General features: G+C 68.7%; 101 protein-coding genes, 2 tRNA genes and 16 pseudogenes (1 of these 119 cut by a window edge). 40 read left to right on the plus strand and 79 right to left on the minus strand.

Annotation, left to right across the window (positions count from 1 at the left end; translation table 11 throughout):
• The first annotated feature begins 105 nt into the window (after positions 1 to 105).
• Together BW737_RS14540 and BW737_RS14545 are read left to right on the plus strand one after the other, a co-directional pair.
• Positions 106 to 1,131, plus strand: coding sequence for a glycosyltransferase family 4 protein (locus BW737_RS14540; RefSeq protein ID WP_257210899.1), 1,026 nt, complete (start codon positions 106 to 108; stop codon positions 1,129 to 1,131).
• A 159-nt stretch (positions 1,132 to 1,290) separates the two neighbouring features.
• Positions 1,291 to 2,043, plus strand: coding sequence for a GNAT family N-acetyltransferase (locus BW737_RS14545; protein ID WP_180272244.1), 753 nt, complete (start codon positions 1,291 to 1,293; stop codon positions 2,041 to 2,043).
• A 100-nt stretch (positions 2,044 to 2,143) separates the two neighbouring features.
• Here the strand turns inward: BW737_RS14545 and nrdR are convergent, their stop codons facing one another.
• A complete protein-coding gene (nrdR, locus tag BW737_RS14550) occupies positions 2,144 to 2,635 on the minus strand; it encodes a transcriptional regulator NrdR (protein WP_086614706.1) in 492 nt (163 codons plus the stop codon).
• A 108-nt stretch (positions 2,636 to 2,743) separates the two neighbouring features.
• On the minus strand, positions 2,744 to 3,454 hold the full coding sequence (locus BW737_RS14555) for a LysM peptidoglycan-binding domain-containing protein (protein ID WP_086614694.1): 711 nt from the start codon (positions 3,452 to 3,454) through the stop codon (positions 2,744 to 2,746).
• Positions 3,455 to 3,675: 221 nt separating this feature from the next.
• Between BW737_RS14555 and lexA the strand changes: the two genes are divergently transcribed.
• The gene (gene lexA, locus BW737_RS14560) at positions 3,676 to 4,461 is read left to right on the plus strand and encodes a transcriptional repressor LexA (protein WP_086614693.1); all 786 of its coding nucleotides are present in this window, start codon (positions 3,676 to 3,678) and stop codon (positions 4,459 to 4,461) included.
• Positions 4,462 to 5,848: 1,387 nt separating this feature from the next.
• On the opposite strand, the pseudogene BW737_RS14565 reads toward lexA, so the two are convergent.
• The 3 pseudogenes from BW737_RS14565 to hflX form a co-directional block, all read right to left on the minus strand.
• Positions 5,849 to 6,851, minus strand: a pseudogene (locus BW737_RS14565) (L-lactate dehydrogenase).
• Between the two features lie 121 nt (positions 6,852 to 6,972).
• Positions 6,973 to 8,989, minus strand: a pseudogene (locus BW737_RS20140) (ATP-dependent DNA helicase).
• Between the two features lie 85 nt (positions 8,990 to 9,074).
• Positions 9,075 to 10,675, minus strand: a pseudogene (gene hflX, locus BW737_RS14575) (GTPase HflX).
• Positions 10,676 to 10,784: 109 nt separating this feature from the next.
• Between hflX and BW737_RS14580 the strand changes: the two are divergent.
• The 5 genes from BW737_RS14580 (at position 10,785) to BW737_RS14590 (ending at position 14,763) form a co-directional block, all read left to right on the plus strand.
• Positions 10,785 to 11,984: an MFS transporter gene (locus BW737_RS14580; protein ID WP_257210900.1), complete on the plus strand. Its 1,200-nt coding sequence runs from the start codon at positions 10,785 to 10,787 to the stop codon at positions 11,982 to 11,984.
• Positions 11,985 to 11,992: 8 nt separating this feature from the next.
• Positions 11,993 to 12,223 (plus strand): hypothetical protein, encoded by a 231-nt coding sequence (locus BW737_RS19025; RefSeq protein WP_257210901.1) that lies wholly within the window; start codon positions 11,993 to 11,995, stop codon positions 12,221 to 12,223.
• Between the two features lie 50 nt (positions 12,224 to 12,273).
• Positions 12,274 to 12,885, plus strand: coding sequence for a class I SAM-dependent methyltransferase (locus BW737_RS14585; RefSeq protein WP_086614692.1), 612 nt, complete (start codon positions 12,274 to 12,276; stop codon positions 12,883 to 12,885).
• A gap of 208 nt (positions 12,886 to 13,093) precedes the next feature.
• Positions 13,094 to 13,891, plus strand: coding sequence for a hypothetical protein (locus BW737_RS15790; protein WP_143233404.1), 798 nt, complete (start codon positions 13,094 to 13,096; stop codon positions 13,889 to 13,891).
• Entirely contained in the window at positions 13,831 to 14,763 is a 933-nt protein-coding gene (locus BW737_RS14590; RefSeq protein ID WP_086614691.1) for an ImmA/IrrE family metallo-endopeptidase, read from the plus strand. The genes BW737_RS15790 and BW737_RS14590 overlap by 61 nt, the downstream gene beginning before the upstream one ends.
• Before the next feature lie 266 nt (positions 14,764 to 15,029).
• Here BW737_RS14590 and BW737_RS20145 read toward each other — a convergent pair whose 3' ends face one another.
• The 4 genes and pseudogenes from BW737_RS20145 to BW737_RS14610 form a co-directional block, all read right to left on the minus strand.
• Positions 15,030 to 15,263, minus strand: a complete 234-nt coding sequence (locus BW737_RS20145) for a PhzF family phenazine biosynthesis protein (RefSeq protein ID WP_086614690.1) — start codon at positions 15,261 to 15,263, stop codon at positions 15,030 to 15,032.
• A gap of 130 nt (positions 15,264 to 15,393) precedes the next feature.
• Entirely contained in the window at positions 15,394 to 15,876 is a 483-nt protein-coding gene (locus BW737_RS14600) for a 2-thiouracil desulfurase family protein (protein WP_257210902.1), read from the minus strand.
• 183 nt (positions 15,877 to 16,059) lie between these two features.
• Positions 16,060 to 16,754 (minus strand): annotated as a pseudogene (locus tag BW737_RS14605) (ATP-dependent Clp protease proteolytic subunit).
• Position 16,755: 1 nt separating this feature from the next.
• Positions 16,756 to 17,394 carry an ATP-dependent Clp protease proteolytic subunit gene (locus BW737_RS14610; RefSeq protein ID WP_086614689.1) on the minus strand — a complete coding sequence of 213 codons (639 nt, stop codon included), beginning with the start codon at positions 17,392 to 17,394 and terminating at the stop codon, positions 16,756 to 16,758.
• Between the two features lie 305 nt (positions 17,395 to 17,699).
• Here BW737_RS14610 and BW737_RS14615 point away from each other — a divergent pair, with 305 nt between their 5' ends.
• Positions 17,700 to 18,053, plus strand: a complete 354-nt coding sequence (locus tag BW737_RS14615; protein WP_086614688.1) for a cupin domain-containing protein — start codon at positions 17,700 to 17,702, stop codon at positions 18,051 to 18,053.
• 54 nt (positions 18,054 to 18,107) lie between these two features.
• On the opposite strand, the gene BW737_RS15795 is transcribed toward BW737_RS14615, so the two are convergent.
• From BW737_RS15795 to BW737_RS14655, 11 genes and pseudogenes are all read right to left on the minus strand, one after another.
• Complete coding sequence (locus tag BW737_RS15795) at positions 18,108 to 18,311, minus strand: hypothetical protein (protein WP_218961935.1); 204 nt, start codon at positions 18,309 to 18,311, stop codon at positions 18,108 to 18,110.
• A gap of 23 nt (positions 18,312 to 18,334) precedes the next feature.
• Positions 18,335 to 18,631 carry a hypothetical protein gene (locus BW737_RS14620; protein ID WP_086614687.1) on the minus strand — a complete coding sequence of 99 codons (297 nt, stop codon included), beginning with the start codon at positions 18,629 to 18,631 and terminating at the stop codon, positions 18,335 to 18,337.
• Positions 18,628 to 18,810, minus strand: a complete 183-nt coding sequence (locus tag BW737_RS14625; protein ID WP_086614686.1) for a hypothetical protein — start codon at positions 18,808 to 18,810, stop codon at positions 18,628 to 18,630. Before BW737_RS14625 ends, BW737_RS14620 begins: the two co-directional genes overlap by 4 nt.
• An 80-nt stretch (positions 18,811 to 18,890) precedes the next feature.
• Positions 18,891 to 19,427, minus strand: a complete 537-nt coding sequence (locus tag BW737_RS14630; RefSeq protein ID WP_420835770.1) for a fluoroquinolone export ABC transporter permease subunit — start codon at positions 19,425 to 19,427, stop codon at positions 18,891 to 18,893.
• A gap of 2 nt (positions 19,428 to 19,429) precedes the next feature.
• Positions 19,430 to 19,603, minus strand: a complete 174-nt coding sequence (locus tag BW737_RS19030) for a hypothetical protein (RefSeq protein WP_257210904.1) — start codon at positions 19,601 to 19,603, stop codon at positions 19,430 to 19,432.
• Positions 19,600 to 20,052: an AAA family ATPase gene (locus tag BW737_RS19035; RefSeq protein ID WP_257210905.1), complete on the minus strand. Its 453-nt coding sequence runs from the start codon at positions 20,050 to 20,052 to the stop codon at positions 19,600 to 19,602. The genes BW737_RS19030 and BW737_RS19035 overlap by 4 nt, the downstream gene beginning before the upstream one ends.
• Positions 20,049 to 20,450, minus strand: a complete 402-nt coding sequence (locus BW737_RS19040; protein WP_257210906.1) for an ATP-binding cassette domain-containing protein — start codon at positions 20,448 to 20,450, stop codon at positions 20,049 to 20,051. The genes BW737_RS19035 and BW737_RS19040 overlap by 4 nt, the downstream gene beginning before the upstream one ends.
• Positions 20,443 to 21,117, minus strand: a complete 675-nt coding sequence (locus BW737_RS14640; RefSeq protein ID WP_086614685.1) for a TetR/AcrR family transcriptional regulator — start codon at positions 21,115 to 21,117, stop codon at positions 20,443 to 20,445. The genes BW737_RS19040 and BW737_RS14640 overlap by 8 nt, the downstream gene beginning before the upstream one ends.
• A 164-nt stretch (positions 21,118 to 21,281) precedes the next feature.
• Positions 21,282 to 22,713 (minus strand): annotated as a pseudogene (gene tig, locus BW737_RS14645) (trigger factor).
• Positions 22,714 to 22,980: 267 nt separating this feature from the next.
• The gene (locus BW737_RS14650) at positions 22,981 to 23,280 is read right to left on the minus strand and encodes an FMN-dependent dehydrogenase (protein WP_086614684.1); all 300 of its coding nucleotides are present in this window, start codon (positions 23,278 to 23,280) and stop codon (positions 22,981 to 22,983) included.
• A gap of 58 nt (positions 23,281 to 23,338) precedes the next feature.
• Positions 23,339 to 24,685, minus strand: a complete 1,347-nt coding sequence (locus tag BW737_RS14655) for an amino acid permease (RefSeq protein ID WP_218961944.1) — start codon at positions 24,683 to 24,685, stop codon at positions 23,339 to 23,341.
• A 168-nt stretch (positions 24,686 to 24,853) separates the two neighbouring features.
• On the opposite strand from BW737_RS14655, the gene mmuM reads away from it, so the two are divergent.
• Positions 24,854 to 25,786, plus strand: coding sequence for a homocysteine S-methyltransferase (gene mmuM / locus BW737_RS14660; RefSeq protein ID WP_257210920.1), 933 nt, complete (start codon positions 24,854 to 24,856; stop codon positions 25,784 to 25,786).
• Positions 25,787 to 25,982: 196 nt separating this feature from the next.
• On the opposite strand, the gene BW737_RS14665 is transcribed toward mmuM, so the two are convergent.
• The 4 genes from BW737_RS14665 to rpmF all read right to left on the minus strand — a co-directional run bounded on the left by BW737_RS14665 (position 25,983) and on the right by rpmF (position 27,398).
• On the minus strand, positions 25,983 to 26,789 hold the full coding sequence (locus BW737_RS14665; RefSeq protein ID WP_086614682.1) for a hypothetical protein: 807 nt from the start codon (positions 26,787 to 26,789) through the stop codon (positions 25,983 to 25,985).
• Between the two features lie 182 nt (positions 26,790 to 26,971).
• Positions 26,972 to 27,045: transfer RNA gene (locus BW737_RS14670), tRNA-Pro, on the minus strand.
• Positions 27,046 to 27,096: 51 nt separating this feature from the next.
• Positions 27,097 to 27,167 (minus strand) — tRNA-Gly (locus tag BW737_RS14675).
• Positions 27,168 to 27,233: 66 nt separating this feature from the next.
• Positions 27,234 to 27,398 (minus strand): 50S ribosomal protein L32, encoded by a 165-nt coding sequence (gene rpmF, locus BW737_RS14680; RefSeq protein ID WP_086614681.1) that lies wholly within the window; start codon positions 27,396 to 27,398, stop codon positions 27,234 to 27,236.
• Between the two features lie 200 nt (positions 27,399 to 27,598).
• On the opposite strand from rpmF, the gene BW737_RS14685 reads away from it, so the two are divergent.
• From BW737_RS14685 to epsC, 3 genes and pseudogenes are all read left to right on the plus strand, one after another.
• Positions 27,599 to 28,291 carry an IMPACT family protein gene (locus BW737_RS14685; protein ID WP_086614680.1) on the plus strand — a complete coding sequence of 231 codons (693 nt, stop codon included), beginning with the start codon at positions 27,599 to 27,601 and terminating at the stop codon, positions 28,289 to 28,291.
• A 416-nt stretch (positions 28,292 to 28,707) separates the two neighbouring features.
• Positions 28,708 to 29,635 (plus strand): annotated as a pseudogene (gene cysK / locus BW737_RS14690) (cysteine synthase A).
• Between the two features lie 75 nt (positions 29,636 to 29,710).
• Complete coding sequence (gene epsC, locus BW737_RS14695; protein ID WP_086614679.1) at positions 29,711 to 30,286, plus strand: serine O-acetyltransferase EpsC; 576 nt, start codon at positions 29,711 to 29,713, stop codon at positions 30,284 to 30,286.
• Positions 30,287 to 30,369: 83 nt separating this feature from the next.
• Here epsC and BW737_RS14700 read toward each other — a convergent pair whose 3' ends face one another.
• The 7 genes and pseudogenes from BW737_RS14700 to BW737_RS14735 form a co-directional block, all read right to left on the minus strand.
• A complete protein-coding gene (locus tag BW737_RS14700; protein WP_086614678.1) occupies positions 30,370 to 30,954 on the minus strand; it encodes a DJ-1 family glyoxalase III in 585 nt (194 codons plus the stop codon).
• Positions 30,955 to 30,994: 40 nt separating this feature from the next.
• Positions 30,995 to 32,512 carry an alpha-amylase gene (locus tag BW737_RS14705; RefSeq protein ID WP_086614677.1) on the minus strand — a complete coding sequence of 506 codons (1,518 nt, stop codon included), beginning with the start codon at positions 32,510 to 32,512 and terminating at the stop codon, positions 30,995 to 30,997.
• Positions 32,513 to 32,569: 57 nt separating this feature from the next.
• A pseudogene (locus BW737_RS14715) lies at positions 32,570 to 36,058 on the minus strand (ABC transporter ATP-binding protein/permease).
• A gap of 292 nt (positions 36,059 to 36,350) precedes the next feature.
• Positions 36,351 to 37,067, minus strand: a complete 717-nt coding sequence (locus BW737_RS14720) for an alpha/beta hydrolase family protein (RefSeq protein WP_257210907.1) — start codon at positions 37,065 to 37,067, stop codon at positions 36,351 to 36,353.
• Positions 37,068 to 37,235: 168 nt separating this feature from the next.
• Entirely contained in the window at positions 37,236 to 37,772 is a 537-nt protein-coding gene (locus BW737_RS14725) for a methylated-DNA--[protein]-cysteine S-methyltransferase (RefSeq protein WP_086614674.1), read from the minus strand.
• Between the two features lie 32 nt (positions 37,773 to 37,804).
• The gene (locus BW737_RS14730; protein ID WP_086614673.1) at positions 37,805 to 38,302 is read right to left on the minus strand and encodes a hypothetical protein; all 498 of its coding nucleotides are present in this window, start codon (positions 38,300 to 38,302) and stop codon (positions 37,805 to 37,807) included.
• A 172-nt stretch (positions 38,303 to 38,474) separates the two neighbouring features.
• Positions 38,475 to 39,875 (minus strand): hypothetical protein, encoded by a 1,401-nt coding sequence (locus BW737_RS14735; protein WP_143233408.1) that lies wholly within the window; start codon positions 39,873 to 39,875, stop codon positions 38,475 to 38,477.
• 381 nt (positions 39,876 to 40,256) lie between these two features.
• On the opposite strand from BW737_RS14735, the gene BW737_RS14740 reads away from it, so the two are divergent.
• On the plus strand, positions 40,257 to 41,183 hold the full coding sequence (locus BW737_RS14740; RefSeq protein ID WP_086614671.1) for a GIY-YIG nuclease family protein: 927 nt from the start codon (positions 40,257 to 40,259) through the stop codon (positions 41,181 to 41,183).
• Between the two features lie 223 nt (positions 41,184 to 41,406).
• On the opposite strand, the gene BW737_RS14745 is transcribed toward BW737_RS14740, so the two are convergent.
• Both BW737_RS14745 and BW737_RS14750 read right to left on the minus strand, forming a co-directional pair.
• Positions 41,407 to 42,177, minus strand: coding sequence for a carboxymuconolactone decarboxylase family protein (locus BW737_RS14745; RefSeq protein WP_086614670.1), 771 nt, complete (start codon positions 42,175 to 42,177; stop codon positions 41,407 to 41,409).
• Between the two features lie 246 nt (positions 42,178 to 42,423).
• Positions 42,424 to 44,883: a glycoside hydrolase family 3 N-terminal domain-containing protein gene (locus tag BW737_RS14750; protein ID WP_180272245.1), complete on the minus strand. Its 2,460-nt coding sequence runs from the start codon at positions 44,881 to 44,883 to the stop codon at positions 42,424 to 42,426.
• 281 nt (positions 44,884 to 45,164) lie between these two features.
• Here BW737_RS14750 and BW737_RS14755 point away from each other — a divergent pair, with 281 nt between their 5' ends.
• Together BW737_RS14755 and BW737_RS14760 are read left to right on the plus strand one after the other, a co-directional pair.
• Complete coding sequence (locus BW737_RS14755; RefSeq protein ID WP_180272246.1) at positions 45,165 to 45,614, plus strand: MarR family winged helix-turn-helix transcriptional regulator; 450 nt, start codon at positions 45,165 to 45,167, stop codon at positions 45,612 to 45,614.
• Positions 45,611 to 47,038 carry an MATE family efflux transporter gene (locus tag BW737_RS14760; RefSeq protein ID WP_218961936.1) on the plus strand — a complete coding sequence of 476 codons (1,428 nt, stop codon included), beginning with the start codon at positions 45,611 to 45,613 and terminating at the stop codon, positions 47,036 to 47,038. Before BW737_RS14755 ends, BW737_RS14760 begins: the two co-directional genes overlap by 4 nt.
• Positions 47,039 to 47,090: 52 nt before the next feature.
• Here the strand turns inward: BW737_RS14760 and BW737_RS19045 are convergent, their stop codons facing one another.
• Together BW737_RS19045 and BW737_RS19050 are read right to left on the minus strand one after the other, a co-directional pair.
• A complete protein-coding gene (locus BW737_RS19045) occupies positions 47,091 to 47,453 on the minus strand; it encodes an alpha/beta hydrolase family protein (RefSeq protein ID WP_257210908.1) in 363 nt (120 codons plus the stop codon).
• Positions 47,384 to 48,040, minus strand: coding sequence for an alpha/beta hydrolase (locus BW737_RS19050; RefSeq protein WP_257210909.1), 657 nt, complete (start codon positions 48,038 to 48,040; stop codon positions 47,384 to 47,386). The genes BW737_RS19045 and BW737_RS19050 overlap by 70 nt, the downstream gene beginning before the upstream one ends.
• 438 nt (positions 48,041 to 48,478) lie before the next feature.
• On the opposite strand from BW737_RS19050, the pseudogene BW737_RS19055 reads away from it, so the two are divergent.
• Both BW737_RS19055 and BW737_RS19060 read left to right on the plus strand, forming a co-directional pair.
• Positions 48,479 to 48,526 (plus strand): annotated as a pseudogene (locus BW737_RS19055) (hypothetical protein); the annotation flags it as partial.
• Positions 48,527 to 48,722: 196 nt separating this feature from the next.
• Positions 48,723 to 49,049 carry a hypothetical protein gene (locus tag BW737_RS19060; protein ID WP_257210924.1) on the plus strand — a complete coding sequence of 109 codons (327 nt, stop codon included), beginning with the start codon at positions 48,723 to 48,725 and terminating at the stop codon, positions 49,047 to 49,049.
• A 970-nt stretch (positions 49,050 to 50,019) separates the two neighbouring features.
• Here the strand turns inward: BW737_RS19060 and BW737_RS14775 are convergent.
• Positions 50,020 to 50,898 carry a LysR family transcriptional regulator gene (locus BW737_RS14775; RefSeq protein WP_257210910.1) on the minus strand — a complete coding sequence of 293 codons (879 nt, stop codon included), beginning with the start codon at positions 50,896 to 50,898 and terminating at the stop codon, positions 50,020 to 50,022.
• 117 nt (positions 50,899 to 51,015) lie between these two features.
• Between BW737_RS14775 and BW737_RS14780 the strand changes: the two genes are divergently transcribed.
• From BW737_RS14780 to BW737_RS14800, 5 genes are all read left to right on the plus strand, one after another.
• Complete coding sequence (locus BW737_RS14780) at positions 51,016 to 51,681, plus strand: aldo/keto reductase (RefSeq protein WP_086614668.1); 666 nt, start codon at positions 51,016 to 51,018, stop codon at positions 51,679 to 51,681.
• Positions 51,678 to 51,893, plus strand: a complete 216-nt coding sequence (locus BW737_RS14785; RefSeq protein ID WP_086614667.1) for a hypothetical protein — start codon at positions 51,678 to 51,680, stop codon at positions 51,891 to 51,893. The genes BW737_RS14780 and BW737_RS14785 overlap by 4 nt, the downstream gene beginning before the upstream one ends.
• Before the next feature lie 324 nt (positions 51,894 to 52,217).
• Positions 52,218 to 52,892, plus strand: coding sequence for an aldo/keto reductase (locus BW737_RS14790; protein ID WP_257210911.1), 675 nt, complete (start codon positions 52,218 to 52,220; stop codon positions 52,890 to 52,892).
• A 47-nt stretch (positions 52,893 to 52,939) separates the two neighbouring features.
• On the plus strand, positions 52,940 to 53,272 hold the full coding sequence (locus tag BW737_RS14795; RefSeq protein ID WP_086614666.1) for a carboxymuconolactone decarboxylase family protein: 333 nt from the start codon (positions 52,940 to 52,942) through the stop codon (positions 53,270 to 53,272).
• A 12-nt stretch (positions 53,273 to 53,284) separates the two neighbouring features.
• Positions 53,285 to 54,292 carry an aldo/keto reductase gene (locus BW737_RS14800; protein ID WP_086614665.1) on the plus strand — a complete coding sequence of 336 codons (1,008 nt, stop codon included), beginning with the start codon at positions 53,285 to 53,287 and terminating at the stop codon, positions 54,290 to 54,292.
• 186 nt (positions 54,293 to 54,478) lie between these two features.
• Here the strand turns inward: BW737_RS14800 and BW737_RS14805 are convergent, their stop codons facing one another.
• Both BW737_RS14805 and BW737_RS14810 read right to left on the minus strand, forming a co-directional pair.
• The gene (locus BW737_RS14805; protein ID WP_143233410.1) at positions 54,479 to 54,700 is read right to left on the minus strand and encodes an SbtR family transcriptional regulator; all 222 of its coding nucleotides are present in this window, start codon (positions 54,698 to 54,700) and stop codon (positions 54,479 to 54,481) included.
• Positions 54,701 to 54,729: 29 nt separating this feature from the next.
• Entirely contained in the window at positions 54,730 to 55,059 is a 330-nt protein-coding gene (locus BW737_RS14810; protein WP_086614663.1) for a TetR/AcrR family transcriptional regulator, read from the minus strand.
• 125 nt (positions 55,060 to 55,184) lie between these two features.
• On the opposite strand from BW737_RS14810, the gene BW737_RS17105 reads away from it, so the two are divergent.
• From BW737_RS17105 to BW737_RS14820, 3 genes are read left to right on the plus strand one after another with little or no spacing between them, the layout of a single operon-like run.
• A complete protein-coding gene (locus BW737_RS17105) occupies positions 55,185 to 55,328 on the plus strand; it encodes a hypothetical protein (protein ID WP_218961937.1) in 144 nt (47 codons plus the stop codon).
• Positions 55,328 to 56,053, plus strand: coding sequence for an NAD(P)H-binding protein (locus BW737_RS14815; RefSeq protein ID WP_257210921.1), 726 nt, complete (start codon positions 55,328 to 55,330; stop codon positions 56,051 to 56,053). Before BW737_RS17105 ends, BW737_RS14815 begins: the two co-directional genes overlap by 1 nt.
• The gene (locus BW737_RS14820) at positions 56,050 to 56,469 is read left to right on the plus strand and encodes an SDR family NAD(P)-dependent oxidoreductase (protein ID WP_086614662.1); all 420 of its coding nucleotides are present in this window, start codon (positions 56,050 to 56,052) and stop codon (positions 56,467 to 56,469) included. Before BW737_RS14815 ends, BW737_RS14820 begins: the two co-directional genes overlap by 4 nt.
• A gap of 177 nt (positions 56,470 to 56,646) precedes the next feature.
• On the opposite strand, the gene BW737_RS14825 is transcribed toward BW737_RS14820, so the two are convergent.
• Positions 56,647 to 57,567, minus strand: a complete 921-nt coding sequence (locus tag BW737_RS14825) for an alpha/beta hydrolase (RefSeq protein WP_218961938.1) — start codon at positions 57,565 to 57,567, stop codon at positions 56,647 to 56,649.
• 355 nt (positions 57,568 to 57,922) lie between these two features.
• On the opposite strand from BW737_RS14825, the gene BW737_RS17110 reads away from it, so the two are divergent.
• Together BW737_RS17110 and BW737_RS14830 are read left to right on the plus strand one after the other, a co-directional pair.
• Positions 57,923 to 58,201: an SDR family NAD(P)-dependent oxidoreductase gene (locus BW737_RS17110; RefSeq protein ID WP_218961939.1), complete on the plus strand. Its 279-nt coding sequence runs from the start codon at positions 57,923 to 57,925 to the stop codon at positions 58,199 to 58,201.
• Positions 58,126 to 58,590 carry a Rossmann-fold NAD(P)-binding domain-containing protein gene (locus BW737_RS14830; protein WP_218961940.1) on the plus strand — a complete coding sequence of 155 codons (465 nt, stop codon included), beginning with the start codon at positions 58,126 to 58,128 and terminating at the stop codon, positions 58,588 to 58,590. Before BW737_RS17110 ends, BW737_RS14830 begins: the two co-directional genes overlap by 76 nt.
• A gap of 1,555 nt (positions 58,591 to 60,145) precedes the next feature.
• On the opposite strand, the gene BW737_RS14835 is transcribed toward BW737_RS14830, so the two are convergent.
• The 19 genes and pseudogenes from BW737_RS14835 to BW737_RS16370 form a co-directional block, all read right to left on the minus strand.
• The gene (locus tag BW737_RS14835) at positions 60,146 to 61,534 is read right to left on the minus strand and encodes a citrate synthase (RefSeq protein ID WP_086614661.1); all 1,389 of its coding nucleotides are present in this window, start codon (positions 61,532 to 61,534) and stop codon (positions 60,146 to 60,148) included.
• Between the two features lie 180 nt (positions 61,535 to 61,714).
• A pseudogene (locus tag BW737_RS20150) lies at positions 61,715 to 63,195 on the minus strand (glycoside hydrolase family 1 protein).
• Complete coding sequence (locus tag BW737_RS14845) at positions 63,192 to 64,544, minus strand: PTS sugar transporter subunit IIC (protein WP_086614660.1); 1,353 nt, start codon at positions 64,542 to 64,544, stop codon at positions 63,192 to 63,194. Before BW737_RS14845 ends, BW737_RS20150 begins: the two are co-directional and overlap by 4 nt.
• A 1-nt stretch (position 64,545) precedes the next feature.
• Positions 64,546 to 64,905 carry a PTS sugar transporter subunit IIB gene (locus BW737_RS14850; protein WP_218961941.1) on the minus strand — a complete coding sequence of 120 codons (360 nt, stop codon included), beginning with the start codon at positions 64,903 to 64,905 and terminating at the stop codon, positions 64,546 to 64,548.
• Between the two features lies 1 nt (position 64,906).
• Entirely contained in the window at positions 64,907 to 65,350 is a 444-nt protein-coding gene (locus tag BW737_RS14855; protein WP_086614659.1) for a PTS lactose/cellobiose transporter subunit IIA, read from the minus strand.
• Positions 65,347 to 67,257, minus strand: a complete 1,911-nt coding sequence (locus BW737_RS14860) for a BglG family transcription antiterminator (protein WP_180272249.1) — start codon at positions 67,255 to 67,257, stop codon at positions 65,347 to 65,349. Before BW737_RS14860 ends, BW737_RS14855 begins: the two co-directional genes overlap by 4 nt.
• 136 nt (positions 67,258 to 67,393) lie before the next feature.
• On the minus strand, positions 67,394 to 68,617 hold the full coding sequence (gene dapC / locus BW737_RS14865; RefSeq protein ID WP_276567350.1) for a succinyldiaminopimelate transaminase: 1,224 nt from the start codon (positions 68,615 to 68,617) through the stop codon (positions 67,394 to 67,396).
• 137 nt (positions 68,618 to 68,754) lie between these two features.
• Positions 68,755 to 69,105 carry a ferredoxin gene (gene fdxA, locus BW737_RS14870; protein WP_086614657.1) on the minus strand — a complete coding sequence of 117 codons (351 nt, stop codon included), beginning with the start codon at positions 69,103 to 69,105 and terminating at the stop codon, positions 68,755 to 68,757.
• A gap of 209 nt (positions 69,106 to 69,314) precedes the next feature.
• Positions 69,315 to 70,661, minus strand: coding sequence for a VanW family protein (locus BW737_RS14875; protein WP_086614656.1), 1,347 nt, complete (start codon positions 70,659 to 70,661; stop codon positions 69,315 to 69,317).
• A gap of 2 nt (positions 70,662 to 70,663) precedes the next feature.
• Complete coding sequence (locus BW737_RS14880; RefSeq protein ID WP_086614655.1) at positions 70,664 to 71,119, minus strand: hypothetical protein; 456 nt, start codon at positions 71,117 to 71,119, stop codon at positions 70,664 to 70,666.
• Positions 71,120 to 71,158: 39 nt separating this feature from the next.
• Positions 71,159 to 73,079: pseudogene (gene typA, locus BW737_RS14885) on the minus strand (translational GTPase TypA).
• A gap of 242 nt (positions 73,080 to 73,321) precedes the next feature.
• Entirely contained in the window at positions 73,322 to 73,858 is a 537-nt protein-coding gene (locus tag BW737_RS14890) for a PH domain-containing protein (protein WP_143233411.1), read from the minus strand.
• A gap of 16 nt (positions 73,859 to 73,874) precedes the next feature.
• The gene (locus BW737_RS14895) at positions 73,875 to 75,572 is read right to left on the minus strand and encodes an ABC transporter family substrate-binding protein (RefSeq protein WP_086614653.1); all 1,698 of its coding nucleotides are present in this window, start codon (positions 75,570 to 75,572) and stop codon (positions 73,875 to 73,877) included.
• Between the two features lie 206 nt (positions 75,573 to 75,778).
• Positions 75,779 to 77,941 (minus strand): dipeptide ABC transporter ATP-binding protein, encoded by a 2,163-nt coding sequence (locus BW737_RS14900; protein ID WP_086614652.1) that lies wholly within the window; start codon positions 77,939 to 77,941, stop codon positions 75,779 to 75,781.
• Positions 77,938 to 78,879: an ABC transporter permease gene (locus BW737_RS14905; RefSeq protein WP_099330399.1), complete on the minus strand. Its 942-nt coding sequence runs from the start codon at positions 78,877 to 78,879 to the stop codon at positions 77,938 to 77,940. Before BW737_RS14905 ends, BW737_RS14900 begins: the two co-directional genes overlap by 4 nt.
• Before the next feature lie 92 nt (positions 78,880 to 78,971).
• Positions 78,972 to 79,931, minus strand: a complete 960-nt coding sequence (locus BW737_RS14910) for an ABC transporter permease (RefSeq protein WP_086614650.1) — start codon at positions 79,929 to 79,931, stop codon at positions 78,972 to 78,974.
• A gap of 319 nt (positions 79,932 to 80,250) precedes the next feature.
• Positions 80,251 to 81,161: pseudogene (locus tag BW737_RS14915) on the minus strand (bile acid:sodium symporter family protein).
• A gap of 155 nt (positions 81,162 to 81,316) precedes the next feature.
• Entirely contained in the window at positions 81,317 to 81,913 is a 597-nt protein-coding gene (locus BW737_RS14920; RefSeq protein ID WP_086614649.1) for a biotin transporter BioY, read from the minus strand.
• 116 nt (positions 81,914 to 82,029) lie between these two features.
• Positions 82,030 to 83,385, minus strand: coding sequence for a hypothetical protein (locus tag BW737_RS16370; RefSeq protein ID WP_218961942.1), 1,356 nt, complete (start codon positions 83,383 to 83,385; stop codon positions 82,030 to 82,032).
• 296 nt (positions 83,386 to 83,681) lie between these two features.
• On the opposite strand from BW737_RS16370, the gene BW737_RS14930 reads away from it, so the two are divergent.
• A complete protein-coding gene (locus BW737_RS14930; RefSeq protein ID WP_086614648.1) occupies positions 83,682 to 84,260 on the plus strand; it encodes an NUDIX hydrolase in 579 nt (192 codons plus the stop codon).
• 34 nt (positions 84,261 to 84,294) lie between these two features.
• On the opposite strand, the gene BW737_RS14935 is transcribed toward BW737_RS14930, so the two are convergent.
• Both BW737_RS14935 and BW737_RS14940 read right to left on the minus strand, forming a co-directional pair.
• The gene (locus BW737_RS14935) at positions 84,295 to 84,861 is read right to left on the minus strand and encodes an NADPH-dependent FMN reductase (RefSeq protein ID WP_086614647.1); all 567 of its coding nucleotides are present in this window, start codon (positions 84,859 to 84,861) and stop codon (positions 84,295 to 84,297) included.
• A 217-nt stretch (positions 84,862 to 85,078) separates the two neighbouring features.
• Positions 85,079 to 86,025 (minus strand): annotated as a pseudogene (locus tag BW737_RS14940) (patatin-like phospholipase family protein).
• 196 nt (positions 86,026 to 86,221) lie between these two features.
• Between BW737_RS14940 and BW737_RS14945 the strand changes: the two are divergent.
• A pseudogene (locus BW737_RS14945) lies at positions 86,222 to 87,336 on the plus strand (NADH:flavin oxidoreductase/NADH oxidase).
• A 137-nt stretch (positions 87,337 to 87,473) separates the two neighbouring features.
• Here BW737_RS14945 and BW737_RS14950 read toward each other — a convergent pair.
• Positions 87,474 to 88,804 (minus strand): annotated as a pseudogene (locus BW737_RS14950) (M18 family aminopeptidase).
• A 398-nt stretch (positions 88,805 to 89,202) separates the two neighbouring features.
• Between BW737_RS14950 and BW737_RS14955 the strand changes: the two are divergent.
• The 3 genes from BW737_RS14955 to BW737_RS14965 all read left to right on the plus strand — a co-directional run bounded on the left by BW737_RS14955 (position 89,203) and on the right by BW737_RS14965 (position 92,783).
• Entirely contained in the window at positions 89,203 to 90,147 is a 945-nt protein-coding gene (locus tag BW737_RS14955) for a dihydrodipicolinate synthase family protein (RefSeq protein WP_099330400.1), read from the plus strand.
• Between the two features lie 195 nt (positions 90,148 to 90,342).
• Complete coding sequence (locus tag BW737_RS14960; protein WP_086614646.1) at positions 90,343 to 91,662, plus strand: anaerobic C4-dicarboxylate transporter family protein; 1,320 nt, start codon at positions 90,343 to 90,345, stop codon at positions 91,660 to 91,662.
• 113 nt (positions 91,663 to 91,775) lie between these two features.
• The gene (locus tag BW737_RS14965) at positions 91,776 to 92,783 is read left to right on the plus strand and encodes a LacI family DNA-binding transcriptional regulator (protein ID WP_218961943.1); all 1,008 of its coding nucleotides are present in this window, start codon (positions 91,776 to 91,778) and stop codon (positions 92,781 to 92,783) included.
• A 212-nt stretch (positions 92,784 to 92,995) separates the two neighbouring features.
• Here BW737_RS14965 and BW737_RS19640 read toward each other — a convergent pair whose 3' ends face one another.
• The 8 genes and pseudogenes from BW737_RS19640 to BW737_RS15000 all read right to left on the minus strand — a co-directional run bounded on the left by BW737_RS19640 (position 92,996) and on the right by BW737_RS15000 (position 97,784).
• Complete coding sequence (locus BW737_RS19640; protein ID WP_338063948.1) at positions 92,996 to 93,136, minus strand: hypothetical protein; 141 nt, start codon at positions 93,134 to 93,136, stop codon at positions 92,996 to 92,998.
• Positions 93,088 to 93,414 (minus strand): hypothetical protein, encoded by a 327-nt coding sequence (locus BW737_RS14970; RefSeq protein ID WP_338063949.1) that lies wholly within the window; start codon positions 93,412 to 93,414, stop codon positions 93,088 to 93,090. Before BW737_RS14970 ends, BW737_RS19640 begins: the two co-directional genes overlap by 49 nt.
• Positions 93,411 to 93,917: a peptidase T4 gene (locus BW737_RS14975; RefSeq protein ID WP_257210912.1), complete on the minus strand. Its 507-nt coding sequence runs from the start codon at positions 93,915 to 93,917 to the stop codon at positions 93,411 to 93,413. Before BW737_RS14975 ends, BW737_RS14970 begins: the two co-directional genes overlap by 4 nt.
• Complete coding sequence (locus BW737_RS14980; RefSeq protein WP_086614643.1) at positions 93,914 to 94,315, minus strand: TadE/TadG family type IV pilus assembly protein; 402 nt, start codon at positions 94,313 to 94,315, stop codon at positions 93,914 to 93,916. Before BW737_RS14980 ends, BW737_RS14975 begins: the two co-directional genes overlap by 4 nt.
• 76 nt (positions 94,316 to 94,391) lie before the next feature.
• The gene (locus tag BW737_RS14985) at positions 94,392 to 94,589 is read right to left on the minus strand and encodes a hypothetical protein (protein ID WP_086614642.1); all 198 of its coding nucleotides are present in this window, start codon (positions 94,587 to 94,589) and stop codon (positions 94,392 to 94,394) included.
• 113 nt (positions 94,590 to 94,702) lie between these two features.
• Complete coding sequence (locus tag BW737_RS14990; protein WP_086614641.1) at positions 94,703 to 95,632, minus strand: type II secretion system F family protein; 930 nt, start codon at positions 95,630 to 95,632, stop codon at positions 94,703 to 94,705.
• Positions 95,629 to 96,480 carry a type II secretion system F family protein gene (locus tag BW737_RS14995; protein ID WP_086614697.1) on the minus strand — a complete coding sequence of 284 codons (852 nt, stop codon included), beginning with the start codon at positions 96,478 to 96,480 and terminating at the stop codon, positions 95,629 to 95,631. Before BW737_RS14995 ends, BW737_RS14990 begins: the two co-directional genes overlap by 4 nt.
• A pseudogene (locus BW737_RS15000) lies at positions 96,480 to 97,784 on the minus strand (CpaF family protein). The gene BW737_RS14995 and the pseudogene BW737_RS15000 overlap by 1 nt, the downstream one beginning before the upstream one ends.
• A 274-nt stretch (positions 97,785 to 98,058) precedes the next feature.
• Here BW737_RS15000 and BW737_RS20155 point away from each other — a divergent pair.
• Together BW737_RS20155 and BW737_RS20160 are read left to right on the plus strand one after the other, a co-directional pair.
• Complete coding sequence (locus BW737_RS20155) at positions 98,059 to 98,628, plus strand: protein kinase family protein (protein ID WP_420835768.1); 570 nt, start codon at positions 98,059 to 98,061, stop codon at positions 98,626 to 98,628.
• Positions 98,568 to 99,248 carry a phosphotransferase gene (locus tag BW737_RS20160; RefSeq protein ID WP_420835769.1) on the plus strand — a complete coding sequence of 227 codons (681 nt, stop codon included), beginning with the start codon at positions 98,568 to 98,570 and terminating at the stop codon, positions 99,246 to 99,248. Before BW737_RS20155 ends, BW737_RS20160 begins: the two co-directional genes overlap by 61 nt.
• Before the next feature lie 29 nt (positions 99,249 to 99,277).
• On the opposite strand, the gene BW737_RS15010 is transcribed toward BW737_RS20160, so the two are convergent.
• From BW737_RS15010 to BW737_RS19070, 5 genes are all read right to left on the minus strand, one after another.
• Positions 99,278 to 100,507, minus strand: coding sequence for a PD-(D/E)XK nuclease family protein (locus BW737_RS15010; protein WP_086614640.1), 1,230 nt, complete (start codon positions 100,505 to 100,507; stop codon positions 99,278 to 99,280).
• Positions 100,504 to 100,746 (minus strand): 3'-5' exonuclease, encoded by a 243-nt coding sequence (locus BW737_RS19065; RefSeq protein ID WP_257210913.1) that lies wholly within the window; start codon positions 100,744 to 100,746, stop codon positions 100,504 to 100,506. Before BW737_RS19065 ends, BW737_RS15010 begins: the two co-directional genes overlap by 4 nt.
• 16 nt (positions 100,747 to 100,762) lie before the next feature.
• Positions 100,763 to 102,703 (minus strand): ATP-dependent helicase, encoded by a 1,941-nt coding sequence (locus tag BW737_RS15020; protein WP_257210914.1) that lies wholly within the window; start codon positions 102,701 to 102,703, stop codon positions 100,763 to 100,765.
• Complete coding sequence (locus tag BW737_RS15025; protein ID WP_257210915.1) at positions 102,700 to 104,988, minus strand: PD-(D/E)XK nuclease family protein; 2,289 nt, start codon at positions 104,986 to 104,988, stop codon at positions 102,700 to 102,702. Before BW737_RS15025 ends, BW737_RS15020 begins: the two co-directional genes overlap by 4 nt.
• Before the next feature lie 242 nt (positions 104,989 to 105,230).
• Positions 105,231 to 106,187, minus strand: a complete 957-nt coding sequence (locus tag BW737_RS19070) for an AAA family ATPase (protein ID WP_257210916.1) — start codon at positions 106,185 to 106,187, stop codon at positions 105,231 to 105,233.
• A 249-nt stretch (positions 106,188 to 106,436) separates the two neighbouring features.
• On the opposite strand from BW737_RS19070, the pseudogene BW737_RS19645 reads away from it, so the two are divergent.
• Positions 106,437 to 106,651, plus strand: a pseudogene (locus BW737_RS19645) (DUF3107 domain-containing protein).
• A gap of 297 nt (positions 106,652 to 106,948) precedes the next feature.
• Here the strand turns inward: BW737_RS19645 and BW737_RS16375 are convergent.
• Positions 106,949 to 107,116 (minus strand): hypothetical protein, encoded by a 168-nt coding sequence (locus BW737_RS16375; protein WP_180272250.1) that lies wholly within the window; start codon positions 107,114 to 107,116, stop codon positions 106,949 to 106,951.
• 176 nt (positions 107,117 to 107,292) lie between these two features.
• On the opposite strand from BW737_RS16375, the gene BW737_RS15040 reads away from it, so the two are divergent.
• Positions 107,293 to 108,144, plus strand: coding sequence for a sulfite exporter TauE/SafE family protein (locus tag BW737_RS15040; protein WP_086614637.1), 852 nt, complete (start codon positions 107,293 to 107,295; stop codon positions 108,142 to 108,144).
• A 24-nt stretch (positions 108,145 to 108,168) separates the two neighbouring features.
• Here BW737_RS15040 and BW737_RS15045 read toward each other — a convergent pair whose 3' ends face one another.
• The 4 genes from BW737_RS15045 to BW737_RS15060 form a co-directional block, all read right to left on the minus strand.
• Entirely contained in the window at positions 108,169 to 108,831 is a 663-nt protein-coding gene (locus tag BW737_RS15045) for a ferritin-like fold-containing protein (protein WP_086614636.1), read from the minus strand.
• A gap of 112 nt (positions 108,832 to 108,943) precedes the next feature.
• Positions 108,944 to 109,603 carry an NAD(P)-dependent oxidoreductase gene (locus BW737_RS15050; RefSeq protein WP_086614635.1) on the minus strand — a complete coding sequence of 220 codons (660 nt, stop codon included), beginning with the start codon at positions 109,601 to 109,603 and terminating at the stop codon, positions 108,944 to 108,946.
• A gap of 23 nt (positions 109,604 to 109,626) precedes the next feature.
• Complete coding sequence (locus tag BW737_RS15055; protein WP_086614634.1) at positions 109,627 to 110,280, minus strand: NAD(P)-dependent oxidoreductase; 654 nt, start codon at positions 110,278 to 110,280, stop codon at positions 109,627 to 109,629.
• 15 nt (positions 110,281 to 110,295) lie between these two features.
• Complete coding sequence (locus tag BW737_RS15060) at positions 110,296 to 111,576, minus strand: MFS transporter (RefSeq protein WP_086614633.1); 1,281 nt, start codon at positions 111,574 to 111,576, stop codon at positions 110,296 to 110,298.
• Positions 111,577 to 111,752: 176 nt separating this feature from the next.
• On the opposite strand from BW737_RS15060, the gene BW737_RS15065 reads away from it, so the two are divergent.
• The 3 genes from BW737_RS15065 to BW737_RS19650 form a co-directional block, all read left to right on the plus strand.
• Positions 111,753 to 112,442, plus strand: coding sequence for a TetR/AcrR family transcriptional regulator (locus BW737_RS15065; protein WP_086614632.1), 690 nt, complete (start codon positions 111,753 to 111,755; stop codon positions 112,440 to 112,442).
• Between the two features lie 125 nt (positions 112,443 to 112,567).
• Positions 112,568 to 112,699 (plus strand): hypothetical protein, encoded by a 132-nt coding sequence (locus BW737_RS19080; RefSeq protein WP_257210918.1) that lies wholly within the window; start codon positions 112,568 to 112,570, stop codon positions 112,697 to 112,699.
• A 48-nt stretch (positions 112,700 to 112,747) separates the two neighbouring features.
• Positions 112,748 to 113,116, plus strand: partial view of a DEAD/DEAH box helicase gene (locus tag BW737_RS19650; RefSeq protein WP_338063950.1) — the beginning only. The gene runs 447 nt beyond the window's last position; 369 of the gene's 816 nt are visible here — the first part of the coding sequence; the start codon lies at positions 112,748 to 112,750; its stop codon lies off the right edge, out of view.

The following is a 113,116-nucleotide window of genomic DNA, read 5'->3' on the forward strand; positions in this document are numbered from 1 at the left end:
CCCTCCCCGCCCCCTCGCCGAGACCGGCACCAGAACGCGCCGAGACCGAGCGAAATGACGTGCCGCGTACGCCGAGACCGCCCCTGTTCCCCGTACACTCGCCCCATGCGTAGGACCCTGCTCGTCACCAATGACTTCCCGCCCGTCGTCGGCGGCATTCAGTCCTACCTGGACGATTACACCCGCCGTCTGCCCGCTGCGGACCTGACCGTCCTGGCCTCAACACCCCCCGAGGGCCCCAACGCCGCCGCAGACTTCGACCGCCAGGCCGCCTTCGACGTGGTGCGCATGCCCACCCACATGCTCCTGCCAACCCCTGACGTGCGTAGGCGCATGCAGGAGCTCATCCGCGAGCGCCACATCGAGACCGTGTGGTTCGGGGCCGCCGCTCCGCTCGGCCTGCTGGGCCGCGCAGCGAAACAGGCTGGGGCCACCCGCGTCATCGCCACCACCCACGGGCACGAGGTCGGCTGGGGAATGGTGCTCGGCGCCCGGCAGGCGCTGCGTCGGATCTTCCGCGACGCCGACGTCGTCACCTACATCTCCGACTACACGCTCGGCGAGCTGCGCCCCCACCTGCCAGCCGACCAGGAGGTCCTGCGCCTGCCCAGCGGCATCGACGTCGACCGTTTCCACCCTGACCCCGAGGCGCGCGCCGCCCTGCGCGCCCGGTACCGGCTGGGTGAGGCGCCCACGGTCGTATGCGTGTCCCGGCTGGTCGCCCGCAAGGGGCAGGACTCTCTGATCTCCGCCTGGCCGCGCGTGGTGGAGCAGGTGCCGCAGGCCCGACTCGTCATTGTCGGCTGGGGCCCTTATGCGAAGAAGCTAGCGCTATTGCGCCGGTCCTCCCCGGTGCGCGAGTCGATCATCCTCACCGGAAAGGTGCCCTACGAGGAGCTGCCGGGGCACGTGGCCATGGGCGACGTCTTCGCCATGCCCTGCCGCACGCGCGGGGAGGGGCTCGACGTCGAGGGGCTCGGCATTGTCTTCCTCGAGGCCTCCGCTGCCGGGCTGCCGGTGATCGCCGGCACGAGCGGCGGGGCGCCCGAGACGGTGGTGGAGGACGTGACCGGGAATGTCGTTGACGGCCGCGATGAAGATGCGCTGGTCGCGGCCTGGTACGTCAGCTGACGGATCCCGACTTGCGCGCGCGCATGGGCGCCGCCGGGCGTGCACTCATGGTCGAGAAATGGACCTGGTCGGGACTGGTCGAGAGCCTGGTGCAGGCCATTGATGCCCGGTGATCGCTCGAGCCGGCAGACACGGTGGGCGCCTGCAACTGTCACGCAGTTGCTACCGCTCGCCGATGACGCAACCGCCCTGCTCGAGTTGGCCCTACTTGCCGCCTGGCGCCCGCGGACCATCCTGAGCACTCCGGATCTGCCGGACTGTGTGCTGCGCGAGCATGCCGGCCTGACGAAAAGAGCCAATTCTCTGCTGGTGCTTGCTCCCAAGGTTCCCGCCCGCCTGTCGGCAGCAACCGACTGGTATCTCCGACGCGGCATGCCCGGGCTGTCGATGCTCCGTCACGACGCCTCCCCGCCTCCGGAGTTGCGCCCGGTTCCCGTTCCCCGAGTCCTCGTAATGACTGCGCAGGCCGACCTCGTTGCCGACGGCGAGTCCGGCGCGTCGTCCACCCTCACCAAGATGCCGCCCTCCTCGCTGATCAGGCGTATCGCCCGCCGCGCCGACCCCGGCACCCCCTCGCAGCAGGCCGTGGATGACGCCTTAGCGCTGTTGACCAGCGCACCGGTTCAGCTCTTCGCCCGCACCCCCGGGGGAGGTCACGGGAGACTCGCCATCACGGAAGTCGCCGGCACGGCCGTCATCGATGGACTGTTCGTCCCACCCGAGGAGCGACGACGCGGCGCCGCCACCGCCATGATCAAAGCGCTTGCCGGTGCGGCGCATGCACACGGTGCGAGCACCGTCGCCCTGGAGGTTGAAGAGGACAACGCGCCGGCTGTGACGTGCTACCGACGCCTGGGGTTCAGCACCGTCCACTCGCACCGGTACTTCACCCCGGAACCCCGCCGCCCTTAGTGGAACCAGCCCCAGTAGCTGGATTAACCCCTCACGCCCCACCGGCAGCTGTCAGTTGCACCATGTTCGTGCCGGTCTCGGTGCGTCATTGGCGCCGGTCTCAGTGCTGATTGTTACCGACCTCGGCGGCGGGGCCGGGGGTGGCCGCGTGGGAGGCGCGCAGGTCGGCGATGGCGGCCTCGAAGTCGTCCAGGGAGTTGAAGCCGGAGTAGACGGAGGCGAAGCGCAGGTAGGCGACCTCGTCGAGTTCGCGCAGCGGCTCCAGGATCGCCAGCCCCACCTCGTGGGAGTCGACGATGGCGTGCCCCTTGCCGCGCACCGTCTCCTCCACCTTGTGGGCCAGCAACGCCAACTGGTCGTCGGTGACCGGGCGGCCCTGGCAGGCGCGGCGCACGCCGTTGATTACCTTGTCGCGCGAGAACGGCTCGGTGGCACCGGAACGCTTGCGCACCGACAGGCTGGCCGCTTCGATCGTGGTGAAGCGCCGGCCGCACTTGGTGCACTGGCGGCGGCGACGGATCGAAGCGCCGTCGTCCGAGGTGCGCGAGTCGACCACGCGTGACCCACTGTGCTGGCAGAAAGGACAGCGCACGCCGACCACCTCCGGTTCCCCGTCTTATGCGTATGGTTCGGAGGTTATGCTTCCGGCGCGCGGATCCGCAAGCGTTTACGGGCGCGAGCCCGTCAGACCGGCGGCGACTCAGCCGGCGGGGACGACGAGCGTCTGGCCGGGCTGCAGGGTGGAGCTGGTCAGTCCGTTGAGCTCGACGATTTGAGCCATTACCTCATTGACATCACCGACCCCGGTAGCCACGGCGACGTCCCACAGGGACTGGCCGGACTGGACGGTAGTGGTGGTGGTCTGCGCCGGGGCCGCGCTAAACCCGGAGGCGACGATGCCGCCGGCCGCCACCAGGACCGCGGCCAGCACCAGCGCGCCCGCAGCAAGCAGTCGGCGCACGGCTACGGGCAGGGCGGCGCGGTCGGCCGACCGCTCAGCGATCCGCTGTGCGGAAGCGGGCTCCACGCGGCGCTGCATCACCGGAGCCTGCGCTACCCGGATCTCCACCGAGGTCAACGCCGTGCGACTGGCGCGCGCACGCACCGCCGGATGGGTGGGAGCCAGCTCCTCCAAGGAGCGCCGTCGGGGCTGCGGAGCGACAGGACGCCGCTTTACCTCCGGCGGTGCGGCGACATGAGACGACGCCACAGTCGACTCGGAGCCGGCCGCTTCGCCGCCGACGACCAGCCGCAGCTGCGGACGAGGCACATCCGCCGACGCCCCCTCGGGCTCCGGGGAAGGTGCAGTACTGCCGGCGGCACCGCCGATCACGAACAACCTTGAGCCGTGCTGCTCCTCGGTGGGAACCAGCCGGAGACGCGGCGGCACTGGGGCGGCAAGAGCACTCATGAAAGCCTCCTAGAACACACGTTCGACGAACGCCTGTTCGATAGATTACCGGTTCACGTCCGACACGTCCAGAGCGTTTTCGAACACATGTTTGATCGCCCGGACAATCGGCCGTAGTCTTGACGAGACAAGGCCATCACAGGCCACCGACATGAATTCGGGCTCCTTAACCGGCACCCGGCCCCCGGGCCGCCGGCAGCCCGGGGAATGAGGGACAGGCGATGAGCACAACCACCCGCCGGGCGGGACGCCGCGGCACCAACCCGGCCCCCGCCGATGTCCCCACTCCCCTTCCTGTTCCCACCGCCGACGTCCTGGAGTCCCTGGACGCACGCGCCCGCGCCGTCTACGAATCGGTGCGCGCAGCGGTCACCGCCCACGGCTACCCGCCCTCCATGCGGGAGATCGGCGCCCAGGTGGGCCTGACCAGTCCCTCCTCCGTCAAGCACCAGCTCGACAAGCTCGAGCGTCTCGGCCTGGTGCGGCGCGACCCCAACCGACCGCGCGCCCTGGAGGTCGTGGTCCCCACGGCGGAGCCGGACGCCGGTTCCACGAGTTCCCCTCAAGCCGCCCCCGTCTTGGAGCCGTCGCTGCCGGTGCTGCCCGGCGTCGCCGACGGCGAGGCCGTGGCCGTGCCGCTGGTAGGGCGCATCGCGGCCGGCACGCCGATCCTGGCCGAACAGGACGTGGAGGACGTCCTCGCCCTCCCCCGCCGCCTGACCGGCGACGGCGAGCTGTTCATGCTGGAGGTGCACGGCGACTCCATGATCGACGCGGCCATCTGCGACGGCGACTGGGTGGTGGTACGCGCACAGCCGGATGCCGACAACGGCGACGTGGTGGCCGCGATGGTCGAGGACGTCGACGGCGCCTCCGCAACCGTCAAGGTGCTCTCCCGCAAGGACGGGCACCAGTGGCTGCTGCCACGCAACCCCGACTACGCCCCCATCCCTGGAGACGAGGCCACGATCATGGGCAAGGTCGTCACGGTGCTGCGGGCCCTCTGAGTGGAAACCTAGGCGCAAGCGCACAGAGGTAGGCCTCATTCGGGTTGTCGGGCCCCGGGGCTGCGATGCGGTGGTCGCGTTCGGGCCGGCGAGGGCGGTGTCGGGCCGGCGAGGCTGGCAGCGTTGACGGCCGCGCGCGAAACGCAGGGATCGTGCGGGGTGCCGGTTCGGGGATCGCGGCCGTTGACGGTGCTCGTCGGTGATGCTGATGTTCGTGCGTCGCGCCCTGGCGCGCACGCCGTCGCGGGGGCGGCCTGTTGGGGAGGGGACGGTTCATGTGTCCCTGTGACAGTTCGTCAGGTAGCACCCACGATTCGCCATGAATGGTGACTGGTTCGTGTGCCTACCTGGCGAACCGTCGCCGGAGGTGGCGAATCGTCGACCCGAACCCGCGAACCGTCACACGCGAACGGTTCGTCCCGCTGGGGGTAGGCCTGGTCTGACGCGTCGGGCCCCGTGGGGTTGTTCGCGGACGCGGCTTCCGGCCGCCGGCATATCCGCCCGGGACCGCAGCAACGGGCACCCCACCAACCCGAGAACGTCCCCGCTAGACCGACGACGCCCCGCGTTCGGCGAAAACGTCCGGTTACACCCCAAACCCTCTCGGATGTGGAGGGCTTGGGGTTGATGAGGACGTTTTCGGCAGATGGGCGGACACCGGCCACGACCTCGTGAGCCCGAAAGCGACCTCTGCAGCCCGAACACGTCCTTCGCTGAGGCGGATGTCGCCATCGACTATGCCCGAGTTAGAGGCGTGTGCGTGTTGCTTAGGATCGGGGTTTTGGTTGGTGTGGTGTGGGATAGTCGGGGCGATCATGGTCCCCGGGGGATCCGGGATGGTGCTTGCCCCCTGTGGGTGAGCGTGTGCGCCGTGAGAACACGGTCCCCGCTCTGCTCTAGACCCGTATGAACAGGCTAGAACGTACAGCGGCCGGATCACAGTGCCGGAGGTGCATCGAGTGCAGTGTGACCGCCACCGCGCCCGGCCTCGCCGCCCAGGTCGAGTGGGTGGACATGAGAGATCTCATTGACTGGGCGACCGGCAGCCGCTCCCGGGCCGACCTGTCCGGTGGCAATGGCGGGGCGTTTCGCCGCCGGACCGCCTGCGTCGGTTTGGACCCCTCGCGCCGGTTTGGACCCCTTGCGTCAGTTTGGACCCCTTACGTCGGTTTGGACCGCCCACGCGGCACACAACAGCGGTCCAAACAGGGGACAACGGTCCAAACAGGGGACAGCGGTCCAAACAGGGCAGGTTGGCAGCGGGCACCCCCGACAGCTGGCCTAAAAACCACCACGCCCACGCCGACAACCCGCAGAAGGGGCCGATCCCCAAACGGGATCGGCCCCTTCATGCTTGCGGACGGCGTTGCGGCCGCCGCGGCGCAACTCAGTACCCGAGTCCGCGGGCAACCTCGCGCAGCCGCTCGGCGGAGGCGGTCAGCCGGTCGCGCTCGTCGAGGGTGAGCGGCAGCTCCAGCCGGCGCCCGGCGCCCTCACGGCCGACGATGGTCGGCACCGCCATGCACACGTCGGAGATGCCGTGCCAGTTGTCCAGCAGCGGGAGATGGTCAGCACCCGCTGCTCGTCGTTGAGGACGGCCCCGATGATGCGGGAGACCGCCAGGCCGACGGCGTAGTTGGTCGCGCCCTTGCCCTCGATGATGCGGTAGGCGGAACGGACCACGTCGTGGGCGATGCGGTCGCGCTTGGCCTGGTCGAACACGCCACCGTCGAGGGTCTTGCCCCACTGAGTGACCGGCACGCCGCCGATCTCGGTGGAGGACCACAAGGCGACCTCGGAGTCGCCGTGCTCACCGGCGATGTAGCGTGAATGTTCTGAGTGGCGGTGCCGGTCTCCAAGGAGACGAGGTACCGCATACGGGCGGTGTCCAGAACCGTGCCGGAGCCGAAGATCTGGTTCTCGGGCAGTCCGGTGATCTTCTTGGAGCAGTAGGTGACGACGTCGACCGGGTTGGCGACCATCACGAAGATGGCGTTCGGCGCCACCTCCACCAGCTTGGGCAGGATCTTCTCCATGATGCCGACGGTCGCGCCGGCGAGCTCGAGACGGGACTGTCCGGGCTTCTGCTTAGCACCGGCGGTGACGGCGATGACATCCGCACCGCGGCAGATCTCCGGGTCATCCGAGCCGGAGACGGCACCTGCGGAGGTGAACTGAATGCCCTGGGCGATGTCGAGCGCCTCCGCCTCGACCTTCTCCTTGACGATATCCTGCAGGACGATCTCGCGGGCGACACCCTTGGTAACGCAGGCGTAGGCGAGCGTTGAGCCAACCGCGCCGGCACCGATGATGGCGACCTTGGAAGGACGGCCGGAGCGGGCCGTCGGGTATGAACCTTGAGCGCTGTTGGTGATCGTGGAGTCTGACACTGTGTGCCTCCGTATCTGGACGGTTGTCAGGTTGGTGAGCTGGCCCACCCAGGGCTCAGACTACGCGGTCGGCCCCAACGTCGCACGAGTACCGGAGAGTCAGTTCCGTTGAGGTCGGCGGTCACTTCCCGGCGGCCAGCCGTCCCAATGCCGCCAGGACGACGTCGCGGTCCCGCGTCGGCCACAGCGGCGGCATGGAGCGAGCCAGGAAGGCGCCGTAGCGGGCGGTGCGCAGCCGCGGATCCAACACGGCCACGACGCCGCGGTCGTCGGCCCGGCGCACCAATCGCCCCACCCCCTGCGCCAGCAGCAGGGCGGCGTGCGTGGCCGAGACGGCCATGAAGCCGTTACCGCCTGCGGCCGTGACGGCCTCGCTGCGGGCCTGGGCGACCGGGTCGTCCGGTCGGGGGAAGGGAATGCGGTCGATCACCACCAGCCGACAGGTGCGGCCGGGCACGTCCACGCCCTGCCACAGGGACAGGGTTCCCACCAGGCAGGCGTCCTCGTCGGCGGCGAAGGCCTCCACCAGGGTGGACAGTCGGTCCTCCCCCTGCGCATACACGGTCAGGTCGGTGCGCTCGCGCAGCAGCGCCGCGGCGTCGTCGGCGGCCCGCCGGGAGGAGAACAGGCCGAGCATGCCGCCGCGACTGGCCTCGGCGAGGGCCACTACCTCCTCCAGGGCGCCCGCAGAGATGCCCGCCCCGGGGCGCGGCAGGTGGGTGGGGGTGTACAAGATCCCCTGGCGCGCGTAGTCGAAGGGGGTGCCGACGTCGAGCCCCTCCCAGTCGGCATCGGTGAGGGTGAGCCCGAGGGCCGCCGCCATCGGGTTGAAGCTGCCACCCAGGGCGAGGGTGGCGGAGGTGAGCACGGCGGCGTGGTCGGCCAGCAGCGTGTCGGCCACCGAGGCGGCCACGTCGATGGGCGCGAGGGTCAGGCGCGGCGGATCGGCGCCCAGGCGCGGGCGTTCCACCCAGGCGACGTCGCGCCGCTGGGCGACCGAGTCGGAGGTCATGCGCTCGACCACGTCGGTCATGTCCGCCACCGCGGTGCGGGCCAGGGCCACTCCCCCGGCCTCGCGCCCGCCTGTCCACCGCCCTGGTTCGCCGCGCGGGCGGCCTCGCGCACATCGGTGAGCACCTGGCGGCAGGCGGCCTCCAACACGGTCAGGGCGTCAGCGAGCGCGGGCGGCAGCCCATCGGCCAGGCGCCCGTCGGGCAGTTCCGCCAGGGCCAGCTGCAGGGTCTGCCCGGCTTCCTCCAACTCGTTGACCAGCACGCCGGCGTGGCGGCGGGCGGTCGTGGCCACGCGCGCGACCGCCGCAGCGGACAGGCTGGCGGTGCCCTGGGAGCGCACGCGGTCGGCCAGTTCATGGGCCTCATCGATCACCAGTACCTCGTGCTCGGGCAGCACGCCGGGGTTGCCGGCGACGGCAATGCCGAGCATGGCGTGGTTGGTGACCACCACGTCGGCCTCCGCGGCGGCGGCGCGGGCGCGCACGGGGAAGCACTCGTCGTGCAGGGGGCAGCCGGAGCCAGGCATTCCGCGGCGGTCACGGAGGCCTGCGCCCAGGCGCGGTCGGATACGCCGGGCACCAGGTCGTCACGGTCGCCGGTGTCGGTCTGCTCGGCCCACTGCCGCAGCCGCACCACCTGCTCACCGAGGGTCTGCTCGGCGCCCTCGCCGATGCGGGCGCGGGGCGCGGCCGCGGCGGCGGAGAAGAGGGTGTCGGCGTCGTCGTCGGGGTAGCCGCCGGCCAGGCGGTGGCGGCACAGGTAGTTCTGCCAGCCCTTGAGCAGAGCGACACTGGGCCGGACGCCGGTGGTGCGTTCGACGGCGTCGGCGGCCAGTGGGGCGTCCTTGGTGAGCACCTGGCGCTGCAGGGCGAGGGTGGCGGTGGAAACGACGGTGCGCTCGCCGGCTTCGACGGCGTGCACCATGGCGGGCACCAGGTAGGCCAGCGACTTGCCGGTGCCGGTGCCGGCCTGCACCAGCAGGTGGCCGCCGGAGGTGATGGTGCGGGTCACGCGGCGGGCCATTTCAATCTGGCCCTCCCGCGGGCTGCCGCCGAGCGCGGCCACGGCGGCGTCCAGTGCGGCCCGGGTGCGCGCCTGCTCCGTCGCGCCCGGTTTTTCCGTCACGGTCGCGTCCGTGGGTGGCGGTGCGGCGTCGGCGTCCCTATTCGCCCGGTCCGCCGGGCCGGGCGTACTCACCTCGCGCACGGGTTCACCCGGCGTCGACGGCGGTCAGCTCCGCCGCCAGGGCGGCGTCCACGCGGGCGACCACGTGCGTGCCGGCCTCCACGTATTCGACGGCGGTTATATCGCCGTCGGCGTGCACGCGGGAGACCAGGTCGCCGCGTGAGTATGGGACGACGACGTCAACGGCCACATCCGGGCGCGGCAGCATGGCCTCGATGCGGCTGCGCAGTTCCTGCAGCCCCTGGCCGGTGCGGGCGGAGACGACGACGGCGTCGGGCAGGCGGGTGCGCAGGGCGGCCAGCGTGACCGGGTCAGCGAGGTCGGCCTTGTTCAGTGCGATCAGTTCGGGCACGTCCAGGGCGCCGGGAATGTCGGCCAGGACGGCGTGGACGGCGGAGATCTGGCCGAGCGGGTCGGGGTGGGCGGCGTCGACGACGTGCAGCACGACGTCGGCCTCCGCGACCTCCTCCAGGGTGGAGCGGAAGGCCTCGATCAGCTCGTGCGGCAGATTGCGCACAAAGCCGACCGTGTCGGTGAGGGTGTATATGCGCCCGTCGGCGGCCTCGGCCTTGCGAACGGTCGGGTCCAGGGTGGCGAACAGGGCGTCCTGCACCATGATGTCGGCGCCGGTGAGGGCGTTCATGAGGGAGGACTTGCCGGCGTTGGTGTAGCCGGCGATGGCGACCGAGGGGATGGGGCCGCGGCGCCGGGAGCCGCGCTTGACCTCGCGCGAGGGGGCCATGGCCCGGATCTCGCGCCGGAGCTTGGCCATGCGCTGACGGATGCGACGGCGATCCAGCTCGATCTTGGTCTCACCGGGGCCGCGCGAGCCGATGCCCTGACCACCGGCGACCCGTCCGCCGGCCTGCCGGGACATGGACTCGCCCCAGCCGCGCAGGCGCGGCAGCAGGTACTCCAGCTGGGCCAGCTCCACCTGGGCCTTGCCTCCCGGGACTTGGCGTGCTGGGCGAAGATGTCCAGGATCAGGGCGGTGCGGTCCACGACCTTGGCGTCCACCACGTCCTCCAGGGCGCGGCGTTGGGAGGGGGCGAGTTCACCGTCGACGATGACCGTGTCCGCGCCGGTGTCGGCGACCATCTCGGCCAGCTCCTTGGCCTTGCCGGAGCCCAGGTAGGTGGCCGGATCGGGGTGGTCGCGTCGCTGGATGAGGGCGTCGAGCACCTCGCTGCCGGCGGTTTCGGCCAGGGCGGCAAGCTCACGCAGGGAGGTCTCGGCATCCTGGGCGGCGGTTCCGGTGCCCGCCGGGAAACCCGGATTGGCGGGCGCGCCCGGGCGGGGCAGTTCAAGGCCGACGAGGATGACGCGCTCGAGGCGGACCTGCCGGTACTCGACCTCGCTGATGTCCTCCTGCTCGGTGGACAGCCCGGCCACCCGGCGGGTGCCGGCGCGGGCCTCGCGCTCCAGAGCGCCGGCATCGGACTCTTGGTCCTGCGGGCGGCCGGAGGTGGAGGCCAGGGCGGTGCCGGCGCGGGAGCGGACCCGGGAGGCGAGCGCCGCGGCGGGGTCGTCGGCGGCCGCAGCGGCGGGCGCGTCATTGCGGGCGGCGTCGTTGTCGGCGGTGGTGCTGTGGGCGGTGCGATTGCTGGGGTTCGACGTGTTTTCCATGCGAGTTCCGATGCTACTGCCTGGCCACTTCCTTGCCGAGTGCCCGCGGGCCGCGTTCGCCGACGGCGGTCGCTGTGGCAACGGCGCCCCGGGCCGATACGCTCGGGCGGTGAGCTCCGTCGATGCCGATCCGCCCACCGTCCCGGATGCCGGAGATCCCAGCACGGTCAACGAAGGCGCCATGCCGTCGTCGCCCCCACCGCCGTCGCTGCGCGCCCTGGTGACCACGCCGGTGGGGCACCTGGCCGCCTCAATGCTGGTGGTGGAGCTGCTGGCCGGCATGCAGACCTACATCAACCAGACGGTGCTGCCGCTGGTGGCCACCGATCTGGGGGCGCGCGCCCACTACGGACTGGTGACGGCCGCCGCCATGGTGCCTACCTTCCTGACCATGCCGCTGGGCGGCGCCATGCTGACCCGCTGGCGGGCGGACCGGCTCATGACCGTGCTCACCGCCGTGCTGGTGGCGGGTGCCATAACCGGGGCGCTGGCGCCGAATGTGGGCGTGTACGTGCTCGGCGAGGTGCTGCGGGGGCTGGCGGCCGGCGCCCTGGCGACGGTGACCATGGGCGTGCTGGTGGCGGGTCTGCCAGAGGCGTGGCGGCGGATGTTCCTGGCGGCGGGCTCGGCCACCTGGGTGGTCTCCTCCATCCTCGGCCCCGGTTACGCGGCCGCGGTGTCACAGGCATGGGGCTGGCGCTGGGCGCTGGTCGTGTACGTACCGCTGCTGGTGGCGGCGCGGCTGCTGATGGCACGGGAGATCCGCGGCCTGCAGGTGAGTGACGACGAGTCCCATCCACCACTGGTTCCGGCACTGGTGATGGCCGGCGGAGTGGCGGCCATTGGGGCGGTGCCCGCGGCGTCGGCGCTGTTCGCGCCCGTCGGTGTGGCCGGGGCGGCGGCAGTGGTGTGGGCCTGCGCACAGGTGTTCCCCAGCGGGACCATGCGCCTGGCACCGGGAAGGCGAGCGGCGCTGGCCACGCTCGCCTGGCTGTGCGCCACCTATTTCACGCTGGACTACCTGGTCTCCCCCGCCGCCCACGACGTGCTCGGCCTGGGGCCGACGGCAATCGGCTGGGCGCTGACCTGCGCCGGATTCGCATGGTCCTCCATCGCGATTTGGACGGCGGCGCATCCGGCCCGCGAGCCGCGCCGATACCGAATGCGGGTGGGCGTCGGCGGGGCGTGCCTGGCGATCGGCGGGGCGGTGATGACGGCGGCCTTCGGCGGGGCGGCGCCTGGTGGGGGCTGCACGTGGGCTTCGCGACGGCGGGTGCCGGAATGGGGATCATCCACCAGGACACAATGATCCGCTGCGTGACCGCGCCGGAGGACCTGGGCGGCGCGCCTGACGGCATCTCCCAGGCGCGGGCGGCTACGTCGGCGACCGTGGCGAACGCCGCCGGCGCAGCCGCTCTGGGCACGCTGGCGACCGCTTTCGTGGCGCCGTCGGCGGCCGGCGTGCAGGCGAACCTGCTGGTGCCGACGACGGCGGTGCTCACCCTCGCCCTCACCCTCACCCCGCTGCTGGCCCGCCGGGCGGCCTGAAGCGGAATCGCTTATGACGACCGCGGCCCGCGCCCGGTAGGGTCGGGCGCGTGAGCGAGCAGCACTACTTCACCGCCTCCCCCGAGGCCCCCGCCGAGGAGCGGCGCCACCACTTCGTCATCCGCGGCACCGAGCACGACGTGACCACCGCCTCCGGGGTGTTTTCCGCCGACCGCCTGGACCTGGGCACGCGCGTGCTGCTGCGGCAGGCGCCCGAGCCGCCGCAGGCGGGCACCTTCCTGGACCTGGGCTGCGGCTGGGGCCCGCTCACCCTGGCCCTGGCCGACGCCGCCCCGCAGGCCACGGTGCTGGCCACCGACGTCAACGAGCGCGCGGTGGAGCTGGCCGGGCGCAACGCCGCCGACGCCGGACACACCCGCGTGCGCGCCGTCCTCGCCGACGCGCTGTTGGACGAACTGCGGAGCTCGGGCACGCGCTTGGACCTGATCTGGTCCAACCCGCCGATGCGGATCGGCAAGGCCGCGCTGCACGCGCTGCTCACCGACTGGTTGGGACTGCTGGCCGACACCGGGGAGGCCTGGCTGGTGGTGCAGAAGAACCTCGGGGCCGATTCACTGGCCAAGTGGTTGGGCGACCAGGGCTGGACGGTGAGCCGGGAGGCCTCCTCCAAGGGCTACCGCGTCCTGCGTGTCACGCGCTGATCCCGCCCCACCGACACCGGCACTTGTTACGCACCGAGACCGGTCGAAATAACCCGCCGCAACGGCTGCCCGCCCACCGCTCCCCTACTCCCACATTGCACCAGTAGCAGCCGTGTTCGTGATCGCGGGCCAGGGTTTGCCGAGCATCCTCGCAGGGGTATAGTAACTTCCGGTTTTGAACACTCATCGGAGAGACTGAGGGGCGGACATGACCGAGTCATTCCCGTTGCAGCCGTCGCCCGGCGCGGTCCTCACGGGCCAGGCGGCCGCACAACAGCTAACGGCCATGGGGCTCGATGCAGACCTCCTAGCCGAGTCATGTCACGAGGGGCTTCAGGCCGCCATCAACCAACACACGCCATTCGATCCCGTAATTGCCTTCGGCTTTGAGCACTGGGCGAAGACCGTCAGCGCCGTACGCAAGTATCTGGACATCTGCGGCTGGCAGGCCCACGACCGCGCCAATGCACCCCGCTCGGTAAGCCCGGAGGGTCTTGTCGCCATCGCCGCTATGGGAGGAAACGCCAACACCGGAAACCCGGACAAGCGGCCCGCCAACGCGAGAAGCAGGGGCCCTGTCTTCCGCAACGAAGTTGACGACAATGCCGCGCTCTCGCACATTCAGCTAGTCCACCAACTCGTCCTCGACTTATCCGAAGGCGTAACAACCGCTGCTGCCGCCGCGGCCCGAGGTATTTCACGGCGTACCTGGATACTGTTGTATTACTGGGATCGCAGCGAGAACGTGCTTCGCTGCGAACTCTCGCTGCCCGTAGCATGCGACGACGGTGTCATCACGCAATGGCATACCCGCATCATTCTGCCGGAAGCACCACTGGAGCCCGCTGGCCTCGAGGCATCCCACAGCGAGGGCCCACCGACGACGTCGACTTTGACGTGGTGGCGCTATAACGCCCATCCCAGCGCTATCGACTCAATCACGATATGTCCATCCACCCCACACGTGTCACGATCGCCCGCGAACGCGGCGGATTGTCCCGGGTAGACCTGGCCACCGCCGTCGGCGTGACAACTCGTACTCTTACAAACTGGGAAGACATAGGCGCACCCGACACCAGGGCCGACGCGCTCTCCACCGCCACCGCACAACCCGTGGCATTCTTCCAAACTAATCCGGCCGCCACGGTGACCGATGATCGGATATTCTTCAGAACGCGCCGCCGTACGAGCGCAGTTCTCCTACACCAGGCCACCGCCCTCGGGTCTCTGGGGATGGAGATGTTCAACGAGATAAGCCGACGACTTGGCCTGCCTGTGCTTACGCTGCCGGAACTCGATCCGGGCCTGTCCCCTCAAGCGGCGGCTGAGGCGGTGCGCTTGCAATGGGGCTTAGGCGACTTCCCACTGCCGAACCTCGTACAGCTTGTTGAGTCCCATGGCATTCGGGTGCTGGGGATCCCGGCAGCCGAGCAGGACGTTGACGCCTTCAGTTTCTGGGGTCCAGATGCACGCCCATACGTGTTCCTCGCCCGCCGGAAGACGCCGGAACGGTCCCGCTTTGATCTCGCCCACGAGCTCGGTCATCTCCTGATGCACTCCAGCACAAAGACCGACGACGCCGCCACGGACCGGGAGTTGGAACGGGAGGCCAACGTCTTCGCAGCAGCGCTCTTGCTTCCGCCCGATTCCGTACGCGCGATGGTGCCCTCCGCCCCACCGCTGGACGCAGTTATTGCGCTCGCCCGTCGTTTCGGCACCTCCGCCGTCGCTGCGGCGCACTCCGCCCACGACGTCGGAAGAGCTTCTGATTGGGGACACCGCCAGCTCATGGCCGAACTCGCCCGCCGCGGTTTTGAAACCGGTGAGCCGGACAGCTCGCTCCCCTATGAGCGCTCGCGGATCCATGACGCCTGGTGAAATATCTGCGCCAGTCTCGGATGACGACGACCGCCTGGGCACGCTCCATCGGCCAGCGCCCCGATGATGTAGCTTCATTTACCCTTGGACAGGCGCTGTCAGCCGCGCCCTAGGCGCTGATCTGCCCGTGCGGCGGAGCCATCTAGCCCGACGATCTCTCCGTGCAAGAAGGCGATCGTCGCGTCCGCCAACGCGCATCGCTCGCCGTCGACTGCGCACCGCAGCTGACCATCTCGCGCGGAGGCCTGCCAGGCGCGAGCATGCGCCTACCCCAGGCGCTCCGCCCAGAACGGGGCGATGTGGCAGCGGCCGGAGCCGCATACTGGGTCCTCTTCCACACCGAGTTTCGGCGCGAAGCTGCGTGACACGCAGTCGAATTCGGCCCCGACGGCGGTGGCGTGGCAAAGCACCCCGGGCAACCCCACGATCCGCCTCATATCGGGCTTCAGGGACCGGACCGTCGCCTCGTCGTCGAATACACACAACAGGTCGCACCCCATCCAGGCCTCGGTCGAGCGCGCCGAGGGCCGCCGCTATCTCCTCGGTGATGTCGACCCGGCGCCGCGCGTGAGCCGGGAAGTCCATCTCGTACCGGACTTCGGCTCGACGCACGGCCGCATCCTAAGGCCGCTAGGCGCGGCGCTCCCGGACGGCTTCCGTGGCGACGACGGCGATCCCGCGGCGACGCAGTGCGGCGGCCAGTACTCCACAGCCCTGCTTGAGTTTGCCCGTGTGGGTACCGTCGTAGATGGTGCGCACGCCGCATGCGGGGCTGCGCTCCTGCAGCACCGCGGCTGGGCACCCCATCTGTGCCGCTACGGCGGCGGCCGCATTGGCGCCGCGCACAAAGGCGTCGGTGACATCCTCGCCGTCCCGAGTGATCACATGCGCATGCCCATCGAGTACGTCTTCGCCGTCGCCGCCCACGATCTCGGCGGGTGAGCGCGGGATGGGCAGACCACCCATCAACTCGGCACACAGCGGCAGGGCGAGTCCCTCGGCAGCCAGGCCGGCGACGTCGCGATTGGGCTTCGCGCTGCCGTCATACCGGCACCTGAAGCCGGCCAAACAGGCGCTGACGAGCAGCGGGCCATCCGGAGAAGACAAGTTCACGGCGAATAGCCTAGCGGCGATGCTCGGACCGGCGCCGCCGGGGCGCTCCGTGTTACTTGTGCCGGTCTGGGTGTGTAATAAGTGCCGGTCTCGGTGAAGAAGCGGGGTGGGGCGGCGCCGGAGAACCGGCACCGCCCCACCCAGTTGAGTTCCTCCCGAGCCCGCGGCCCGGGAGACGCTCGCTTACGCGGAGTGCGGCGAGCGCGGGGCCTTACGGGAGGACAGCACCTGGTCGACGATGCCGTACTCCTTGGCGGCGGCGGCCGTCAGGATCGTGTCGCGCTCGAGGTCGGCGTGCACCTTCTCCACCGGCTGCCCGGTGTGAGAGGCCAGGGTCTCCTCCAGCCAGGTGCGCATGCGTCGATCTCGTTGGCGATGATCTCGATGTCACTGGCCTGCCCCTGCACGCCCTCCATGGCGGGCTGGTGGATGAGCACACGCGCGTTAGGCAGCGCCAGACGCTTGCCGGGAGAGCCCGCGGCCAGCAGCACGGCGGCGGCGGAGGCGGCCTGCCCCAGGCACACGGTCTGCAGCTGCGGCTTGATGTACTGCATGGTGTCGTAGATGGCCGTCAGCGCCGTGAAGGAGCCGCCGGGGCTGTTGATGTACATGGTGATCAGACCATCGGGGTCCTGGGACTCCAGTACCAGCAACTGGGCCATGATGTCGTCGGCGGAGGCGTCGTCGACCTGCACGCCCATAAAGACGATCCGGTCCTCGAACAGCTTGGCGTAGGGGTCCTGCCGCTTGAAGCCGTAGGCGGTGCGCTCCTCGAACTGGGGCAGCACGTAGCGGGCCTGCGGCAGCGCCTGCGGGGCCATGCCCGCGGCGTCGAGCTGCCGGGCGACGGCGTCGAAGTAGGGGCGAGAGCTCGTCATCTCAGTTCTCTCCGTTCTGGTTGCCGATCTCGCGGCTGGAGCTCACGATGTGGTCGACGAAGCCGTACTCGAGGGCCTCGGTCGCGGAGAACCAGTGGTCGCGGTCGGAGTCACGGATGATCTCCTCGACCGTGTGCCCGGTGTTCGCGGCGGTGATCTCGGACAGCTCCTGCTTCATCTTGATGATCAGGTCGGCGTTGATGCGGATGTCGGTGGCCGAACCGCCCGCGCCACCGGAGGGCTGGTGCATGAGCACGCGGGTGTGCGGCGTGATGTAGCGCTTGCCGCGGGCGCCGGAGGACAGCAGGAACTGCCCCATGGAGGCGGCCAGGCCGGTGGCGACGGTGACGACGTCGGGCTGGACGTACTGCATGGTGTCGTAGATGGCCATGCCGGCAGTCACGGAGCCACCCGGGGAGTTGATGTAGAGGTAGATGTCCCGCTCGGGGTCTTCGGCTGCCAGCAGCAGCATCTGCGCGCAGATGGCGTTGGCATTGTCGTCGCGCACCTCCGAGCCGAGCCAGATGATGCGTTCCTTGAGCAGGCGGTTGTAGATGGAGTCGGTCAGGCCCAGGCCCGTCCCGGATCCGTCGGCGGCGGCCGGGGTGATGGCCGCCGGGGGCGTGTGGAGCTCGCTCACGTCAGTCCTTCCGTGTTCGGTGATGCCAACGCTAACCCGATGCCCGTCCAGCGCATGCCCAGGATCGGGGGCTTTTCGCTCACGGCCCACACGACGACGGTGCGGTTCGCCCACCCCGACGCCGTCGCCCGCCGCTTAGCGACGGGGTTCCAAGGGACGAAGTGTGCCGGAGCCCACCGATGCGCCTACTCAGAACACGGGTAACCTCGGCTCAAGGATTTGAAACGGCATACGCGGTATTAAATCCCTCCGCAGCGTACGCCAAGTCCGCACATTCCACGCGCAGCCGTGAAAGGAAGTCAGCCGTGCCCACCACGCCCGTCTCCGAGTCCCTGTTCCGCCTCGGTCTGAATGAGGCCCTCCCGATCAGCGAGGAGGCGACCACCTCACGCGTCGTGGTCAACAACGCCGTCCTGCGCACCGTGATCTTCACCTTCGACGCCGGGCAGCTGCTGACCGAGCACGCCTCCACCAAGGCGGTCGTCGTCACGCTGCTGGAGGGCGAGATGGACTTCGCGATCGGCCAGCGTACCGAGCGCATGCGCGCGGGCGACGTCATCTACCTGGCCCCCAACGACCGCCACGCGCTCACGGCGGTCACCCCGTGCCGCCTGCAGCTGGTCATGGTGGAGGTCGATGATCGCGAGTCCCGGGGCTGACATGCCCGGTTCCACCGGGCCATGCACGGCCATCATGCGCACGCCGGGCGCGCGTCAGCCCACCGCGGATCTGGCGGTGCGGCACAGGCAGGCCGCCGCTAGGGCGGCGCTGATCGCTACCGCTCCTGCCGCCCATGGCTGCCATATCTGCCCATCGAGTATCGCGGCATGTGCCCGCAGCGGCCACCACGAGGGCACCACGGCTGACAGGCTCCACGGCCCGCCGCGGTCCAAGACGGCGGCGGGCAGTACGAGCACTACGAATCCAAGCTTGACTCCCGTCACCCCTTGAACCGTCGAGTCTGCGAATGCGGCCAGCGCCAGGGCGGTAACACCCGCCAGGGGCGCTCCGGCCAGAGCCAGGCCCGTGCCCGCACCCCAGCCAGATCGTTCAATCCGCCTACACGTAGCCCCAGGAGCGCGAGCGGACCGGCGAGCCCCACAGCCAGACCGGCGCGCCAGACCAGGTAGCCGCGCAATGACACCGGGGTCACCGCCACGGCCCGCCAGGTGCCGTCCTCCTTGTCCGCCAAAAGCATGAAGCCGACGACGGTTCCCATCAGCACGGGAGTGATCACGCGAATGCCACCGCGCCCAACGGCTCCAGCCAGGAGCCCGCGTCCAGGCCAAGATGCGAGAGCGCGCCGACCAGCCCCGGAGCGGCCATACGCAGCACCGGGGCAACTACCAGCGGCAGCACCGCCATCCACGAGAGCAGTTCATCGCGCGTCAGACGGCGCAGGTCCAGTGGCGCCATGCGGGCCAGTGCCCCGATCGTCGTCGCCGTGCGGGCGCCTCCTGGAGTCCTCGCCCCGGCTCGGCAAAAACCTCTGCGTCTCATGACTTCTCCCCGGCCTCGATGCTCATCGCGTGCAGACGCCGTCGAGCGGCTACCATCCCCACCGCGGCCCAGAGCGCCCCCACGACGACGGCGGGCGCCGCGAGCGCGCCCGTAGCGCGGTCGAAGGCGACCTCCACGAGGATCACTGCGGGCTGTAGGGGGTGGAGCCACAGCCACCAGCCGCCGCCCAGCCCCACAAGGGGCAGCACCGGGACGATGAACACCGCGGTCCACAATCCCGAGGGCAGCAGGAAGGCCGCCACCGTGTCGTATCCGGCCACGACGATCACTCCGTAGAGCACCTCGAAGGCGGCCAGTACCAGCACGCTCGCGATCAACGCGGGCCAGTGCCGCGGCGCGTCGCCGGTAACCAGCACCAGCACCGCCGACTCCACCACCGCCAACGCCCCGAGGGAGAGCATTAGAGCGGCCAGGTACTCCTCCTCCCGCGTCGGCGTGAGCGCCCGGGCCGTCAGCACTCCCTCCCCCCGCTCGGTCAGGACCTGCACGGCGGCGAAGTAGAAGCAGGTCACCGTCAATTCGCCAAGGAGAAGGATCGGCCACCAGCGGGTGGCTCTACCCCCGACCCTCGTACCATGCCCGCCACCACCGCCCCGACCAGCACCGCCACCAACCAGTAACCGCCGACCGCCTGGCGCCGCAGATCCAGCAGGAGGGTCGCCGCCGTGCGCCGCACCGCGTGCCTCATGACAGCTCCCGCCCCGTGACGGCACGGAACACCTGGGCCAGGTCCGCCTCCTGGCTGTGGAGGGTGTGCACCCGGCGCTCGCGCAGATCGCGGTGGAAGCCCGGGTCATCCGCCAGGCCGTCGAGGGGAAACACGGACCGGCCCCCGTCCCAGGTCAATACCACCTCACGCCTGCCGTGGCGCCGCCGCAGCTCAGCGGGCGCACCCGTCTCGACGATGGTGCCGTCGACGACGAAGCCGACGCGGTCGCACACCTCCTGGGCGAGGACCATGTCGTGGGTGGTCACGACCACGGTGCAGCCGCGCTCACGTTCACGAGTGATGAGATCAACCATCCGGGACGCGGCGACCGGGTCCAGCCCCGAGCTCGGCTCGTCTAGGAAGAGCAGTTCAGGACGGTGCAGCAGTGCCCGCGCGACGTTCAGGCGTATCCCCATGCCCTTGCTCATGGCCGAGGCGCGCAGGCCGGCGTCCTCTGCCAGCCGAGTAGCTCCAGCAGTTCGTCCGGTTCACGCGTGTCTGCCGGATACATGCGCGCGAAGTAAGCGAGATTCTCTCGCAGTGTCAGGCAGCCGACGGCCACCGGATGCTCAAAGCCGACCCCGACGCGCTCGTACAGTTCGCGCCCCCATGAGGACAGCTCCCGCCCGAGTACCCGGGCGTCACCCGTCGCGCCGCGCAGCTGCCCGGTCAAGACCCGTTGCAGGGTGGACTTACCCGCACCGCTCGGCCCGAGCAGACCGATCACCTCTCCGACACCGACCGTCAGATCGATGCTGTGCAGTGTGGGAGCGGCAGCACCTCGGTAGGCGAATCCGAGAGAGCGGGTGGCGATCGCCTCAACCATGGGCCCGCCCGCCCGTGCGGTTCTGCGGCTGAGGCATCAACGCGGCTACGAGCATGGCGACGACGTCGTCGGCCACCGCCGCGATCTCGGGGCGGTCGAAGGCGCTGCCGTCCGCGGCCGCCTGCTGCGGGCTCACCCCGAACCGGGACACGACGTACTCGGGCACGCCCAGCAATACCCTCTCCATCATCCAGGCGGCGGTTTCGGGGTCCACGTCTGCGCGCAGCTCGCCGCCCGCCTGTCCGGCGGCGATCGCGGCAACCGCCCACCGATGCACGCCCGCATTGACGGTCTCGTCCGAGCCGAGCACGACGGGAGCGTCGGCGGATAGTGCACGCGCAAGCACCGCCCAGCCGCGGGGATCGCGCCGGAAGAAGTCCCGACTGCCCAGGACCATCGCGCGAAGGACCTCGTCGAAGGGCGCCTCGGGCACCGGCGCGTCCTGGACGTCGATACGCGCGTCCATGAGTTCGCGCACCAGGTGGGTGTAGGCATCGAGCTTGTCGTCGAAGTACTGGTAGAAGCTGCCCTTCGAGACGCCGGCGGCGGCCGTGACGCGGTCGACCGATGCCTGCGCGTAGGAGCGTTCCGCGAACTCCGCCTTGAGCGCATCCATTACGCGGGCACGCTTGTCCTGCGTGAGGTTGAAGAACGTGTCCTTGGGCATCAGTACTCCGTCCACATCGATATGACCACCCAGTCATATGACTGTTGAGTCATACGGTACCTGTCGGATATCGGCGCCGCAATACTCTCGCCGCCTGTCCGCCGCAATGCACGAGGGGCCCGCGCCTTACCGGCGCGGGCCCTCGTGAGCGTTCCGGGTGGACGTCACTCGGCGTCGTCGGCGCTGTCCGCGGACGGGGAGGACGCGGAGGAGCCGGAGTCGGCCGAGTCGTCGTCCGCGTCGGCCGGGGAGACGATGACCTCGTCGGCGTCTGCGGCGGCCTGGGCCGCGGCGGCGGCGCTCAGCTCGGCGTCGAGCTCGTCGGAGCCGATGAACTCGGTCAGGTCCACAACCTCACCGTTGGAGTCCTTGACCGTCACCTGACGCAGCCCCATGGCCAGCGACTTGTTGCGGGCGATCTCGGAGACGAAGGCGGGGATCTGACCGGCCTGCTGGGCGCCTGCATGAACTGGGCGGGCTCCATGCCGTACTGCTGGGCGGTCTGCATGAGGAACTCCAGCAGCTCGTCCTGGGTTACGGACACGTCCAGGGACTCGGCCAGCACGTCCAGGAGGATCTGGTCGCGCACGCCGGAGGTGACGTCGTCGCGGATCTCGTCGGCGTGCGGGTCGTCCTCGGCCTTGCCCTCGGCCTGCAAGTGCTGCTTAATCTCGTCCTCGACCACGGACTCGGGCACATCGAAGGAGACCGCGTCGCGCAGCTGCTCCAGCAGGGCGTCGCGGGCGGCAATCGCCTGGTCGCCGGTCTTGCGCTCGGCGGCCTGCGCCCGCAGGTCCTCGCGCAGCTCGTCAACCGTGTCGAACTCGGAGGCCATCTGGGCGAACTCGTCGTCCACCTCGGGCAGCTCGCGCTCCTTGACGGCGGTGGCGGTGACGGTGACCTCGGCCTCCTCGCCCGCGTGCTCGCCCCCGGCCAGCTTGGTGGTGAAGGTGGTGGAGCCGTCGGTCTTCAGGCCGACCAGGCGTCGTCCAGCCCCTCGAGCATGTTGCCCTTGCCGATCTCGTAGGACACGCCGGACACGGAGTCGACCTCCTCGCCGTCGATGATGGCCTTGAGGTCGATGGTGACGAAGTCGCCGGTCTTGGCGGCGCGCTTGACGGACTTGAGCGAACCGAAGCGGGCACGCAGGTTGTCCAGCTCGGTGTCGACGTCGGCATCAGTGATCTCGACGGCGTCCACGGTCACGTCAATGCCGCCCAGCTCGGGCAGCTCGAACTCGGGGCGGACGGTGACCTCGGCGGTGAAGGCGAGCTGGCCGCCCTGCGGGCCGGTGACGTTGACCAGCTCGGTGACCTCGATGTCCGGCTGACCCAGCGGCACGCGACCGGACTCGTTGAGGGCGTCACGGTAGAAGTCGGGCAGCTTGTTGTTGACGGCCTCCTGGATGACGGAGGCACGGCCAACGCGCTGGTCGATGACGCGCGGCGGAACGTGTCCGCGGCGGAACCCGGGGATCTGGACCTGCGAGCCGATCTCCTTGTAGGCGGCGTCGAGGCTCGGCTCCAGCTCCTCGTAGGGGACCTCCACGGTCAGCTTGATACGCGCGGGGTCAAGATTCTCGACGGTGCTCTTCACGGGGTTCTACTCCGAATGTGTAATCGACTGGTAGGTGCGGGGCCGGCGGGCCCCGCGGACGCCCTGGGTTGGCGTCAATTCCGGGCCATCCTAGGGCACGGTCGCGGCCCGGTGACAAATGAGCCCACCCACAGACGGCGGGAACTGCTCACATTCCGCCCCCGGCCGAGGCCGTCGGGCGCCCCGGGTGCAGCGACCGCGCCATGTGCCTCACAGGGATACGACGCCCTCGGCCCGAGCGGTCGTCCGCCGTGCCGCGGCTGGTCCTCATGCCTCCAGACCGATGGGCACGCTCCGCCGGCCCGCCACCTTGGCGAGCGCCTGCTGCGGGACCACGGCGACCTCCCGGACCCCCGCGACGGTACGCCGGTGGACGGTGCGGGCCTCGGTGTCGTCGGCCCCCGTGAAGCGGATCGTGACGCGCGGCCGACCGCGCACGACGTCCACCTGGAAGGCCTCCAGCGTCGTCGAGGCGGTGACGGCGGCGCGGGCGGCGGCCTCCACGTCCTGCGGGCCGTGGCCGGGCAGCAGGTCGGTGACCGTGAGAATGGTGCGGTATGAGGGCATGGCACGAGCCTACGGCGCGGTGCGGACCGTAGAGGCCGCACCCCCGCCGTCGTCCGCCTCAGGCCTTGACCCAGCCGCGCCGCAGCGCCAGGGCGTGTCCGGCGTAGCACAGGGCCACGAAGGGCACGGTCCAGTACAGGGCGGAACGCTGGGAGGGGTCGAAGACGATCAGGATGCAGGACGCGGCCGAGCCGATGAAGGCGGCGATGGGGACCCAGGGGTAACCGGGGGTGCGGTAGCCGAGCTCGGCGGGGCTGTGCCCGGCATCGAGCCAGCGGCGGCGGAAGACGAACTGGCAGGCGGCGATCGCCATCCACACAATCACCACCGCCAGCCCGGAAATGGACACCAGTGCCAGGTAGACGGTGTCGGCGGCCACCACGGAGCTGAGCAGGGCCAGCAGCCCGCCCAACATGGACAGAGCCAGCGCCACCACGGGCACGCCCCGCATGGTGGTGTGGGCGACGATCTTCGGCACGGTTCCCTCGTTGGCCAGCGACCACAGCATGCGGGTGGACGCGAACAGGCCGGAGTTGGCGGCGGAGAGAATCGCCGTCACCACCACGATGTTCATCAGGTCGCCCGCGTGGGGTACACCGATCATGTCCAGCACGGTGACGAACGGGGAGGCGCTCACGCCGGCCTCCTGCCAGGGAATAAGCGCGGCCATGACCACGATCGAGCCGATGAAGAAGACGGTCAGCCGCACCAGGGTGGTGCGGATGGCGCGGGGGATGTTGCGGCTGGGGTCGGCGGTCTCCCCCGCGGCCACGCCGATCAACTCGGTGCCGGAGAAGGCGAAATTGACGGTGAGCATCGTGGTCAAGACGGCCCCGAAGCCGTTGGGAAAGATACCGTCGCGGATCAGGCCTCCCAGGCCCGGGGCGGGCGAGCCGTCGGTCATGGGGATGATGCCGACGATCGCCAGGGTGCCGAGCACGATGAAGGCGATGATGGCGAAGACCTTCACACCCGCCAGCCAGGACTCGGCCTCGGCGAAGACCCGCACGGAGAACACATTGGAGGCGAATACCACCACGATGAAGATGGCAGCCCACATCCACACCGGCGTGGTGGGGAACCAGTGGCGCATGATGGCGCCGGCGGCGGTGAACTCCGAGCCGAGCGCAATGGTCCAGGTCAGCCAGTACAGCACGGCCACCACGAATCCAGTGCCCGGGCCGATCAGCTCCTTGGCGTAGACGTGGAAGGCGCCGGTCCAGGGCATGGCCACGCTCAGCTCCCCCAGGCACAGCATCACCAGGTAGACCAGCAACGCGCCAATGGCGTAGGCGAGCACGGTGCCCAGAGGACCGGCCTGGCTGATGGTGTAGCCGGAGGAGAGGAACAGACCGGTGCCGATCACCCCGCCGAAGGAGATCATGGTCAGGTGGCGCGAGCTCATCTTGCGCTGGAGGCGGTCGTGCCTGCGGGCGGCGGCGTCGGGAGTGGCAACCATGGCGTTCCTGAGGTGGACGGTTCCGGGATGTTCCCGGCTAAGGTAGGTGAGCCGCCAAATACTGGTGGACGGGGAGTCGACAGCAGGGTCGGGAGGCGACTCGGTTTGAGTGATGTGCTTACGAGGTTACTGGCGCAGCGGGGGACGATCGTCCTCGACGGCGCGATGGCGACAGAGCTGGAGAAGCGGGGCGTGGACACCTCCGGGCCCCTGTGGTCCGCACTGGCGATGCGGGACGCACCCGAGGCGATCGCGGAGGTGCACCGCAGCTTCTTCGCGGCCGGCGCCGACGTGGCCACGACCAACACCTATCAGGCGAATCTAGACGCCTACCGGCGCGCAGGCCTGAGCGGCCCGGATGCTGAGAACCTGGTACGAGAGGCGGTGCGGCTGGCTCGTCGGGCTCGCGACGAGCATGCGGCCGCCACCGGGCGCCACGGCCTGGTGGCCGGTTCGGTGGGCCCATACGGCGCCTACCTGGCCGACGGCAGTGAGTACACCGGCGCCTACGCGCTGTCGGACGCGGACTTCCGCGGTTTCCACCGCCCGCGGCTGAGACTGCTGCTTGAAGCGGGCGTGGACGTGCTGGCCCTGGAGACGATGCCGCAGGGACCGGAGATCCGTGCGCTGCTGGGGCTGCTGGCCGACGAGGCAGCTGGGGTTCCCGCGTGGCTGTCGCTGTCGGTGCGCGACGACGGCGAGGCCCTGCGCGATGGCACGCCGCTGGAGGACGTGACGGCGTGGGCGCAGGCCTGCCCGCAGGTGCGCCTGCTGGGGGTCAACTGCACCCGGGTGGAGACGGCGACGACGGCGCTCGGCCTGCTCGCGGATCTCACCAGCCTGCCGCTGATCGTCTACCCGAACTCCGGTGAGGAGTACGACGCCGCCACCAAGACCTGGTCCGGTGACGGCGAGAACGAGGGCGTGCTGGCCCAGGCGCTGCCCGCCTGGAAGGCGCTGGGAGCCCGCGCCGTCGGCGGTTGCTGCCGCACCACCCCGGCGCAGATCCGGGCGCTGGCGGCCGCGGTGGGCGAGCCGACGGCGTAGGCACCAGGCAACGGCGGGGTGAGCGCGCCCGGGTCCCTGCCCACGCCGCCTGCTGCGACACTTTGTACCCTGCTGCGACGTTTTGCACCCTGGCGTGCGGCAAATTCCCATACACCAGGGAGCAAAAGTTCGTATCAGGAGGCAAAAGCTCGTAGTAGACAGCCGAGACACCGCAACGCGAGGACCAGGGCGCCCACTACCGGGTTAGCTGCCGCCAGACGACCACGTACACCACGCACAGCACGATGATCCCGAGGTACCCCAGGAAGGCCAGCACGTGCGCCTTGCGCAGGTTGTGGATGTTGGACACAGTCAGTCCGGGGACCGGAAGCAACCCGATCAGGAGCGCGAACAATGCGGAGGCCGCCCCAATGAAAAGCCCCACGGGAGGGAGCAGGGGGCCGAGTCCAATAGGAAGGACGAGTACGCAGCCCAGCGGCAGCAGGAGTGCGCTCCAACCGATGCAGGCACGAGTATGTCCCTTGCCGAAGGCGTCGTATGACAGCATCATGCAGACGACGCTCAGCGCGAGTACCACGAAACTGACCGGCTTCGCGATGATGAACAGCGGCTCGCCCCGTTCGTCCCGCAAGGCATCTGCCGACGTTGCATAGGTCACCACTATGATCGCGGCGTAGACCAGCGCGACGCCGACGTCCGCCCGCCGAATCCGGTGCAGGCCCGTCTCATGGCGCTTGTCGCCACGCAGCGCACCGATCGCGAGCGCGTCGAAACCGCCCGCAGAGCCCAACACCAAGCCAATGGGCAGCGCGTTCGGGTCGTGTCGATTCACCAGCCCATAGGCAAGGCCAGTAAGCACCGGGATGCCCGACAATCCGAGAGCCACACGGTGTCGCTTGCCCGACAGCAACTCCACACAACCGATCGCGCCCGCCACCGCAATGATGACCAACATTCCGGACAACACAGAGACGACTGTAGGCGATCGCCCGGCAAAGCAGAGCCCGGAGAATCTGCCGATGGTGTTGGGCAGCGAGCCCACGCCGCCTGTTGCGACACTTTGTACCCTGGTGTGCGGCAAATGCCCATACACCAGGGGCAAAAGCTCGTAGTAGAGGCGAGCGGAGCTCGCGGGCATCCTCGTCGTCGGGGTATTCGGCCTGGCGGCCTGTTGCCCCGTCCTCCTCGAAGGTCTCATGAGCAAGCTCATGGACCTTCTCGTCGTCGGGGTGGCGGGATTTGAACCCACGATCTCCTGCACCCAAAGCAGGCGCGCTACCAAGCTGCGCCACACCCCGTGTAAACGCCCGCGACCGCCACCGGAGTCCGGGGCGGCCGCGCGTTCACCGAGCGGGTGACGGGAATCGAACCCGCGCCATCTGCTTGGAAGGCAGAGGCTCTACCATTGAGCTACACCCGCATTGGACGGACCTGCGTCCGCCATTATTGCCGGTTCGTCGCCGGCACTGCCGGGACGGCGGCGATATCAGTACTCGATGAGACCGGTCCGGTAGGCCTTGGAGAGCCGACCGGGCACGGCCACCTTGCGCCCCGCAACGGTGATCGTCTGCAGCTCGGGCAGCTTGGCCTTCCACTGCGAACGGCGATTGCGGGTATTGCTGCGGGACATCTTCCGCTTCGGCACTGCCATGAGCCCGCTCCTCTCAAACTCGTAGGGCCGCCCGGTCACGGGCAACCCGAAGGATAGTTGACCAGGGGTCACCCTAGCGGCTCGCCCGGATTCCATTCCAGCCCAGGCGCCCCACCCAGCGTGTGAGATCAGTCCCGTCCCGACTGCAAACAGCACCGCGCCAACGCCACCGCCGCACCCGAGCCGCTATACATGACGCCATGACCGCCGTTCCACCCTCCCCCGCCGCCAACGCCGTGGTCACGCTGGCACGCGGCGAGCAGCCGGAGACCGACCTGGAGGTCAAGCGCTCCCACTTCCTGGGGCGGGCCGCACGCACCGAGGACGAGGCCGCCGCCCGCGCCTTCATTGCCTCCGTCCGCACCCGCTACCCCGACGCCCGCCATCACTGCAGTGCCTTCACCGTGCTGGTCCCGGGCGCCCAGCCCATTGAGCGCTCCAGCGACGACGGCGAGCCCTCGGGCACCGCCGGCGGCCCCATGCTGGACGTCCTGCGCGGCACCGGCCTGGTCAACACCACGGTCGTGGTCACCCGCTACTTCGGGGGGACGCTGTTGGGCACCGGTGGCCTGGCCCGCGCCTACTCGCAGGCGGCCGCCGATGCACTGAACGCCGCCTCTCGGGTCCGCCTAGCCACCCGTCACCTGTGGCGCGTGCAGGTGCCGGTCGCCGACGCCGGCCGCCTGGAGGCCCAACTGCGCGGGCACAGCGGCCCGCACGACATCGGGGTGGAGGACACGCAATGGGGAGCCGCCCATGCCCTGCTCACCCTGTCCACCCCCACCACCGACGTCGACGCACTCGCCGAGCAGCTAGCCGCGCTAACCGGCGGAACCGCCCATGCCGAACCGGCCGGCAGCCGGGTGGTTGAGACACCCCTGCCCGCGAGCTGAACACGCCCGCAGGCTCTGCACTGGCCGCGGCGCCCGGGCCAAAATGAAGCGCAGTTCACCATACGGATGAATTGACAGCCGCGCCGGCGCGGGCACTACTGTGGCTCCAGCGGACTGCCGCGCGTCAGCGCTCACTGAGCGCCGACGGGATACAGAGAACTTCGTCGCACCAGCAAGAGGAGGACCCCATGACGGCCAAGAGCCTCATGCGCGTGATGTCCCTCTGCTGCTGCCAGTGTCGATAGAGCGCCTGGCCACGACACTGTGCGCGCGTCGCAGCGCGCATGCCCGGCGCTCGGGCGCGTGACGCGCCCTATCCCCACAAATCTTCAAGCGCCTTTCATGCCCCGGGTGTATGCCTGTATGTGTCCCTGCCGGAGCGGCGCACCCGCACACTCAAGACTTAAGGAACAACCATGACCTACGCGAACAACATCACCGAGCTGGTCGGCTCCACTCCCCTGGTCCGCATCAACCGCATCACCGACGGCGCCCCGGCGACCGTCCTGGCCAAGGTCGAGGCCTTCGAGCCCGCCAGCAGCGTCAAGGACCGCATCGCCCTGGCCATCGTCCGAGCCGCCGAGGCCTCCGGCGACCTCAAGCCTGGCGGCACCATCATCGAAGCGACCTCCGGCAACACCGGGGTCGGCCTGGCCATGGTCGGCGCCGCGCTCGGCTACCGGGTGATCATCACCATGCCGGAGACCATGTCCAAGGAGCGCCGCGCCATTATGCGCGCCTTTGGCGCCGAGCTGGTGCTCACCACCGAGGGCGGTGTCGCCGGCGCGGTCAAGCGCGCCGAGGAGATTCAGGCGGTCACCCCCAACTCGGTGCTCGCCTCCCAGTTCACCAACCCCGCCAACCCGCAGATCCACCGCGAGACCACGGCCCGGGAGATCTTGGACGCCACCGACTCCCAGGTTGACGTCTTCGTGGCCGGCATCGGCACCGGCGGCACCCTGACCGGGGTGGGGCAGGTGCTGCGGGAGCGGATCCCCGGCGTGAAGATCTTCGGCGTTGAGCCGCCGAGTCGCCGCTGTTGAGCGAGGGCAAGGCCGCGCCCCACAAGATTCAGGCATCGGCGCCAACGTGGTTCCCGAGGTGCTGGACCAGTCCATCTGGGACGAGCTGTTGCACGTCGAGTCCGACACCGCGCTGACCTATGCCCGCCGCGCGGCCGCGGAGGAGGGCCTGCTGGTCGGCATTTCCTCCGGTGCGGCCCTGGCCGCCGCCTCGCAGATTGCGCAGCGGGAGGAGTTCGCGGGCAAGACCATCGTCACGCTCCTGCCGGACACCGGTGAGCGCTACCTGTCCACCCCGCTTTACGCCGAGTACCTAAACTGACGGCAGGCGCCCGTCCCACTCCCTGTCTGGCGGTTCCGTCAGTCTCGTCTGTACGGCTTTTGTCCTAGGAGCACCATGCACAAGTCCAGCCGGTCGTTCATCGAGCTTGCCAAGGAGGACTTGGCGACCGCCCGGCGGCGTGACCCGGCGGCACGCACGAACCTCGAGGTGGCCCTGCTGTACCCGGGCGTGCACGCACTGTGGGCCTACCGTGCCACCCATCGCCTGTGGCAGGGCGGTCACTACTTCGCGGCGCGCGCACTGTCCCAGGCGGCCCGTGCCGCCACCGGTATCGAGATTCACCCCGCCGCCAAGATCGGTGAGCGCTTCTTCATCGACCACGGCATGGGGGTGGTGATCGGGGAGACCGCCGAGGTCGGCGACGACGTGCTGATGTTCCACGGCGTCACGCTCGGCGGGGTGTCCATGAACCCCGGCAAGCGGCACCCCACCATTGGCAACAATGTTCAGATCGGGGCGGGCGCCAAGGTGCTGGGGCCGGTCACCGTGGAGGACGGCGCGAAGATCGGTGCCAATGCGGTGCTGGTCAAGAACCTGCCCGCCGACCATGTGGGCGTGGGGGTGCCGGCGCGGGCCCGCGATCCGCGCACCGACCCCGAGTTGATGCTCGACCCGACCATCTACATCTGACCGCCCGACGACGGTCTCACCGTCCGCTTCGACGCGCCCCGCGGCCGGCCGGCTCATGCCCGCCCGGTTGCGGGGCGGCGTCGTCAGTGCTGGTAGACGATGCCGCGTTTGACGGCGTCGACCGCGGCATCGTCCAGGAAGTGGCGCACGATCTCCAGGCCGAGTTCGATGGCGGTGCCCATGCCGCGGCTGGTGAGCAGTTCGCCGTCGACGACAACCGCCGCCTCGGAGGTGCGGGCCCCGTGCTCCGCCAGGACCTTCATGAAGCTCGGGTTGGAGGTGGCGTCGCGGCCCTGCAGCAGCCCCAGTTCGGCCAGGATCGACGGGGCGGCGCAGATGGCGGCCACGGGCAGGCCCGCACGCATGCGGGCGGTGACCTCGGCGGTGACGGTGGGGTCGGCCTTGAGGTTGGGGGTGCCGGGGATGCCGCCGGGCAGGAATACCAGGTCGTAGTCGGCCAGGTTCACCTCCGCCAGCAGCGCATCGCAGGTGAGCACCACTCGGTGGGAGGAGGTGACGGTGCGCGAGTCGCCGACGGCCACCAGGTCGGCGCGGATCCCGGCGCGGAACAGCACGTCGACCACCGCGAGCGCCTCCACCTCCTCCAGGCCCGCGGCGATCAGGACGGCGACCTTCTTGTCGGTGGTGAGCTTGCCGGGTGTGGGCATGGTTCCTCCTTGAGTGCGGTAGGCCGGCGGGCCAACGCCTTCAGCGTACGCGGACCAGTCGGGTCATGCCGCGGTCAATGATCGGGCGGGCGGAGGCCGGCACGTACACCGACAGACCCGTCTCACTAACGGGGAACTCGGCACTGCCGTCCCCGCCGATGGTGACCGCCCCATGCCCTCCGATCGCGCAGATCCATCGCTCCCCCGCGTGGCGGGCACCGGCGTACAGGCGCTTGCTGGCGGCCACGCCCGTGGACAGGACGACGGCGAGCCCGGACCCGGGGTGGGCGTCGTCACCCTCGCGGGTGAAGCCGACCAGGTCGGCGGCGTTGAAGACGTCGTGCTGCGGGCCGAAGGCGAGACTGCGGCGCAGGCGCATGAGCAGGGGCAACTCGACGCAGGCGGACAGGTCGCCGGTTTCCGGCGTGCCGAACAGATCACCCCAGAACACGCAGGGGGTGCCGGCCTGGCGCAGCAGGATCAGTGCGTAGGCGGCCGGCTTGAAGCCGGGCTCGACGAACGACTGCAGGGACTGGCCGGGCTGAGTGTCGTGATTCTCCACGAAGGTGATGGCGTGGTCGGGGTCGGCCTCCACCAGGGTGTGCTCGAAAATCTTCGACAGGTCGAAGCGGTCCTTGAAGGAGGCGTGGTACAGCCGGTAGTGCAGCGGGGTGTCGAACATGCTCATGATCGGCTCCTCGCCCAGGTAGGCGCACAGCTCCGCAGCGTCGCGGGACCAGAACTCGCCCACGGCGGGCACCTCCCGGCCGGTGGCCTCGCGCAGGGCGGGCAGCCAGCGGCGGTAGAACTCGCGGCTCATGTGCTTCAGGGCATCCAGGCGCACGCCGTCGACGCCGGTGGTCTGCAGGTACCAGCGGCCCCAGCGGATCAGCTCGTCGGATACGCGCGGGTTGTTCAGGTCGACGTCGGCGCCCATGAGGTAGTCGAAGTTGCCGAGCTCATCGGTGACGTCCTCGTTCCACTCCTTGCCCTCGAACAGCCACACGCCGTTGCGCCGGGTGCGTTCATCCCAGTCGGTGCCCAGGAAGCAGGTGTGGTCCCAGGTGAAGTCCGAGTAGGTGCCGTCCCGGCCGGGAAAGGTGAAGCGGGTCCAGGCGGTGATGGTGGCCGGGTCGGCGATGGGCTTGCGACGGTCGGCGGCGTCGACCTCGGTGGCACACACCTCCTCGGCGCCATCGGCGCCCATCCGGTGGTTCAGGACGATGTCTGCAAGTACGGTCATGCCGGCGGCGCGCAGGGACGCAACGGCGGCGACGTACTCGTCCTTGGTGCCGTACTTGGTGGGGATGGTGCCCTTCTGGTCGAATTCGCCCAGATCGTAGGTGTCGTAGACGCCATAGCCGACGTCGTTGACGCCGGCCTGCCCCTTATAGGCGGGTGGCAGCCAGATGGCGGTGACGCCGGAGTCGGCGATCAGCGAGGCATTGTCCGCAAGGTAGCGCCAGTGGCTGGAGTCGGCGGCAAGGTCCCAGGCGAATCCCTGCAGCAGGATCGGGTTCTCGCGCCCACCGAAGCCAAGGGTCGTGCTGTCGCTCACAGGGGCAGCCTACCGGAGGGGTGCCGCGGCCACCGCGGGCCGGGCCCGCGGTCGGCTTCACTCAGAGCGCAGCGCCTCCACCGGGTCCTCCCGGGCCGCCTTGCCAGACGGGACCAGGCCGGCCAGCACGGTCAGGCCCACGGAGATCAGCACCAGGATCACCCCGGCACGCACCGGCAGCCGGGCGATGGACTCCACGCCGAAGCGCCCGTAGATGAAGGCGTTCAGGGGCAGGCTCACCAGCAGGGTGATGCCCACGCCCATGAGGCCGGCCATGAGTCCCTCGATGACGGTCTCGGCGTTGAACACGTGGCGGATGTCCGAGCGGGAGGCACCCACCGCCCGCAGGATGCCGATCTCCTTGCGGCGCTCCAGCACCGAGATGTAAGTGATGATGGCGATCATGATGGAGGAGACCACCAGGGAGATGGCCACAAAGGCGATCAGCATCCAGGAGATGATGTTGACGATCCGGGTCACCGAACTCATCAGGACCCCGACCACGTCGGTGTAGGTGATGACCTTGTCGTCATCTCCGGCGGCCACCTGCTGGGCGTTGTAGTCCTCCAGGATCTGCTTGACCGAATCCTTGGCCTCGAAGTCCTTGGGGTAGATGTCGATCTCGCTGGGGTTGTCCAGGTCCGCCCAGCCCAGCGCGGTCAGGTTGGACTCGTAGGTGGCGGGCTCGGTGGTCACCAGGGTGGCCAGCAGCTGGCTGAGTTCCTCCGGGGTCATGTCCAGTTGGAAGGCCTGCGCGAAGGCGTCCGGGTCCACGCTGACGGCGTCGGCCAGGTTGGTGACCAACTGCGTGGTGGCGGCCTCGATCTGAGCAGTGATCTGGGTCTGGATGGCGGTCATCATCTGGCTCATGGCGGTGGCCATGGCCTGCTGCACGGCGCTGGACAGGGCGTCGGTGATGGAGCTGGTGACGGCGCCGGCAACCTGGGACCCGATCTCGGCCACCAGCTGGTCGCGCACGGCGTCGGAGATGTCGGCGACGGCAGGGTCGGCGCCCAGCGCAGCGGTCAGGTTCTCGGTGAGTTTGGTCGAGTCGATGACCTCGTCGGAGCCGAGGGTCTGCGCGATGGTGCGCTGCACATCCTCCTGGGAGAGGTAGTCGGTCACGAGCGTGCCCAGGTCCGGGTCGGCTGCGGGATCGTCGGGGTCCTCCCCGGACACGTGTTCGGCGTAGTAGTCGGTGAAGTCGGCGATCAGCCGTTCATCATGGTGGCGACCTGTTCGTCGGCGCCCTCCTTGATGACGCCGTCGGACAGGGCCTGCGTGATCAGGGTTACGTAGTCGACGTCGGCGAGCTGCGGGAACTGCTCCTCCAGGTCGGTCAGGCTGAGCGAGGACAGATCCAGGTTCGACAGGTCAATGTCGGGCTGGGCATTGGCCAGCCCAGACAGGTCCAGGGCGGAGAAGTCCATCTGGGTGGTGTCCAGGCCGGACAGGTCGATGCCCGACAGGTCCATGCCGGAGATGTCCAGGGCGCTGGGGTCGATCTGGAAGGCGGCCCGCAGCTGGGACTCGTCGATGTTGAACAGGTTGGCGAAGTCGAACTCGGTGTCGCCGGTTGCGTCGGCCTCCTCCGCGAAGGTCTTGCCGGTGAACACGTCCACCTCCGGGTCCGCCAGCTGGGCCTTGACGATCTCGGAGTCCGCGGCCTGTTCCACCAGGTGCTCGGTCAGCGCGGGGGTGTAGTAGACCCCGGGAGTGAGAGAGGCCTGGGCGCCTTCCGCACGCACGATGCCGACCACGGTCATGGTTTCGCCGTTGGCCACCAGATCGGACATGAAGGCGGCATCGGTGGACTTGTCGGTCCAGACGCCGTAGTCAGCGTCGTAGGCGTAGCGCTCGTAGGCGGGGACGAGGCTCAGGGTGCGCCCGATCAGGTCGTTGTAGGCGTAGGTGCGCTCTGCATCGGAGTCGGCCGAGTCGACGGCAGCGGTGGAAGTCGGGCTGGCAGTGGCGGTCGCGGAGCCCGCCGTCGCCGCTGTTGTCGCGTTCGCGGAAGCTGCGGCCACGCCGTCGGTGGCTGAGCCCGTGGTCATCGCGCCGCCGGTCGTAGTGGTGCTGTACATGCTGCCCGTCATTCCCGACACATAGGTCTGCACCAACTGCTCCAGCTCATTGTGCTCGCGTAGGCCGAGTGCGTACTCGGTCAGGTCACTCATGCGGCCGTCCTCGGGAAGGACGATGACCAGCTCGTTGTATGCGGTAGGCCAGCGGCCGGCGGCGAGGTCGTATTGATCGGCATACAGGTCCGTGTCGGTGGCCAGCTGCTGAAAGGCGGTCATTTGCATGGTGGTCGTCATGGCGCCGAAGCTGGCGAAGGCCGTGTCTGGGTTGACCTGGGTGGGCATCTGTCCGGTGGAGTCGGCGTCGACCGGTAGGTACAGCTGCGGGGTGACGTCGTAGAGGTACTCGATGGCGTTGGTGTAGGCGTCAATGTTGCCGCCGTCGGCGTCCAAATAGGATTTGAGGGAGGCCAGGTCGTTGGTGTTGGCGGAGCGAGCATGTTGCTCAGGGTGCGCCGCTCCCCCACGACGCCGTCGGGCAGGTCGTCCTGTGTGGTGGTCTCGGTGGCCTGGGCGATCAGGGAGGTGTAGTCCATGCCCAGCCGCTCGATCTGGAGTGGGTAGGAGGAGAGCGTCTCCTCCTCGGTGCGTGCGATGTAGGCGTTGACCCCGTTGGCCAGCGCCAGGATCAGGGCAATGCCGATGATGCCGATGGACCCCGCGAAGGAGGTCATCAGGGTGCGGCCCTTCTTGGTCATCAGATTGCTGAAGGACAGCGACAGCGCGGTGAGCGGCCCCATGCGGGTGCGGCGCGGCGAGCGGGCCTCGCGGGCGTCGTCGGCCGCAGGCTGGTAGGGCGCGGTGTCGGAGGTGATGCGCCCGTCGGCGAGCTCGACGATGCGGGTGGCGTAGTCGTGGGCTAGCTCGGGGTTGTGGGTGACCATGATGACCAGCCGGTCGGAGGCGACCTCGCGCAGCAGGTCCATCACCTGGATGGAGGTGGTTGAGTCCAGGGCGCCGGTGGGTTCGTCGGCCAGCAGGATCTCCGGGTCATTGATCAGGCGCGGGCGATGGCGACACGCTGCATCTGGCCGCCGGACAGCTGGTTCGGCCGCTTGTGCACGTGCTCGGACAGCCCCACCTGGTCGAGGGCCTCCAGGGCACGGCGGCGCCGCTCTCCGCGGGAGACGCCGGTCAGAGTCAGGGCGAGTTCTACGTTGGCCAGCACGCTCTGGTGCGGGATCAGGTTGTAGGACTGGAAGACGAAGCCGATGCGGTTGTTGCGGTAGGCGTCCCAGTCGCGGCTGCGGTAGTCCTTGGTGGAGATGCCGTCGATGACCAGATCACCGGAGTCGAAGTGGTCCAGGCCGCCGATGATGTTGAGCATGGTGGTCTTGCCGCTGCCGGATTGGCCGAGCACGGCGACGAACTCGTTGTCCCGGAAGGACACGGTCACGCCATCGAGGGCGGTCTGGTCGAGGGAGGCGGTGCGGTAGGACTTGGTTATCTCGTGCAGCTCAAGCATGGGCTCTCCGGAGCGGGGGTCGAGTCCCAGACCCTATGACGTTTTCCTGAAAGAACCAACAAAGCTGCGCCGCCCGCATCCAGTCATGGGGCGCGTCGGCCGAACATTGTCGCAAACGGTCACAAACGCCAGATCCGACGCCCCACCCCGGCTCCAAAACCGCATGATTCCAACGATCCGCAAACAGCCATCCGGACCCGGAAGCGCGTTTGTGACCGATTCAGACAATCAGCCGCTCCGCAGGGCGGCCAGGACCGCGCCGGCGCGCCCGCACCGGACGACGATCTCTGCCTCAGTCCTCCAGGACACCGGTCCAGGCCAGGAAGTCCACGGTGCGCTCCACCGCCGTCTCGAAGTCCGCATCCGCGAAGCCGTGGCCGGCGCCCGGGATGCGCTCCAGGCGGGCGTCGGGGAGGGTGCGTGCGGCCGCCTGGGAGACGGCCAGCGGCACGTCGGCGTCTGCGTCACCGTGTACCAGCAGCACCGGGGCGTGGTAGCGGCGCATGTCCGCCTCGACGTCCCGGCCCCACAGCTCACGAGCGAAGTCCCGTCCAAGCACGATGTCGCGGCCGTCGACGTGGGAGGTGAAGGTCTCCGGCACCGCGCCGAGGCGTCCGAAGCGACGCCGCACGGCGGCCGGAGCGGCGAGCGCCGGATACCACAGCGCCAGCGCCGCGATCTGCGCCGGGCGGGCAGCGGCCGCCTCCATGGCGACGAGCCCGCCCTGGCTGCGGCCGAACAGGGCAATGCGGGAGGTGTCCACGAAGGGCCAAGCCCGGGCCGCCTCCAGCACCGCCTCCAGGTCGGCCACCTCGGTGCCGACGGTCATGGCGGTGGTTGGACCGGCCGTGGGTGCCCCTCCCCCGCGGAAATGCGGGGCAATGGCGACGGCGCCCGCGGCGGCCAGGCGCTGCGCCACCGGGGCGACCCGCAGCCCGGACTCCCCCAGCCCGTGACAGCACACCACCAGCGGGGCACGCGCCCGTCCGGCTGCGGCGGCGCGAGGCACATAGGCCAGGGCGTGGACGAGCCGCCCGGGTCGACGTGCGTGGCGGGGACCGGTGCGGTCAACTCACGGGCCAGGTAGTCGTACCCGCTGGCGCCGGTGGCCGCAGTCATGGGCGCCCGTCGCGAGCCTCGAGGCGCGCGGAGTCACCCACAGTAACAGCGCAGACGCTCATGCGACCGTCACTCCTTCCAGCCGCAGCAGGGCGGCCTTGCGCTCGGGCCCGCCCGCGTAGCCGGTCAGCGCCCCGTTCGCCCCGAGCACTCGATGGCAGGGCACGAGCACGCTGATGGGGTTGCGGCCCACGGCGGAGCCGACGGCGCGGGCGGAGGTGGGGCGGCCGGTCTCGGCGGCGAGGTCGGCGGCGATGCGCCCGTAGGTGGTGGTGCGTCCGCGCGGGATGGTGCGCAGCTGCGCCCACACGCGCTGCTGGAATTCGGTGCCGGCCGGCGCCAGGGCGGGGGTCGGCCCGGGGTCCGCGGCGGCGAAGTAGCGCTCCAGCCAGGTGCGGGCCTGCGCCAGCGCCGCGGGCTCGGCCGGGTCGCCCGCGGCCACGGTCAGCGCATCGTCGGCCAGCCCGGCGCGGTCGTGGTTCTGCCTGTCGAACCAGGCGCCGACGACGGCGCCGCCCTCGGGCAGTCCCTCCCCCGTGGCAGCGGCCAGCGTCATGGGGCCGAGCGGCGAGTTGAAAGCGCTGAGGTACTTCATGGCTCGCAACACAGTCAATGACTGTACTCGCATCACTGAGCTCGACGGCGGCAACCGGAAGCAGACGGCCGAGGAATGCGCCATGCGCCGTCACTCGCGGGGGTGATCGGCTGCCATCCTTGCTCCCAGTTCTTCGGATCGGGCATGCCCCGGTAGTACAGGATGTTGCACTCGTCGGTCGGTTCGCCGTTGTGAGCGGCGATGAGGAGGATCGTGTCCTGATACGGAGGGGCGACGTCCCCTGTGTCCCTGGGATCGATTACGCGGATGCTATCCATCTGCGCCACGAGGCGGTGCCGGAGCCCGGCGTATTCCGGGTCCTCAATCAGTGCAGCACTGACGACGAGGGCGACGACCCCGTAGTCGGGGATGTGCTCGCACGCCCAGGTCAGTATGCGCGTATCCATGTTGGCCGGTATTGGAGCTCCGGCGGCGTCGTATGCGGCTGCGAGCCTGGCGTCCAGACCGGCGTACCGAGACTCCGGCACCTCGGCGGCTGCTTGCCCGCGGGGCGGGTTGCAGACGATCACGTGGGGCGGGTAGTGGCAGATGGCGGCCTTGTCGAACTCGTCCTGCTCGAACCACGTGGGCTGAAGAGGTAGGTGGCCGAGTACAGGCGCTTTGGCGCCGGACCCAGTGCAGGCAGGTCCAGAAGCAGCGGATCCGCGAGGACCCGCAGTGGCAGCTGGAGACGGGGACCGTCTATGGAGTCCCAGCCGAGTGGATGGTCGGCCGGCCCTGCGCCTCCCATGCGGTATCGATCCGCGCGTTGGCGAGGAACCTGGACATGACACCGGAACTGATCGTGTAGGCGCCGCCGCGAGACCACACGGTCTTCGCCGTCTGCTGACTGACGGCTCCGGGAATCAAGAAGCGCGAGATGAGTTCACCCGCCCCGGCCATTGGGTCGAGGACGTGGGCGTGCTCAGGGTTGCGCAGGCCGAAGGGGCGCAGATAGCGCAGGGCCATCTCATCGGCGGCCCATATGAGAGCGTCTGCGAGCGCGTCAGGCAGCGGGGCGTTGATCCTGCTCATGGCCTCGGGAAAGACGGGGGTGAGGAAGTTCTCGACGAGCTCGTCCAGGAGGGCCATCACAAAGTGGAGGTCGGGATTGATCCAGCTTCGGCGTTGGACCAGGGAGCGCAGGTCATCCAGCGGAGCGAGCAGCTCGAGAATCCGCTCGTTGGGCATTGGTGCCTGGATGAGCTCGAGCAGCGAGCGCATGCTCTCGGCGTCCCGAGGTCCCCTGGTGCGGTATTCCGCCGCGGTAAGGCCGGAGGGCTCACGCAGGAGATTGCCGGTGAGGACGGCATGGACGGTGAGTTCCTCGGCCACTCGCCGCTCCCCCACGATACCGGCGTCGCGCTCAAGCGCGGTAAGGAGAGCACGGATCCACGGATCACTCCGGCGCAGGCACAGCTGGCCCTCGAAGAAGGCATCCAGGTCTGTACGAACCGTGCGTCCTACGCCTGCCCAGCGCTCCCAGTCCACGGGGCCGACGACGTCATCGGCTACCTGCACCAGCGCCCGGTCGCGCTCGGGGCCGGCCGCCGTGCCGGCGTGAAGGATCGTCGCCTTCTCGGGCAGGGTGTAGCCCTGCCCACCACGTCCAGCCGCGAGGTTGCCCGAGTCACGCACCGGATGCCTGGACAGCACCTGCCGCACTCGGGTGAGCAGCGACGCCGTCGGCGCCTGGGGATCAGCCGCACCGGGCGCCTGTTGCCCAGCGATGACGGGTACGACAACGTTGAGGCGGCTTGCGCGCACGGGAACGCACAGGGCGTTGACGAGCACGGTGGTCAACTCCGCCTCGTTCAGCTCCGGCGGCACCACGAGCGTGGCTCCGCGCAGGTCGCCCCGGGCTGCTGCGTCACGTGCCTGCGTGAGCGGAGAACGATCGGAGACGATCGCTACCGCCACGCTCGCCTCGTTGATCACCACCGGTTCGGCGGCGGGGTCCAGGAGCTGCGACGGAACCAGGCTGCACGCGGAGCCGAGCAGACCCATCCGTCCCGAAAGCCGCGCCTTCTCGCGAGCACGCCGCACTCGACCCTGATCTGGGTCCATCGCTGATCTGGGCGTGAAGCCCTCCATACCGGTCATGAAGCCAGAGTATGGCGCAGGTCCGACACGAACTCGGGGGCGTTAGCCCATGGGCAGCGCTCGGTCCCTTACGCTGCCCAACACCGGCCCGAACCAGCGCCTCAGCCCGATCCGGGCCGCCTCGGACCGGAAACCCAGTCACCCCCGTCATGCAAAACAACCGGCACAGCCCCGGCGAAAGAGCACCATCCCCAAGACGAGCCGTTTAACAACGGCTATAACAACAACAGCGGCCAGAAGGACTACCAGCGTTCACGACTGCTACCCTGACATCCAGCAACGAGCCCTACGCTCTCTCGCCATGGCCAACTAAGGCGCTCTGCCGTCATCATCCACCCATACCCGTCTGACACCGACGTCCAAGTACCAGAAGGAACCGGCATGACCTCAGCGTCCACCAAGATCGATCCAGCCGTCCGGTCCCAAGTTGCGGACGAGCTTGGCCGCTACGTCTATATGCTCGTTGACCCGCGAGACGGAGTCCCCTTTTATGTGGGCAAGGGGAGAGGTGAACGGTTTGGCGCACACGGCTGGGAAGCGATGCTCACAAAACCAGAGGAGAAGGAGGACGAGGAAGACACTCAAGACACGGTAAGTAAAAAGGTGCAGAAGATCCGAGACATCCGCGCCGACGAGCGTGAGCCCCAGATATGGATTCTGCGTTATGGCATGAACGATGTCGAATACACGGCAGCTGAGGCGGTCTGCATAGACCTGCTCCGATCCATGCCGATCACACCGATCACCGACGGATCATTGCGCCACCCTGACGGCTTAAAGAAGGAGCAGCTAACGAATGCTCGGCGCGAGCTTAACCGCGGCCACGGGGCAGTGCTTCTCGATGACCTGATCGCCGAGAAGGCGGCACCCGAGCTCACCTACCCCGGCCCACTGTTGACAATCAAACTCGGAGGTTGGACAGAGACTCCCGATGGGGAAGATATGCCCGGAGGCTACAAGCGTTATGGTCATGGGTTCCGATCAGAATGGCTGACTCGCGAGAAACGCGAGGAGAATTACCAGAAGATCGGAGAGTCCGCCTGCGGGTGGTGGCCTCTTAGCATCACTAGAGTAAAAAACAGTGGGATCGAATACGCCGTTGCGGTGCATCGCGGCGTCACACGCGCACTCCTGAGGATCAAACCCGAGTCTTGGGAACCGCAGAAATATCCTAACGGGACTCAGCGCAGCGCTTTCCAGTTTGAAATCGTTGACAGCGGACCGCTGTTCGACGAGCTTGTCGGCCCGTACGGCCACTGGATTCCATCCGAGAAACGCAAACAGGGCGCCTTCTACTGGCCGAGGTGAGCCAGCCCGGTTTCTCTGGAGCGTCCGCCCAAGGCGATCCAGAGAAACCGTGCCGACTACGGATCTACCTACCGGCGACCCTGCGGCTAGCCGCACAGCACGCGCACCCAACCGCGCCTTAGCGGCTACATCGACCGACTTCGACGGTTATATCTACCGATCTCGGTGAGGGGAGGGCGGCGAGTCATCCGCTGAGGCCGCGACGCAAGGCACCAGTGTCGCATTACCGGTACGCCTCCGAGGAGGCGTTGGCGTCGTACTTGGCCACCAGCACCAGGCCGGACAGGGCGTAGGGGCCGCCGATGTAGGGCATGGCCTGCACCAGGGCGGCGGCGACCTTCTGCCGGGTGTTGCCGGCCTTGATCGCCCCGGCCACGTGCGGCGTGAGCTGGGTGGCGGCGCCGATGGCGGCGATGGCCACCAGGCTGATGATCTCCCGCTCGGCCACGCTCAGCACGCCGCGGGACTCGACCTCCCCGAAGCCGATGGCGGTGAGTAGGTGGGGCACCTGGGTGTCGAAGGGCTCGGGCAGGGCGGCGAAGACGGCCTTGACCTCGTCCCCATACAGGGGGATCTGGATGGCCGCGCCGGCCTCGTCCCGGTCCTCGTAGGCGATCGTGGCGGCGCCCGGCAGGGGCAGCTCGACGCCCCGCTCGGTGAGCACCTCGTTGACCACGCCGATGGCGTTGAGAGTCTTGGGGTAGCCGATGTAGGGCTGGCACTGGTAGATGACCTCGCGCAGCTGCTCGGGGGTGGCCCCGACGTTGAGCGCGGCGGCCGCGTGGGCGCGCAGCTGCGGCAGGGTCTGCATGGAGGCCAGGCAGGTGACGGTGATCAGCTCGCGCTCGACGTCGGTGAGCACGCCGGCGGAGAAGACCTCGCCGAAGATGTGGTTCTGGAGGGTCTCCATGAGCTCGGGGTCGGTGTGGCTGGGCTGGGGCTCGACGCCGAACAGGCGGGTGAAGGTCTCGATCGCCTCGGGGGTCAGTGCCATGGGGTCTCCTTGGGACTCGTTCGGATTCTGCTTGGTTGTTCCGCGCCGGGGCGCGGGGCCGACGACGCCCTCGGCGGGACTCGGGCATGATCCTGGCACGGCGCCGACCCCGGCGGACACACCTGAGGGGGTGTCCACCGGGGCCTGTCAGTGCCGCCCGATCGCCGTACGGGCGGCCGGGTTCAGCAGATCCGCCGCATCGGTTGCCCGGCCCTGGCCCGGTCCGGGCAACCGGTGAGGGCCGGCTCAGACCTCCGGGGCGGCGGCGACGTCGCCCAGCAGGTGAGCCATACGCACCACCCGGGCGGCCTGCTTGGCCAGCTCGGCGCGGGTGAGGACCGCGCCGGACTCCGACTCACCGCGCAGGGCGGCCAGGATGTCCTGACGGTCCTCCTCGCAGCCGGGCATGAACAGCTCGTTGCCGGCCTTGATGGTGGCCGCGGCGGTGGCGCGGGGGTACTTCAGGTCGGTGCGGGTCATGGAGTAGACCACCCAGTCGGTCATGACCAGACCCTCGTAACCCCACTCCTCGCGCAGGATGGTCTCCAGCAGCTCCGCGGACTCGGAGGTGTGCACACCGTTGACCAGGTTGTAGGAGGTCATGATGGCGTGGGGCTGGGCCTCACGGACGACGATCTCGAAGCTGCGCAGGTACAGGTCGCGGGCGGCCCGCTGGGAGACGTGGCTGCAAGAGTTCAGCCGGTTGGTCTCCTGGTTGTTGAAGGCAAAGTGCTTGACGGTGACGCCGCGTCCCGGGTGGGCCTGGACGCCGCGGGTGATGCCGGCGGCCATGCGCCCGGCCAGCAGCGGGTCCTCGGACAGGTACTCGAAGTTGCGCCCGCACAGGATGGTGCGGTGCAGGTTGAAGGCCGGGGCGAGCCACAGGTGGGCGCCGAAGTGGTCCATCTCTGCGCCGACCAGGTCGCCGTAGGACTCGGCCAGCGCCGGGTTCCAGGACTGGGCGATGGCCGTGCCGATCGGGATGGCGGTGGCGTACTGCTCGTAGGTGCGTTCCGGGGTGCGCTCGGCTGCGGCGTCGTCGGCCTCACCGCCGAGCGCGGCGATGGACTCGGCGTCCATGAGCTCGGCGAACAGGCCACCCAGGGCCTCACCGAGGGGGAACTTGCCGTCGGCGTCCTCGCCCACCTGGGGCGTGAGGCGCAGGCCGGCGGGGCCGTCGGGCATGACCAGCGAGGGCAGGCCGGCGAAGCGGGTGGTTGTCTGGCCGGCGGCGCCGACGAGCGCCTGAGAGGCCTGACCGATGATGGACTGCTTGTCCGCGGTGTCGGCGTACTGGCCGAGCACGATGTAGGACAGCTCGTCGTCGGACAGGTCCTCCACGAAGTCCAGGGCCTCGCTCAGGTCCACGGGGGCGTGAGTATCCTCGCGCCGCAGGTCCGCGGCGGCCACGGTCAGCCGCGGGGCGTCGGCGGGAACCTCGACGGCGGTCGGGGCGGCGGGCTTGAAGTCGGTGAAGCCGGGCTCGCCCAGGACGTTGTGCAGCTGGCGGACGATCGCCGTCTCGGCCAGCTGGACGACCGCGGCGGGCACCGTGTCGCGGCTGGAGGCGCCGACGCGGACCACGTAGTCGCCGGCCTCGAGCACGGTGGCGGCCTTGGCGGCGTCGTAGGAGGCGATGTCGGTCAGGTCGAAGGTGACCGTGACGTCCTGGCTGGCACCTGCGGCCAGCTCTTCGGTTTTGGCGAAGCCGGCCAGGGCCTGGTAGGGCTGGTCGAGGTCACCGGCGGGCACGGAGACGTAGACCTGGACGACCTCCTTGCCCGCGGCGGCGCCGGTGTTGGTGACGGTGGTCTTGACGGTGATCTTGGAGCCGGCAGCGCTGGCCTCGGGGGCGCCGATGGCGAAGGTCGTGTAGCCCAGGCCGTAGCCGAACGGGAAGATCGGGGCGACGCCGACCGAGTCGAAGTAGCGGTAGCCGACGTACACGCCCTCGCTGTAGTGGGTGTCATCGGGGTCGCCGAAGTCGCCCTCGGTGGAGTAGTCCTCCCAGGCAGCCCAGGTGGTGGACAGCTTGCCGGAGGGGTAGCTCTTGCCGAGCAGGACGTCGGCGAAGGCGTCGCCGATTGCGGCACCCAGCTGGGAGAGCAGGAGGATGTTGCGCACGTCCTTAACCGGCGTCAGGTCGACGACGCCGCCGACGTTGAGCACCAGCAGGAACTTGTCGAACTTGGCGGCGAGTGCGGTGATGTCGCGGATCTCGGAGTCGGTGAGCTTCACGTCTCCCGCCTCGGGGTGGCGGTCGTTGCCCTCGCCGGAGTCGCGGGCGACGACGTAGATGGCGGCCTCACCGTCGCCGTCGAGCGGCAGGTCGAAGGCGGGGGCGGGCTCGACGGCGCCCATGCCGAACATGATCGCGGGCACGCCCGCGGCCTTGGCCTGGGCCTTGAGGTCGGCGACGAAGGCCTGGTGGTTGTCCTCGGCGACGGCATCGTAGGCGTCCAGCCAGGACTTGGTGGTGATGGTGAAGCCGGCGCTGACCAGGCCCTCCTCGAGCGACACGACGTGCCGGGAGTTGACGTCGCCGCTGCCGGTGCCGCCCTTGATGGTGCGCCGCGCGCCGGCCCCGTACAGGGCGAGCCGGCCGGGGGCGGCCAGGGGGAAGGATCCGTCGGTCTTCAACAGCACCATGGATTCGGGCGCCCCCGCGCGCACCGTTGCCAGGTGGTCGATCTCGTACTGGTTCATGTTCTGCTCCACTGTGAGCCCCTCCGTCGGGTCAGGTTGTACGCGCGCTCCTCGGAGAGCACCCGCTGATCACAATCCTACCGCTCGGTCCATTGTTTGGGAAGACCCCGCCCGCCCCCGCCGCGATCGGCAGAAGTTACGCGCCGAGATCGGTAGAAGTGACACGCCCAGATCGGTCGCCGCGGCACGGCGGCCGCGGACAGCGCCACCCCCGCCCCAGTCCGGCGAGCCTGTCGTGTACTATGTCCGATCTCGGACTTACGATGCGCTGGGAGGCACCCATGACCACCGATCTGCTTTCACTGCAGAAGACCATCAACGCCGCGAGCAAACGCATTGAGGAGGCGTACCACCGGGCCGCCCACGCGGCCGGACTCTCAGACTCCGCCTTCGACATCCTCTACGCACTACACGTCGCAGGTGAGGGCTGCTCGCAGAGGCAGCTGTGCGAACTGTGCTTCACACGCAAACAGACGGTCAACTCCGCCATCAAGCGGTTGCAGCAGAACGGAACGGTACGTGTGGAGACGGGCCCGGGACGAGCAACTCACATCTTTCTCACAGAGCGGGGACGAGAACTCGTGACCAACCGCGTCACCCCGATCATCGACGCGGAGATGGCCGCCCTGGACGCACTGTCGCCTCAGCAGCGCACCACCCTCTCCACCGGGCTGCCACGCTACGCCGATGCCCTGGTGAATGCGCTCGACGGTACCGGAGGCCGGCGATGACCACGGAGACGACCATGGACATGTCACGGCACCTGAGCGCACGCGAGCTACTGCGCTACACCCTGCCCTCCATCGCGATGATGGTATTCACCTCTATCTACGGGGTCGTCGACGGCCTGTTCGTCTCGAACTACGCAGGCAAGACGGCATTGGCCGCCATCACCCTGATCATGCCGTTCATCATGATCCTGGGCACCCTCGGCTTCATGATGGGCTCGGGCGGCAGCGAACTCATCTCCCACACCCGCGGCCGGGGCGACGGCGAACTGGCGAACCGCTATTTCTCCATGATCGTCTATGTCACGCTCGGCGCCGGCACCGCGCTGGCGCTCATCGGCGCACTGGCCATGCGGCCCGTAGCCCAGATGCTGGGCGCATCCGGCCAGCTGCTGGAGATGTGCGTCCTGTACGGGCGGATCCTGATGGTCTCACTGCCGGCGTACATGTTGCAGTATGCCTTCCAGACCTTCGCCTCCACGGCGGGCCGGCCCCGACTCGGCCTGTACGTGACGCTCACCGCAGGTCTGACCAACATGTCACTAGATCTGCTGTTCGTCGGGGTCCTCGGCTGGGGGGTGGCCGGAGCGGCCTGGGCCACCGTCACCTCGGAGCTCATCGGCGGGTTCGTGCCGCTTGCCTGGTTCGCACGGCCCAACCCAAGCCTCTTGAGGCTGGGGCGCCCCGCGCGGGACCCGGCCGCGCTGGCCAGGGCCTGCGTGAACGGCTCCTCGGAGATGATGGCGGTGGTGGCCATCTCGGTGGTCAGCATCATCTACAACCTGCAACTGCTTAAGTTCATCGGCCAGGACGGGGTGGCCGCCTATGGCGTGGTCATGTACCTCAGCATGATCTTCACCGCGATCTTCGAGGGCTTCTGCATGGGCGCGGCCCCGCTAATGAGCTACCAGCACGGCGCCGCCAACGACGCGGAGAAGCGCAGCCTGATGCGCACCTCATTGGCCATACTCGGCGTCGCCGGGGCAGCGATGCTGCTCGCCTCCCAACTGCTTGCGCACCCGCTGGCGCTCATCTTCGCCGGCTACGACCACGATCTCATGGCGCTGACCGAGACGGCCCTGCGCATCTTCTCAGTCTCCTTCTTGCCAATGGGCGTGAGCATGTACGGCTCGTCGCTGTTCACCGCACTGGGCAACGGGCTCGTCTCGGCAGCGCTGGCGGCGGGCCGTACCCTCGGCCTGGAGGTGGCCTCGGTCCTGCTGCTGCCGCGGCTCGTGGGCCCCATGGGCATCTGGGCGGCAATCATCGTGGCCGAGGCCATGGCCGCGCTGGCCGTGGGCGCGCTCATCAACTGGCTGGGACCCCGGTATGGACTGCGAGACCGCCGAACCATCTCCGAGGAGCAGACCAAAGCGCCTGCGCCTGGGCACCCCGCCGCCATGGCCGCGCCACTGCCGAAGAGGTGATTCGGGCCGTGCATCCTGCGTTCGCACTGCTCCATAAGGCCCGCGGAGACGGTCAGCCGGGCAGGATACCGACCCGGCGCAGGTAGTCGACGTCGGCGGACACGGCCTGTTCCCAGTCCGAACCGGTGAATCCGTGTCCCGCACCGTCGATGGTGACCAGCTCCGCATCGGGATAGGTCTGGGCGGCTCGCTCGGAGTAGGCGATGTCCACAACCGCGTCGGCACTGCCGTGAACGATTAGGACCGGGTCCGTGTATCCGGCCATATCGGCGAAGACGTCGTAATCCCACATGTCCTCGGCGTAGACGCGCCCGAGCGTCACCCACCGGTAGAAGTAGCTGTCTCCTACCTGGTCCAAGGAGGGGAAGAAATCGTGCAGGTCGTCGGTAATGGAGAACGCCGGATACCACAGCATGAGGCCGGCCACGCGATCCGCGTGACGGGAGGCGGTGATGGCCGAGACGGCACCGCCCTGCTGGCGCCGAACAAGACGATCCGCTCCGGGTCCACGAAGTCCCAGGACCGGGCGGCATCCATGACGGCCTCCAGGTCGGCGACCTCGGTCATGACCGACATGTCCGTCATCTCACCCTCGCTCATGGTTCCGCCGCCGCCCCGGAAGTCGAAGCAGTAAGCGGCCAGTCCCAACTGGGCCAGCGCCTCGGCCGTCGCCCCGAGGTCTTGATAGGAGCCGGTCAGCCCGTGGGAGCAGATGACCAGGGGCACGCGTTCCTGGCCGGTATTGGGGACGTAGGCCAGGCCGTAGATGAGTTGCCCGTTGTTTTCCAAGGTCAGTTCGCGCGTCTCATGGGCGTAGGTCGGTAGATCCGAGGGCAGGGCGGCGGCGGAGGCCCCCTCCTGCACGCCCTCGGGTACGCCCGCAGCCTCCGACGAAGCGGCTGTGCCGGTCGCAGAAGCATCTCCCTGTGTGCCGCTACAGGCTCCCAGCGTGGCGATCGTGCCAGCACCCGCCAGCAGACCCAGCGCGCCCCTTCTACTCATTGGTCTCCTTCCCGCGCGATTCATCGGCATTCTCGTTTCCTCTCAGGTCTGGGCGCGCCGCCTCCACGACGTCAGGACCGCCTCTTTTGCCATCATCGGCCCACAGCAGACACCCTATCGCCGCGTAGAGCGCCCACAACAGGCACCCTTGGTACCTCCATCGCGCCGCAGATCCCCCGACTTGCAAGCGACTCAACCAGCGGTTGAGTCGGCGAAGCGCCCGCACTCCTACTCGCGGATTCCGTGATCAACGAACGCGTGCTACCGCTGCGCGTACCAGACCCGTCATCATCGTGATTGCGACGTCGCCAGGCGTCCCGCCGCACCCGGCGAAACACCAACGCCCAGCAGGTCTGGCGCACAACACTTTGGAAAGCAGGCAGATACATGAAGCAGTCGGTCGGACGCAATATCGCGAGGCTGCGGCTCGCACGCGGCATGACCCAGGAGCAGCTCGCCAAACGTATGAGTGTCACCCCGCAGGCGGTCAGCAAGTGGGAGAACGATCTGAACTACCCGGACGTGGCCACCCTGCCCGCCCTGGCGGCCTGCTCGGCACCAGCGTCGACGCGCTGCTCGCCGTGCCCGACGACGGCGCACCCGTTGACACCCCGACGCTTCCCCAGCCGCACCCTTCCCAGCGCCGTCGCCGGCATCACCCCCAGCGGCGTCGTCGCCCGCTGTGCCCGCAGCCACCGGCTTCACCCTGGTGCGGCCCGAGCCCATGGCGGAGGGCGCCGGGCAAGCACCCCGGACGGCCGGGCGCAGCCTCCACATCGAGGTCCGGGGCCCGCAGAACAATGTCGACCTAGCATTCCCCATGCAGGCGGTCTCCGCGCTGGCGGCCCTCATCGCGAACGTGCCGCAGGTGCGCACCGCCGTCGGCACGCACGGCATCGACCTCAATGCGCTCCTGGCGACCTCGTACAGCGCCCTGAACAGTGCCGGACCGAGCACCCTGATAGACGTCACCGACGAGGAAGACCGGGTGCGAATCTGGGTGGATTGACGGCTCTTCCAGTTTGTGGGTGTGGTGGGTGGTGGGTGTTGCCGGCCTGGTGGGTTGGATGCTGGTGGCGTGTATGTCCGGGTGCCCCCGCCGTGGGGCGGAATGTCCAAGTTCGGCACAAAGGCCGCCGACGACCGCTGAGGCCGTTTCTGAAACCGCATGATTCCAACGTTTCGCCCACGGCTGCCAGCGACGTCGGGGTCGTTTATGCCGGTCCTGGACACTTTGGGCCGCCACGCACGGGAACGAGCACCAACGGCAGGCCACCGTGGGTGGACAGGCCCACCCACCTGGCGTCGCCCCGGAGTGCAACAGCACAACCCCCGGGGAGCTGGCTTGGACCCGCCTGGGACTCTCGGCTCGGCGCCCGGGGCGTTGGTCGGCGGCGGTGAGGCCAGCCGGGCCCAGCGCCCACACCGTTCCCGGGCCCCTACTTGGACCGCGAATCTGCGGTTGGACCGTCTGGGGGTGCGTCTGGGGCGGTCCAGGTGCAGCCTGGCGGTCCGAGTGCAGCCTGGCGGTCCGAGTGCAGCAAGACGGTCCAAGTAGGCGCGGGCCAGTCGGCCCAACCGCAAGCAACCACAGTCCAGACACCACACCACCCTGACCTCCACACCCACAAACCGGAAGAGCCGGATTGACCCTCGAGGAAGACCGGGGCGGGTGATCAGACGCGGATCGGAGGGTAACGGCGCAGCTGCCTCGCCCTCCGACCCGCGTGCCGCGCCCCTGGCCGAGGGCCTCCCGCCGTGCGTCTACACACACGAGTTCGCCTCTCACACACGGATTCTCCTCAGGGACACGAGTATTTGAAGCTTTGCAGGTGTAAAGCACGTGTAGAAGTCCGAAACGCGTGTCCTTGGCGGCAACGCGTGACCATGGCGCAGTACACGCCGGCTATTCCTTGCTCGCCCCACCTCCTCATCCGTGCCGCCGCACCACTTCTACCGATCTCGGCGGAGGGAGCGAGTCAGACCGTGTGGCTGCGCACCCAGTCGAAGACATCCGCCGCCTCGCTGCGGCCGCCCGAGCGCAGCAGCAGGTAGAAGGTGGCGTGCGCCATGGCGTCACGAATGGGGACGACGACGCGATCAGGTCCGGGCGCGGACAGCGCGGGCGCGTCGGTGATGAAGTGCGGCAGCGACGAGCTGCGGGTGAGTTGTTCGAAGACACCGTGGTCCTCCTGCACCACGAACTGGGAGTGGGGCAGGTAGCGGTCACAGCGCTCGCGCCAGAAGCCGATGTCCGCCAGGAGCAGGAAGGTCTCGCCGTCGAGCTCGGTGGCGCTCACCTCGCTTCGGCCCGCGAGCGCATGCTCGGCGGGCAGGGCGACGGCGAGGTTCTCCACCATCAGCCAGGCCGAGCGCACGGTCGGCAGCGGGTGGGGTCGCAGGGAGATGCCCAGGTCCAGCTCTCCGCTCACGACCCCCTCCTCTACCTCCTCCCGGCTGAGGCTCTGGGAGGTGAGCACCAGGCCGGGGAAGCGCTCAACAATCAGGGCCGTGAGCCGCCACAGCGGCGCGGGGGCGACGGTGCCCACGCGCAGTGCCCGAGTACGGCGGGCGACGTCGTCGACGGCGGCGCGCAGCGCCTGCTCCTCACGCAGGAGCCGGCCGGCGTGCTCCAGGGCGACGCGTCCTGCCTCGTTGAGCACCAGGCGGCGTCCGGGCCGGTCGAAGAGGGGCTGGCCGAGCTCGGCCTCCAGGCGTTGCAGCGAGCGGCTGAGCGCCGGCTGGGACAGGTGCAGGGAGCGGGCGGCGGCACTGAGGGTGCCCTCGCGCGCGATCGTCTCCAGTTGGCGCAGCTTCTCGAAGTCCATCCAGTCCCCCGGCTTATGCATCTGACGCATTAACAGTTCCGATATTGGCATTTTACATACCGGGCCTTTACGGCGAAGACTTATGCACACCGCGACGGTTTACCCGAAGCGACCCTGTGATCCCGAAGCCGATACGAGGAGCAGACCATGACCACCATCCCGTCCTTCACCATGCACAATGGCATCGATATCCCGGCGCTGGGCTACGGCGTCTTCCAGATGACCTCCGACCAGGTGCGCGAACACCTGCCGCAGGCCCTCGAACTCGGCTACCGACACATCGACACCGCCAACGCCTACTTCAATGAGGTAGCCGTCGGCGAGGTGGTGCGAGGCGCCATCGCCGCCGGCACCGTCAAGCGCGAGGACCTGTTCATCACCTCCAAGCTGTTCCCCCAGTCCTACCCCTATGAGCAGGCGGTGAAGGACATCGACGCCACCCTGGAGCGCCTGGGCCTGGACTATCTGGACCTGCTGCTGTTCCACCAGCCCTACGGCGAGTACGTCTCCGGCTGGAAGGCCATGGAGGAGGCCGTAGCCGCGGGCAAGGTCCGTTCCATCGGCCTGTCCAACTTCCCCATCACCAAGTTCCAGGAGATCCTGGACGTCGCCACCATCAAGCCGGTCGTGAACCAGGTGGAGGCCCACCCGCGCTGGAACCAGCACGAACTGAAGGCGCAGATGGACCGGGCCGCCGGCGCCGAGATCCTGGTGGAGGCCTGGTACCCGCTCGGCCACGGCGACAAGACCCTGCTGGAAGAGCCCGCGATCGCAGCCGCCGCACAGCGCACCGGCGCACCCCGGCCCAGGTGATCCTGGCCTGGCACCTGGCGGAGAAGAACATCACCTTCCCCAAGACCCTGAACCCCGCCCACATGGCCGACAACCTCGCCGCCCTGGACGTGAAGCTGACGCAGGCGGAGATCGCCGCGATCAACGAGATCCCGCAGGCCCCCTACTACGTAGTCCCCGACGAGCCGCCCGCCTTCACGACGACGGTCATGGACTACTCCCAGCAGGCCTGACCCGTCCGATTCGCGCGCCCTCGCCGTCCAGCCGCCGCACGCACCGATCGACCATCCGCACCAGAACATCCAGCGATCCGCAACCCGGATTCACCACCCGCCTCAGGAGGCAACTCATGACCACCGTCCCCATCAAGACCCTCAACAACGGCGTCGAAATGCCCGTGCTCGGCTACGGCGTCTTCCAGACCCCGCCCGAGGAGACCGAGCGCTGCGTGAGCGAGGCCCTTGAGGTCGGCTACCGGCTCATCGACACCGCCCAGCCTACGGCAACGAGGAGGCGTCGGCGCCGCCGTTGCGAAGAGCGGCCTGCCGCGCGAGGACGTGTTCATCACCTCCAAGATCTGGGTATCCAACATGAACTACGAGCGCGCCACCGCATCGATCGACGAGTCGCTGGACAAGCTCGGCACCGACCACATCGACCTGATGCTGCTGCACCAGGCGATGGGCGACTACCCGGGCGCCTACCGGGCTATGGAGGACGCCTACAAGGCCGGCAAGCTGCGCGCCATCGGCGTGTCCAACTTCTACCCTGAGCGGCTGGTGGACGTGGCCGCGCTGGCCGAGATCCCGCCGGCCGTCAACCAGATCGAGACCCACCCCTTCCGTCAGCAGGACGCCGCGCACGCGGTCATGGCCGAGCTCGGCGTCGTCCACGAGGCCTGGGCGCCCTTCGCGGAGGGCCAGAACAACATCTTCGCCAACCCGACCCTGGCCGAGATCGGCAGCCAGTACGGCAAGAAGCCGGGCCAGGTGATCCTGCGGGCACTGATCCAGAAGGACGTCGTGGTCATCCCGAAGTCCACCCACCGCAACCGCATGGAGGAGAACTTCGATGTCTTCGACTTCGAGCTGAGCGAGGAGGACCTGGCCACCTTCTCCGCCCTGGACGACGGCACGCTGCCGCGGATCTTCGACCACTACGACCCGAAGGTGGTCGGCTGGCTGCTGCGCGACATGGTCAAGCAGCAGATCGGCGGCGGCTCGCTGTACTGACGGCCGAGATCGACTACTCACGAACCACGCACGAAGGAAGACACACTATGGCTGAGAAACAGACTGCCGGTCGCGACCACCTGGGCGACCTCGCCCCGCAGTTCGCCGCTCTCAACGACGACGTACTGTTCGGGGAGGTCTGGGCGCGCGAGGAACAGCTCAGTGCCCGCAACCGCTCCATGATCACCATCGCCGCCCTCTTCTCCGCGGGGCTGTACCCTCAGCTGCGCGCCCATCTCGAACTCGGCAAGGCACACGGCATCACAAGGGAGGAAGCCGTAGAGATCGTCACCCAGCTCGCCTTCTACTGCGGCTGGCCCAAGGCCTGGAGCACCTTCCCCATGGTCGCTGAGATCTGGGACGACGACGCCGAGGAATGAGAGGGGCAGAGCATGAGAACACGCCACCTGGGAACCCTAGAGGTCTCCGAGATCGGCATGGGCTGCATGGGACTGTCCCACGGCTACGGGCGCATCCCCGACGAGGAGGAGTCGATCGCCGCCATCCGCGCCGCCTTCGACGCCGACTGCACCTTCTTCGACACCGCCGAGGCCTACGGACCCAACCTCGACCCGGCCAACCGGGGCCACAACGAGCGCATCATTGGGAAGGCGGTGGCGCCCTTCCGGGACGAGGTTGTGCTGGCCACCAAACTGCACCTGCCCACCGAGGAGGTGCGCGCCGACGGCGTCGAGGCCACGCTGCACGCGCACCTGGCCGCCTCGCTTGAGCGCCTGGGCACAGACCGCGTCGACCTGTACTACCTGCACCGCATCAACCCGGAGGTGCCGATCGAGGACGTGGCCGCGGGTATGGGCGCGCTCATTGCAGAAGGTCTCATTCGCGGCTGGGGACTGTCGCAGGTGGACGTGCCGGTGATTCGCGCCGCCCACCAGGTCACGCCCCTGGCTGCCGTGCAGAACATTTACTCCTTGGTCGAGCGCGGCATCGAGGCCGAGGTGCTGCCGTTCTGCGCCGAGGAGGGCATCGGCGTCGTCCCCTTCTCCCCCATAGCGTCCGGGCTGCTGTCCGGTAAGGTCACCACCGCCACGCGCTTCGAGAAGAACGACGACGTGCGCAACTGGGTCCCGCAGCTGCAGCCCGACAACCTCGCCGCCAATCAGCCACTAGTGGACCTGCTGACCACCTTCGCCGCCGACAAGGGGGCCACCAGCGCGCAGATCAGCCTCGCCTGGATGTTGGCCAAGTGGCCGCACGTGGTGCCGATCCCCGGTTCGAAGCGCCGGGAGCGGATCCTGGAGAACCTGGGCGCCGCAGACGTCACACTGACCGCCGCGGAGCTGGCCGACCTGGAACGGGCACTGTCCGCCATCGAGATTCACGGACACCGTGGCTTCGACGAGTCCGAGGGACGCAGCTTCCTGGACCGTCCGCGCTGATCCGCGCCAAGGATGGTTGGCTCCCGGAGCGCGCCCAGGGGCCGCGGGTCGGTACCAAATGGGACGCTCACCATGTTCCGGTCCCCCGAGCTTCAATGGTGGCGCGGTCCTCCAACAGCCGGCGCCCCATGCCGGGTGTGAACGGCAGCGGTACCGGGTTCGTGCCGCGCCGCTGGTAGACGTCGGCTACTGGCTCCGATCGGTGCGCACGCCGTCGAGGAACAGCGCCAAGTGGCGGCGGTAGAGGTCGGGGGCGTCGTCCGGGCTGGCGTCCATGATGCCGACGAGCGCCACCTGCAGGTAGGCGATGTCGCGGGCGGTGCAGTCGGACCGCAGAGTGCCCTGCGCGTGCGCGAGTTCTATCACCTGTTCAAGATAGGGATTGATCTGCGCTTTGCACTCGCGCACCGACTCGAATACTGACCCGGCCGGACACATCAGGCACGCAGGCCCCGGTTGGATGCCTGTAGGCGCATCGTCTGCTCCAAGTAGTCGACCAGCGCCCGCCAGGCGTCGCCCGCCTGTGCCGTCGCACGCGCCCGCTCCACCTCCTGCTGAAGCTGTTCGGCGAATAGCGCGGCGACCAGGGCGTCCTTCGTGGGGAAGTGCCGGTAGACCGTGCCGACGCCGACTCCCGCGTCCCGGGCGACGTCCTTGAGTGTGACCGCCAGGCCCTCGGCGCTGAAAAGCCGCTCGGCGGAGGCCAGCAGCTTAGCGCGATTGCGGGCCGCGTCCTTCCTGGTCGGGGTGACTGCTGCACTGGGCATGACGCCATGCTAGTCGATACGGACCGGTATTTCCGCTTTCCGCTCAGGCCTGCTACGCTCACCTGAAGCGGACCAAGTGATCCGCTTTCAATCATCGTCTCAGCCGCCAGAAAGGCAAACCTCTCATGCTGCTCGCACTCACCGGCGCCTCCGGAAACCTCGGACGCCTCGCCATCGACGAGCTCCTCTCCCGTGACGTCCCCGCCGGCAGATCGTCGCCATCGTCCGCGACCCCGCCCGGGCCACCGACCTGGCCGAGCGCGGCCTGATCGTGCGCCGGGCGGACTACGCAGACCCGACGGCGCTGCGGGCCGCGCTGGACGGCGTGGACCGCCTGCTGCTGATCTCCATTTCCGGCACCGGAGCCTCCGCGGCACACCGCAACATCATCGAATCCGCCCAGGACGCCGGCGTGGGCCACATCGCCTACACCTCCATCCTCAACGCCGACCACAGCAGCAACCCGCTCGCCCCCGAGCACTACGCCACCGAACGCATCCTTGCCGCCAGCGGCATCCCGACCACGGTCCTGCGCAACGCCTGGTACCACGAGGTCTACACCCGCCTGATCCCCAGCAGCCTCGCCTCCGGGGAGGTCGTGGGCTCCACCGGTGAGGGACGGATCTCCGGCGCAGCCCGTGCCGACTTCGCCGCCGCTGCCGCCACGGTCCTGCTCGACGATGCCGTACCCGAGGCCGGTACTCCGCGCATCTACGAGCTCGGCGGTTCCTCCTTCACTCTGGGTGAGTTCGCGCGCACGCTGTCCGATGTCACCGGCCGCACCATCACCCACCGTAACCTGACCGACGTCGAGTACACGGCCGAGCTTGAGGCCGCCGGAGCGGGGGCCAGTGCGGGACTGGTTGTGGGAACCGATGCCTCCATCCGGGCCGGGGAGATGGAGACCGACTCCCAAGACCTGGCGCAACTGGTCGGCCGCCCGCTCATCCCGCTCGCGCAGACCATCCGGCAGGTCCTGGAGGCGCAGGCATGAGTGCGAGTACGGCAGAGGCTCCGGCAGGAGCGCCGCGGAGATTCTCGGGAAGGACCGTCGTGGTCACCGGGGGCGCGGGGAACATCGGTAGCGCCATCACCCGACGGTTCGCCGCCAAGGGCGCCGTCGTCAATTTCACGCGCGGATTGGCCTTCGACCTGGGCAAGTGGGGGATCCGGGTCAACGCCGTCGCACCGGCCCTGACCGTCCCTGACGACCTGGCCGCCACCGCCCCGGTCAGCGAGTGGGTCGCCCGAGGCGAGCAGCGCCAAGCCCTCCCCGGCCATGCCAGGCCGGACGACGTCGCCGCCGCGACGGCCTTCCTGGCCAGCCAGGACGCGCGCTTCATCACCGGAGCCGTCCTGCCCATCGACGGGGGTATCTCGACAGCAAGCGGCCTGCCCGACTTCTCCTAGTTCTTCTAGACGCTCGTTGGGGCGGCGCGCTGAACGCGCCGCCCCAACGACGATTGCTCAGGACCGCCTGCCGTGGGCACGCTCGGGTTATTCAACCGAGCGGGAACCAGCCGCCGGACTCGAACCAGTATCAGGCCAGGTTCTGCGCGAGGAACGCGTCGACGGCGTCGAAGGGAATCAGATCCACCCGGTCGTAGAGGTCGATGTGGCGCGCACCGGGGACCTCGACGATGCTCGCGCTGTCCCCGATCTGCTCCTTCGCCTCCTCGGTGAACCAGCGGGAGAAGGCCAGCTCACCAACGAGCATGAGCACCGGCCGCGGGGCGATGTCCTCCAGATAGCGCAGGCCGCCGTAGCCAGGTAGCCCAGGTGGCTGACGGCGACGTGCCCACCCTGCGAGTGCGGGTGGTAGCCGCGGTCGTTGCTCTTGACGTAGTAGTCGAAGAACTCGCTCGTGATCGGGTCCAGCTCCACGTCCGCGGGCGGCACCTCCTCGGGGAAGACCGGGTCATAGGCGGCCTCGCCGGAGTCGAGGTCGGCCCAACGCTGGGCGGCCAGCCGGTCCCGCTCGGCGCGGCGGTCGGCGTCGCTCCAGCCGTGCTGCCAGCCGTTGCGGTAGTTCTCACCGATGTCGTACATGGACGCGGTCACGACCGCCTTGATGCGGGAGTCGATGCGCGCGGCCCCCAGGCTGAAACCGCCCGAGCCGCAGATGCCCACCACGCCGATCCGCTCGCGGGACACGTACTCGAGGGTTCCCAGGTAATCCACGCCGGCGCTGAAGTCCTCCATGAAGATCTCCGGGGAGGAGACGAAGCGCGGTTCGCCGGAGGAATCGCCCTTGTAGGAGGGGTCGAAGGCGAGGGCGACGTAACCGCGCTGGGCGAGCTCGTTGGCCCACACGCCAGGCATCTGCTCCTTCACGCCGCCGTGACTGGGGCCGATGACGACCGCCGCGTGCCGAGCGGTCCTGTCGAGGTCCTTGGCGGTGTACAGGTCCGCGGCGATGGTGATGCCGTAGCGGTTCTTGTAGTTGACGCGCGTGCGCTCCACCTCCGGCGAGATTACAAACGTCAGACCGTCTGGTTGCAAGGGCACTTCGTGTTCCTTTCTGCTTTGGACGCAGGGCCTCCGCATCCCGTGTGCGGCAGGCTGCGTCAGCGTATGCGGGAACGCCGCGCCGGGGAACCACCGATTGGGGTTCTCTCCGTGCCCGTGTCAACCGGAATACGCCGTCGGCCGCGCACCGCCGTCCCGCACGGACCGCGGCATGATTCCTGCAGGGTGGTACTGGCGGTCACTCCCGCGGCGCCGACCGGCCGCATAGCTGGACGCCACCGGGCGGCGGGACGCGTCCGCCGCCATCACATCGTCGGACCGGTCTGGGCATGTCACTAGTGCCGGTCTCGGCGCACAGATACCGTACAAACGCTGAGCAACAGAGGACACCACCATGACCACCATCGCCATTGTCGGCGGCGGCCCGGGCTTGGGCCGCGCCGTCGCCCGTCGCTTCGGCCGCGAGGGATTTGACGTCGCCCTGATCTCCCGCAGCCGCGAACATCTGGACGAGCGGGTCGCCGCCCTGAGCGCCGACGGTGTGAATGCCCGCGGCTATGTCGCCGACGGCCGCGACGGCGAGGCACTAGCCGGGCCTTGGCCGACGCCGCCCGCGAGCTCGGCCCCATCGAGGTGCTCCAGTGGAGCCCTGTACCGGCCCGCGAATTCATGAAGCCGGTGCTGGAGACCAGTGCCGAGGACCTCGTCGGCCCCATCGAGATGTCCGTCTACGGCCCCGTCAACGCGGTGCGTCAGGTACTGCCGGGCATGCGGGAGCTCGGCCGCGGCACGATCCTGCTTATCAACGGCGGCTCCGCCGTCCGCCCGGGCCCGAAGGTCACCGGCACCTCGGTAGCCTTCGCCGGGGAGAGCGCCTACGGGCAGCTCCTCCACGATGCGCTCGCCCCGGAGGGGATTCACGTAGCCCAGCTGATCATTCCGCGCGGCATCGGCGGCGGCGAACCCTCCCACGAGCCGGCCGCCCTGGCCGATCGTATCTGGGAGCTGCACGCCCGGCACGACGGCGACTTCCGCACCTTCGTGGAGCCCATGGATGCCTGACCTGACCGAGCGCGCTCGGCGTCGCTTTGCCGGAGTGCTTGCCCACTGGGAAAGCCGAGAGGCATAATGGTGGGGAGCCACCCGGGCGCAACCGGATGGCTCCCCGAGGCAGGCAGTTCAGTTGAGCCACCTGCCGAGGGCATCCACAAGGACACCAATGGCCCGGACCAGATGAGCGAGAGATTCGAGTACTTCGCTCAGCTGCCGGGCCATTCCCTTGCCCTTGCGGACTTTGGCATGTCGGCCTTTCGGCTTGGACATGGCCCCCACCTCCTCCCTGGCTCCTAACCTTCCCGGCCAAGAACATGGAATGTTCCGAGAGGAGGTGCCGAAGAAGGCGCTTCCAGCGTACGCGGCGGGTACGACGCGTATGGGGTGGCCATCCGACCATCGCGCTCCGAGGCGATGCAACGCCCGTGGGCCCCTGCCGTCAGCCTGTAAACGTCAAAATCACCGGCTCTTCGGGTTTGAGGGTGTGTGGTCGTGTTCGGGTGTGTGGGGTGGTTGTCGCGTCGTGCGTTGTTGTTTGTCCGGGCGGGCGGGTCGGCGGGGACGCTCGAGGACGTGGGTTGGCCCGCGACGACGTGGCCCGGCCCTCCAGGACGCCGTCTAGGAGGGCGTTCTCGACGGCTGGCCGGCGTTCTGGAGGTCTAACCCGCGTCCTCGAACGATCCCGGCCAGCCCGAAAACGTCCCCGCCGACCCGAAGACGACCCTCGCAGGGTAGCGAACCATCACGGGTTGTTGGCGCGAGCGTGGTGCCCCGACCCGGTGCGTTGTGGGGAGGCATGCCGTCAACCCCTTCGGTGTTCGGACCGAGCCCCCGCACTCGGACCGCGTCACTTCACTTGGACCGCGTTTCTGCGCTTGGACCGTCTGAGAGCGCGTCTGAGACGGTCCAACCGCAGTTAGACGGTCCAACTGGAAGCGGGCGGTCCAATCCCGGGACGAAGGAGGTGCCGACCAGCGCCTCGGAGCACGCCCTGCCAGCAACAGACGGGCGAGGCGGGAACATGCCAGCGGTGGGCGCCCCGGCGGCGTGCGAGGGCGACGTTTTGCACGACCCTGGGCGACGCTGCACGACCCTCGTGCGCATTCCACGACCCCGGGGTGGTCGTGCAACACACACCAAGATCGTGGAACGCGGCCCGAAGTCGTGCAACACATAGGGGCGGGGTGAACGTCACCACCACCCCGGCACACGCACCCACAACCACCCCACCACCACACCCACAAACACGAAGGGCCTCATTACCGCCACTGGCGGTAAACTTTGGCGGTGATCGGCGTCGCATATGACCGTACGCCCTCGGGCCGACAGGAGGCAGATGGCTTACGCACCCCCTTCGCCCGCACGCCCGCAATCGACAACTTGTGTATGGAGACTACGGAACTCGTGGGAGCGCTCGGCCCCGCTTCCCCGCTGATCACGAGCCTGCAGCTGCACCGCGAACTGCGCATTCGCAGATCCGCCCCTAGTCAGCGCTCAGGCGGGCAGCTGGCAAGTCAGGGACGCGGACTAGACGCCGGCCAAGCGGCCCCGTCCCGCGCGTCTGTCACACGCGCGGGACACGGTCCAAGGTGGGCTCGCCGACGCGGGTGTCGGGGTACTCGCGCACGCGCTTGCGCCGGTGCATGGCCACGTAGTGGCGCTCCACCTCGCCGGTGTACACCTGGCGGGGACGCCCGATCCGCTTGGCCGGGTCGCTCATCATCTCCCGGTACTGGGCGATCCAGCCGGGCAGGCGCCCGAGCGCGAACAGCGGCGTGAACATCTTCGTGGGGAAGCCCATCGCCTGGTAGATGAGGCCCGTGTAGAAGTCGACATTCGGGTACAGGCTGCGGGAGATGAAGTAGTCGTCGGACAGGGCGACCTCCTCCAGCTCCATGGCGATCTCCAGCTTGCGGTCCCCATCCTTGGAACCCAGACGCGTGAGCACCTCGTGGGCGGTCTCCTTCACCAGGGCGGCGCGGGGGTCGTAGTTCTTGTAGACGCGATGCCCGAAGCCCATCAGGCGCACGCCGTCCTCCTTGTTCTTCACCTTGCGGACGAACTCGGTGGTGCTCATGCCCTCGGACTGGATCCGGTCCAGCATGCGCAGCACAGCCTCGTTGGCGCCGCCGTGCAGCGGTCCGGACAGGGCGCCGACGCCGGCGGCCACGGAGGCGTACATGTTGGCGTCCGAGGAGCCGACCAGGCGCACGGTGGAGGTGGAGCAGTTCTGCTCGTGGTCGGCATGCAGGATCAGCAGCATGTCCAGCGCCCGCACCACGGTGGGGTCGATGTCCCTGACCTGGTAGGGCATGCCGAAGGTCATGTTGAGGAAGTCCTCGACGTAGCCGCGCTTGGGGTCGGGGTACAGCAGCGGCAACCCGATGGCACGGCGGGCGATGTAGCTGATCATCGTGGGCATCTTGCTCAACAGCAGGACGGTGGCCAGCTCGATCTCGTAGGGGTCGTGCGGATTGAGGGTGTCCTCGTAGTAGGTGGCCAGGCCGGCGATGCCCGCCTGGAGGATGGCCATGGGATGTCCCGAGGAGGGGAAGGACGTGAAGAAGCTGCGGAAATCCTCGTGCAGCAGGCGGTGGCGGCCGATGCGCCGCTGGAAGCGTTCGAAGGTCTCCGGGTCCGGCAGTTCTCCGTTGATCAGCAGGTAGGCGACCTCCAGGAAGCTGGAGGACTTGGCGAGCTCCTCGATGGGGTAGCCGCGGTAGCGCAGGATGCCGGCGGCGCCGTCGATGTAGGTGATCTCGGAGGTGCAGGCCGCCGTGTTGGTGAAGCCGGGGTCGAGCGTGACCAGGCCCGTGGTCCCCAGCAGCTTGCCGATGGCGAGTCCGTCGGAGCCGTCGGTGGCCAGCGCGCGGGGCAGTTCCAGGCTGGTCTCGCCGACGGTGAGCATCCCGGGGCCGTCCTGGGCGCTGAGGTCAGTGGGCGTTTCGGTCATGTGTGTCTCCTTGTTGGCGACGGCGGGCCGCGGGAGCGGCCCCGGACCTGTCTGCCCGGAACCATACCGGCACGCGGGCGCCGACGTCGCCCCGGACCACACCGATGGCGCGGCTGAACGGCTCATACTCACCGCGCCATCGGCGTTTTTACAGGAGTCTTCGCAGCAGTGTCATCGCCCCTACAGCTCCCTCCCGTTGGAGGCGATTACCTGCCGGTACCAGTCGAAGGACTGCTTGCGGGTGCGGTCGTAGGTGCCGTTGCCCTCGTCGTCGGCGTCGACGTACACGAAGCCGTACCGCTTGTTCATCTCGCTGGTGGACATCGATACCAGGTCGATGCAGCCCCAGGGGGTGTATCCCATGAGCTCGACGCCGTCGTCAATCGCCTTGCCCATTTCACGGATGTGGCGGCGAAGGTAGTCGATGCGAGCCTCATCCCGGATAGCTCCGTCCGCATCCGGCCTCTCACGGATGCCCACTCCGTTCTCCACGATGAAGAGCGGAAGCCGATACTTGTCGTACAGCGAGACGAGCGAGTAGCGCAACCCCTCGGGGTCGATCTGCCAGTTCCACTCGTTGACCCCCAGGTAGGGGTTCTTCACCCCCGAGGACAGGTTGCCGCTCACCCGCTCGCGTTCGCCCTCGTCCCGGGCGGACACCAGCGACATGTAGTAGCTGAAGGACAGGAAGTCGACGGTCCCGTCCACCAACTCGGCCCGATCGGCATCGGTCACCTCGACATGCAATCCCTTACGGGCCCAATCGTGCTCTACCCACCGCGGATACTCACCGCGCACGTGGACGTCCGCGGCCATCTCGTTGTCCCGGTTGGTGCGCTGCGCCAGCAGCTGGTCCTCCGGGTGGGCGGTAAGCGGGTAGTGCAGCAGCTTGGTGAGCATGCATCCCATCCGGCGTCGGGGACAAGCTCGTGCAGAAGGCGGGTGGCACGCGCCGAGGCGAGGAGTTGATGGTGCAGCGCCTGGTAGCAGACCTCCTCCATGTTCATCCCCTCGAACTGCTCGGCCATCAGGCCGGCGGTGGTGAAGGGATGCCGGAAGATCGAGTCGACCTCATTGAATGTCAGCCAGAGCTTAACCTCGTCCCCGTACTCGCGGAAGCAGACCTCGGCGAAGCGCATGAACAGGTCGACCATGGTCCGGTCGTACCAGCCACGGTGGTTGAACACCGTGGCGAGTGGCTGCTCATAGTGATGCAGGGTGACTAGCGGTTGAATGTTGCGCTCACGCATGGCCCGGAACAACTCGTGGTAGAAGCGCACGCCGGCCACGTTGGGCTCGACCTCCTCCCCGGTGGGGAATAGCCGACTCCACTGGATGGAGACTCGCAGCGTCTTGAACCCCATCTCCGCCATGAGGTCCAGGTCCTCCCGGTAGCGGTGGTAGAAATCGTTGCCGCGTCGCTTGGCATAGGGACCTTTAGATTCCGTCCATTTCAGGGCGGTCTCAATGTCTGCCAGGGTGATGGCGTGACCGGCACGGTAGTCGCGCGGGTCGATATCGGGCTTGTGCCGGGTTACGTCGGCAACCGACGGCCCCTTGCCGTCCTCGTTCCAAGCGCCCTCGCACTGGTTCGCGGCGAGCGCCCCGCCCCACAAGAAGCCGTCGGGAAAAACCGGCTGCAGTTCGTCTAGCACGTTCATGCGGGAACAGCCTCCTTGCTGTCGTTTTGGTTAGCAGGGTCGGATTCCCCGTCAAGGCTCTCCTGTGCGGCACGGCGATCATCAATGGCTACGAAGGGCACCCACATCAGGGTGGTGGCGATCAGGATGATCGCCTGGACCACAACCCCCTGCCAGCCGAAGCCAATGAAGCCATTGATGAAGACCGGCACCCCGAAGGGGACGTCCACGGTGTTGGCCTGGATGAACCCGAGGTTCATCGCGACCATGGCAATCGCCGCCGATATTCCGGTGTTGAAGATGAACGGGATTGCGTACAGCGGGTTCAATACCAGGGGGACACCGAACACGAGCGGCTCAGAGATGCCGCAGATCGCCGGAACGAAGCCGATCCGGGAGATCATGCGCAGGTCCTCCTGCTTGGACATCAGTGCTCCCACGATCGTCAGGCCGAGGATGCCGCCAGCTCCGCCGAGGACAATGAAGGTCACCCAGAACCCGTAGGTGAGCGGCTGAGTTGGCTCTGCACCGGCGTTGACCGCCGCAATATTGGCGGCAATGGCGGTGGCGAACAACGGGTTGCGAATCGGGGAGATCACCAAACCGCCGTGGATGCCGAGGAACCAGAACAACTGCGAGAACAGCGCCATGAGGATGACGCCCGCACTGGACTGGAAGATGACCTCCAGTGGGTGCTGCAGCACCGCGTACACCCATTCATTCAGGTAGCTGCCGGTCCCCAGCCGGAACAGCACGCCGAAGACAGCGGAGAAGGTCAGGATGAGGAACACGGGGATGAGTGAGTTGAATGACTGCGCGATGGCGGGTGGGACGGAGTCCGGCATCTTAATGCGCAACGCCTCAATCCCGGACAGCCAGCGGAACAGCTCCGTAATGACAACGGTCCAGATGATGCCGATGAACAGGCCCTGGGCACCGAGTGCGCCGTCTCCGAGGCCCGCCGCGGTGCCACCGTCGGAGCCGTCCTCAAGCAGTGCCTGCACACTCTGCGGGACGACGGTCACGTAGGCGGCAACGCATAGGATCGCGGTTGCGTGGGTAGGCGTGCCGTTGCGCTTGGCGAGCTGCCAGCCGAGCAGGACGACGATGGGGATCGTCATGAAGCTCATGGTGGCGAAGTTCATCGCGGTGAACGCACCGTCGAGATTGGCGAGCGCGGGGATCCAGCGGGCCAGCCCCGTCTCCTGCGAGGACACCAGGGAGCGCAGCAGACTGGCGAAGGAACCGACCAGGATGAACGGCAGGAAGTAGCCGAAAGAGTTCTTCAGCGAGTTCAGATACTTGTTTTCGTCTACCTTCTCGGCAACGACAGTCAGGCCATCCGAGAACCGGTCGGAGAGAGAGGGCATATCACTCGCCCCCGGTCAACGACTCGGCCTGGGCGATAACGGTGGCGCCATCGCCCCTCCCGTAGGCACGGGCATCGATGACCTCGACCGGGGCGACATCGCCGACCACGGCCCGCACCTTGCGCAGAATATGGCGAACCTGCGGGCCGAGCAGGACAACGTCGAAATTGCCGAGTTCGGACTCGATGGATGACTGGTCGGCCGCCCAGATCTTGTAATGCTTGCCCTGTGCCGCGGCCGCCTCTTGCATACGTTGGACGAGGATAGAGGTGGACATTCCCATGGCGCAGGCAAGCATGATGCGCAGCGTCGGTCCTTCCTGATTGGCGGCCTTCTCCGGCTGGGGGCTGAGCTCGGTCATTTCAGTTCTCCTTCGTGTTTGTGTTGGTGTCGGTTGTGCTGGTCTGGTCCACTGGTGCGGTCGAGGTCGCAGCCGGAGCGGCCGACGGCGAGACTCGCGCCTCCAGTTCATGGATCCGGGAATAGAGTTCGATGAGCATTTCGGCGTTCTCCTTGGCCATGAGCGCCATCGTCAGGTGGTCGTTCGCGTGCACCAGAACGATGTCCACGTCCACGTGGTCCTGACCGGCCTCCCTTTGGAGAAGAGCGAACTGGATGTCGTGCGCCTGGCGGAAGTCGTCGTCCGCACGGGCCAGGGCCTGACGGGCGGCGTCAAGGTGTCCCTCCCGGGCAAGTTCCACGGCCTCCATGGCCTTGGACTTCGCCGTCCCGGCGGCGAGGATCAATTCGAATGACACGGCGTAGGGATCGTCGGGTTGTCCGGTCGCCGGCTGCGGCTCGCTCATGCTTCCTCCTGTGGTTGCTGGGTGATCTCTCGAATCGAACGGACGATGGCAGAGAAGTCGCGGCTCTTGATGAGTGTGGTGATGTGTTCCTCGCTCATGAGGTACCTGGACAGGTCCTGGTAGAACTGCTGCAGGTCCTTGCCCTCCCGCGTGGAGATGGACACCAGGCATACGACCTGAACCAGATTGCGCGTCCAGCGGATGGGCTCATCCAGGACGCCGACGGCAATGAAGGTCTCCTCGCTCATGGCCACCTCGCCGTGCGGCATAGCGACCCGATTACCGAAGTCGGTCGGCGCCAGCGTCTCCCGCCGCAGCACCGAGTCGAGAAACACTGCGGGCAGGTCGTATCTGGTGCGGGCGCACTGGGTGAGTACTTCGATCGCCTCGTGCGGAGTGCGCGCATCCAGGTGGGGAACGAACAGTTCGGGCGAGAAGACCTGGTCGATCCGGGTACTCGGCTCACTGATTAGCATCCGTCTGATCTTCCGGATGTCGGCGTCGTCGATGAATGGACCGACGTCGAGGACGGGGACGCCCGGATCGGTTTCGAGGGCGACCGTGGTCAGGACGAGGTCCGTGTCCGGCTGTGCCCGGACGGGCTCCCGCGTGCTGACGGTGATGAGCGACTCGATCAGGTCTCCGAGACGCTCACGCACTTGCAATTCAATCAGCCGAGTCGCCGCGCCATCAGCGTCAGACACGAGCACCACATGCTTGCGCCGTTGCTCCGGCCGACGACGTTCTAGGGCGAGTGCGAACCACAGGGCGACGTACCCGGCCTCGTCCTCAGAGACGGTACGGCCAAGGTGGCGGGCGAGTGCGGTGCAGGCCTGCACGGCCACGGCATAGGCAAGCGGATAGGACTGCTTAATGCGCTCGAGGCTCTGGTTGGGCATCCGCATCTGGAAGCGCAGCCGTACCAGCAGCGGAATCGTGTGCTGAACCAGGGACGCCCGCAGTTCGTCGTCGCCGGACAGGCCCAGGCCGAAGCCCTCGTCGACGATGCGGAGCATCCCATCCACCACCCGGCGCGCCTCGACAATGCTTTGAGAGTCGGAGGCATCGGCGGGAGAGGTAAGTACCCTGCGCCCGGCGAAGTGCAGCGCCAGGTAATAGCGTTCCTGCAGGGGGTAGGACAGTTCCAAGTCCTGTTCCAGGCGGTCAAGGATGTCATCGGCGACGCCCAATTCGGCATCGGTGACGTACTGTCCCAGCTCGATGACCTCGCCCGTGATGGTGCGACCCGCCCGGACCCGATTGGTGGCGATGGCGACGTGCAGGATCACGCTGCGCACTGCTTCGTCCGCCAGCGGGATTCCATGGGCGTCCAGCACTTTGCGCACGTGCCGTTCCGCCCGGCCCACCCCCGGTTCTAGATCATCTACCGCGAACCGCGAGCTGTGCTCCGGGTCGTAGACGGTTGCCAGGCAGGTACGTATGTCTAGTTCCGCACCGATTACCCGCACGCCCTTGTAAGGGCGCCGGTCGACTAGCAGGCTGTGCTCGGCGAGTATGGGCTCCACCTGGGCCAGATCTGCCGCCACCGTCTTCTTCGAGACGAATAGCGCCTGCGCAATGACCTCGAGCTTGATGTAGTCCTGTGCGGTAAGCAGTAGCCGCAGCAGATAGCGCCGACGTTCCACCGCCGTCACGGGAGTACCGTCAACGGCCCCGCGCGCCTCCTTGAGGTCCGCGAAGGCTTCGGCATCGGTGATTGTCAGGATGTAGCCGGTACCGGGCTTGGACTCGATGCGGGCGCCGCCGTCGGCCAGGGCGCGGCGCGAGCGCGACAGGAGGCTACGGACGGTGCGACTCGTCACGCCCAAACGGTCGGCGAGTTCCGCGGCGGTGACCACCTCGGTATCCCGAAAGGCGTCCAGCACGTCCCAGATGCGCTCGTCCACCGCTCGCCTCCTTCGTCGTCGTTGACGACAAAAAAGGTATGAGCATTCGCGGGCGTCCTCCATCCCGTCGTTTTCCGGGACGCTACGGAAACCTGTGACCCGGTCGGCGCGGCTTTCCCCTCGCCCGCCTCGCCCGTCAGCCGGCGAACAGTGCGGCCGCGCCGGGGGCGTGCAGGCGGCGCACGGCCGCGGCCACCCGGTCGTCGGTGTCGGTCAGGGACATGCGCACGTGCCCGGCGCCGGCCTCTCCGTAGAAGTCCCCGGGGGCGACGACGATCCCCAGCTCGGCGAAGGCGCCGACCAAATCCCAGGCGCTCATGGAGGCCGGCCCGCTCAGCCACAGGTACAGGCCGGCAGCCGACTCGGGGTCGTTGACCAGGCCGACAGTGGCGGTCCCTTCCAGCAGGGCCTCCCGCCGGGCCCGGTAGACGGCCTGCTGCGCCGCCACATGCTCGGCGTCGGCGAGTGTGGCCGCCAGGGCCGCCTGCACGGGGGCGGGCGGGAGCATGCCGGTGTGGCGACGCACCTCGGTGACGGCGGCGACCAGCTCGGGGTCGCCGGCGAGGAAGGCGGCCCGGTAGCCGGCGAGGTTGGACTGCTTGGACAGGGAGTACAGGGCCAGCAGCCCCGTGAAGTCAGGTGCGCCGTCGGAGCCGGCGCCGGTCACACGCGGATCGAGCAGGCTGGGCACGCCGTCGGTGGCCCAGGGCTCCTCCCAGGCGAGTTCGGCGTAGCACTCGTCGGACAGGACGACGACGCCGCGCGCCCGCGCCCAGGCGACGATGCGGGCGAGCTGGTCTACGGCGAGGACGTGCCCATCGGGGTTGCCGGGGCTGTTGAGCCAAATGGCGACAAGTCTGCCGTCGGGCAGCTCCCAGGTGTCGGGGTCGGCGGCGGTGTCGACCGGAACGGGGGTGGCGCCGGCCAGACGGGCGCCGACGTCGTAGGTGGGGTAGGCGGCGCGGGGGTGGGCGATGAGATCGCCGGGATGGGCGCCGAGCTGAAGCGGAAGCTGGGCCACGGACTCCTTGGAGCCGATGGTGGGGATAACGGCGACGTCGGTGAGGCCCCGCACGCCCCGGCGGCGTCGCATCCAGTCGATGATGGCGGCGCGTACCTGGGGCGTGCCGTCGGCAGGCGGGTAGCCGGGTGCGTTGGCGGCGGCCTGGAGAGCATCGCGGGCGACGGCGGGGCTGGGGTCCACGGGCGTGCCGATGGACAGGTCGACGACGCCATCAGGGTGCTGGGCGGCGCGCTGCCGGTAGGGGCGCAGGGAGTGCCAGGGGAAGTCGGGCAGCGCGAGCGGGCGGGGCAGGGCGGCCGGGGTGAAGTCGGGGCCGGCGGGCGTGGAGGCGTTCACACCGCCATTGTCCGCGATTAGCAATCGCGACACGTGACTTCGCTCGGTCTCGGCACGTCATTAGTGCCGGTCTCGGCGTGTTGCTTGTGCCGGTCTCAGCGAAGGAGCCGGCCGGAGACGGGCGGGCGGAGCCTGGCTCAGTAGCCGTTGGCGGCCTTCCAGTCCTCGTTCTGGGGCTCCAGGGCTGCGATCATGGGGTCGTCGTAGTCCTGCGGGCCGACGTTCTGGGCGCCGCCCGGGGAGCCCAGGCCCTTCAGGGAGAAGAAGTCGATGTTCGCCCGGGTGTAGTCCTCCCACTCCTCGGGCACGTCGTCCTCGTAGAAGATCGCCTCGGTGGGGCACACCGGCTCGCAGGCGCCGCAGTCGACGCATTCGTCCGCGTTGATGTACAGGCTGCGCGCCCCCTCGTAGATGCAGTCGACCGGGCATTCGTCCACACATGCACGGTCCTTGACGTCCACGCAGGGCTGGGCGATCACGTAGGTCATTGACTGCTTCCTCTCCATCTCGGGGCGTACCGCGCGGGGCCGCGGGCGCATCAGCTCTCTCAAGTATCTCCCCGCGGCGGCGCCGCGCCCAATAGCCGCGCGAGGTGTCAGCATGTACGCCGATTCAGGCACACCGGATGCCCATCTTTGCGTCACGCACCAGGTGCGAATTGCGTCCGCCAGCCGCGCGCCGGCCGACGTCACCCAGGTCAGCTACACACCACGGGGTTGTCGGAGTCGTAGGCGGTGGTCAGTACATCATCAGGCAAAGACTCACCGTCGTGACTGCGGGTACGGGTGACGGTGACGTCGAATCCCTGCGTACCGCCGCCGTAGGGCTCGCATCCGGGGCCGGAGCTGTACACGGTGGCGTAGGGCCGGTAGTTGGTGTGCTCACCCTCGGTGATGGTGACCTCGTAGTAGGGGGTGGACCACAGCCGCACGTGCACCTCGCCGTCGCCGGCCCAGGCCTGTACCAGCACCGTGTACGGCGTGGAATTGCGCCACTTGACGTCCTTGACGCCGGTCCAGATGGTGGCCTCGCGTCCGGCCGGGTAGCGGGTGAACCAGTAGGTGTGGGGCCAGTGCTCCACATCGTCCATGCCGGCCTCGAAGCCGGCGTTGAACACGGTGGTGCCCACCTGGGACAGGCCGCCGCCCATGGCATCGGTGTGCTGCCCGTCGGTGACGACGCCGGCGTAGGTGTAGCCGTGCTCGAGGTCCACCGGGCCCAGGGCGTCGGTGGTGGAGAAGGTCTCCCCCGGCGCCACCAGGGTGCCGTTGATCATCTCGGTGCCGCGTTGGAGGTTCTGGTCGCGCCCGTACTGGGAGACGTATGGGGTGGAGAACTCGCCGACGATCTCGACGATCCCCCACTCGTCCTCGGCGGTGGTGACCTCCGGCCGCAGGACGGTGATGGGGGCGGTCACGATGCGGTCGCCGTCGGCTTCCGTCCCGGCGGCCAGGACCGCCTCGGCCAGCGCGCCCGCATCGATGCCCGTGCCGGTGGCGGAGGGATGGTAGACGGGCTTGGCCGCGGCGGCCGTCTCCGGGTCACCGTCGATGGTCCAGGTGGCGTCGGTGGCGGGGGTCTCGATCTCCTCTCCCAGGGCGGCGACGACGGCGTCGTGCAGCGCGTCGGTGTCCAGGGTGGCGGTGAGGGTGCCGTCGGGGGCGGAGATGACGGTCATGGCGGCCAGCGCCGCCGGGGTCAGGACGGCGTCGTCCGCGGCCGCGTCGGCGGCGCTGGTGCCGGCGGCGGTGACGGTGATGTCGCCGGACAGCAGCGGGGTCAGGACGGTGTCGATGAAGTCTTGGGCGTCGGCGTCGGTGACGGCCGGGGTGGCGGTACCCGAGGCGAGGGCGATGGTGTCCTCACCCAGTGGCCAGGCGTCGGTCAGGGCGGTCACGCTCGCCTCCACGTCCAGCCCGGCGCCGACCGCGCCGGGGGTGAGCACGGGAGTGGTTCCGTCCAGGGCGACGACGGCATCGGCGACCCCGGTGGCGAGGGTGTCCAGGCGGGCGTTCAGGGCGCTGGTGAGTGCGGCGGCGTCCACCTCTACGACGCGTCGACGCCGGTTCCGGTCAGCCGCCGCACCAGGGTGACGGGACTCAGGGTGGGGCCGGTGAGCCGGTCGACGCTGGCGGCGGCGTCCACGCTCACGCCGGAGCGCGCGGGGATGAGCGTGTCGGTGGCGTCGTCGACGGTGAGGGTGACCGGCTGCTCCAGTTGCGCACCGATACCGGCATCCACGGCGGCAATCGCCTGCGCGCGGGTCATGCCGGAGACGTCGACGCCGGAGACGCTGGAGCCCGGGGCCAGGGTACGGGTGGTGGCCCAGGCGAGCCCGAGCCAGGCGATGACCACGGCGGCGCCGAGGGTGAACAGCAGCGGGCGCAGAACCGACTGACCGGAGCGGGCGCCGCGCGCGGCAGAAGCGGCTGGAGCCGCGGCGGCAGCGGGCAAGTCGACGGCGTACGGGGCGGCGACGTCGTCAAGCGGGGCGTGGTTCATGGGCGCACTCCCGGGGCAGAGCGGTGACAGTCCGGCGCGTCAGGCGCCGGCGCGACGACGGCGGGCGGCGTCCTTGAAGCGTTCCTGGGAGTCGAGGATGACCTTGCGGATGCGCACGGCGTCCGGGGTCACCTCCACGCACTCGTCCTCGGCGGCGAACTCCAGGGCCTCCTCCAGGGTGAGGCGGCGCGGCGGGGTGAGTGCCTCGTAGACGTCGGCGGTGGAGGAGCGCATGTTGGTCTGCTGCTTCTCGCGCACCACGTTGACGTCCATGTCCTCGTCGCGGGGGTTCTCCCCCACGACCTGGCCCTCGTAGGTCTCCTGACCGGGCTCGACGAAGAAGGTGCCGCGGTCCTGCAGCCGGATCAGGGCGTAGGCGGTGACGGCGCCGGCGCGGTCGGACACCAGGGAGCCGGTGGTGCGGGCGGTGATCGGGCCCGCCCAGGGCTCGTAGCCCTCGGCGATGGAGGAGGCGATGCCGGTGCCGCGGGTCTCGGTGAGGAACTGAGTGCGCCAGCCGATCAGGCCGCGGGCGGCACCAGGAACTCCATGCGGATCCAGCCGGTGCCGTGGTTGGTCATGGTCTCCATGCGGCCCTTGCGGGCGGCCATGAGCTGGGTGACGGCGCCCAAGTGCTCCTCGGGCACGTCGATGGTCATGCGCTCGACCGGCTCATGGCGCTTGCCGTCGATCATCTTGGTGACCACCTGCGGCTTGCCGACGGTCAGTTCGAAGCCCTCGCGGCGCATCTGCTCCACCAGGATGGCCAGTGCCAGCTCGCCGCGGCCCTGCACCTCCCAGGCGTCGGGTCGGGTGGTGGGCAGCACGCGCAGGGAGACGTTGCCGACCAGTTCGCGGTCCAGGCGGTCCTTGACCTGCCGGGCGGTGACCTTGGCGCCCTTGGTGCGGCCGGCCATCGGGGAGGTGTTGATGCCGATGGTCATGGAGATGGCGGGGTCGTCCACCTTGATCAGCGGCAGGGGGCGCGGGTCCTCGGGGTCCACCAGGGACTCGCCGATGGTGATGTCCTCAATGCCGGCGACGGCAACGATGTCACCGGCGTGGGCCTCCTCGGCGGGCTTGCGCTCCAGGCCCTCGGTGACCAGCAGCTCGGAGACGCGGGCGGAGGTGATGGAGCCGTCGTGGCGGGCCCAGCCGACGGTCTGGCCCTTGCGCAGGGTGCCGGCGTGGATGCGCAGCAGGGCGAGCCGGCCCAGGAACGGGGAGGCGTCCAGGTTCGTCACGTGTGCCTGTAGCGGCGCGGACTCGTCGTAGGAGGGGCCGGGGATGCGCTCGATGATGGTGCGGAACAGGGGCTCGAGGTTCTTGGAGGCGGGCAGCTCGCCGTCGGCGGGCTTGACGGTGTCGGCGCGGCGGGCCTTGGCGGAGGCGTACACCACGGGTACGTCCAGCACGGCGTCGAGGTCGATGTCCGGGTGCTCGTCGGCCAGGTCGGAAGCGAGCGAGAGCAGCAGGTCGGTGGTCTCGGAGACGACCTCGTCCAGGCGGGAGTCGGGGCGGTCCACCTTGTTGACCACCAGGATCACGGGCAGGCTCGCCTGCAGGGCCTTGCGCAGTACGAAGCGCGTCTGTGGCAGGGGGCCTTCGGAGGCGTCCACGAGCAGCAGCACGCCGTCCACCATGGACAGGCCGCGCTCGACCTCGCCGCCGAAGTCGGCGTGGCCGGGGGTGTCGATCACGTTGATGGTGATGCCGGCGGCAGTCCCGCGTCGACGGCGGCGGGGCCGGCGTAGTGGACGGCGGTGTTCTTGGCGAGGATGGTGATGCCCTTCTCGCGCTCCAGCTCGCCGGAGTCCATGACGCGTTCGCCGGTGTTGTCCTGGGTGGCGCGGTTGCCGAGGGCACCGGCCTCCCAGAGCATCGCGTCGACAAGCGTGGTCTTGCCGTGGTCGACGTGGGCGACGATGGCGACGTTGCGCAGGTCCTGGCGCACGGTCATATGGCTGATTCCTCCCCTAGGCAAGCGCCCGCGGGCGCACAAACTCAGCAAGGGTACCGCCGCGCGGGGCGACGGGCCATGACAGGCGCGACATGCCGCCTGTGCGGCCGCTCACCTCGGCATCGCGGGGCGGGGTCAGAACACTCCAGCCAGCAACGCTGCAATAGCGGCGACTGCGACGCAGACAGGCAGCGGGTTCCATCGCGAACTGGACTGGCCCGGGTCAGGCCGAGCAACGTTGCTCATGGCACGGTGTTCCTTATAGGTGATGAGGAGATCACCCGCAGCATCGGCGTCCAGGTGTGCGCGATAAACAGCATCGCTCTCTTCCAGGTACTCCTCCGGGACTTCGCGGCGCACACGAGCGTCATGCTCCGTGCGGCGGGAGCCGAGTAGCTCTCGTTCTCGCAGCTCCTGCCGTCTGCGGAAGGATGTGGACAGCCTCCGGCGCGTTGTGCCGCAGAGGCCTTGAAGGTGCGGCCGGAGAAGGTGACGATCTCCAATCCCCACCGAGTGCGGCAGGAATCCACCTCGCTCCAACCGAGGTGATGCGTGCGCCAGGCATTGCGCACCGTAATCCCGGTATAGGCGATGGTGAGCTGCGGCGCCCACCACAAGCACCAGACCGCCAGCATCAATAACAGGCCGCAGCCCAGAGCCTGCAGTCCGTTGCGGGTACCGTCGGCGAGCCAAACCGTAATGACGACCCAGGTCGTGCCGACACCCGTCAACAGGGTGCCGGCACGACCTGACAGAGAGCGGATTACAACCGTGGGCAAGGCCCCCGCGACTCCCTTACTCGGAGACGTAGCCGACGTTCTCGGAACGGAAGTAGGCCAGGCCCTTGGCCCCGAAGTTCGCCAAGTTCTTCGGGACGGCCGTGAACTGCATGCGCTCGTAGATGGGGAAATTCATGACGTTCTCCCAGATGAGCGCGTCGCACTCATTGGTCATACGGATGCGCTCATTATGATCCGCAGTCGAGGCAATCTTTGCGGCATAGTCATCGATCTCCGGGATCGACTGGGAGGTGTAGTTGCTCAAAGAACTCGAGCCGTATATCTGACCGATGTTGGCCATAGGGTACTGAGTACCCTCCCAGGTGAAGGCAGTCATCTCATAGTTCTTGGCGTTGATGTACTCAGGGAAATAGTTATTGGAGTCAACCGGGTCCAGCCTCATCTCAATGCCGACCTCGCTGAGCTGGCTCTGCAACAGGTTGGCCTCATTCTCCGTCGTCTGAGTCCCAGAGGGAAGCGTAAAGGTGAAGCTAAGGCGCTGACCGTCCTTTTCGCGGACACCATCAGACACCTCGACCCAGCCGGCGTCATCCAACAGCTGTTTGGCGGCGTCGGGGTCATAGGACCACTCTGTCGAGTTATCCTGATAACCCTCCTGAGGAGGCATGAAGAAATGATTCCCAAGCAGCACATCATCGATCTCGATCGGCAGTCCCGCCAGGTCGGAGGAAGCAATAGCGGCACGATCACAGGCACGCAGGACCGCCTGACGCACAGCCTTGTCCGCCAGTGGACCGGAGGCCGCATTGATGGTGAAATGTCGCCACTGCAGACCGAAGTTCTGACGGATCTCGGCGTCCTCCCGCCCGGCGGCCTGGTTGTAGACATCGGCAGAGATGATGTAGTCGATGACGTCGATGGCTTTGTTCGCGAATGAGGTCGCTTCGGCTGCAGGGTCCAGGACGCGGAAGGTGACCTTGTCCAGCAGCGGGGCCTCACCCCACCACAGGTCGTTGGGGACCAGGGTCACCAGTTGCTGGGACTCGTTGTAGGAGTCCACCTTGAAGGGGCCAGCGAAGTAGTCGTTATTGTAGGAGCCGGCACCCGCCATAGCCTCATTGAAGGTCTCGGCGTCCACGAAGAGCTCTTTCGCAAAGACGCCCGATAGCGCATTAGTCCAGTCGGGGAAAATCGACTTAAAGGTAACTTTAGCGGTCAGATCGTCGATAATCTCGACAGACTCAACGTCGGCGATACCATCCGTCGAGGCCCACTGATAATCGGGATCCTCGGCGTGAGCGAAGAAGGCCTCAATGTCTTCGGAATCCATGTGACGCCCGTTACCCCAAACGGCATTCTCGTTGAGGGCCACCGTGGCGACGGTCTTGCCGTCCACCTCCTCAGCCTCGAAGGTGGTGTAGAAGTTGGGGTTCGCGGTCGGGGTGCCGTCGTCTGCCCAGTCGAGGAAGTAGGGGGAGACAAAGTCCAGAATATTACGCAGATTGACGTTAACGCCGTTGGCCTGATGATAGTTCCAATTGGCAATGGTGTTGGAAATAGCGAAGTTCAGGGTACCGCCCTGTTGTAGGGAGGAGCGGTCTTGGCGATTCATCGCCTGGTCGAAGTCGATCTCGGCGTTTGCATCGGCAGACGAGTTCGAGTTGGACTCGGTGTTCTTGGCGCAGGCGGCCAGGGCGGCCATGACTGCCGCGGAGGCCGAGCCGGCGAGGAACAGGCGGCGGTTGATGTTCATAGGAGAGCTCCGATTGGGGATAGATTTGGATGGTTGGGGGTTGGCTGCAGCAGTGGTTGCGTACCGGCGCAGCCGGCCCGTTGGCATGGCGTACATCATACGTTCAGACACAGTAGTCGCATCATGCTCGCTGCTGCACACGATATGTAGTTCTGCACTGTTTGATCACAAGTACCTTGCTTCGCGCCGCAGCGCTACTCGCGCCGTCAGAACACGGCGGTGCGCTCGGGGTAGTAGCAGGCAACCTCGTGATCCTCGCCCTGCCGGGCGAAGTCGGGCATCCGCTCCAGGCACGCCTGCCTCTGCTCGTCGTTCAGCTCGCCCGCGAACTTCGGGCAGCGGGTGCGGAAGCGGCAGCCCGACGGGGGATCGGCAGGAGACGGGAGGTCGCCTTCCAGGATGATGCGGCTGCGGGTGCGCTCCTTGGCCGGGTCCGGGATAGGGATGGCCGACAACAGTGCCTGTGTGTAGGGATGGGCGGGCGCGGAGAAGACCGCATCGACATCACCGATCTCCACAATCTTGCCCAGGTACATGACCGCCACTCGATCGGCGATGTGCCGCACCACGGACAGGTCATGGGCCACGAACAGGTAGCTGAGCCCCATGGTGGCGCGCAGCTCATCAAGCAGATTAATCACCCCTGCCTGAATGGACACGTCCAGGGCGGAGACCGGCTCGTCCAGCACGAGCAGCTTCGGTTCGAGTGCAAGCGCCCGGGCAATGCCGATGCGCTGGCGCTGCCCGCCGGAGAAGTTGCGCGGATAGCGGTTGGCATGGCTTGGCTCGAGCCCCACCAGTTTCATGAGCTCCTCGACGCGCGGGGCGACCTGCGGCTTGTCCCAGCCGTTGGCACGCAGCGGCTCCGCAATGATGTCGTAGATGGGTAGCCGCGGATCCAGTGAGGCCATGGGGTCCTGGAAGACGACCTGCAAGTCACGGCGAACCTGCTTACGCTCCGAACGCCGGATTGCCGCTGCGTCCCTGCCCAGGACCACGATCTTGCCGTCCTGCGGCGCCTGCAGATTAAGCACCTCCATGAGGGTGGTGGTCTTGCCACAACCGGATTCGCCGACAATCGCGAGGGTCTCCCCCTCCCGCACGTCGAAGGAGATGCCGGCCACCGCGTGCACGGTGCCGACGCGCCGCTTGAACACGGCCCCCTTCATCAGGGGGAACTCCTTCACCAGGCCATCCACCCGCAGCACCTCTGGGCGCTGCGCATGAGGCAGGCTCATGACATCGGCGGTCTTGAGGGAGGGGACCGGGAAGATGTCGGTGTAGTCGAGGTTGTTCTTGTCGATCTCCGGGAAGCGACGGCAGGCGGACAACTGCTGCGTACGGAGCGAGCCATCCTCCCGGACAACATCGCCGGAGACGGCAACCAAATCGGGCTCACCGTCCAGGCACTCAGCCACCGCCATGGGGCAACGGGGCACGAACGGGCAGCCGGTGGGCGCCTCCAGCAGCGAGGGCGGGCTCCCCTCCAGGGCGGCCAGGGCCGAGTCCTTCTTGGCGTCCAGGCGAGGTAGCGCCCCGAGCAACCCGATCGTGTAGGGCATGCGCGAGTGGTAGAAGATATCGTCGACGTTGCCGGTCTCGACGACTCGGCCCGCATACATGACGGCGACCCGGTCGGCTATACCGGCCACTACCCCCAGATCATGGGTGATCATGATGACGCCGGCGCCGGTTTCCTTCTGGGCCGTGCGCAGCACATCGAGGATCTGCGCCTGGATGGTCACGTCCAGGGCGGTAGTCGGCTCATCGGCGATGATCAGGTCGGGATTGTTGGCGATGGCGATAGCGATGACGGCGCGCTGGCGCATACCACCGGAGAACTCGTGCGGATAGGCTTTAAACCGCACCTCAGGGTTGGGAATGCCCACCAGATCCAGCAGCTCGACTGCCCGCTTGTTGGCATCGGCGCCGGGCATGTCCGGGTTGTGGACCTTCAGGGCCTCGACGATCTGGTCCCCCACCGTGTACACGGGCGTAAGGGCAGACAACGGGTCTTGGAAGACCATGGACACCTGCGTGCCCCTGATCTTGGACATGTATTCGTCGCTGCGCCCCAGCAGTTCGGTGCCGTACAGGCGCACCGACCCGGAGACATCCGCGGTCTCGTCAAGCAATCCCATGACCGCCGTCGAGGTCACCGATTTGCCGGAGCCCGATTCGCCAACGAGGGCGAGCACCTCCCCGCGTCTCACAGTCAGGTCGATGCCACGCACCGCGTGTACACGACCATCCTCGGAGGGGAAGGAGACATGCAGGTCCGAAACCTCCAGCAGCGGGGCATCCGCCGTCCGGTTCGGAAGCTCCTGAGACTCAACTGCCGCGTTCGTACCGGGTCGTGTCGCTCTCATGCCTTGCCTCCGGACTTGGACGAGGGGTCGATGGCGTCACGCAGCCCATCACCCATGAAGTTGACGCACACGAGCATGAACACCAGAACCGTAGCGGGGGCCAGGAAGATCCACGGGTAGGTGGTGGCGGAGCGTTGTCCCTCCGCAATCAGCGTGCCCAGTGAGGTGTTCGGTGCTTGCACGCCGAAGCCGAAGTAGGACAGCGTCGTCTCGCTGAGAACCGCGTAGGCGACGTTGAGGGTGGCATCGACGATCAGCAGCGAGGCGATGTTGGGAATAATGTGGCGAACGATGATGACTGGGCTGGGCACGTTCATGAAGCGTGCCGCATTGACGTAGTCGAGGTTCTTGACGCTAAGGGTCAGCGAGCGCACCACGCGCGCGGTCAGCATCCAGCCGAATCCACCCAGTAGCACGATCAGCAGAGCGGTCGACCCCTTAGTCGCTCCCGCCTTCTGAGAGAGGATGGCGATGATCAGGAAGGACGGCACCACCAGTAGCAGGTCGGTCGCCCACAGGGCGACCTTCTCCCACCAGCCGCCGAAATACGCTGCAGAAGAACCGATAACCGCGGCGATACTGGTCTGCAGCAGGGCGACGAACACTCCGATCATCATCGACTTGCGCGTGCCCTCGACCACCATGGCGAAGACATCGCGTCCCCCCTGCGTGGTGCCGAACCAGTGGGTGGCGCTGGGCGCTTGCAGGAAGGCCTTGGAGTCCACGTCCGTGTAGGCCCACTGACCAATGTGGCTGCCGAAGATCGCCATCAATGCCAGGGTCAGGAGGCCAATAGCTCCGAACACGGCTGTCTTGTTGCGCAGGAAGCGGCGCAGGATGATGCGCCCACGGGTAAGCCGCTTGGATTCCTTGGGGTCCTCGTCCACAAGGCTGCCTGCGTCTGCGGCAGTAAGCGGGGCCTGTCCCGGCTGGTCCATGGCGGACTGCCCTGCGCCACTCAAGTTGGCAATCGACTTCGTATCGGGGTGTACGGCACCGTCTGGTTCGTGAGTCGAGTCATGCATGTCGGTCAGCTCACTCTCACCCGTGGGTCGACGATGGCAACGAAGACGTCGGACAGCAATGCACCGGTCAACGTGCACAGGCCGGAGAACGCGACCACGGCAGTGACCCCGTTGATGTCGTAGCTCGCGATCGAGTTGATTGAGTACTCACCCATGCCGTGCCAGCCGTAGACGCGCTCGGTGATCGCCGCACCGGTGAACAGGCCGGCCAGGGCGAAGGCGAAGTAGGTGGCCATGGGGATCAGGGCGGTGCGCAGGGCGTGGCGGGTGGCGGCCTGATGCTTGCGCAGCCCTTTGGCGCGGGCGGTGCGCACATAGTCGGCGCCGAGGGTATCGAGCATGAGGTTGCGCTGGTAACGCGAGTATGAGGCGATCGACCCCAATGACATCGAGAGCGTCGGCAGCAGCAGGTGCTGGGCACGCCCCAGGAAGCCCTCGCCCTCGCCGGTGAACTCGAAGATCTGGTAGCCGGTAGTCCGGTTGATGTGGACGGCGAGCACCTGCAGCAGGATCGCCAGCACCATTGCCGGCGTGGAGATGACAATCATGGCGAGCAGGGAAATCGCCCGATCAGAGAGCTTGTACTGACGAGTGGCAGTCCAGGCGCCCAATGCGACACCACCGACCATGCCGATCATGGCTCCCAGGAACACCAGCCGCACCGAGACTGCGATCTTCGTCGCCAGCAACGCGTTGACCGACTCCCCCTTCGGCGTCACCCCCCAGTTCCAGGAGGTGGCTACCTCGCGGAGCCAGGTGATGTAGCGTCCCCATACGGGCAGGTCCGAGCTGATGTTGTACTGGACGAGAGCGGCGTTGATTGCGTCCCAGTTCAGCGACGGGTCCTCGCGATTCCAGTTGTTGGCGGGGTCCAAGGACGCCGATGCCAGCAGGTACGCCAGCGACGTCGCTATGAACAACAGGAGCGCGTAGTTCGCGATCCTGCGCATTAGGTACGGAAACATGCGGTCTTCTCTTGGGCGGGCCGCGGGAGGACGCGGCCCCTCGGGGAGGCCGGATTCCGCGCAGCTACGGACGTCCTGCCCGGATCAAGTCGCCCACGGACGGCTCCAGGCCCGAACGGACCGTCTCACAATACCCGCATTCCGAGACGCCCTTGGCACCCCCGACGTCAAGGCCGGAGGTTATGCCCAACGATGGACGGCGCAGAACCGCGAATAACGACCACGCAAGTAACCTCTACCACATCCCGGCCGAAGGGCAGGCGGCAGACTCCCGAGGGACTGGCGCACAGGTGAACACACGCCCTCGTCGGCCGAGGCCTCAGCCGGCGGCGCGGGCGTCCCGACGGCGGAACAGGGCCGCCACCACGGCGCCGGAGAGGTTGTGCCAGATGGAGAAGACCGCACCCGGCAGTGCCGCCTCCGGGCTGAAGTACTGGGCGGCGAGCCCGGCCGCCAGACCCGAGTTCTGCATGCCGACCTCGATGGCGGTGGTGCGCGAGGCCTTCTCGTCGCGGCTGGTCACCCGGCCGATCAGGTAGCCCAGCAGGTAGCCCAGGCAGTTGTGCAGGGCGACCACCACCAGTACCAGCAGCCCGGCGGAGGCGATCTTGGCGGCCGAGCCGGAGACCACGGCGATCACCACGTAGCAGATGCCGAGCACCGAGATCCAGGGCATGACCGGCAGCACCCGCTCCACGAACCGGCCCAGCAGGGCGCGGATCACCAGACCGCCGACGACGGGCACCAGCACGATCTTCACGATCGACATGGCCATGGAGCCGGCGTCGACGGGCATGTACTGGCCGGCGAGCCACTGGGTGAGCAGGGGCGTGAGCAGCGGGGCCAGCAGGGTGGAGATCGAGGTCATGGTCACCGACAGCGCCACGTCACCGCGCGAGAGGTAGGAGATGACGTTGGAGGAGGTGCCGCCGGGGGCACAGCCGACCAGGATGACGCCTGCGGCTAGGGCCGGGTCCAGCTGGAAGACACGGGTGAGCGTCCAGGCGATGAGCGGCATGACCACGAACTGCGCGGCCACACCCACCAGCACCGGGAGGGGCCGGCGCACTACCAGGCGAAGTCGGGGACCGTCAGGGTCAGCCCCATGCCGAACATGATGATGCCGAGGGCGTAGTTGGTACCGGCGGATAGCGGGCTGAGCGCCTCGGGGGCGAGCATCGCGGCGCCGAAGGCCAGCAGGATCAGCAGCGGGAAGACCGTGACGGCGATGTAGGCCGAGCGGTCCTCGTCGCTGCGGCGGGGCGCGGGCGCGGGTCGGCGGGCTGGGGAGACTTGGGGGAATCGACTGGGTTGGTCATGTTGCAGTCCTATCGCCATCGACTGCCATGCGGACAGCCGATCTCAGGATCCGAAAGCGAAGCGCGTCAACGCAGCGTGGCCGGGCGGTGCAGCAGGGCCGCGGCGAAGGACTTCAACAGGTCCCCTACGGCGAACGGCGCCAGCCCCATGACAAACACCGCGCCCCACGTTGCACCGGTGGCGGCCTTGAGCCACAGCAAGCCGGGCACGTAGACCAGCGCGGAGGCGGCGAGCATGAGTCCCACGCGCGCTGCCGCCGCCCGCAGGACCGCCGCCGCGCCGCGCCCCACGGGAACCGCCCCGGCTCGGCCGGCCAGCAGTGCGGCGAGCCCGTAGCCGAGCACGTAACCGAAGGAGGCGGTGACGCCGCTGTTCCAGCCCGCGAGCACCGGGGCTCCGAGCGCGGCCGCGGTAGCGAACAGCAACACGGCCGCCAGGCCGCGGCGGGACCCGAGGACTCCGCCCACGCCGAGGGCGGCCAGCGTGCCGAGTGTCACCGGCACCGGGGTGAAGGGCAGCGGCAGGGCGATCTGGCCGATCAGGGCGATGGCGGCGGCTCCGCCGAGGACGAGCCCCGCCTCGCGGGCCACGCGGCGGATCAGGGGCGCGGCGGCAACCGGTGCGACATCGGCGTGGACAGCAGGGCGAGAGTTTGTGCTCATGCCACTACCGTAGGGGCGCTGACGCCCACGACGCACCGCCGTTTGTCGCCCGGATCCGCGAGCGCTACTTGTGGGAATCCTCCAAGGCTGCACGAAGCCCGCCCCAGACCGTGGGCTCAGGAGACCGTGACGCTCCCGGAGGTGGTGCCGGTGGCGGAGCCGCCATTGGTGGTGCTGACGGTGATGGAGGAGGTGGAGCCGGCGGTAATGGCGCCGTCGAAGCTGGTGGCGTCCATGGTGAGGGTCAGGGTGCCGCCGTTGGAGCCGGAGTTTCCCCAGCGGTCCTCGTCGGCGGTGGCCAGGCCGCCGGAGGTCTCCAGGGTGCAGTCGGTCAAGGTGGCCTCGGCGGTGGTGTTGGTGACGTAGAGGATCGGCACGTCCCGGCTGCAGGTCAGGGCCACGTTGGTTAGGGCGAGGGTGGAGGCCTCGGTGGCGGCGTCGGCGTCGGCGGCGTCCCCGGACATGGACTGGTACAGCATGACGCCGGCGGTCTCGGAGTCGGTGGTGAAGGTCGAGTCGGAGACGGTGGCGTGGTTCTTGCCCTCGATGACGATCGCCTGCCCCTGGCCAGAGGTGCCGGTCAGGCCGGAGACGGTGATCTCCCCGGTGGAGTAGATGCAGGGCGAGCCGTCGCCGGCGGTGGTGAAGGTGTTGGTGCCGTCCACCGTCACGGTGCCGGAGCCGCGATCGGTGGCGACGGCGGCACAGTGGGCGCCCTCGGTGGTGATGGTCAGGTCGGCGCCGGTGATGGTGCCCGCGTAGGTGGCGTGCAGGCCGCGGGAGGACTCCCCGGTGGTGGCAATGGCGCTGGCGGTGACGCTGGCGGTCGCCGAGCCGGTGGCGACGACGGCGTTGGCGCCGGAGGCGTCGGTGGTCAGTGTGGTCTGGTCGATGCTGGCGCTGCTGGAGTCTCCGACCACCACGACGGCGGAGTTGAGTCCGTAGAAGCTGTAGGAGTCGTCCACCCCGTGCTCGCCGTCGGTGGAGGCGTCACCGGACTTGTTGATGCGGGCGTTGGTGACGGTGAGAATGCCGCCGTTGACGACCAGGAAGACGGCCTCGTCGGTGTTGGTAGATTCGAAGGTGCCGCCGTCGATGGTGGCCGTGATGCCGTCCACGAGGTAGGCACCAGAAAGGGTGACCTCCTTGTCCCCGATGTTGCCGGTCCAGGAGCCGGCAGACAGGGCCGTGTTCGAGTTGGAGGCCTCGTGGTACTCGGGGCCGGTGGCGGCGTCCGTGCCGGTAGAGGCGGTGGCGTCGGTCGTTGCAGCGCCGGAATCGCTCGCGCCACCGGAGGCGGCGGAGGTGCCGGACGTGCCGGAGGATCCGCAGGCCGCCAGCGCACTCATCGCAGCCAGGCCGAGTCCGCCCACCAGCACGGAGCGCCTGCGCATGAGGAAGCGGTCGACGGGCACGTCACCGTCCTTGACGGTTTCATCGGCGCGGGCGTAGCGGGGGCGATTGGAAGCCATTGGGTTCTCCTTCAAGTGCTGATGCCGCCGCCGGAGAGCGGAGCCCTGGCCCGTTCGCGCCGGAGACGGCTGGTCGTGTCACCCATCAGTGTGTTCGCCGTCGATAGGGACGGGCTGTGCGCACCGTATGGTTACAGCGTGACTTGACAGCAGCGTCCCGGCGGCGGGTCTGCTACGCCGCTTCACCGTTTAGAACGCCACTTAGCGCTCCGCTGAAGACCTCGGAGGCATTCAACCAACCACGAACCGGCGTAGTAGACCGCGAAGTGGCGTTGCAGACGCAGTAGCGTGCGGTCATGTCCGCGCTCCCCCTCCCTACCGGCCCCAACGCCGACGAACCCGGCGTCCACGCCGACGCCGCACCCTTCGCTCTGGTGCCCGCCGCCTATGTGATGCTGCTGCGCCCGCGGCAGGACGCCGACCTCACCGCCCCCGGCGCCGCGGGCACCGAGGTGCTGCTACAGCTGCGCCGCAACACCGGCTTCATGGACGGGCACTGGGCCGCCGGGATCGCCGGGCACGTCGAGCCCGGCGAGTCGGTGACCGCGGCGGCGGTGCGCGAGGGCGCCGAGGAACTGGGCGTCGTCGTCGACCCTGTCGATCTGGCGCCGCTGACCGCCATGCACCGCTCCAACGCCGTCGGCGGGCCGCCCCTGGAGCAGCGGGTGGACTTCTTCTTCACCCTGACTCGATGGCGCGGCCGCCCCGCCATCCAAGAGCCACACAAGTGCGGCGGCCTGGAGTGGTTCGCGCTGGATGCGCTGCCCGCACCGATCCCGCCGCATGAGCGCACGGCGCTGCGACTCCTGACCGCCGCCCTCGACGGCGAGCGGCCGGCCCCGGCGATCACGTCCTTCGGCTTCGCCGAACACTGACAGCCGGGCCGGCCTCACGCCAGTGCGGGGCCGGTCAGCCCTTGCGCGCGTTGATGGAGGCGACCACCGCGTCCAGCGTGGCCGCGAGCTCGCCGTCGCGCAGGTCGGCGGGGGTGAAGGTGCTCATGTCCGCCGAGGCGTCCACGTACAGCATCAGCTGCACGGCCGGGGAGACGGTGTGCACACTCCAGCTGCCCAACACGGTGCGCCACTGCTCGACGGCGCGGATGGCGCCGTCGCCGGAGTAGCCGACGAAGCCGACGGTCTTGTTCTGGAACTCGGGGAACAGGTGGTCGGTGGCGTTCTTGAAGGCGCCGGGGATGCCGTGGTCGTACTCGGAAGTGACGAACACGAAGCCGTCCTGGGAGTCGATAGCCTCGGACCAGGCCTGCACCCGCGGGTCGTCGTACTGCTTGTTCGCCATGGCGGGCGGCACCGGCGAGGTGAACAGCGGCAGGTCGAAGGACTTGACGTCGATGATGGAGTAGTAGGCGTCGCCGCGGGCACGCGCGTGCTCGAGCACCCACTCGGCGATCTGCTCGCCGAGGCGGACCTCCCGCACCGATCCGAGGACGATCCCGATCTTGGGCTTGTTGGTCATGGAGTTGCTCCCTTCAGGCCGGTGCCCGCCCGGGTCCGGGCGGCATAAGGCCCTACTCAACACGGGCGCCGAGGCCTAGGCCAGCGAAACCGAACGTTGACATCGTCACACACCCGTTATGACGAGGCGGGCGACGCCACGTACCGCCCACCCGGCGGACGTCAGCGGCAACACAGTGTCCGGGCGACCTCGGCAGGGTGCATGACGGCGCCGACGCTCAGAGTCCGAGGAACTCCTTGATGTCGGGCAACTCCCGGCGCGCCTGAGCCAGGCCCGCCTCGTAGGCGCTGACCACGCGGTCATAGCGCAGCTCGCCGTTCTCGATCGCCATGCGGTCGGGCTGGAACAGGTAGACGCGGCCCTCACGCCGTCCCTGTTCAAGTTCCTCCATGGTCCGGTTGTAGCCGTCGGGCCGGTTGATGATGGCCTCGGCCACCTCCGGTTGCTTGTGGAACATGCGCCGGTAGGCGGCGGCGCGCTTCTCGGCGGGCTTGCGGTAGCCGACCGGGCGCGTGGAGACCACGAGCATGCGTTCGTAGCCGTCGGCCGCGGCGGCGTCGGTGGCGAAGCCGCCGGTCGGGCCGAGTGCACCATCGAGGTAGGGAACGCCGTCGATGTGGACGGTGGGCATGAGCACCGGCATGGACGAGGAGGCCTGGCAGCGCACCAGCAGGTCGTCCAGCACGTCCATGTCCTCCAGGCCCCAGTAGACCTCCTCGCCGGTGTCGCAGCGGAAGGAGCCGATGCGCACGGTCGCCTCGGACGCCTTGAAGGTCTCCCAGTCGAAGGGGAAGAGCTCATCCGGCAGGGAGGTGTGCTGGTAGATGTGGTCGGAGTTGAAGTAGCCGCGCCCGCGGGCGAAGCTGCCCCAGCCGCCGGCGTCCGGGTCGGTGGTGAGCCCGACGAAGGCCTCGCGGGTGCGCCACAGGTCGCGGGAGACCATGTTGACGGTGTTCGTGGATCCGGCGGAGATGCCGCCCACCCAGGGGAAGAACAGTCCCTCCTCCAGCAGCACCTGCACCAGCGCGGCGGTGTAGGTACCGCGCATGCCGCCACCTTCGAAGACCAGGCGACGTCGTCGACGCGCCGAGTGATCGGGGCGGGCGTGTGAGCGGGATCCCCGTAGGGCACGGGGCGGGACGGAGCGAGGGTTGAGATGGTCATGATGGTCCCAGGCTATCGAGGCGCGTCGGGAGGCGCAGTGATCCCGGCCGCATCGGCTCCGGAACGACGGCGAGCGCACTGACCCGGCTCTCCCGTCGGCGGGGCTCCTCTCCGGCGGTGGCGGCGGCCCGCCCACGCCGCCCCCTCTCATAGCCGTCCTCTGGCCGACGGCGGCCGGTGCGCGTAGCGTGAAGCCATGGCTAACCCAATGCTGCTTCAGCCCCTGTCTCTGCGCGGCCTCACGGCCCACAACCGTCTCTGGCTCCCACCCATGTGCATGTACTCCGTCACCGCCGAGGACGGCGTGGCCACCGACTGGCACGTGGTGCACTACGGCTCACGCGCACAGGGCGGCTTCGGCACGGTCATTGTCGAGGCCAGCGCCGTCACCCCGGAGGGACGCCTATCCCCCTATGACCTGGCCTATGGGACGACACCCAGATCGCCGGCCACCGCCGCATCGTCGACGCGATCCACGCCGGCGGCGCCCTGGCGGGGGTGCAGCTGGGGCACGGCGGCCGTAAGGCGGGCACGCCCCCGTGGCGGCCCGAGGTGAAGGGCGCCCGCTCCGGCACCCTGCCCGGCTGGGACCTGGTGGCCCCCAGCGCGGTGGCCTACCCGGACCACGCGACGCCGCGGGCGCTGACCGCCGAGGAGGTGGCCGACACCGTGCAGGCCTTCGCGGAGGCCGCCCGCCGCGCCGTGGCGGCCGGCTATGACGTGATCGAGTTGCACGGCGCCCACGGCTACCTGATTCACCAGTTCCTCTCGCCGCTGTCCAACACCCGCACCGACGCCTACGGCGGCTCGGCCACGGGACGACGCCGCTTCGCCCTGGAGGTGGTCCAGGCGGTGCGTGCGGCAATCGGAGCGGACAAGGTGCTCGACATCCGCCTGTCGGCCACGGACTGGGCCGAGGGCGGACTCACCGGGGATGACACCGCCGAGCTGGCCCGCCAGCTGGTTGCGGCAGGCGTGGACGTCCTGCACGTGTCCACCGGCGGCAACGTGCCCGCGAAGGTACCGGTGGGCCCCGGCTACCAGGTGCCCTTCGCCGCCCAGGTCAAGCGGGCTGTTGACGGCATGACGACGCCGGGCGGCGGGCAGCCGCGAGTGGTCACCGTCGGCATCATCGACTCCGGCCTGCAGGCGGAGCAGGTCCTGGTGGCCGGCCTGGCCGACGCCGTCGCCACGGGCCGCGGCGCCCTGCGCGACCCGTACCTGCCGGTGCGTTGGGCTCACGAGCTGGGCGTGAACGACTGGCAGGCGGCACACCTGCCGGTCCAGTACTGGCGCGGCGCCTGGCGCTGAGCACCGGCGCTTGAACGTGGGCGCTGCCGGGCGGTTGCGTTGAGCGACCGCCCGGCAGCGGCCTGCTGCGGCAGGCACTGGCGTTCGCCGCGGCCAAGCGGCCGGACGGCCCCGTCCGCCCCGCCGTCGTGCGATCCTCAGGCCCCCTGCCAGTAGGACCGCAGGGCGCGAGCGAGGCCGGCGCCGTCGGATACCGCACACATCTCCCGCTGGGAGTGCATGGACAGCAGCCCCTGGCCGACGTCGACGGTGGGGATGCCCAGGCGGGTGGCGGTGAGCGGGCCGATCGTGGTCCCGCATGGCACGGCGTTGTTGGACACGAAGTCCTGGCTGGGCACTTCCGCCGCCCGGCAGGCGCGCCGCCACGCGGCCACGGCGGTGGCGTCGGTGGCGTAGCGCTGCTGGGCGTTGATCTTCAGCAGGGGCCCGCCGCCGAGGACGGGCCGCACCGCGGGGTCGTGCAACTGCGGGTAGTTCGGGTGGACCGCGTGGCCGGCGTCGGCGGACACGCACATCGAGCGGGCCAGTAGCGCGGCGTAGGCGTCGCCGGCCACGCCCATGGCGCCGGCAAGGCGCTCCAGAACGGTCTGAAGGAACGGTCCGGCGGCGCCGGTACGACTCCCGCTGCCGACCTCCTCGTGGTCATTGGCGATGAAGACGATCGGGCACGCGGGCTCGGCTCCGGCACTCTCGCAGGCCAGCGCCTCCAGGGCCACCAGGGCGGCGTGCACGGAGGAGAGGTTGTCCAGGCGGGAGGAGGCGAGGAACTCGCCGCGGCGCCCGAAGCGGGCCGGGGACTCGGTGGGGTAGGTGAGGATGTCGCGAAGGCCAGGTCGTCGGGGTCGATGCCCGCCAGCTCACACAGGTAGCGCTCGGGCGCGTCGGGGGCCGGCTGCGCGGCGTCCACTCCCCCCTCCGTCAGGGTCCACAGCGGCAGCAGGTGAGCCTGCTTGTCCAGGTGGAGGGATTCGTTCACGCTGCGGTCCAGGTGCGGAGCGACCTGGGCGACGCGGGCGATCGGGCCGGTGCGCACCAGGCGGGTGGCGCCGTCGCAGGTGGCCAGGCGGCCGGCCAGACCGAGTTCGCGGTCCAGGAAGGAGTTCAGCAGCGGCCCGCCGTAGACCTCGACGTTCAGCACCTGCACGCCGTCGCGCACCATGGCGGCGCGGGGCTTGAGGCGCAGCGCCGGGGAGTCCGTGTGCGCGCCGACGATTCGCAATCCGGTGCCCGACTCCAGGCGCTCGGGCAGCAGCCAAACGGCGATGGCGCCCTCGCGGATCGCGTAAGCGCGGCGGGGCAGCTCGGCATCCCAGGGCTCACGCTCGTCGACGGCGGTAAGACCGACGGCATCCAGGCGGCGGGCGACTTCCGCGGCCGCGTGATAGGAGGTGGGCGAGGCGGTGACGAAGTCGATGATCGAGTCGGCGTAGGCGTCGTCGCACAGGGCGGGTGTCGCGGAGTCTGTCATGGGGTCAGTATGGGCCGCGCGAGCCGGGCCGCCGCCGCAAAACGTCCAAATCCGGCACGAACGCCGGGCATGCGCCTTCGGGCCGCTCATAAAACGGCATGATTCCAACGAACCGAGAATGCTCGTCGGCCGCGCCCGGACCCGTTAATGCCGAATCCGGACATTCCATCCCACGAACCATCACATGCCGGTGGCGGCCCGGGCGGTGCCGGTGGCGGTGATGGTGAAACCCGCCGAGTCGCCAGGGGAACGAAGCTCCAGCCCACTTTGACCTGGGCCCTTCGACCTATAGACAGGGATGGGCACGTCAACCTAGTCTTGCAAACGTTCCCGGGAACGTTTTCATGCGCTTCCCGGGAGACCCGATTCCGCTCGCATTCCCAAGGAAGTGAACTGACATGAGCGTCCCAGCCCCAACCCTCCGCGGCCTAACCCCCGCCCCCGTCACCCCCCTTCACCCCCGACGGCGAGATCGACTTCCCCGCCATCAAGCGCCTGGCTCCTGGCTCGGCAGCTTCCCGGAAGTCACCTCCCTGGTGGTGCTCGGTCACGCCGGTGAGGGCACCTTCCTCACCCAGTCCGAGCAGGTCGCCGTCATCGAGGCCTTCGTCGCCTCCACCGACGGTCGCGTGCCGGTCGTCGCCGGCATCACCGGTGAGGGCACCAAGGTCGCCTGCGAGGAGGCGCAGCGCGCCGTCGACGTCGGCGCCACCGCCGGCCTGATCTACCCCTCCCACGGCTGGCTGCGCTTCGGCTTCCAGCCCGGCGCCCCGCAGGACCGCTACAAGGCGATCTACGAGGAGACCGGCCTGAACGAGATCCTCTTCCAGTACCCGGACGTCACCAAGTGCAGCTACGACCTGGACACCCAGCTGGAGATCGCCGCGCTGCCCGGCGTGCACTACACCAAGAACGGCGTGCGCAACATGAAGCGTTGGGACACCGAGATTCCGGTGCTGCGCGAGGCCTTCCCGGACCTGACGATCATGAGCTGCCACGACGAGTACCTGCTGCACACCATGTTCGACGTCGACGGCCTGCTGGTCGGCTACGGCAACATCGCCCCGGAACTGCTGATCAAGCTGCTCAAGGCCGGCCAGGCGCATGACTACGACGCCACCCGCGCCATCCACGACCAGCTCCTGCCGGTGACCAAGGCGGTATACCACCGCGGCTCCCACATGGAGGGCACCGTCGCCCTGAAGGAGGCGCTGGTTGAGCGCGGCGTACTGGAGACCGCGACCGTGCGCTCCCCGCTGCGTCCGCTGGCCGAGGGCGCCCACGAGGAGATCGCCGCCGCCCTGGCCGCCGCCGGAATCGGTAAGGCTCAGATCCCGGCCTGAGTGGCAACGCCGATCGCCGACCGATGATCGGCGTGTGCGGCGGCCGTCGGGTAGTCCCACGGCGGCCGCCGCACACCACCGGGTCGACTGCGCGCCGTGAGGCACCGCCCGCCACCAGCAGATGCCCCTCCGCCACGCCGTCGGCCCGGGCTCCCGCCAACTGTTCCACCTCCACCGCCCACAATGGAGTAGGCCGTGATCCTTATACAGTTCCTCGTCTTCCTCGCCTTCATCATCCTCGGCGCCAGAATCGGCGGCATCGGCATTGCCTTCGCCGGCGGCGCGGGAGTGCTCGTCCTGTCCCTGCTCGGCGCCACCCCCGGTGACCTGCCCATGCAGGTGATCGTGTTCATCATGGTGGTCATCTACGCGGCCTCGGCCATGCAGGTGGCCGGTGGACTGGACTACCTGGTCAACCTCACCGACCGGCTGCTGCGGGCACACCCCAAGTACCTGGCGCTGCTGGCGCCGATGGTGACCTACCTGCTCACCTTCGCCGCCTCGACCGGACAGGTCTCCTTCGCGACCATGCCGGTGATCGTGGAGGTGGCCAAGGAGAACAACATTCGTCCCACCCGCTCCCTTTCGGTGGGCGTGGCCGGATCGCTGCTGGGCATCACCGCCTCCCCGATCTCCGCCGCCGTGGTCTTCCTGTCTGGCAAGCTCGAGGAGGGCAACACGGGGTGGACCTTCATCGACCTGATCCTGGTGTCCATCCCCTCCACCTTCCTGGGCACCATGACCACCGCCCTGCTGTTCATGCTCTGGGACAAGGCCCGCGGGACGGACCGACTCGACGTCGTGCCGGAGTATCAGCGCCGGTTGGCGGCGGGCGAGATCGCCCCGCCCAAGCACGAGGTCCGCGAGCTGCGCCCGGGCGCCAAGCTGTCGGTGCTGATCTTCATGATCGCCCTGGTGGTGGTGCTGGCCTACTCCATCGCCATCTCCGAGAAGGTGGGCCTGATCTCCGACCCCGTCATGGACGCCGGTCAGTGCCGTATCTCCGTCATGCTCGCGGCCGCAGGGGCGATCATCGTGGCCTGCCGGGCCAACCCGAAGGCGATACCGGGCTCGTCCATCTTCCGCACCGGCATGAGCGCCTGCGCCTGCATCCTTGGCGTCGCCTGGCTGGGCACCACCTTCATGACCGCGAACCAGGACTGGATCCAGGCGCATCTGGGTACGGCCCTGGCGGGCAAGCCCTGGCTGTTCGCCATCCTGGTAGTGGTCGCCTCCTCGCTGTTGTACTCGCAGGCCGCCTCCACCAAGGCGCTGTTCCCCACCGCGCTGGCGATCGGCGTGGCCCCGGCGACCGTGGTGGCCTGCTTCCCGGCGACCTCCTCCCTGTTCATCCTGCCCACCTATCCCACACTGTTGGCGGCGGTTGAGCTCGACGACACCGGCTCAACCCAGCTCGGCACGCACTTCTTCGACCACCCCTTCCTGATCCCGGGGCTCATGGCCACGGGCCTGAGCGTGCTCTACGGCTTCGCGCTGGCCGCCGTCGTCGTTTGACAACGGGTAGCCCCGTCTAAGACGGACCCGCGACGTCCTCGGGCGCCGCGGGTCCGTCTCCTCGTCCGGGAGTCGCGCCGCTACGATGCGATCAGCCGACCAGGAGGCACATCGTGAAGACCGTCACCCTTAGGGACGTGGCCGCAGCAGCGGGCGTGTCCATCTCTACCGCCTCCCGCATCCTCGACGAACGACTTCCGGCCTCCCGCTCCGCCTCCGCCCAGCGCGTGAGGGAGGCGGCCGAGCGACTCGGATACCGGCGCGACGCCGCCGCCTCCGCGCTGCGACGCGGCGACACCGGCACCGTCGGGGTGCTGGTGCCACGCCTGTCCGACACCGTGATGGCGCTGCTGTTCGAGGCGATCTTCTCGGCGGCGGCCGCTCGGGGACTGTTCGCACTCGTCTCCGTGTGCGGCGACGACTCCGCCGCCGAGGCCCGCGCCGTCGACTCGCTGCTGGCCAGACGGGTAGACGGGCTGGTGCTCGCCACCGCCCGCCTGGACGATCCCCTGCCCGGTTCCCTGCGCGACCGGCAGGTGCCGCACGTGCTCGCGCTGCGCACCGACGGCGTGTCCCCCTCCTCCGTATGCGACGACGAGCTCGGCGGCTACCTGGCCACGCGTCACCTGCTTGACCTCGGCCATACCGCGATCGCCGTCCTCCCCGGTCCCGACTTCACCTCCACCGCGCAGCAGCGCCTGGCCGGCTATCACCGCGCCATGGCCGAGGCGGATCTGCCGGTCCCGGACGCATACATCCGCCACTGCGGCTTCGGCTACACGGCCGGACGCGAGGCGGCCGCCGCGGTGCTATCCCAAGCGCCGGAGACCACCGCCGTCTTCGCCGCGAATGACCGGCTCGCCATGGGGACGCTCGCCGCGGCCGGCGCGGTGGGGCGCTCCGTACCCAAAGACTTGAGCGTCGTCGGCTACAACGACACCCCGGTGGCCACCCAGTTGGCCGTTCCGCTGACTACGGTGCATGTCCCCTTCGACCTGATTGCCGTGGGCGCCCTCGACCTGCTGGCCGCGCAGACGACCGGCACTGGCGAGCAGCCGGCCAACCGCGTAGCCGTCCCCACGCTCATCCCCCGCCGTTCCTCCGCCGCCCTCGCCCGGTGAAGAGTGTCCAAATCCGGCACGAACGCCGGGCATGCGTCTTCGGGCCGCTCATAAAACGGCATGATTCCAACGAACCTAAAACGCCCGCCGGCCGCACCCGGACCCGTTAGTGCCGAATCCGGACATTCCACCCCCGCGAACCATCACATGCCGGTGGCGGCCCGGGCGGTGCCGGTGGCGGTGATGGTGAAACCCGCCGCGTCGATCACGCCCTAGGGCAGGAACGGTGGCTGGGAATGCGCCGTCAGGGTGACGACGGCGGTGGCGCCGTCGGGACTGGTCGCCTCGGTGATCTGCACCCCGGTCAGTTCGACCGGCTGTCCGGCCAGGTCGGCGGCGGCCGCGGCCCGCACGCCTGCGGCCGACAGCGTGCCGGGGCCGGCCGCGGTGGACTCTCCGGAGAAGTAGGAGCGTCGTCGATCGCATCCGCCGCGGCGGCCGCGGCCGAGTCCGCCAGCGAGGTAAGGGTCTTCAGATCCAGGTAGACGGCGCTGGCGGAGGCGAGCGCCAGAATCAATGCGGCGACGACGGCGACCAGCCCGACCCCCAGCAGCAGGGTCTGCCCGTCCTCCGCGGCGCCCGCCCGGCGTACCCGCGCGGCCGCGAGCCGACAACACTCCGGCGAGATCATGGTGCGCCTCCCGTGTCGGCAAGGGTGACGGCGCGCTCGGCGTCCACAACGACCACGTCCCGTCCCACCCCGGCCGCGGCCAGCACCGGCAGGTCCACCCCCGCCTGCACTCGCACCACTGCCCCGGTGCAGGCGGCGTCCGCGCAGCCCACGCTCAGGGCGGTGGCGGGATCGGCGTCTACCCCCTGGTCTGACAGGGCCAGGGCCACGGCCACCCGCGCGTGGGCCACGGCGGCGTCCCCCGACTCCACCTCCAGAATGCGGCTGGCGGCGTCGACGGCGGAGGCCACGGCGAAGGAGGCCGCCTGCACCTGGGCCAGGGCGATGAGCAGGTAGACGACGGGCACCACCAGCACCACCGTCCAGCCGATGAACTCCACCGGGGCGTTGCCGACCTCCGGATCGCCCCGCCGCCCGAACCGCCGGAGGGCCGACCGGACGGGCCTGCGCCTCCCCGACGGTTCGGCCCGCATATGCGGTGGGTCCAGCGCGCGCCTGCTCACGGTTCGCCTCCATCCACGCCCACGAGGGCGGCCTCATCGACGGCGTGCCCGGTGACGTGCAGCGTCCCACCGGGGCCGAGCAGGCCGAGCACCGGCAGCGGGGCGGTCACGTCCACACGCACCACCGCCACGCCGTCGACCCGGGTGCGCCTGACGGTCACGGCATCGACGTAGCCGTCGGCTAGTGCGGCGCCGGCCAGGGCGCGCACGCGCGCATCCGCCTCGGCGGTGGTGCCGCCGACCAGTGCGGCGCGACGGGCACCCTCCCCGGCGGCGTCGGTGAGCACGTTGCGCACGTGCAGACCGAGGGCGAGCTGGAGCAGCGCCACCGACACGGCGATGACGAGCACACCGACGAGCACAAAGTCCACCACGGCCGAACCACGCTCGCCCGCCATGCGGCGGGACTCCCGCTGTCGCCGAGCGAGCCCGTCCGTCTGGCCGGAGCGGCCGCGAGCGCGCCGGGCCGGCCGCTCAGATGGCACCGGAGACCTTGGCGATGGCGTCGTTGAACACCTGGATCAGGGCCGGACCGGCCACCGCCCACAGGGCGACGACGAGCCCCGCGGTCATAAGCGTCACCAGCACCCAGCCGGGGACGTCACCGCGCTCGTCGTCTAAGTGTTGGAGCCGGGTCTGCAGGCGAAGACTGAGGCGCTTGAGGGTTTGCATGGGATTCTCCGTTTCCGTGGTTTCCATGGAGGGGATGTGAAGGTTTGGCTTGACGGTGGGAGGTCTCTTGCGGCTTGGAAGCAAGGAGCGGGTGCGCGGCGCGGGGAGCTAGTTCATAGGCCGATCCGCAGCACGAACAGGCCCGGGAAAAGGGCGAAGACGACGGTGATGGGCAGGATCAGGAAGACGACAGGCACCATCTGGGCGATCTCGCGGCGCCCGCCCTCCTCCATCAGGGCACGCCGGGAGGCCTCGCGGGCGTCGGCGGCCTGGGCGCGCAACACGTCGGCCAGCGGGGTGCCGCGTTCCAGAGCGACGGCGATCGCCTCCGACAGGCGGGTGACCTGTAAGGAGCCGACCCGCTGCTCCAGGTGGACCAGGGCGGTGGACAGCACGGTGCCCGAGCGGACGTCGGCAAGAGTGACCTCCAGTTCCTCAATGAGCTCGCCGTGCCCCACGCGCACGACCCGCTCGATGGCCGCGACAGGACCCTGCCCGGCACCGACCACGAGCGCAAGCAGTTCGACGACGTCGGGCAGTTGCGCCTCAATGCGCGCGCAACGCCGGTTCACGGTGCGGGTGAGCCACCAGTCGCGGGCGGCCGCCCCGCCGACGCCGGCCAGCAGCGCCAGCACGATCAGCAGCGGCACGTTGACCCGCCAGACCAACGACAGCGCCAGTCCGCCACCGGCGGCGACGGCGAGCCCGGCCACGGCCCACAGCAGCTGCTGGGTGCGCAACTCCTCATAGGTCAGCCCGGTCCCGGAGCGAGCCAGGCGCCGGCGCACCGACTCGGCGGAGGAGCCGATCGCCTCCAGCACGCCGCCGAGCCGCGCGACCGTGTCCAGCAGCACGGCGCTGACGGTCTGCCCGTCCGCGGCCGGTGCCCCGGTCAGTAGCCGCGAGGTGGCGGAGCGGGCGTGCACATAGGGTTCCAGGCGCGCGGTGAGGGTGGGACGGTGGCGCCGCACGGCGTCGAGGACGGCGAGGATGCCGCAGGCGGCGAGTAGGCCGGCCAGGGCGCCGGTGATCCCGGGACTCATCGCAGCACCCGGTCTTCCTCGGGCAGGCGCCCGAGCCGCAACATGAGCCGGTAGGCGATCACGGTCACCGCCCCGCCGATGGCGAGTGTGAGGGCGCCGGTGGCGGTGGCATAGGCGGCGGCCGCCTGGGGGCGGGTGGACAGCAGTGCCAGCACGATCCATGGCGCGGCCACCGCCACCCGCGCCCCGTTGACGGTCCAGGACTGGCGCGCCTCTAGCTCGCCGCGGGTGCGCAGGTCCTCGCGCAGCATCCGCGACAGCGAGCGCAACAGGGTGGTCAGGTCGTTGCCACCGACCTCGTGCGCCAGCCGCAGGGCCTCCACGATGCGGTCGGCCACCGGATCGGCGAAGCGGGCCTTGAGCCGGTCCAGTGACTGGTCGAAGCGGGCGGTGGTGGCGTAGTCGACGCCGAAGGCGCGCAGTTCCTCCCGGATCGGTTCGGGTCCGCGCTCGCCGAGGTTGGCCAGTGCCTCGGGCAGGCTCATGCCGGCGCGCACGCCCGACACCAGGGTGTCGACGGCCTCCGGCCAGACCTCGCGCAGGTTGGTGCGGCGGGCGCGGGCCCGGGAGGAGACCACCAGCAGCGGTGCGCCGGCGGCGATGGCTCCGAAGGCGGCCGCGATCGGCCAGGCCCGGGATACCCCCAGGAAGACCAGTGCGGTCACCAGGCCGAGCCCGAGGCTGCCGGCGACGAACAGGGCGGGACTGGTGCGGCCGACGCCTGCCTGCACCAGCAGGTCCGCCAGGCGCCGCTGGCGGGCCGAACGCCACCGGGGCGGTTCGCTGGTCAGGGCGAGCCAGACCAGGATGATGCCGCTGCCGCCCAACAGACCAGCTACGGCCCCCATCAGGACCACTCCCCCGCGGCCCGTGCCGTCCCGGCGAGAGCGCCGGCCCCGGACGCGCGCAGGACCGGTTGGGACCCCACGGCGTCGCCGGTGAGCAGGGCGGCCAGGTCGTGGCCCGCGCGGGCGTAGCGTTCGGCGGCGCGCGGTATGCCCGGACCGCGCACCAGCAGGCCGGCGTCATCGCGTTGGAAGACGTCGGACATTTCGATGGTGCCGTTCTCCACCCGGCCGGACAGGGCGGCGATCTCACGCACCTGGCGATGGCCATCGGGGCCGAGGTCCAGGTGAACGACCAGGTCGACCGCGCCGGCCACCGTGGGGACGACGAAACCTGCGGATACATTCTCGCCGGCCAGCAACGGCAGCGTGCAGATCTTGATGATCGCCTCCCGGGCGGAGTTGGCATGCAATGTAGACATCGACGGCATGCCGGAGTTCATGGCGATCAGCAGGTCCAGGGCCTCGGCCTCGCGCACCTCCCCGATCAACAGTCGGTCGGGCCGCATACGCAGCGCTTCCTTGACCAGGCGCCGCAGGTTGATCTCCCCGACCCCCTCCAGGTTGGCGGCGCGGGTCTGCATGGCTACGCAGTCCCGGTTGCGCAGCGCCAGTTCGAAGACCTCCTCGCAGGTGATCACGCGCTGCCCGGCGGGAATGGCGCCGGCCAGGGCCCGCACCATGGTGGTCTTACCGGCCTGGGTGGCGCCCGAGACGAGGATGTTCAGCCCGGCCTGCACGGAGGCATCCAGGAAGGCGGCGGCGTGTGCGGTGAGCGAGCCATCCGCACCAGGTCGCTGGTGCGCGCGGCCCGGGAAGTGTGCTTGCGGATGTTGACCGCCCAATGCCGGGAGGTGATGGGCGGGATGACCACGTGCAGGCGCTCCCCGCCCGGCAGTTGAGCGTCCACAAAGGGGCTGGCCAGGTCCAGGCGGCGCCCGGAGGCGCGCAGCATCCGCTCCACCAGTACGCGCAGCTCCTCATCCTCCAGCAGCGTGGTCGTCAGTTCGGGGCGGCCGGCGCGGGCGATGAATACCCGGCCGGGGGCGTTGCACCAGATCTCCTCAACCGTGTCGTCGTCCAGGTAGCGCTGCAGGGGGCCCAGGCCGGCCAGCGCGTCGACGGCACGGCGCGGCGTCGTCGGGGTCGGGCAGGGGCGGGACCAGGCCGGCGTCGGCGCGGGCGACGTAGTCGGCACTGGCCTCGGCGACAAGCGCCTCCAGGCCGGGGGCGTCCGTAAGCGGGTCGACGCCGCGGCGGCGGACGAGTTCGCGGATTTCGGAGTGCAGCAAGGCTGCGGCATCCATGGCGGGCCTCACGATTGACGGTTTTTCGACGCTAGCGGAGTACTCACCAGCGGCTGGCGTGTGCGGCACTGGCTCGACACTGAGCAGCGCCACGCCGCGACCATAGGTCACAACTGCGCATCAACGCCACCCCGTCTCAGGGCCCTGTGGAAAACTCCGGCCGCCGGCGAGGACGTACCAATGGTGACAGCCCCCTGGCAATCGCCTGGATGGTGGGCGCTCCTCGGGGCGCGGCGCCACCCCGACCGGCGGGTTCCTCGCTTACGGTGGAGTCATGTCACAGCCGCCTGCCGGACCGTCCGCCCCCGCTTCCGCCTCCGCGTCGCCTCACGCCGCCGCATCGGGTGGGTCTGTGCCCGACGCGGAGCCCGCCCGCGAACGCTCGCCACTGGCTCTGGCCGCCATGGCCGCGGTGGCCGTTCCAGGGCTGGATCCCGCGCGCCTGGCCCTGCCCCAGGAGCGCTCCGCCGACCTGCGGGTGGTCGGCGTCGTCGACACCCAGGGCCGTCACTGGGAGGTGCTGGAGACTCACGCGGATGCGACCGGCGCAACCCTGGAGGCGGAGGCCGAGGTGCTGCGACGCATCGGGAGGATCGTCGACGACGGGCGCCTGTCCTTCGACGTGCCCCGCCCCGCCGGCACGCTGCGGCAGGAGGGCAGCTACATTCAGGTGCGTTCCCACCTGGAGGGACGCCCCATTGACGTCGATTCGTTGCGCCCGGGGCCGGGGCTGTCCGCGGGGTTGGGCAGGGCATTGGGCGAACTGCACGACCTGCCCACACGGTGGTCTCCGAGGCAGGCCTGCCGGTATACGACGCCGACGACGTACGCACCCGCTGGCTGAACCTGCTCGACGACGCCGCCGGGACCGGGAAGGTGCCGCCGGCGCTGCTGGCCCGCTGGGAGGTGGCGCTGGAGGATACGGCCCTGTGGCGCTTCCGGCCGGTGGTGGTGCACGGGGACCTGGCGCCGGAGAACGTGCTGACGGCGGGCGGCGCGGTGGTGGCCGTGCGCGGGCTGGGCCAGGTGCATGTGGGCGACCCGGCCGAGGACATGGCGTGGGTGTACGCCTCCGTGCCCGTGGACTGCCTGGACTCGATCGAGTCCGCCTACGATCTGGCGCGCACCGAGGGCGTGGACCGGCACCTGCGCGACCGGGCGGAGCTGGTCAGCGAGCTGAGCCTGGCCGAGTGGCTCAGGCACGGGGTGCGCTCCCACTCCGACTCGATCATCGATGACGCCGTGGCAATGCTGACGGACCTGGCCGACCAGGTCGGGGATGAGCCGCTGGTGGAGCAGACCGGCCCGCGCCTGGCGCCCGTTCCGGGAGTCAAGGAGCCGGCCGAGCCGGAGGCCACCACCAGCGAGGTCAAGATGGTGTTGGTCGAGGACGACGCGGACCACGGTCACGACAGCGCCGCCGACAATGAGGCGGACAGCAACGAGACCGGCAGCGAGGACTAGTCCCTACCGCCGGGTACGGCGCCCGCCGCTCACTGGCCCCATGGGTCCAGGCTGCGCCGAATCTCCTCCAAGGGGAGGAAGGATTCCTCGTCCAGTTCGTCTACGTCGCCGTTGTCGGCGACGTAGACGTAGGCGGCGCGGATCTGGTCGGTGGGGATCTGTTCTCTCGCGGCCCAGGCGTGCACGTACACGCTGAGCTGGTCCACCGGTACCCGCTTATGACCGGTCTTCCAGTCGACCACCAGGTAGTGATCGCTGCCCGGCCGCTGGAAGACGGCGTCGATGCGGCAGCGCAGGGTGGTGTCGCCGACGGTGAGCTCAAGCGGTTCCTCGGTGGCGACCAGCCGGTAGCCGTTCAGCAGCCGGTGCTCGGCGGCGACCGTGAGCCAGTTGTTGACGCGGTCGCGGTCGGCTTTGCTCAGGGTCTCCGGGACCCCGGCATCCTCCAGGTTGAACAGCGGGCCCTGGCTGGTCAAGCGCTGCGCGATGGCGTCGTGGAAGACGGTGCCCAAGCGCCCGGCGGATTGTGGCTGGGTCGGTAAGGGACGGCGCAGGTCTAGCGCGAACTGCTCCCGGTTATCGCGCAGCGCGGTCAGCCGGGTGGCGGCCAGGTGGGCGGGCTGGCGGACCGTGGGCATTGCGTTTGCGGCGGCCTCGCGCTCGGCCAGCAGCAGGCGGGCGTCCTCCCGCCAGCGCGCCACGCGCGGGTCGGCGGTACCATACCCCGCGAGTTGCCCGTCACACGGGGCCTCTTCCGCGGAGACCACGGCGGCGGGGGCCGCCATGGCACGCGTGACGGCCTCGGCGGCGGCAATGCGGGCTGCGCGCTCCGAACCGGGGGCAGCCGGGTGCGTAACCGGCCAGGGGGCCTGCGCAACCCCGACGGGGTTGGTGGCATCCTGGGGCAGTTCGGAGAAGCCGGGACCGAACTCGATCAGCAGTTCCGCCTGCTGCAGCTCGGTCAGGAACCGTGAGGCGGGTTGGGGGGTGTTGCCCTCCTTGACCAGATGCGAGCCGGTCAGCAGCACGTGGTGACGCGCCCGCGTAATGGCCACATAGGCCAGGCGGCGCTCCTCGGCAACCAGGTGTCGACCGAGCGCCAGTCGGTACTGTTCCCTGAGATCCTTGATCTCGTTCTTCTCATCCCGGCTCAACTTAATCCCAGGGCCCAGCGGAGTCTCCAGGCCACCCAGCTCGAAGGGCGGTAGCTGGTCCGCATCGGAACGCAGCGGGTAGGGGAACTCCCGCTTGGAGGTCATCCACCACTCGTACGCACCTTCCTGTCAGCGGGAACCGAGTTGCCCCGGTACAAGGGGAACGAGGTCTCGGTCAGACCAACCACAGCCACGTGATCCCACTCCAGTCCCTTGGCGCTGTGGATGGTCATGATCTGCACGGCACCAGGCTCGGGCTCGACCTCGGGCGCTTCCAACCCACGCTCCTCCGACTCCGCGTAGTCAAGTAGTTCCAGGAACCCGGAGACCGTGGGCGTCTCCACATCGGCGGCATATTGCTCAGCGACGGTCCGGAACGTGTCCAGGGCGCGCCTGCCCATACGGTTGCCGACGCGGGCGGCGAGCTCCACGTCCAGGCCCAGGGCCTGCTCGGACACGGCCATCAGATCCGGCAATGGCAGCGCGAGTGCGCCGCGCACGCGCCGCAGGGCTCGGGCGATCCGCAGCGCAATCTGCCGGCCCGCCTCGCTGAGGCCCGCCACCGCAGGACCCACCGTCTGCTCGCCCGTTCCCGCGGCACGCCGGCGCCGGCGGTGCGGGCGGCATCGTCACGACGAGCGAGTTCCTCGAGCGCCTCGGAAAGGGACGCCTCCTCGGGCTGCTCCGCAGCGGGTGTGCCGCCACTTTCCTCAGAATTGGCGCCGTCGGCCCGCGTCCCCTCCCCGACGCCGTTGGCCAGGTCGTGCTGGCGTGCAAGCTCACGGGCAAAGCATTGCAGAGCCCGTAGATCAACGGCACCAATGTCGCTCCTGCGAGCAGGCGCATGAGCCGATCGCCACGCTCGGGGTCGGCGGCCACGGTCAGCAGGGCCCGCACATCCGCTACCTCTGGGATGGACAGCATGCCGCCCGACACCGCTACTTCGTAGGGCACCCCACGCGCCTCAAGCGCCTCGGCCACCGGCGTCATCTGGCTGCGGCTGCGGCACAGGACAGCCAGTTCGGCGTCGGGGCGCCAGCGCTCCTGCATGAAGTCGGCGATGGCATCGGCCTCCTGCAGTGGGTCCGCGAGAAAAGTTGCAAGCACCTGCCCGGCACCCAGACCGTCGGCAGCCGAGCGCTCCTGCAATTCGCGGACCGGGACGTGGCTGACCAGGGCATCGCCGGGCTGGTACTCGGGATTGCGCAGTGGCCTGGAGATGACATTGGCAGCGACTAGGACGGTGGAGTCGTTGCGCCAAGCGGTAGACAGCTGCAGCACCGGCGTCTCGGCTTCGGGGTTGCCGCCCCGGGCTACAGCTTGCACCCCAGTGGGATTGAAGCGGGCATGGAAGGTGTCCAACGCGCCGGCACTGGCACCGCGCCAGCCGTAGATGGCCTGGTTCGGGTCGCCGACGGCGGTAACACCCTGGTCCGCGAACAGGGCGGAGAGCAGCCGCACCTGGGCTACGGAGGTGTCCTGGAACTCGTCCAGCAGCACCGCTGGGTACTGCGCGCGCATGGCCGCCGCGGCCTCGGGCACCTCTTCGGCGATACGGCAGGCCAGTGCCAGCCGATCGCCGAAGTCGACCAGTCCGTGGCGACGCTTGTAGTCGCGAAAGTCCTGCACGGCGTCGAGCGCGCCCAGCCAGGCCTCCATGGCTTCCGGTGCGCCCCTGAAGTCACTACCAACCCCGTATGTGCTGACCAGCCCCACCAATTGCTCATGCAGTCCGGACAGCTCCTCGCGGGCGGTGTCAATGCTGAGCAAGTTCGTGGACAGCGCGTTGTCTGCGCGCAGGACGGCGCCGATCGCACCGGACTTGGAATCGAAAGGAAGCGGGTCCGTGCGCCGCTCAATGATGTCGGTGACGATCTGCCACTTGCGGGCCTCGGTGATCAGGGTGGCGTCCGGGTCGGCGCCGACGTACAGGCCGTATTCGCGCACGAGTGAGCCGGCGAAGGAGTCATAGGTGGCCACGGTCGGCTCAGGATCTTCGTCAGCGCCCGCGATAACGCCGCTGTCGGCCAGCTGGGCGAGGCGGAGGGAGACACGCTCGGCCAGTTCCGCCGTGGCCTTGCGGGTGAAGGTCAGTCCCAGTACCTGATCGGGGCGAACGACGCCGGTGGCAACCAGGTGGACGACGCGCTGGCTCATGGTGGCGGTCTTGCCACTGCCAGCGCCGGCGACCACGAGCAGGGGCCGCAGCGGATAGCCGATGACTTCCGCCTGTTCCTCGGTGGGACGAGGCAGTCCGAGCCTCTTAGCGAGGGCTTCGGGGGTGAGGTCGGCGGCGCTCATGCCACGGTCCTCCTTCCTTCGGGATTGACGGGGCAACTGGCCTTGAAGGAGCACCATTGGCAGTGGCCACCGCTGCGGGCCATGAGACTGGCGCCGGAAACGTCCAGCGCGGCGCGGGCGAGCAGCTTCACGTCCCACTCCTTTCCGGTCTCCGGATCGGGGCTGGACTCGAGGACCATTCCGTCCGGAAGGATCTTCGGGCCGGGATCAGTGCCGCGCGGCTTCATGCCGAGGAAGGCGAGCCCAGTGCCATCAACCTGGTAGCCGAGGGCCGCCAAAGCCATGCGGTAGGTAGCAAGCTGCGCGTTGCGCTTGGGCATATCTGGCTTGCCGCTGCCGGTCTTGAAGTCGATGACGCGCACGCGCTGCCCCTGCCCGGCGGGGAGCACCCCGTCCGCGGACGGGTCGGGCGGGGCGCCGTCGAGAAACTCCAGGCGGTCGATACGCCCGCGTATGCGCACCGGGATCGGCTCCCCCTCGGGCACAGGCTCACCGCCAGTAGCCGCGGCCCCAGCGTCGACTGCACGCCCGCCGTCGGCGCTTGCTGCGGACTCGCCGCCGTCAGCAGCAGCGCTTTCCTCCTCTTCGTCCTTGGGTACTGGCAAATCCAGGTGGACATCCACCGTCTGCTCCACCAGGGCGGGGCCGGTGACCGAACCGAGGTAGGCGTCGAGCCGGCCGATCATGTCGCGCACGCGCTGCCGCTCGATGTTGCCGAGCCAGGTGTCCGGGTAGCCCAGCTCCGGCAGCGCGTCCTCCAGGGCCTGGCGCAGCGCCTCGCCGCGCAGTCCTTCTCGCTCGGCGCGCTCGGCCAGGCCATGCACGAGCATGCCGACCCTCTGGGCATCGCTGGTGCCGGTGCCGCCACCGTTGCGCTGAAAGAACCACTTCAGCGGGCACTTGCTGATCGCCTCGACGTCGGAGGGGCTGATACGGATCTCTTGACCCGAGCCGACCAGGGGCGCGGCGGAGGTCGGCTGCCCCAGACCGGCCCAGTTGGCGGGGTCGGCGGCGCTGACACCGTCGCACGCTAGTACGGCCAGCAGTTGCTCGGCCTGCCGGCCGCGAGCGCGCTCACCGGCGTCGGCCCCCTCCAGGCGACCGGTTACGGCCGCGGCGCGCAGTTCTCCCACGAGCCCTGGCAGGGTCAGGTCGGCAGCATCCGGGGCGGGCTCGAGTCCGCCGTCCTCGTTGAAGAGCTTCTGCCCGCTCGTCTCGGCGACCTCGAGCAGGAAGGCGGAGGGCGCGCAGTCGGCGTCCAGCGCCGCGGTGACGATCAGGCGGCGGCTGGCGCGGGAGAGGGCGGACAGGAACATGCGGCGCTCATCGCCCCGGACCTGGCTGCGGGCCTCGGCGGGGTCTTGTGCGGTCGACCGTCTGCCGTCGGCCGCGAGCGGGAGACGGCCGGTGACGGCGTCGACCAGCAGGCCAGCGTGGGTCAATCCGTCGCGCAGCCGCAGGTCGGGCCACACGTCGCGCTCCACCCCGGCGACGACCACCACCTCCCACTGGGCTCCGGCCGCGGCGGCAGGGGTCAGGACGGCGACGCCGGCGGGGCGTATCCCCTGCGGGGCCACCGTGTCTGAGGGCAGCACCTCCGCCGCGAGCTCGCTGAAGAAGTCGCCTGCTGCGGCCCCGGGGTGGCGCTCGGCCCACACCTCGGCGCGTTTGAACAGCACGGTGACCACGTCCAGATCCTGTTCGGCCGCCTCGGCCATGAGCGCGGCGGTGCGCGTGGTGCGCGGCGCCAGCGCCGTGGCGCGCCACGCCTCCGCGCACTCCGAAGCCTGCCAGGCCGCCCACATCAGCGCCTCGGCGTCGACCAGGCGTTCCTCTTCCCGGGCGGCCTCGACCACGCCCCGCAGGGCGGCGACGACGTGGGCGGCGCGTTCCAGCCGCTTGGCCTGCTCGGCCAGGGGCTCGTCGGCGAGCTCGCGGACCAGGGCGGTGGCGGCGTCGGGGGTGGCCAGGACGCCGAGCAGGTTCTCATCCCGACCGGCCTCGGCGGGTCGGTCTGCGCGCAGGCGACGGCGCAGTCGGCGCAGGTCCAGGTTGGTCAGCCCAATCAGGGGGCTGGTGAGCAGTTCGAAGGCGGTGGACCACTCGGGTGGGCTGCCGGCGTCGCCGAAAGTGCCTGCCAGCGCGGCCCGGCAGGCATTGATGATGGCTGCGGCCGCGGGCTCCGCGCGCAGCAGCACGGCCGGGGTGGTGGAGGCCAGGGGCACGCCATGGTGGCGCAGCTCGCGGCTGACCGCGCGGGCGGTGCCCGCGGAACGGACGATCACGGCCATCTGGTCCCAGGCGGTGTTGTGGTGGACGTGCTCGCCGCGCAGGATGCGGGCGATCTGGGCGGTCTGCTGGAGCGGGCTGGAGGCGAGGAGGGTCTCGACGCCGCTGGGAGCGGCTACGGCCGCCGTGTCGCTCGCATGCTCGGGGTGCCGGTAAGTGGCGGTGCCGGTGACGGGGATGCGGTCGGCCTGTGTGGACCACAGCCGGACCAGTTCGGGTGTACCGCGGTGAACCGTGCTCAGTGTGAGGCGCTCGGCGGCGAGCCCGGAGCGATCCTCGGCAGCGTTGAGCAGGCTGGGATTGCCTCCGCGGAAGACCTCGACGGCGGCGTCGGGATCGCCAAGCGCGATGATCTGGCGCGGTGGCCGGTGGCGTCGGGGACGGCGAGCGCGGCCAAGAGGCGGGCGGTGGCGGCGGTGCAGTCCTGGTAGTCGTCGACGATGACCACCTCCGGGACGGGACGGGGCGCGAGCACGCCGTCGTCATCCCAGGTTCCCAGAGCTTCGCGGGCGCGGTCCTGCAAGCGGGCCGAGTCCATCTTGCGGACCGTGGAGCGGTTGGCGGCGCTGGGGCGGCCCTGCGCGTCCCAGGTACGCAGCAGTGGGGCGGCGTGCCGCCAGATGGGGATGTCCAGCTCGGCACCGAGACTGGCGAGCTGCTCGGCGGTGACGCCGAGTTCTCCGGCCCGGGCCAGCAGGTTACGCAACTCGGTGCGGAAGGCGCGGGAGTCTACGGCCTCGGCGGGCAGGTCTCCCCAAGTGGTGCCCCGCAGCAGCTGTGCCAGGGCGGCGTCCTCCTCCGCACCGGCGAGCAGGACCGGCGCGGGCAGCGGGTCGGGGCGCTGGGTGAATGAGGTCTTCAGGATCGTAAAGGCAAGGCCTACCGGGGTGCCCACCCGGACCGTGCCGGAGGGGGCACCGGCGAGGCCGAGCAGGTGGGAGGCGCGTTCGCGCAGGCGGTCCCCGCGGGCGCGCGTGGGGGCGAGCAGGACGGCTTTCTTGCGGTGGATAGCCGCTGCGTCAACCAGCAGGCGCAGGGCGGTGGTGGTCTTGCCGGTGCCGGGGGCGCCGAGGACGACGAGGTTCGCGCCGTCTGCGGCGCGAGTAAGGACCCGAGTGGCAGAGGCGTCCGGCTCGGGCAGTGGGGGCTGCGCGAGCGGGGGCAGGAGGCGGGGGGCGCCGGTGGGGCTGGTCATGTATCCATCTCACCACGGAGGCCCGACCTGAATTGGGAGCCCTTAACGTCGTCTGGACGTCGGATTGGTGAGGGCAACGACAACAGACGACGAAGGTGTGCTGTCCGCGCGACGCGAAACGGCTCGGATTGCGGTGGATCGGGTAAGCCTTCGCGCCGGTGACGCCCATAGGATCAGGACAGACACCCCACCGCGGGCCGTTGCCTTTACAGGCTTGAGCGGCCGGAGTCCTGGACACAAGGAGTACCTATGCAGGTCACCATCGGAATCAAGCACTCGACTCGTGAGCTCCAGCTGGAGACCTCCGCCTCCCAGGAGGAGGTCCTTGCGGCTGTGGCTGACGCCGCCACCTCCGCGGTCACCTTGACCGACGACAAGGGGCGCAAGGTGTTCATCCCGGCGGGCTCGCTCGCTACATCGACGATCGGCGAAGCTCCCCCCGCCGCGTCGGCTTCGGCATCTGAATCACCCCGAGGACGGCGCCGCCTCGGCTCGGCGCCTGATTCAAGCTCGAGGGCGTCGTCCGCCTCCACAAGCGGGCGCCGCCTTTTGCGTGCCTGGGGATCGGGCGGCGGTAGGGGCACCACCTTGCCTTTCCCCCTTCGTCGAGGCCGGTACCAGTGACGTGTGGGGCGCCGCCTGGCGTTTTACGACCTTGGGGTGCGTTTATCGACCCCGGGGTGGTACCCCAAGGTCGTAAAACGTCAACAGACCATCCCTCCGGCCCCACCGGCGGCACCACCCACACCACCAACACCGCGCTACAACCGGTCGTGCTTCTCGCAGAAGACGTGGTCCCCCATGATCTTGAAGCCGTCGCGTTCGGCCGCGCGCAGTGCGTCGTGCTCGGTGTAGCTCAACGCAAGCACGCGCTCAATCGCCGTGCCATCCGGGTCGTGGACGGTGTCGACCACCCGGTGCGCGACCATGCGGTCGCACCCCTCGTGGTCACAACGGACGGCGATTGCCTCACGACGTACGAACATGTGGTCCCCTTTCAGCGTCAGGACTGCTGATTGTCGAATCTGTTTGATCTGCGCGAATCTGCTTCGCCAGCGAACTCACCGCGGTGCAACGACGCCCCGGCGTGAGCCACGCACGTATCATGCCTCACACTTCTGCGCCGCGCGGCTCCTCCGGCAGGCGCGCCGCCCAGACCCATCCGACCACGCAGCAGCCCAACGCGTTACAGCTACTGTTAACCGCGATGTCGCCCGTAATCACCTACGCCCTGCTGTTCCTCGCCGGCGTGTTGGCCGCCATCGTCGGCTACCTGGTGGGAATGGCCTCGCTCGTCTCCTACCCCGCGATGCTCGCCCTGGGCGTGCCCCCGGTGGTCGCCAACGCCTCCAACACGGTCAGTCTGATTCCCGGCGGCATCGGCTCGCTGATCACCTCCTGGGACCGGCTCAGGCAGATCCGCTACTACCCGCTGCTTCCCCAGGCGCTCATCGCCGTCGTCGGCGGGCTCGTGGGCGGTGCGCTGCTGCTGGTGGCCCCACCCGGTGTATTCGAGGCAGTCGTGCCCTGGCTGGTGCTACTCGCCACCGTGCTGGTCGCCCTGAGCCCGCGACTGCGGCGCGGCGCCACCAACTACCGGCTGCCCGCACCCGCATTCCTGGCCCTGATGGCGGCGATCATGGTCTACAGCGGCTACTTCGGTGCCGGCGCGGGAGTGCTCTTCTTCGCTCTGTGCACCCTGGGCACGCCCATGAACACTCACGCGGCCGTCGTGATGAAGACCCCCATGCTGACACTGTCCAACGTCGCCGCGGCCGTGCTGTTCATTGTGCAGGGGCGGGTCGATTGGGGAGCAGCAATCGCCGTCGGCCTCGGTTCCTTCGCCGGCGGTTACGTGGCGCCCCTGATTCAGCGGCTGATTCCCGAGCGAGTCATTCATGCCGCCGTGGTGGTCGGCGGACTGGCACTGACCGTCTGGCTGCTGCTCGGCTTCTGATCCCGGCTCGACGACGGCGGTCGGCTAGACGCGCAGCCCCAGCCCCCGCATACGGGTGGTCGCCCCCTGGGAGAGGGCCGCGTGCAGCGCCTCACCATCGGCGCCCGAGGTGGCCAGGTCCGGGGCGGTGAGCAACAGGCGCTTCATGGTGCCGATCTCCTCGCCCACCACGCGGCGCCCCCACAGTCCCAGGCGCGCCGCCAGCTGCGTGTCCTCACCGATTGCCGGCACCAGCTGAGAGGAGGCGAAGGACGCCAACCGGTCGGCGCCGGTGTCCTCCATCAACCGATCGCGCAGCGGCGCCTCCACCGTTTCCGCCAACGCGACGACGAAGTCACGCAGCAGCCCGAAAGTCAGGTAGGTCTTGGTCAGTCGCTCATACCAGTCCAGGGGGCGCAACCGCTCGTCGAAGTCCCCCAGTGCCCCGACGAAGGGCTCGGCCGCCGCGAGCACATCCACCTCTGCGTCCGCCGCCGCGACCCGCAGCCGTTCGAAGGAAGCGACCGCCTCGGCGCTCATGCGCAGCAGTTCGGCGCGCAGTTCCATGTCCGGGGCCTTGTCGGCGTCCTTGGCGTAGCGCGTGCACGCGATGGTCCACGTATAGGCGGCCAGGCCAACCACGGCAACCGTGTGCGGGGACGCCGACGCGGCCGTGCTCTGACCGGCGGGAAGGGGTGAGCTCGTCATGGTGCCAGGGTAGGCCCTTACCGCGCGCCGTCGGGCGTTTCCCAGATCGATCCTTGCCGACGTGACCCGCCCTCATCGTCGAATCGCTCGGTGGTCTCTCCCCCCACGCAGACTAATAGGCGACGCAGATGCGCTGGCGGTGGTACCGCGGCCGCTCTATCTCATCAAGACACGCGTAGCCAAAGTCCTCAAGTCCGATGTACGACTGTGCGGCGTAGTCCGGATCGGAGATGTCCTTGGTGCACAGCTCATCTACCGCAACCCTGTAAGTCTTCAGCCGCCGATCCGGGAACATCTTCGCGGCGGGGGCGATCTCAACCCAGTCGAGTTCATGCTCCGCCAGGTAGACCTCGTGAGAGAGTTCGTGGACGCCGTACCACGTGCGGTAGAAGGGTGTCAGGAACGAGGTGTCCCTGAGCCGTACACCCGGCTTGACTTCGAACACGCACGAATCACCGACGGCAAGGAGCCGCTTGACTCCGCGGGCCTTCGCCGCCTCGACCACATTGCTCGCCCAGGTGCCGAAGGTCGTTGGGTTGTCGGGATCGGGCATGACCGCGTTCACCAGGACGTCGGTGTCGCTCGGGATCGATGAAATAAGACTCTCGACGTCCGCACAGTCACCATACCGGGAATCGATATCCGGGAACTCGGTGTGCACGACGTCCTTGGGGTTACGGCTGATGCACACGACTTCGTGGTGACGATCAAGCGCCTCCTCGATGATGCTGGAGCCGGCATTGCCCGTACCTCCGATTACCGCGATCCTCATGACTCATTCCTCTCCATTCTCGGTCAGTAGCCTACTGTGTACCGCTCCCGGTGATGGACGGGTGTCTCGATCTCGTCTACCATCGCGACGGCATAGTCCTGCATTGAAATAGTGCTGATGTGGGGGTAATCGGTGCTCTCGAGATCGGTGACTACCAGGTGGTCATGACCGGTGCGGTAGTGGCCGGTCCGCTCACCGACGTTCTCCTCCATCATCGCGGGCGGCGTTTGGACGACCCAGTCCAAGTCGTGCTCCTGTCGCATACGTTCCAGAACTCGCTCATGCATCCCGACAACAGGCCTGATCGTCTTGGAGAAGAACTTCGTGTACAGATACACCTTCCCCTCGGTTGTCAGTGCCGTGCCTGCACCGCCGACCACCAGTAGACGAGCAACGCCCGCCTGCTTGGTAGCCTCGATGACGCCCTCGATAAGCTCCTCGACCTTGTCCAGTCCCAGCGCTAACGGCGCACCGGCGTAGACGACCGCGTCCGATCCCCGGCTCGCTTCGGCGATGCCATTGACGTCGGCGATATTGAGGCGGTGATACTCGGCCAGTCCCTCTACCCGAGGCGTCTCGTGAATGTCGATGCCGCGCACATGGTGGCGCCGACCGACGGCCTCGGCCGCGATACGCGAGCCGACGCGTCCGTCTGAACAGAGAACAGTGATATCCATGACTATCCTTCCAAATTAGTCGCGATTAGTCGCGGGGACCGCGCTGCTGGACGATGAGGTCTCCGGGACGGGTTGGCCACGGTGCCCGAGCGCCCATAGGACAACGGCGATGCCGGCTGCGCACGCACCTATGATCCAGAGAGGAATCCATGCGCCCGTGCCTCGAGCCCCGAGGTTCGGAGCAACCACCGAGTTGAAGACGACGTTCCCGAACAAGGATCCGATGAGGGCGCCCAGGCCGTTGTACAGCATCGTGAACAAGCTCTGACCTTGTGCACTGATCTCGGGCGGGCAGAGGCTGGACACGTACATCGCACCCAGGACGAGGAGGAAGTCGTTGCAAACGCCCTGCATCGCGATCGCGATGATCAGTGGGATCAGTCCCGTCCCAGCCGCGAGTGCCATCAGCGGCAACCTGATCGTCCAGCTCAGCATGCCTATCATCAACGACCACTTCATCCCGACCTTGCGGAGAAGCCATGGGATGGTCACCACGAAGATGATCTCCGAGAAGGGGCCGAGCGCCATCACAGTGGCCACGTTCTTCACTCCGAGGGCATCGATGTAGGCGGAGGCATATGCGGTGTAGAGCGCCAGCGGGATACCGGCGAGCAACACGCACGCCGCGAAGACACGGAAGTTGTGGTGCCGGAACAGCGTGAATGCCCCTGCGCCCACCAGGTCGCTCAACGAGAACTTGGATTCGGTGCCGGTTGGCGCCGTCGGAGGAAGCGTCAGGGAGTAGACGGCCATGACCACGGAGATCGATGCCGATACCAGGAAGACGGACGGGGATGCGGACAGGCCGCCCTGGCCGACGACGACCCCCGCAACGACGTAGCCGATGGTGCCGAAGACACGCACGTACGGGAAGTTGCTGTTCCCCTCACCCATGTGTCTGAAGACAATGCTGTTCGCGATCCCCATGGTGGGCATGTAGAACGCCATGTAGATGAAGACAAGCGTCAACGTCCACCCTTCCGACCCTGCCAGCACCGAGTTGCGCAGCGCGATCATGAGAGCTGCGCACACCAGGTGAGTCGTCGCCAAGAGCCGCTCGGACCGGAACCATCGGTCCGCCAACGACCCCACCAGCAGGGGCGCGACGAAGGCGCCGATAGACGCTGAGGAATATGCCAGGCCGATCGCATTGGCCATCCCGAAAGTGGACATCACCAAGCCCAGCGTCTGAAACCAGGCCCCAAAGACCAGGAACTGGAGCAGCATCATCACGCAGAACCTGACCGTCAAGAAGGTCGTCCCGTTCCGACTGCGCCCAATGTCTGGAGTCATCATTGCCTCCACTCATGCCGCGACGGTGCTTCGTCTCGTCGGAAGCGCCTCAACCGTTGCGGACGGACCTACCCTAGCATAAAGATCGACCAGATGGTTCATGTTCAGTTTGTCTCCCTACCTCCGATTGCTCGACAGAGCCCAACCCCAGGTAACCTGCAGCTGAAGGCGAGGTCCTTATGAGTGAAAGCGACACAGAGACAGTCCCGCTCCGGCGACGCCGCGGGACGTACGCAACCGGCCGCGCTACCCAGGTCAAGATCATCAAGGCTGCGGTCGCCTTGTTCGGCGAGTCCGGCTTCAACGCCTCATCGCTCCGCGATATAGCCAAGCGCGCCGGAGTAACCCACTCGACGCTGCTGCACCACTTTCCCACGAAGGCAGAGCTCCTCAGGGCGGTTCTGGAGTCACGTGATCAGGGTGACAGCATCCTCCTGGCGGACAAGGCCCGTGAAGGTATCCCCTTCCTGTCTGCGCTGGTGACCTTGATGGAGCACAACGCCACCCAGCGATCCCTCATCGAGCTGTACGCCACCCTCAGCGCAGAGGCGACCGCGCCCACGCACCCCGCACACGACTACTTCGTAGACCGCTATGAGATGGTCATCGAGCAGAACCGGCGTGCTTTCACCCAGATCAAGGCTGAAGGGCAGCTTCGAGATGGCTGTGACGTGGAACGGATCGCCAGGAATACCGCCGCCCTGCAAGATGGATTGCAGATCCAATGGCTTCTCGACAGCAGGGTCGATATGGCCGCCGGTCTGCGGGAGTTCCTCGACGGAGTCCTGGTCAAGCCGCTGAGCGAACTGGAGCAAGGAAGCGCCAACGAACGAGCATCCGACGCCGCCAAAGCGCTCCCTTGTGGGTGAGGCTACAGACATCGTCTACCAACACGGCAACCAGAGCGCTCGTACCAACGCGACCCATATCTCTTCCCAGCGACCCCCGATGCCTGGTTCGGTTGACTAGGCTGGGCTCAGGTTGCCCGGTCGCCATGCCCATCGTCATGCCTCTCGGCCCCACCTGCCGCCACGGCAACGTGTGGGGCGTCATCCGCGATCGGCTGCCGCATATGACCGCGGGCGCGAAGGCCGTCGCACGTCGGCACCTCGTCCGCGCCGCCTGAGCCCGGGCCCCGCCCGGATTGCACACAACCGAAAGCACATAACGCATCGTGACCGAGCAGACCGCAACAACTGAATCAACCGCCGCACCGGCCGAGCCGCAGCATCCCGCCGCGGCTACCGAAGCACCCGGCACACCGTCCCACGCCGCCTCCGGGATCATCTCCACCACCCAGGCCCACGCTCCAGTATTGGACGACGCCAAGCCGGACATCACCGACGCCGGCTCCGAGACCGACCTGACCACGCGCACCTTCGCCGACTTCGGCGTCGAGGAGGAGATCTGCCAGGCCCTGGCGGACAAGGGCATCACCCACCCCTTCCCCATTCAGGCGCTCACCCTGCCGATTGCGTTGCGCGGCCAGGACATCATCGGCCAGGCCAAGACCGGCACCGGCAAGACCCTCGGTTTCGGCATC

Origin of the sequence: Actinomyces ruminis, from assembly GCF_002154335.2 — a bacterium.
Lineage (GTDB): Bacteria > Actinomycetota > Actinomycetes > Actinomycetales > Actinomycetaceae > Actinomyces > Actinomyces ruminis.

What these genes read in the sequence shown, in the direction of transcription:
- BW737_RS14540 (WP_257210899.1), top strand. Translation starts at nt 106, where the DNA reads ATGCGTAGGACCCTGCTCGTCACCAATGACTTCCCGCCCGTCGTCGGC.
- BW737_RS14555 (WP_086614694.1), bottom strand. Translation starts at nt 3,454, where the DNA reads ATGAGTGCTCTTGCCGCCCCAGTGCCGCCGCGTCTCCGGCTGGTTCCC.
- lexA (WP_086614693.1), top strand. Translation starts at nt 3,676, where the DNA reads ATGAGCACAACCACCCGCCGGGCGGGACGCCGCGGCACCAACCCGGCC.
- BW737_RS15790 (WP_143233404.1), top strand. Translation starts at nt 13,094, where the DNA reads ATGACCGAGTCATTCCCGTTGCAGCCGTCGCCCGGCGCGGTCCTCACG.
- BW737_RS14590 (WP_086614691.1), top strand. Translation starts at nt 13,831, where the DNA reads ATGTCCATCCACCCCACACGTGTCACGATCGCCCGCGAACGCGGCGGA.
- BW737_RS20145 (WP_086614690.1), bottom strand. Translation starts at nt 15,263, where the DNA reads ATGGGGTGCGACCTGTTGTGTGTATTCGACGACGAGGCGACGGTCCGG.
- BW737_RS14625 (WP_086614686.1), bottom strand. Translation starts at nt 18,810, where the DNA reads ATGGCGCCACTGGACCTGCGCCGTCTGACGCGCGATGAACTGCTCTCG.
- BW737_RS19030 (WP_257210904.1), bottom strand. Translation starts at nt 19,603, where the DNA reads ATGAGGCACGCGGTGCGGCGCACGGCGGCGACCCTCCTGCTGGATCTG.
- BW737_RS19035 (WP_257210905.1), bottom strand. Translation starts at nt 20,052, where the DNA reads ATGAGCAAGGGCATGGGGATACGCCTGAACGTCGCGCGGGCACTGCTG.
- BW737_RS19040 (WP_257210906.1), bottom strand. Translation starts at nt 20,450, where the DNA reads ATGGTTGAGGCGATCGCCACCCGCTCTCTCGGATTCGCCTACCGAGGT.
- BW737_RS14640 (WP_086614685.1), bottom strand. Translation starts at nt 21,117, where the DNA reads ATGCCCAAGGACACGTTCTTCAACCTCACGCAGGACAAGCGTGCCCGC.
- BW737_RS14650 (WP_086614684.1), bottom strand. Translation starts at nt 23,280, where the DNA reads ATGCCCTCATACCGCACCATTCTCACGGTCACCGACCTGCTGCCCGGC.
- BW737_RS14655 (WP_218961944.1), bottom strand. Translation starts at nt 24,685, where the DNA reads ATGAGCTCGCGCCACCTGACCATGATCTCCTTCGGCGGGGTGATCGGC.
- rpmF (WP_086614681.1), bottom strand. Translation starts at nt 27,398, where the DNA reads ATGGCAGTGCCGAAGCGGAAGATGTCCCGCAGCAATACCCGCAATCGC.
- BW737_RS14685 (WP_086614680.1), top strand. Translation starts at nt 27,599, where the DNA reads ATGACCGCCGTTCCACCCTCCCCCGCCGCCAACGCCGTGGTCACGCTG.
- epsC (WP_086614679.1), top strand. Translation starts at nt 29,711, where the DNA reads ATGCACAAGTCCAGCCGGTCGTTCATCGAGCTTGCCAAGGAGGACTTG.
- BW737_RS14700 (WP_086614678.1), bottom strand. Translation starts at nt 30,954, where the DNA reads ATGCCCACACCCGGCAAGCTCACCACCGACAAGAAGGTCGCCGTCCTG.
- BW737_RS14725 (WP_086614674.1), bottom strand. Translation starts at nt 37,772, where the DNA reads ATGAAGTACCTCAGCGCTTTCAACTCGCCGCTCGGCCCCATGACGCTG.
- BW737_RS14735 (WP_143233408.1), bottom strand. Translation starts at nt 39,875, where the DNA reads ATGACCGGTATGGAGGGCTTCACGCCCAGATCAGCGATGGACCCAGAT.
- BW737_RS14740 (WP_086614671.1), top strand. Translation starts at nt 40,257, where the DNA reads ATGACCTCAGCGTCCACCAAGATCGATCCAGCCGTCCGGTCCCAAGTT.
- BW737_RS14745 (WP_086614670.1), bottom strand. Translation starts at nt 42,177, where the DNA reads ATGGCACTGACCCCCGAGGCGATCGAGACCTTCACCCGCCTGTTCGGC.
- BW737_RS14750 (WP_180272245.1), bottom strand. Translation starts at nt 44,883, where the DNA reads ATGAACCAGTACGAGATCGACCACCTGGCAACGGTGCGCGCGGGGGCG.
- BW737_RS14755 (WP_180272246.1), top strand. Translation starts at nt 45,165, where the DNA reads ATGACCACCGATCTGCTTTCACTGCAGAAGACCATCAACGCCGCGAGC.
- BW737_RS14760 (WP_218961936.1), top strand. Translation starts at nt 45,611, where the DNA reads ATGACCACGGAGACGACCATGGACATGTCACGGCACCTGAGCGCACGC.
- BW737_RS19045 (WP_257210908.1), bottom strand. Translation starts at nt 47,453, where the DNA reads ATGCTGTGGTATCCGGCGTTCTCCATTACCGACGACCTGCACGATTTC.
- BW737_RS19050 (WP_257210909.1), bottom strand. Translation starts at nt 48,040, where the DNA reads ATGAGTAGAAGGGGCGCGCTGGGTCTGCTGGCGGGTGCTGGCACGATC.
- BW737_RS14775 (WP_257210910.1), bottom strand. Translation starts at nt 50,898, where the DNA reads ATGCGTCAGATGCATAAGCCGGGGGACTGGATGGACTTCGAGAAGCTG.
- BW737_RS14780 (WP_086614668.1), top strand. Translation starts at nt 51,016, where the DNA reads ATGACCACCATCCCGTCCTTCACCATGCACAATGGCATCGATATCCCG.
- BW737_RS14795 (WP_086614666.1), top strand. Translation starts at nt 52,940, where the DNA reads ATGGCTGAGAAACAGACTGCCGGTCGCGACCACCTGGGCGACCTCGCC.
- BW737_RS14800 (WP_086614665.1), top strand. Translation starts at nt 53,285, where the DNA reads ATGAGAACACGCCACCTGGGAACCCTAGAGGTCTCCGAGATCGGCATG.
- BW737_RS14810 (WP_086614663.1), bottom strand. Translation starts at nt 55,059, where the DNA reads ATGCCCAGTGCAGCAGTCACCCCGACCAGGAAGGACGCGGCCCGCAAT.
- BW737_RS17105 (WP_218961937.1), top strand. Translation starts at nt 55,185, where the DNA reads ATGCTGCTCGCACTCACCGGCGCCTCCGGAAACCTCGGACGCCTCGCC.
- BW737_RS14820 (WP_086614662.1), top strand. Translation starts at nt 56,050, where the DNA reads ATGAGTGCGAGTACGGCAGAGGCTCCGGCAGGAGCGCCGCGGAGATTC.
- BW737_RS17110 (WP_218961939.1), top strand. Translation starts at nt 57,923, where the DNA reads ATGACCACCATCGCCATTGTCGGCGGCGGCCCGGGCTTGGGCCGCGCC.
- BW737_RS14835 (WP_086614661.1), bottom strand. Translation starts at nt 61,534, where the DNA reads ATGACCGAAACGCCCACTGACCTCAGCGCCCAGGACGGCCCCGGGATG.
- BW737_RS14845 (WP_086614660.1), bottom strand. Translation starts at nt 64,544, where the DNA reads ATGCCCTCTCTCTCCGACCGGTTCTCGGATGGCCTGACTGTCGTTGCC.
- BW737_RS14850 (WP_218961941.1), bottom strand. Translation starts at nt 64,905, where the DNA reads ATGACCGAGCTCAGCCCCCAGCCGGAGAAGGCCGCCAATCAGGAAGGA.
- BW737_RS14855 (WP_086614659.1), bottom strand. Translation starts at nt 65,350, where the DNA reads ATGAGCGAGCCGCAGCCGGCGACCGGACAACCCGACGATCCCTACGCC.
- fdxA (WP_086614657.1), bottom strand. Translation starts at nt 69,105, where the DNA reads ATGACCTACGTGATCGCCCAGCCCTGCGTGGACGTCAAGGACCGTGCA.
- BW737_RS14880 (WP_086614655.1), bottom strand. Translation starts at nt 71,119, where the DNA reads ATGAACCACGCCCCGCTTGACGACGTCGCCGCCCCGTACGCCGTCGAC.
- BW737_RS14895 (WP_086614653.1), bottom strand. Translation starts at nt 75,572, where the DNA reads ATGAACATCAACCGCCGCCTGTTCCTCGCCGGCTCGGCCTCCGCGGCA.
- BW737_RS14900 (WP_086614652.1), bottom strand. Translation starts at nt 77,941, where the DNA reads ATGAGAGCGACACGACCCGGTACGAACGCGGCAGTTGAGTCTCAGGAG.
- BW737_RS14905 (WP_099330399.1), bottom strand. Translation starts at nt 78,879, where the DNA reads ATGGACCAGCCGGGACAGGCCCCGCTTACTGCCGCAGACGCAGGCAGC.
- BW737_RS14910 (WP_086614650.1), bottom strand. Translation starts at nt 79,931, where the DNA reads ATGTTTCCGTACCTAATGCGCAGGATCGCGAACTACGCGCTCCTGTTG.
- BW737_RS14920 (WP_086614649.1), bottom strand. Translation starts at nt 81,913, where the DNA reads ATGAGCACAAACTCTCGCCCTGCTGTCCACGCCGATGTCGCACCGGTT.
- BW737_RS16370 (WP_218961942.1), bottom strand. Translation starts at nt 83,385, where the DNA reads ATGGCTTCCAATCGCCCCCGCTACGCCCGCGCCGATGAAACCGTCAAG.
- BW737_RS14930 (WP_086614648.1), top strand. Translation starts at nt 83,682, where the DNA reads ATGTCCGCGCTCCCCCTCCCTACCGGCCCCAACGCCGACGAACCCGGC.
- BW737_RS14935 (WP_086614647.1), bottom strand. Translation starts at nt 84,861, where the DNA reads ATGACCAACAAGCCCAAGATCGGGATCGTCCTCGGATCGGTGCGGGAG.
- BW737_RS14955 (WP_099330400.1), top strand. Translation starts at nt 89,203, where the DNA reads ATGAGCGTCCCAGCCCCAACCCTCCGCGGCCTAACCCCCGCCCCCGTC.
- BW737_RS14970 (WP_338063949.1), bottom strand. Translation starts at nt 93,414, where the DNA reads ATGATCTCGCCGGAGTGTTGTCGGCTCGCGGCCGCGCGGGTACGCCGG.
- BW737_RS14980 (WP_086614643.1), bottom strand. Translation starts at nt 94,315, where the DNA reads ATGGCGGGCGAGCGTGGTTCGGCCGTGGTGGACTTTGTGCTCGTCGGT.
- BW737_RS14985 (WP_086614642.1), bottom strand. Translation starts at nt 94,589, where the DNA reads ATGCAAACCCTCAAGCGCCTCAGTCTTCGCCTGCAGACCCGGCTCCAA.
- BW737_RS14990 (WP_086614641.1), bottom strand. Translation starts at nt 95,632, where the DNA reads ATGAGTCCCGGGATCACCGGCGCCCTGGCCGGCCTACTCGCCGCCTGC.
- BW737_RS14995 (WP_086614697.1), bottom strand. Translation starts at nt 96,480, where the DNA reads ATGGGGGCCGTAGCTGGTCTGTTGGGCGGCAGCGGCATCATCCTGGTC.
- BW737_RS20155 (WP_420835768.1), top strand. Translation starts at nt 98,059, where the DNA reads ATGTCACAGCCGCCTGCCGGACCGTCCGCCCCCGCTTCCGCCTCCGCG.
- BW737_RS15010 (WP_086614640.1), bottom strand. Translation starts at nt 100,507, where the DNA reads ATGACCTCCAAGCGGGAGTTCCCCTACCCGCTGCGTTCCGATGCGGAC.
- BW737_RS15020 (WP_257210914.1), bottom strand. Translation starts at nt 102,703, where the DNA reads ATGAGCGCCGCCGACCTCACCCCCGAAGCCCTCGCTAAGAGGCTCGGA.
- BW737_RS19070 (WP_257210916.1), bottom strand. Translation starts at nt 106,187, where the DNA reads ATGACCAGCCCCACCGGCGCCCCCCGCCTCCTGCCCCCGCTCGCGCAG.
- BW737_RS16375 (WP_180272250.1), bottom strand. Translation starts at nt 107,116, where the DNA reads ATGGTCGCGCACCGGGTGGTCGACACCGTCCACGACCCGGATGGCACG.
- BW737_RS15040 (WP_086614637.1), top strand. Translation starts at nt 107,293, where the DNA reads ATGCCTCACACTTCTGCGCCGCGCGGCTCCTCCGGCAGGCGCGCCGCC.
- BW737_RS15045 (WP_086614636.1), bottom strand. Translation starts at nt 108,831, where the DNA reads ATGACGAGCTCACCCCTTCCCGCCGGTCAGAGCACGGCCGCGTCGGCG.
- BW737_RS15050 (WP_086614635.1), bottom strand. Translation starts at nt 109,603, where the DNA reads ATGAGGATCGCGGTAATCGGAGGTACGGGCAATGCCGGCTCCAGCATC.
- BW737_RS15055 (WP_086614634.1), bottom strand. Translation starts at nt 110,280, where the DNA reads ATGGATATCACTGTTCTCTGTTCAGACGGACGCGTCGGCTCGCGTATC.
- BW737_RS15060 (WP_086614633.1), bottom strand. Translation starts at nt 111,576, where the DNA reads ATGATGACTCCAGACATTGGGCGCAGTCGGAACGGGACGACCTTCTTG.
- BW737_RS15065 (WP_086614632.1), top strand. Translation starts at nt 111,753, where the DNA reads ATGAGTGAAAGCGACACAGAGACAGTCCCGCTCCGGCGACGCCGCGGG.
- BW737_RS19080 (WP_257210918.1), top strand. Translation starts at nt 112,568, where the DNA reads ATGCCCATCGTCATGCCTCTCGGCCCCACCTGCCGCCACGGCAACGTG.